At 64.6% G+C, this 89,649-nt stretch carries 75 protein-coding genes, 1 tRNA gene and 4 pseudogenes (1 of these 80 running past the window's edge); 38 read left to right on the forward strand and 42 right to left on the reverse strand.

Features of this window, described 5'->3' with window-relative positions:
• From tilS to AC099J_RS15835, 4 genes are all read left to right on the forward strand, one after another.
• Window positions 1–664: the 3' portion of a tRNA lysidine(34) synthetase TilS gene (gene tilS, locus AC099J_RS15820; protein WP_479616223.1), read on the forward strand. It extends 317 nt beyond the left edge of the window; the window shows 664 of its 981 coding nt (coding positions 318–981); its start codon lies beyond the left edge, outside the window; the stop codon is at window positions 662–664.
• A gap of 69 nt (window positions 665–733) precedes the next feature.
• Complete coding sequence (locus tag AC099J_RS15825) at window positions 734–2,005, forward strand: aspartate kinase (protein ID WP_479616224.1); 1,272 nt, start codon at window positions 734–736, stop codon at window positions 2,003–2,005.
• Between the two features lie 37 nt (window positions 2,006–2,042).
• A tRNA-Ser gene (locus AC099J_RS15830) sits at window positions 2,043–2,135 on the forward strand.
• Window positions 2,136–2,308: 173 nt separating this feature from the next.
• Window positions 2,309–3,505 carry a tyrosine-type recombinase/integrase gene (locus AC099J_RS15835; RefSeq protein WP_479616225.1) on the forward strand — a complete coding sequence of 399 codons (1,197 nt, stop codon included), beginning with the start codon at window positions 2,309–2,311 and terminating at the stop codon, window positions 3,503–3,505.
• 893 nt (window positions 3,506–4,398) lie between these two features.
• Here AC099J_RS15835 and AC099J_RS15840 read toward each other — a convergent pair.
• The gene (locus AC099J_RS15840) at window positions 4,399–4,692 is read right to left on the reverse strand and encodes a helix-turn-helix domain-containing protein (protein ID WP_479616226.1); all 294 of its coding nucleotides are present in this window, start codon (window positions 4,690–4,692) and stop codon (window positions 4,399–4,401) included.
• A gap of 118 nt (window positions 4,693–4,810) precedes the next feature.
• On the opposite strand from AC099J_RS15840, the gene AC099J_RS15845 reads away from it, so the two are divergent.
• A complete protein-coding gene (locus AC099J_RS15845) occupies window positions 4,811–5,386 on the forward strand; it encodes a hypothetical protein (RefSeq protein WP_479616227.1) in 576 nt (191 codons plus the stop codon).
• A 101-nt stretch (window positions 5,387–5,487) separates the two neighbouring features.
• Here the strand turns inward: AC099J_RS15845 and AC099J_RS15850 are convergent, their stop codons facing one another.
• On the reverse strand, window positions 5,488–6,786 hold the full coding sequence (locus AC099J_RS15850; protein ID WP_479616228.1) for a Y-family DNA polymerase: 1,299 nt from the start codon (window positions 6,784–6,786) through the stop codon (window positions 5,488–5,490).
• A 7-nt stretch (window positions 6,787–6,793) separates the two neighbouring features.
• Window positions 6,794–7,180: a LexA family protein gene (locus tag AC099J_RS15855; RefSeq protein WP_479616306.1), complete on the reverse strand. Its 387-nt coding sequence runs from the start codon at window positions 7,178–7,180 to the stop codon at window positions 6,794–6,796.
• A 321-nt stretch (window positions 7,181–7,501) separates the two neighbouring features.
• Here AC099J_RS15855 and AC099J_RS15860 point away from each other — a divergent pair, with 321 nt between their 5' ends.
• Entirely contained in the window at window positions 7,502–7,870 is a 369-nt protein-coding gene (locus AC099J_RS15860) for a thermonuclease family protein (protein ID WP_479616229.1), read from the forward strand.
• 491 nt (window positions 7,871–8,361) lie between these two features.
• On the opposite strand, the gene AC099J_RS15865 is transcribed toward AC099J_RS15860, so the two are convergent.
• The 10 genes and pseudogenes from AC099J_RS15865 to AC099J_RS15910 all read right to left on the reverse strand — a co-directional run bounded on the left by AC099J_RS15865 (window position 8,362) and on the right by AC099J_RS15910 (window position 16,533).
• Entirely contained in the window at window positions 8,362–9,867 is a 1,506-nt protein-coding gene (locus AC099J_RS15865; protein WP_479616230.1) for a sensor histidine kinase, read from the reverse strand.
• On the reverse strand, window positions 9,864–10,670 hold the full coding sequence (locus AC099J_RS15870; protein ID WP_479616231.1) for an alpha/beta fold hydrolase: 807 nt from the start codon (window positions 10,668–10,670) through the stop codon (window positions 9,864–9,866). Before AC099J_RS15870 ends, AC099J_RS15865 begins: the two co-directional genes overlap by 4 nt.
• 229 nt (window positions 10,671–10,899) lie before the next feature.
• Window positions 10,900–12,390 carry an ATPase domain-containing protein gene (locus AC099J_RS15875; RefSeq protein ID WP_479616232.1) on the reverse strand — a complete coding sequence of 497 codons (1,491 nt, stop codon included), beginning with the start codon at window positions 12,388–12,390 and terminating at the stop codon, window positions 10,900–10,902.
• On the reverse strand, window positions 12,387–12,815 hold the full coding sequence (locus AC099J_RS15880) for a hypothetical protein (protein WP_479616233.1): 429 nt from the start codon (window positions 12,813–12,815) through the stop codon (window positions 12,387–12,389). Before AC099J_RS15880 ends, AC099J_RS15875 begins: the two co-directional genes overlap by 4 nt.
• Window positions 12,816–13,354: 539 nt before the next feature.
• On the reverse strand, window positions 13,355–13,594 hold the full coding sequence (locus AC099J_RS15885; protein WP_479616234.1) for an SUMF1/EgtB/PvdO family nonheme iron enzyme: 240 nt from the start codon (window positions 13,592–13,594) through the stop codon (window positions 13,355–13,357).
• Between the two features lie 2 nt (window positions 13,595–13,596).
• Window positions 13,597–13,827: pseudogene (locus AC099J_RS15890) on the reverse strand (hypothetical protein); the annotation flags it as partial.
• On the reverse strand, window positions 13,794–13,937 hold the full coding sequence (locus tag AC099J_RS15895; protein WP_479616235.1) for a hypothetical protein: 144 nt from the start codon (window positions 13,935–13,937) through the stop codon (window positions 13,794–13,796). The gene AC099J_RS15895 and the pseudogene AC099J_RS15890, both read right to left, overlap by 34 nt.
• A gap of 681 nt (window positions 13,938–14,618) precedes the next feature.
• Complete coding sequence (locus AC099J_RS15900; protein WP_479616236.1) at window positions 14,619–14,927, reverse strand: hypothetical protein; 309 nt, start codon at window positions 14,925–14,927, stop codon at window positions 14,619–14,621.
• A gap of 156 nt (window positions 14,928–15,083) precedes the next feature.
• A complete protein-coding gene (locus AC099J_RS15905) occupies window positions 15,084–16,226 on the reverse strand; it encodes a type I restriction endonuclease (protein ID WP_479616237.1) in 1,143 nt (380 codons plus the stop codon).
• 118 nt (window positions 16,227–16,344) lie between these two features.
• A complete protein-coding gene (locus tag AC099J_RS15910; protein WP_479616238.1) occupies window positions 16,345–16,533 on the reverse strand; it encodes a hypothetical protein in 189 nt (62 codons plus the stop codon).
• A 39-nt stretch (window positions 16,534–16,572) separates the two neighbouring features.
• Between AC099J_RS15910 and AC099J_RS15915 the strand changes: the two are divergent.
• The 3 genes and pseudogenes from AC099J_RS15915 to AC099J_RS15925 form a co-directional block, all read left to right on the forward strand.
• Window positions 16,573–17,036: pseudogene (locus AC099J_RS15915) on the forward strand (integrase core domain-containing protein); the annotation flags it as partial.
• A gap of 107 nt (window positions 17,037–17,143) precedes the next feature.
• Entirely contained in the window at window positions 17,144–17,533 is a 390-nt protein-coding gene (locus AC099J_RS15920; protein ID WP_479616239.1) for a response regulator, read from the forward strand.
• 14 nt (window positions 17,534–17,547) lie between these two features.
• Window positions 17,548–17,888 (forward strand): annotated as a pseudogene (locus tag AC099J_RS15925) (IS3 family transposase); the annotation flags it as partial.
• Window positions 17,889–19,016: 1,128 nt separating this feature from the next.
• Here AC099J_RS15925 and AC099J_RS15930 read toward each other — a convergent pair.
• The 3 genes from AC099J_RS15930 to AC099J_RS15940 all read right to left on the reverse strand — a co-directional run bounded on the left by AC099J_RS15930 (window position 19,017) and on the right by AC099J_RS15940 (window position 20,754).
• The gene (locus AC099J_RS15930; RefSeq protein WP_479616240.1) at window positions 19,017–19,385 is read right to left on the reverse strand and encodes a hypothetical protein; all 369 of its coding nucleotides are present in this window, start codon (window positions 19,383–19,385) and stop codon (window positions 19,017–19,019) included.
• Window positions 19,386–19,791: 406 nt separating this feature from the next.
• On the reverse strand, window positions 19,792–20,304 hold the full coding sequence (locus AC099J_RS15935) for a hypothetical protein (RefSeq protein ID WP_479616241.1): 513 nt from the start codon (window positions 20,302–20,304) through the stop codon (window positions 19,792–19,794).
• Between the two features lie 117 nt (window positions 20,305–20,421).
• Window positions 20,422–20,754 carry a hypothetical protein gene (locus AC099J_RS15940; protein ID WP_479616242.1) on the reverse strand — a complete coding sequence of 111 codons (333 nt, stop codon included), beginning with the start codon at window positions 20,752–20,754 and terminating at the stop codon, window positions 20,422–20,424.
• A gap of 447 nt (window positions 20,755–21,201) precedes the next feature.
• Between AC099J_RS15940 and AC099J_RS15945 the strand changes: the two genes are divergently transcribed.
• Window positions 21,202–22,134 (forward strand): SOS response-associated peptidase family protein, encoded by a 933-nt coding sequence (locus tag AC099J_RS15945; RefSeq protein WP_479616243.1) that lies wholly within the window; start codon window positions 21,202–21,204, stop codon window positions 22,132–22,134.
• A gap of 607 nt (window positions 22,135–22,741) precedes the next feature.
• Here the strand turns inward: AC099J_RS15945 and AC099J_RS15950 are convergent.
• The gene (locus tag AC099J_RS15950; RefSeq protein WP_479616244.1) at window positions 22,742–22,960 is read right to left on the reverse strand and encodes a DUF4113 domain-containing protein; all 219 of its coding nucleotides are present in this window, start codon (window positions 22,958–22,960) and stop codon (window positions 22,742–22,744) included.
• Between the two features lie 271 nt (window positions 22,961–23,231).
• Here AC099J_RS15950 and AC099J_RS15955 point away from each other — a divergent pair, with 271 nt between their 5' ends.
• The 4 genes from AC099J_RS15955 to AC099J_RS15970 all read left to right on the forward strand — a co-directional run bounded on the left by AC099J_RS15955 (window position 23,232) and on the right by AC099J_RS15970 (window position 31,494).
• A complete protein-coding gene (locus AC099J_RS15955; protein ID WP_479616245.1) occupies window positions 23,232–24,305 on the forward strand; it encodes an NAD(P)-dependent alcohol dehydrogenase in 1,074 nt (357 codons plus the stop codon).
• A gap of 12 nt (window positions 24,306–24,317) precedes the next feature.
• Window positions 24,318–26,996 carry a bifunctional acetate--CoA ligase family protein/GNAT family N-acetyltransferase gene (locus AC099J_RS15960; RefSeq protein WP_479616246.1) on the forward strand — a complete coding sequence of 893 codons (2,679 nt, stop codon included), beginning with the start codon at window positions 24,318–24,320 and terminating at the stop codon, window positions 26,994–26,996.
• Between the two features lie 713 nt (window positions 26,997–27,709).
• On the forward strand, window positions 27,710–28,606 hold the full coding sequence (locus tag AC099J_RS15965; protein WP_479616247.1) for a universal stress protein: 897 nt from the start codon (window positions 27,710–27,712) through the stop codon (window positions 28,604–28,606).
• 152 nt (window positions 28,607–28,758) lie between these two features.
• Complete coding sequence (locus AC099J_RS15970; protein WP_479616248.1) at window positions 28,759–31,494, forward strand: cation-translocating P-type ATPase; 2,736 nt, start codon at window positions 28,759–28,761, stop codon at window positions 31,492–31,494.
• Between the two features lie 1,173 nt (window positions 31,495–32,667).
• Here AC099J_RS15970 and AC099J_RS15975 read toward each other — a convergent pair.
• The 5 genes from AC099J_RS15975 to AC099J_RS15995 form a co-directional block, all read right to left on the reverse strand.
• Window positions 32,668–33,318, reverse strand: a complete 651-nt coding sequence (locus AC099J_RS15975; RefSeq protein WP_479616249.1) for a hypothetical protein — start codon at window positions 33,316–33,318, stop codon at window positions 32,668–32,670.
• 354 nt (window positions 33,319–33,672) lie between these two features.
• A complete protein-coding gene (locus AC099J_RS15980) occupies window positions 33,673–34,113 on the reverse strand; it encodes a hypothetical protein (RefSeq protein ID WP_479616250.1) in 441 nt (146 codons plus the stop codon).
• A gap of 69 nt (window positions 34,114–34,182) precedes the next feature.
• Window positions 34,183–34,341 (reverse strand): hypothetical protein, encoded by a 159-nt coding sequence (locus AC099J_RS15985; RefSeq protein WP_479616251.1) that lies wholly within the window; start codon window positions 34,339–34,341, stop codon window positions 34,183–34,185.
• Window positions 34,342–35,457: 1,116 nt separating this feature from the next.
• Window positions 35,458–36,783, reverse strand: a complete 1,326-nt coding sequence (locus tag AC099J_RS15990) for a hemolysin family protein (protein WP_479616252.1) — start codon at window positions 36,781–36,783, stop codon at window positions 35,458–35,460.
• Window positions 36,784–37,009: 226 nt separating this feature from the next.
• Entirely contained in the window at window positions 37,010–37,222 is a 213-nt protein-coding gene (locus tag AC099J_RS15995) for a hypothetical protein (protein ID WP_479616253.1), read from the reverse strand.
• A gap of 201 nt (window positions 37,223–37,423) precedes the next feature.
• Between AC099J_RS15995 and AC099J_RS16000 the strand changes: the two genes are divergently transcribed.
• Entirely contained in the window at window positions 37,424–38,122 is a 699-nt protein-coding gene (locus AC099J_RS16000; RefSeq protein ID WP_479616307.1) for a succinate dehydrogenase iron-sulfur subunit, read from the forward strand.
• Window positions 38,119–39,297, forward strand: a complete 1,179-nt coding sequence (locus AC099J_RS16005; protein WP_479616254.1) for an NnrS family protein — start codon at window positions 38,119–38,121, stop codon at window positions 39,295–39,297. Before AC099J_RS16000 ends, AC099J_RS16005 begins: the two co-directional genes overlap by 4 nt.
• 37 nt (window positions 39,298–39,334) lie before the next feature.
• Here the strand turns inward: AC099J_RS16005 and AC099J_RS16010 are convergent, their stop codons facing one another.
• The gene (locus AC099J_RS16010) at window positions 39,335–42,235 is read right to left on the reverse strand and encodes a cation-translocating P-type ATPase (RefSeq protein WP_479616255.1); all 2,901 of its coding nucleotides are present in this window, start codon (window positions 42,233–42,235) and stop codon (window positions 39,335–39,337) included.
• A 761-nt stretch (window positions 42,236–42,996) separates the two neighbouring features.
• Here AC099J_RS16010 and AC099J_RS16015 point away from each other — a divergent pair.
• Together AC099J_RS16015 and AC099J_RS16020 are read left to right on the forward strand one after the other, a co-directional pair.
• A complete protein-coding gene (locus tag AC099J_RS16015; protein ID WP_479616256.1) occupies window positions 42,997–43,287 on the forward strand; it encodes a hypothetical protein in 291 nt (96 codons plus the stop codon).
• 17 nt (window positions 43,288–43,304) lie between these two features.
• Window positions 43,305–44,444, forward strand: a complete 1,140-nt coding sequence (locus AC099J_RS16020) for a diguanylate cyclase domain-containing protein (protein WP_479616257.1) — start codon at window positions 43,305–43,307, stop codon at window positions 44,442–44,444.
• On the opposite strand, the gene AC099J_RS16025 is transcribed toward AC099J_RS16020, so the two are convergent.
• Window positions 44,427–45,233 (reverse strand): Crp/Fnr family transcriptional regulator, encoded by an 807-nt coding sequence (locus tag AC099J_RS16025; RefSeq protein WP_479616258.1) that lies wholly within the window; start codon window positions 45,231–45,233, stop codon window positions 44,427–44,429. The two genes, AC099J_RS16020 and AC099J_RS16025, sit on opposite strands and share 18 nt — an antisense overlap.
• Before the next feature lie 216 nt (window positions 45,234–45,449).
• Between AC099J_RS16025 and AC099J_RS16030 the strand changes: the two genes are divergently transcribed.
• Complete coding sequence (locus tag AC099J_RS16030; protein ID WP_479616259.1) at window positions 45,450–48,923, forward strand: EAL domain-containing protein; 3,474 nt, start codon at window positions 45,450–45,452, stop codon at window positions 48,921–48,923.
• A 196-nt stretch (window positions 48,924–49,119) separates the two neighbouring features.
• On the opposite strand, the pseudogene AC099J_RS16035 reads toward AC099J_RS16030, so the two are convergent.
• Both AC099J_RS16035 and AC099J_RS16040 read right to left on the reverse strand, forming a co-directional pair.
• Window positions 49,120–49,206, reverse strand: a pseudogene (locus AC099J_RS16035) (ATP-binding cassette domain-containing protein); the annotation flags it as partial.
• A 272-nt stretch (window positions 49,207–49,478) separates the two neighbouring features.
• Window positions 49,479–50,516, reverse strand: coding sequence for a zinc-dependent alcohol dehydrogenase family protein (locus AC099J_RS16040; RefSeq protein WP_479616260.1), 1,038 nt, complete (start codon window positions 50,514–50,516; stop codon window positions 49,479–49,481).
• 308 nt (window positions 50,517–50,824) lie between these two features.
• Here AC099J_RS16040 and AC099J_RS16045 point away from each other — a divergent pair, with 308 nt between their 5' ends.
• On the forward strand, window positions 50,825–51,802 hold the full coding sequence (locus AC099J_RS16045; RefSeq protein WP_479616261.1) for a magnesium transporter: 978 nt from the start codon (window positions 50,825–50,827) through the stop codon (window positions 51,800–51,802).
• Window positions 51,803–52,549: 747 nt separating this feature from the next.
• Complete coding sequence (locus AC099J_RS16050) at window positions 52,550–53,668, forward strand: Acg family FMN-binding oxidoreductase (protein WP_479616262.1); 1,119 nt, start codon at window positions 52,550–52,552, stop codon at window positions 53,666–53,668.
• 36 nt (window positions 53,669–53,704) lie between these two features.
• Here AC099J_RS16050 and AC099J_RS16055 read toward each other — a convergent pair whose 3' ends face one another.
• The 5 genes from AC099J_RS16055 to AC099J_RS16075 all read right to left on the reverse strand — a co-directional run bounded on the left by AC099J_RS16055 (window position 53,705) and on the right by AC099J_RS16075 (window position 59,218).
• Window positions 53,705–54,376 (reverse strand): ABC transporter ATP-binding protein, encoded by a 672-nt coding sequence (locus AC099J_RS16055; RefSeq protein ID WP_479616263.1) that lies wholly within the window; start codon window positions 54,374–54,376, stop codon window positions 53,705–53,707.
• A 40-nt stretch (window positions 54,377–54,416) separates the two neighbouring features.
• Window positions 54,417–55,694 carry an FtsX-like permease family protein gene (locus AC099J_RS16060; protein ID WP_479616264.1) on the reverse strand — a complete coding sequence of 426 codons (1,278 nt, stop codon included), beginning with the start codon at window positions 55,692–55,694 and terminating at the stop codon, window positions 54,417–54,419.
• A 19-nt stretch (window positions 55,695–55,713) separates the two neighbouring features.
• Window positions 55,714–56,904 carry an efflux RND transporter periplasmic adaptor subunit gene (locus AC099J_RS16065; RefSeq protein WP_479616265.1) on the reverse strand — a complete coding sequence of 397 codons (1,191 nt, stop codon included), beginning with the start codon at window positions 56,902–56,904 and terminating at the stop codon, window positions 55,714–55,716.
• A 595-nt stretch (window positions 56,905–57,499) separates the two neighbouring features.
• Complete coding sequence (locus AC099J_RS16070) at window positions 57,500–58,537, reverse strand: c-type cytochrome (protein WP_479616266.1); 1,038 nt, start codon at window positions 58,535–58,537, stop codon at window positions 57,500–57,502.
• 30 nt (window positions 58,538–58,567) lie between these two features.
• Complete coding sequence (locus tag AC099J_RS16075) at window positions 58,568–59,218, reverse strand: peroxiredoxin (protein WP_479616267.1); 651 nt, start codon at window positions 59,216–59,218, stop codon at window positions 58,568–58,570.
• A gap of 233 nt (window positions 59,219–59,451) precedes the next feature.
• Between AC099J_RS16075 and AC099J_RS16080 the strand changes: the two genes are divergently transcribed.
• The 8 genes from AC099J_RS16080 (at window position 59,452) to AC099J_RS16115 (ending at window position 64,876) form a co-directional block, all read left to right on the forward strand.
• A complete protein-coding gene (locus tag AC099J_RS16080; protein ID WP_479616268.1) occupies window positions 59,452–60,864 on the forward strand; it encodes a cytochrome ubiquinol oxidase subunit I in 1,413 nt (470 codons plus the stop codon).
• Between the two features lie 10 nt (window positions 60,865–60,874).
• Window positions 60,875–61,879 carry a cytochrome d ubiquinol oxidase subunit II gene (gene cydB, locus AC099J_RS16085; RefSeq protein WP_479616269.1) on the forward strand — a complete coding sequence of 335 codons (1,005 nt, stop codon included), beginning with the start codon at window positions 60,875–60,877 and terminating at the stop codon, window positions 61,877–61,879.
• 23 nt (window positions 61,880–61,902) lie between these two features.
• Window positions 61,903–62,034, forward strand: a complete 132-nt coding sequence (locus tag AC099J_RS16090; protein WP_479616270.1) for a DUF2474 family protein — start codon at window positions 61,903–61,905, stop codon at window positions 62,032–62,034.
• Window positions 62,035–62,117: 83 nt separating this feature from the next.
• Window positions 62,118–62,309: a YgaP family membrane protein gene (locus AC099J_RS16095; RefSeq protein ID WP_479616271.1), complete on the forward strand. Its 192-nt coding sequence runs from the start codon at window positions 62,118–62,120 to the stop codon at window positions 62,307–62,309.
• 15 nt (window positions 62,310–62,324) lie between these two features.
• The gene (locus tag AC099J_RS16100) at window positions 62,325–63,215 is read left to right on the forward strand and encodes an MBL fold metallo-hydrolase (protein WP_479616272.1); all 891 of its coding nucleotides are present in this window, start codon (window positions 62,325–62,327) and stop codon (window positions 63,213–63,215) included.
• 103 nt (window positions 63,216–63,318) lie between these two features.
• The gene (locus AC099J_RS16105) at window positions 63,319–63,753 is read left to right on the forward strand and encodes a YeeE/YedE family protein (RefSeq protein ID WP_479616273.1); all 435 of its coding nucleotides are present in this window, start codon (window positions 63,319–63,321) and stop codon (window positions 63,751–63,753) included.
• A gap of 12 nt (window positions 63,754–63,765) precedes the next feature.
• Window positions 63,766–64,209, forward strand: a complete 444-nt coding sequence (locus AC099J_RS16110) for a DUF6691 family protein (RefSeq protein WP_479616274.1) — start codon at window positions 63,766–63,768, stop codon at window positions 64,207–64,209.
• A 13-nt stretch (window positions 64,210–64,222) separates the two neighbouring features.
• A complete protein-coding gene (locus AC099J_RS16115; protein WP_479616275.1) occupies window positions 64,223–64,876 on the forward strand; it encodes a DUF599 domain-containing protein in 654 nt (217 codons plus the stop codon).
• A gap of 37 nt (window positions 64,877–64,913) precedes the next feature.
• On the opposite strand, the gene AC099J_RS16120 is transcribed toward AC099J_RS16115, so the two are convergent.
• Window positions 64,914–67,277 carry a copper-transporting P-type ATPase gene (locus AC099J_RS16120; RefSeq protein WP_479616276.1) on the reverse strand — a complete coding sequence of 788 codons (2,364 nt, stop codon included), beginning with the start codon at window positions 67,275–67,277 and terminating at the stop codon, window positions 64,914–64,916.
• A gap of 183 nt (window positions 67,278–67,460) precedes the next feature.
• On the opposite strand from AC099J_RS16120, the gene clsB reads away from it, so the two are divergent.
• The 4 genes from clsB to AC099J_RS16140 all read left to right on the forward strand — a co-directional run bounded on the left by clsB (window position 67,461) and on the right by AC099J_RS16140 (window position 71,088).
• Window positions 67,461–68,693, forward strand: a complete 1,233-nt coding sequence (gene clsB, locus AC099J_RS16125) for a cardiolipin synthase ClsB (protein ID WP_479616277.1) — start codon at window positions 67,461–67,463, stop codon at window positions 68,691–68,693.
• A complete protein-coding gene (locus AC099J_RS16130) occupies window positions 68,690–69,544 on the forward strand; it encodes a DUF6920 family protein (protein WP_479616278.1) in 855 nt (284 codons plus the stop codon). Before clsB ends, AC099J_RS16130 begins: the two co-directional genes overlap by 4 nt.
• A 236-nt stretch (window positions 69,545–69,780) precedes the next feature.
• On the forward strand, window positions 69,781–70,230 hold the full coding sequence (locus AC099J_RS16135; RefSeq protein WP_479616279.1) for a VOC family protein: 450 nt from the start codon (window positions 69,781–69,783) through the stop codon (window positions 70,228–70,230).
• 36 nt (window positions 70,231–70,266) lie between these two features.
• Window positions 70,267–71,088: a class II glutamine amidotransferase gene (locus tag AC099J_RS16140; RefSeq protein WP_479616280.1), complete on the forward strand. Its 822-nt coding sequence runs from the start codon at window positions 70,267–70,269 to the stop codon at window positions 71,086–71,088.
• A gap of 81 nt (window positions 71,089–71,169) precedes the next feature.
• Here AC099J_RS16140 and AC099J_RS16145 read toward each other — a convergent pair whose 3' ends face one another.
• Entirely contained in the window at window positions 71,170–71,988 is an 819-nt protein-coding gene (locus AC099J_RS16145) for a cation diffusion facilitator family transporter (protein ID WP_479616281.1), read from the reverse strand.
• Window positions 71,989–72,333: 345 nt separating this feature from the next.
• Between AC099J_RS16145 and arsA the strand changes: the two genes are divergently transcribed.
• Window positions 72,334–74,334, forward strand: a complete 2,001-nt coding sequence (gene arsA, locus AC099J_RS16150) for an arsenical pump-driving ATPase (RefSeq protein ID WP_479616282.1) — start codon at window positions 72,334–72,336, stop codon at window positions 74,332–74,334.
• Between the two features lie 56 nt (window positions 74,335–74,390).
• On the opposite strand, the gene AC099J_RS16155 is transcribed toward arsA, so the two are convergent.
• From AC099J_RS16155 to AC099J_RS16165, 3 genes are all read right to left on the reverse strand, one after another.
• The gene (locus AC099J_RS16155) at window positions 74,391–74,774 is read right to left on the reverse strand and encodes a TraR/DksA family transcriptional regulator (RefSeq protein WP_479616283.1); all 384 of its coding nucleotides are present in this window, start codon (window positions 74,772–74,774) and stop codon (window positions 74,391–74,393) included.
• 98 nt (window positions 74,775–74,872) lie between these two features.
• Window positions 74,873–77,500 carry an ATP-dependent chaperone ClpB gene (gene clpB, locus AC099J_RS16160; RefSeq protein WP_479616284.1) on the reverse strand — a complete coding sequence of 876 codons (2,628 nt, stop codon included), beginning with the start codon at window positions 77,498–77,500 and terminating at the stop codon, window positions 74,873–74,875.
• Between the two features lie 81 nt (window positions 77,501–77,581).
• Complete coding sequence (locus AC099J_RS16165) at window positions 77,582–80,014, reverse strand: phosphoketolase family protein (protein ID WP_479616285.1); 2,433 nt, start codon at window positions 80,012–80,014, stop codon at window positions 77,582–77,584.
• A gap of 100 nt (window positions 80,015–80,114) precedes the next feature.
• On the opposite strand from AC099J_RS16165, the gene AC099J_RS16170 reads away from it, so the two are divergent.
• The 4 genes from AC099J_RS16170 (at window position 80,115) to AC099J_RS16185 (ending at window position 83,805) form a co-directional block, all read left to right on the forward strand.
• Complete coding sequence (locus AC099J_RS16170) at window positions 80,115–81,095, forward strand: DnaJ C-terminal domain-containing protein (protein WP_479616286.1); 981 nt, start codon at window positions 80,115–80,117, stop codon at window positions 81,093–81,095.
• Window positions 81,079–81,399: a chaperone modulator CbpM gene (locus AC099J_RS16175; RefSeq protein ID WP_479616287.1), complete on the forward strand. Its 321-nt coding sequence runs from the start codon at window positions 81,079–81,081 to the stop codon at window positions 81,397–81,399. Before AC099J_RS16170 ends, AC099J_RS16175 begins: the two co-directional genes overlap by 17 nt.
• Window positions 81,400–81,499: 100 nt before the next feature.
• Window positions 81,500–82,843: an acetate/propionate family kinase gene (locus AC099J_RS16180; protein ID WP_479616288.1), complete on the forward strand. Its 1,344-nt coding sequence runs from the start codon at window positions 81,500–81,502 to the stop codon at window positions 82,841–82,843.
• Between the two features lie 851 nt (window positions 82,844–83,694).
• Complete coding sequence (locus AC099J_RS16185) at window positions 83,695–83,805, forward strand: transketolase-like TK C-terminal-containing protein (RefSeq protein WP_479616289.1); 111 nt, start codon at window positions 83,695–83,697, stop codon at window positions 83,803–83,805.
• A gap of 229 nt (window positions 83,806–84,034) precedes the next feature.
• Here the strand turns inward: AC099J_RS16185 and AC099J_RS16190 are convergent, their stop codons facing one another.
• From AC099J_RS16190 to AC099J_RS16215, 6 genes are all read right to left on the reverse strand, one after another.
• The gene (locus tag AC099J_RS16190; RefSeq protein WP_479616290.1) at window positions 84,035–87,253 is read right to left on the reverse strand and encodes a beta-phosphoglucomutase family hydrolase; all 3,219 of its coding nucleotides are present in this window, start codon (window positions 87,251–87,253) and stop codon (window positions 84,035–84,037) included.
• Window positions 87,254–87,337: 84 nt separating this feature from the next.
• On the reverse strand, window positions 87,338–87,571 hold the full coding sequence (locus AC099J_RS16195) for a hypothetical protein (RefSeq protein WP_479616291.1): 234 nt from the start codon (window positions 87,569–87,571) through the stop codon (window positions 87,338–87,340).
• Window positions 87,572–87,722: 151 nt separating this feature from the next.
• Complete coding sequence (locus AC099J_RS16200) at window positions 87,723–87,983, reverse strand: hypothetical protein (protein WP_479616292.1); 261 nt, start codon at window positions 87,981–87,983, stop codon at window positions 87,723–87,725.
• A 306-nt stretch (window positions 87,984–88,289) separates the two neighbouring features.
• A complete protein-coding gene (locus AC099J_RS16205; RefSeq protein ID WP_479616309.1) occupies window positions 88,290–88,442 on the reverse strand; it encodes a hypothetical protein in 153 nt (50 codons plus the stop codon).
• Between the two features lie 10 nt (window positions 88,443–88,452).
• Window positions 88,453–88,815, reverse strand: coding sequence for a succinate dehydrogenase, cytochrome b556 subunit (gene sdhC, locus AC099J_RS16210; RefSeq protein ID WP_479616293.1), 363 nt, complete (start codon window positions 88,813–88,815; stop codon window positions 88,453–88,455).
• A 41-nt stretch (window positions 88,816–88,856) separates the two neighbouring features.
• Window positions 88,857–89,396 (reverse strand): CBS domain-containing protein, encoded by a 540-nt coding sequence (locus AC099J_RS16215; RefSeq protein ID WP_479616294.1) that lies wholly within the window; start codon window positions 89,394–89,396, stop codon window positions 88,857–88,859.
• Window positions 89,397–89,649: the final 253 nt, after the last annotated feature.

Raw genomic sequence — 89,649 nt, forward strand, 5'->3', positions numbered from 1 at the left:
GGCGCGACGCGACTGGGCGCAGGGCGGCCCGCGCGACGTGGCGCTGGCCCAGCACGCCGACGACCAGGTGGAGACGCTGCTGCTGGCGCTCAGCCGTGGCGCCGGCCTGCCGGGCCTGGCGGCCATGCCGGCGCAATGGGAGCGAGATGGGCTGCGCTACCACCGGCCTTTGCTCGGTGTGCCAGGCGCCGCATTGCGCAGCTGGTTGGCAGGGCAGGGCGCGACCTGGATCGAAGACCCGACCAACAGCGACCCGTTCTACACGCGCAACCGCATCCGCGCGCAGCTGCTACCGGCGCTGGAACAAGCGTTTCCCTCGTTCCGCGAAACCTTCGCCCGCAGCGCGCGCCATGCCGCGCAAGGGCAGTCGCTGCTGCGTGAACTGGGGGACGTCGACCTGCAGACCGTCGGCGTGCCACCATCGATCGCCGGGCTGCGCGCACTGTCACGCGCGCGTTGCGCCAACGTGCTGCGGCACTGGCTGCGCACGTTCCACGCAACGTCACCCAGCACCGCCCAGATGGACGAACTGCTGGACCAGTTGCAGGCCTGCCGCACGCGCGGCCACGACATCCAGCTGAAGGCCGGCGCGGGCTTCGTGCGGCGACGTGGCGACGTGCTCGATTGCTACAATCCTGCGCTTTCCGACCCAACCCAGGCGTAGCGTCACCCGCAGCTGCAAGCCGTCCGGCAACACCGGCACAACGGCACAGGGGACCGCGCCATTCAACCCATGGCACTCATCGTTCACAAATACGGCGGCACGTCGATGGGCTCGACCGAGCGCATCCGCAATGTCGCCAAGCGCGTCGCCAAATGGGCGCGCGCCGGCCACCAGATGGTGGTCGTTCCCAGCGCCATGAGCGGCGAGACGAACCGGCTGTTGGGCCTGGCCAAAGAGCTGGCCCCCGCGCGGCCGACCGACTCTTACCACCGCGAACTCGACATGCTGGCCGCCACGGGCGAGCAGGCGTCGTCCGCACTGCTGGCGATTGCGCTGCAGTCCGAGGGCGTCGAATCGGTCAGCTACGCCGGCTGGCAATTGCCGATCCGCACCAACAGCGCCTACACCAAGGCCCGCATCGAGTCGATCGACGACGACCGCGTGCGCACCGATCTGAAGGCCGGCCGGGTTGTGATCGTGACGGGCTTTCAGGGTGTCGACGATGACGACAACATCACCACGCTGGGCCGTGGCGGCAGCGACACCTCGGCCGTGGCCGTGGCTGCTGCGCTGAAGGCGGCCGAGTGCCTGATCTACACCGATGTTGACGGCGTCTACACCACCGATCCGCGCGTCGTGCCGGAGGCGCGCCGCCTGCAGACCGTCAGCTTCGAGGAGATGCTGGAGATGGCCTCCATGGGCTCCAAGGTGCTGCAGATCCGTTCGGTGGAATTCGCCGGCAAATACAAGGTGCCGCTGCGCGTGCTGTCCAGCTTCACGCCCTGGGACATCGACCTGGCCCAAGAGGCCAAGTCCGGCACCCTGATCACATTCGAGGAAGACGAGCAAATGGAACAAGCCATCGTGTCGGGCATCGCGTTCAACCGCGACGAAGCCAAGATCTCCGTGTTGGGCGTGCCCGACAAACCCGGTATCGCCTACCAGATTCTGGGCGCCGTGGCCGACGCCAACATCGAGGTGGACGTCATCATCCAGAACCTGAGCAAGGACGGCAAGACCGACTTCAGCTTCACGGTCCACCGCAACGACTATGCGAAGACCATGGACCTGCTGAAGGACCAGGTGGTGCCCGCGCTGGGCGCGCAGGAGGTCGTGGGCGACGCGAAGATCTGCAAGGTCAGCATCGTCGGCATCGGCATGCGCAGCCATGTGGGCGTGGCCAGCAAGATGTTTCGCTGCCTGTCGGAGGAGGGCATCAACATCCAGATGATCTCCACCAGCGAGATCAAGACCTCGGTCATCATGGACGAGAAGTACATGGAACTGGCCGTGCGCGCCCTGCACCGCGCCTTCGATCTGGACCAGCCGACAGCGGCCTGAGCAGCATTTTTCTCATGGCATAATCGCCAGCTTTCCAGGAAACGTGACCGAGTGGCCGAAGGTGCTCCCCTGCTAAGGGAGTATGGGGTGTAGAGCCTCATCGAGGGTTCGAATCCCTCCGTTTCCGCCAAAATTTGCTCCATGGAACTCCTTGGAGCTCCAAGATCCCTTAGGAATCAACGCCTAAGGGATTTTTTTTGTCCGTCGAGCTCCTTGGAGCTCCTTGGACAACCGGTTTGACGAGGGGGCACTTTTGGGGGCATAAAGCTGTTCGTTTAAGCAGCTCTTGGAAAGATGCCCCCAATGCCGTTGACAGACCTCCAATGCAAGACAGCCGCGTGCCCGGACGGCAAGAAATTTACGCGGCTGTCCGATGGTCAAGGGATGTACCTTGAGGTGACTTCAGGGGGAGGGCGGTACTGGCGTCTCAAGTACCGCATCGGCAAACAAGAGAAGAGGCTTGCCCTAGGCGTCTATCCTGCAGTTACCTTGGCTCAGGCCAGGGGACTGCGGGACGACGCGAGGCGGCACCTTTCACAGGGAAACGACCCATCGCACTTGCGGCGCGAAGCGAAGCTGGTGCGTGTTGAGCAGCGAGCGAACACGTTCGAGACCGTCGCCAGAGGCTGGTTGGAGCACTGGAAGAACGACAAAAGTCCTCGGCACGTCGGGTACGTTGAACGCCGCTTAGAGGCCGACGTGTTTCCCTACGTGGGTCCCAAGCCGATCGCGGACGTTTCCGCCATTCACCTGCTCTCCCTCGTCAAGACGATTGAGAAGCGGGGCGCCACGGACGTGGCCAAGCGCGCGCTGGAAACCTGCGGGCAGATATTTCGCTACGCCGTCGTGCACGGTTTCGTCGACCAAAATCCAGCCGCAAGCTTGAGGCCATCCGACGCGTTGAAGACCCGGAAGAAAAAGAACTACGCGCGGGTTTCGGAGAAAGAGTTTCCGCAGCTGCTGCTCAGCATCGAAGCTTACCAAGGCACCAGCCAAACTCGGCTCGCGCTGAAACTGATGTGCCTGACTTTCGTCAGAACGAGTGAACTGATCGAGGCGCCATGGAGCGAGTTTGACCTGGCGCAGGCGGAATGGAGGATTCCGGCCGAAAGAATGAAGATGGCAGCTCCTCACATTGTCCCGCTGTCTCGCCAGGCCGTCGACCTTTTGAAGAGCTTAAAAACCATCACAGGACGGGGGCCGAATCTCTTCAGAGGGGAGCGGGATCCAACGAAACCCATTAGTAACAACACCATTTTGGCTGCATTAAAGCGAATGGGCTATGGGGGAACGATGACGGGGCATGGGTTTCGTGGCTTGGCGTCAACGATCTTGCATGAAAGAGGTTGCGCGCATCATGTCATCGAGGCGCAACTCGCCCACGCGGAACGGAACACTGTCGCTGCCGCATACAACCATGCGCTTTACTTGAAGGAGAGGCGCGAACTGATGCAGTTTTGGGCCGACGAAGTCGATTCAATCAGGTTGACGGCGTGCTGACGCATATGTTTTTCGTATTTCGAACTCAAAATTAAGACGCGGCCCCCGTTATGAGAAAATCAAAAGAAGAATGCTACTAGAGTGTCACGTTGCAGGCAGGCTAAGCACTCGCAGTGAGTGATCTGCGCAACAGAGCGGGGTTGGGGTGAAAAGCACTGGAATATCTAGGCAATCGGCAGGTCACACATTCGAAGCACCAGCGCTGTTCATGGGCAGGGGAGTTGGGATTTCGCTGCCCAGGAACCACGTCTTCCCCGATGTGGCAGGTCTGCCGAATGACCTAAAAAGTCTCAAGGAAGCGCAAAAGCGACTGTGCCTGTCACCGAGCGCCTACTATTCCCAAGTCGCTCAAGGAATTCTTGTGCCACCGGTCAAGCATGGGCGGCAATCGCTGGTGCTTGAACGCGAGATCATTGAACTGCAGAAAGCAATCGCGCGTGGAGCGAATCATCATGAGCGACAGCTTCTGGTCCATCGGCTCGTGGCGGCGCGAGGTCGCTCATCCGACTGTTGAATATTGCAACCGAGTGCGCCACCAGCCCGGATAAGCGGTTTATCTGTTTCGGGCCACAATTTAGCCTGCCACTTACGAGTCGCTCAATTGAGGTCGTGCGCCGGCTTCTTGATCCTGAGTGCGACGAGCTCGGCGTGCCGTTGTGTGATGGTGAACACTCCCTAGATGAGCATGGCGTTGTTGATCAGCCCTATGGCGCTGGAAGCGCCGCCGGTCGGCCCGTGCGGATTGCGGCGAAAGATCGCTGCCGGCCGATAGCGTTGGAAAAACTCGCATAGCAAGTGCAAACGCGCGCCCCCCAAGCGTTGAAAGGTGTTAGGCGCGCCCGCTTCCAAAAGTCGCCACGTTTGCGCAGCACGGGTCGGAGCCAGCAGCACCGCTATCGGCTCTTGGGCTTCGCACCTGGCGTAAGCGTCGAATCCGAAAACTTCTCTAGTTCGAGCCCCTCGATTTCGCTGGCGATCCGCTCGAACAGAGCCTGTAACGCCTTCGGCTGCGGCGCCGACATGTAGCTCAAGGCAAGCACCGTCATCGGATGAACGTCCATGACCTCCGCCAAGGCCTCGATCTTGCCCAAGGTCGGGACGCTGGTGCCGCGCTCGATCCTGCTGACGTGAGCCATGGAGGACACCGTCGCGAAGGAGACCTGGGCGATTCCCTTGGCAACCCGCACCGAACGAAAGGCTCTTGGAAGGTCAGAGGTCGGGAGAACAGGTGGGGGCTTCCTTGGCACCCGCGGATTGGCGCATTTAGAATGCCATGAATCCAGAACATAAATGTTTAGGAATTCAATGGCTTCAACCGATTTCGCACAACGCTCCTCCTTCGCTCGCGGTTCTTCGCCGCCGACTTCCTGGCCGCAGTTCGATCCGCTTCCGCTGCGCACCTTGAGGAACCGGCATCCCTACATGTTTCAACAGAACCAGATTTCGCATCTTTGGCTCTACTGTGGGTGGGTTCCAGCCTTCTCCAGGCTGTGTAGCGCAATCGACGCGGTGCTCGATGTCGACAAGCGGGAATTCCATTGGCGCTACGCTGAAGAACGCAACGGTGGAGCGCGGTACGGCTACAACATCGACGGCCAGCACGTGATCATCCCCGATGAAATCAGGGGCCACCCGAATTTCTTCGACGAGCCGGGCCCTGACGACAGGGAGGCTCGCCACATCTACCGCCTGGTGAAGGACGCCCGAGATGCGACGGAGCGGCTGTGCATCGTGTGCGGAGCACCAGCCCGGCTGAGTGGGTTGAAGGGCGTTGTGGCGCCGCTCTGTGCCCCACACACGGACGATCGCGTGATCGACGGCCTGTGGAACGACACCATCATGAGCTTTGATGTGCCGCGCTGGATGACTCCGCATTCGTAAGCATTCACGCCAAAACAGACGAGCCACCCGGGTTGGCGCTCCTGCCCGAGATCAGCACACTCACGGAGGTGCAACCCAAACACACACGAGATCGCAGCGTTTTATGCCCGCGCCACCGGCACATCACTCCAAGCGGTGGTGTAGTTCGGCGTCTTGCGGTCTTGACGCATCGTCCACTCGCGCGGATTGCTGGCTCCCGTGCAGGCCACGTGCAACGTGCCCTTGCCGTAGCGACCGTTCAACGTGTCCATCGCGGTCATGAGCCGTTCCCGGTGCTCATCGCGGACCTCCTCGTCCAGCGCAAGTTCGCCTTGGAGGCGCCCGGCCGGCGCCAGGTCGAGCAACATCACGCCGGCTTTCACGAGGTCGAAGCCTGGCTCGAAGATCTGCCGCATGCCGCGCACGGCTGCCTGCACCAGCAGTGGCGTTTCCGCTGTCGGCCTGCGCAAGGGAACCGTCACCGTTTTGTGGAACCGCGGCCCAGGGCGGTGCGGTGACGTGTGGGCGAACACCAGCAGCTGACCGGCGACGCTGGTCTGGCGTCGCAGTTTCTCGCCCGCGCGCGTCGCGAACTCGGACACTGCTTCGAGCAACTGCGGCAAGTCCTTGATCGTGCGGCCGAACGAACGCGTGCACGCGATCTGCTTTTTGGGTACCGGCGCGTCCTCGAAATCCACGCACGAGAGCCCTTGGAGCTCCCGGACGGTGCGCTCCAGGACAACGCTCCACCGGCTGCGCACCGTGGCGGGGTCCATGCGAACGAGGTCCAGGACCGTCTTCACGCCCCCGGCCTGCAACTGGGCAGCGATGCGCCGGCCAACTCCCCAGACCTCACCGACCTCGGTCAGCGCGAACAAGTCGTCTACTTGCGCCCCGGTCAAAGTGCACAAGTTGCACACTTGCGCGTGTTCTGCTGGATAGCTGTCTGGCTTGCGCTCCGCGGTCTTGGCAATGTGATTGGCCAGCTTGGCCAGCGTCTTCGTGGTGCCGATGCCAACGCCGCAGGGGATGCCGACCCACGCATGGATGCGCGCTCGGATCCGGCGGGCTCGGTCCGTCAAATCGCCGCGCATGCCCGACAGGTCGATGAACGATTCGTCGATGCTGTAAATCTCCTGCGCATGACCTAGACCCGCCGCAAGGCTCATCATTCGGTCGCTCATGTCCCCATACAACGTGAAGTTGGCGGACAAGGCCACGAGGCCCTCCGCTTCTTCCAAGTGCCGAATCTGGAACCACGGCGCGCCCATCTTGATCCCCAACGCCTTGGCCTCGTTGCTCCTTGCAATGGCGCAGCCGTCGTTGTTCGACAGGACGACGACGGGCCGGCCTTCCAGGCTGGGACGAAACACGCGCTCGCAACTCACATAGAAGTTGTTGCCATCGACCAGCGCGTACATCAGCGACTCACGTGAAGCGCTTGATGGCGCAGGTCACGACGCCCCACACCTCGAGCGTTTGACCCTCGCGGGGGGTGATATCAGGAAACGTGGGGTTCGCCGGTCGCAACTTGACGCGGCCGGCGCGTTGGTACAAAAACTTGACCGTGAAATCACCGTCCACGACGGCGACCACCACATGGCCGTGCCGCGGCTTCAGGGCTTTGTTGACGACCAGCATGTCCCCGTCAAAGATGCCCGCGTCCTTCATGCTGTCGCCACTGACGCGAAGCAGAAACGTGGCTTGAGGGTGGGTGATCAACTCGCGGGTGAGGTCGATCCGCTGCACCAGAAAGTCGTCGGCGGGCGATGGAAACCCGGCATGGACCACGTGCCCAGCCACCGGCAGCAACATGGTGCTGACGTCCAAAGGTGTGGGGTGGGTGGCGCCGTCGATACTGTTCACCCATCCAGTATATGGCGTAGCATCTGGACCATGCTCGTGAACTTTGACAACTGGACTGCCCAGCCGCACCGCGTCTCCCACGGAGGTCTTGGCGCGCTCAAGCGACGGAGTCGGGCGTCGCGCCGTGCCATCCTCGCAGCTGTTGTCCTCGTGACTGCATCCACATCCTGGGGTGGAGTCCGGGATTGTCTGGTCGTGGGGGTGAGCGACGGGGACACGTTGACTGCGCGGTGTGGCTCACTCGGCGCCTACGAACAGCTCAAGGTACGCTTGTCTGGCATCGATGCGCCGGAGAAGGGCCAACCGTTCGGCACACGGTCGCGCGCCGCACTGGCCGCGATGACATTCGGCCGGCCGGCCGTCTTGGAATGCCCGAAGAAGGACCGTTTCGGCCGCATGCTGTGCGTCGCGAGGGTTGCTCCAGCTTGGGTGCCGAACGGCCCACAGACGATCGATGTGGGACACGCCATGATCACGCAGGGATGGGCGTGGTGGTACCGCGCCTATGCGCGCGACCAGACGCATGAGGCGCGCATGCAGTACGAACATGCTGAGAGTGTCGCCAGGGCGAAGCAGGCCGGTCTGTGGTCTGAGCCCCGGCAGGTGGCCCCGTGGGACTGGAGGCGCTCGATGCGATGAGTGGGCCTGCAGACATGCCAAGAGCGACCTCGTTCGCTTTCTCGATCCTGGTCGCAGACCAAGACGCAGTTGGGAACTGCTCCAAGGATCCGTCAACAGGCGTTGCTGGGCCGGCTCGGCTGCAACGCGCCCCGCACAGAATACACCGGGCCTTGAGGCCCGCACCCACTAGGACGGAAGATACCGTGAACATTGCAGTTCAGGGATCGGGTTCATTGCTCTGATAGGCAGAGCCGTCGAACATTCGGACCCTTGGCGATCGGACGCACCTCAAGGACGTGCTCGAGCGGCTGCTGGCGCATCCGAACCATCGCATCGTTGAGTAGTTTACTGCCGCGCAGCTGTACACCGGCGAGCTTGACCGCCGGACGGGGCCTGCGGCCGTCGTAAAGATAGTGTGTCCGGACGCTTGCCGTAGGTTTTCCGGGGGCGAGGTCACAGCGCCGTGCAGGCGGAGGACTGCAGGACCATGCATCCGGTCAGCTTGCTCCTTATAGGGGAAACGTAACCGTGAAGGTCGTTCCTTCTGCGCTCGAGCTGACCGCAACCTCCCCGCCATGGGCGAGCGCGATGGCCCGAACGATGTAAAGGCCGAGTCCAACACTGCGGGCACCACCGTTCCCGCTGCCACCGCGCACCATGGGCTCGAAAATGCGGGCCTGCAGATCGGGAGGGATCGGATTTCCCTGGTTCGACACAGAGACGCGAACGACACCCGCGCACACCTCGGATTGGATCGCAATCGGCTTGTCCGACGCACCGTGGGTGTACGCATTGCTGACGAGGTTACCGATCATCTGCGCGACGCGGTCAGGGTCCAGAGAGCAAGCACCCTCGCCAAGATGGGTGCAGTGCAGCAGCCGACCCGGGGCGCTGAGGGCAAGCTCATCGACTGTTGACGCGACCAGGGCATGCAGGTCCGACTTTCGGCGCTGGACTGCTAGCCCCCGGCCAACCCGTACCAGGGTGAAGTCCAGCAAGTCCTCGACCAGCCTTTGGGCGCGGCGGGCGGACTGCGCTACGCGCGCTGCCATGCGCACTTTGCCCTCTGCGGTTTCGCCTCGTGCCAGCATCTCCGTGCCAACGAGAATGGCCGACAGCGGTGTGCGCAGGTCGTGGCTCACAATGCCGACCATCTGCTCCGCAAGGAGTGCACGGTCTTTGGCCTGTTCGCGCTGTTGCCAGATGTCAGTGATGTCGCTAAGCACGCCGACTATGCGTGTCGGTGTTCCGTCGCCATCCTGCAGCACATTGCCGGAGGATTCCACCGTGCGCAGTCTGCCCGATGCATCGGTCAGCCGGTAAGTGCAATGGTAGACCTGCGTGTTCGTGATGGCGGCCTGGAGCGACTGCCGCTCAAGCTCCTGGTCCGCCGGAAGAATGCGCTCCCGAAAGGCTGCTTCGGCGATGGGCTGTGGTGCCTCGAAGCCCAGCAGAGATGCCACCTCGTCGTCGTAGTGCTGCCGCCCTGTGGACAGGTCCATTTCCCAAAGGTACAGCGAGCCGAGCCGAAGCGCTTGCCGCAAGCGGGACTGCGTGACTTTGAGTCGCTCCTGAAATTCGCGCTCACTGGCCAACAACGCGTCGGCTCGTTTGCGCGCGATCAGCAGTTCCTTTTCATACTTGTTTCGCTCCTCCGCCATGGAAACGGAGACTTGGTCCAGCGTGCCGCCGTCGCGCACGCGCCGGATGACGTTGAGCATGACCGGAAAGGTGCTCCCGTCCTGTCGCAGCATGTCCAGCTTGACCTCGGACAAGGAGCCTTGCATTTCCAGTATTGGGAGCCAATGCGTTTGGTGGAAGATGCGTCCGCCGACGGTGAAGAGTTCCTGCAGTCGCTTACGCCCCACCAATTCAGCCGGATCCACATCCAGCCACGCGCAAAAAGTGTTGTTGACTTTCAAAATGGTGCCGTTGGCGGCCAGCACCAAAAGGCCGACCGGAAACTGTTCGAACAGTTCCGCTGCGCTCGGCAGGGACGGGCGCGCCTCGGTCACCCGTAACCCAGCTCTTCAAGAAACGTGTCGATTGCTTCGATGCTCGCACACGGCGCACTCAAATGGGGGCAATGGCCAACGTTGTCGACGACAGTGAGCCGCGCATCGGACAGCGTTCGGTGCATGTACTCGCCGACCGCGATGGGTGCGATGAAGTCGTCGCTGGACTGGACGATGAGCGTCGGCGCAGTCAGTTTCGACAGGTCTGCGCGGTTGTCCGCCAGAAAGGTCACACGCGCGAACTGCTTGGCAATGTCCGGGTCCGTGCGACAGAACGAATTGGTCAGTTCTATGCCAAGCTCCGGCTTTCCAGGCGTGCCCATGATGGCGGGTGCCATGTTGCTGGCCCAGCCAAGATAGTTTGACTCCAGCGTTTCCAACAACGAGTTGATGTCGGCTCGACTGAAGCCGCCGACGTAATCGCCATCGTTGATGTAGCAGGGGGACGGGCCCATCATGACGTGCGCCGCCAATTTGGTGGGCTCTCGGACTGCCGCCAGCAGTCCGATCATCGCGCTCACCGAGTGCCCCACGAAGACCACGGGACCTTCCGCACAAACGTCAACAAGTTCAAGGACGTCGTCGGCGTAGCCCTGGAGGGAGTCGTACTTGCGACGGTCATACGCCGATACGTCGGACATCCCGGCACCAACCAGGTCGAACGCGACGACGCGGAATCGCGCAGCGTAGGTCGGAACCAAGAACCGCCACATGTTCTGATCGCACCCGAAGCCGTGGCTGAACATCAGTGTTGCCGGGCCGGCGCCTGCGACCTTGACGTTGTTGCGCTTCTTCAAATCCATCGATGTTCCTCGCATCCTCGCAAATGCGAAGGAACGGAATTGTTCCACAGCTGGGTTGGGGTGAGGGGTACGCCGGGTGTTTGACGTTTTCGAAGTGGACAGGGACCGGTGGCAACGCGATTCAGCCGGCATCGTCAGCATGCTGCTGTTCACTCCGCGGGGGCCTGAGCCGACCGACAGTTGGTCAGCTCAGCGAACGTCCGTGAGGTAGCTATGCTGCGACGTGGACTTAGATACCGGCGCCTGGCGCCCTCTTGCTCCCCGATTGAAGGGAAGCTTTCCGCGTTGGCCGCCCTCCAAGAAGGCCTTCGTGACTAACCAACATGTCCCCGATTCGGATGCCATCCGCATCGACCTCGTATTCGCGCAATTGATCGGAATGTGAGCTCGCTCGCACTTTGACAACTGCCATCACGCGCCGAAGCCGACTCTCCACCTCGATGTACCGTTGCACAATGATTGCGTCCGTCAGGAAAGCTGTACCGTAAGGGCTGAAGCGCAAGTCCGTATAGCGGTCTTCAAGTTCGGAGGTCAGCAATACCGTGACGCCGACAGCTGAAAGCGCCGTGACCAGGCTGGACAGCGACTCCCGGAAATCCACCCGGAAGGTTGGTGCCAATGCGAGCTCCAGGCCCGAAAGGGAATCGATGACCGCTCGAGTGGCGCCCACCCGTTGGATCTCCCGTATCAACATCGAAAAGACCTCATTGACCGAGAGCTCGCTGCGACTTTCCACCAAACTCACACTGCCGCTGTCGATGAGGTCGGCGACGGTGCGGTTGCGAGATCGAAAACAGTTTTGCTCGAATGTCGCGATGACGCCGGTCTCGCCCGTTTTGGCGCCTTCGGCAAGAAAAGCGGCTGCAAGAATGCTTTTTCCCGAACCCGAGGGTCCCGCGACAAGCAGAGAGTAGCCACGCGGAAGGCCGCCCCCGAGCATCTCGTCTAGGCCAGGCACCCCCATCGGAAGCCTTTGATCGCCCAAAGCCCTCTCAACGTTCGATCGCTGCGAAGCAGAGATATCGACTGGTGGAATAACTTCGATGCCTGCGCCGCTGATCCGATAGGAATGCAGCCCGGGGAGAACTGCCTGCCCGCGCATCTTTTTGATTTCCAGTTTGCGAACCATGGAGTTACGCTGAAGACTCTGGTGCAACCAAATCAGCCCATCTGATACGGTGAAGACCGGGTTCGCGTCGGTCTCTGTGAAGTATTCGCCTATGAGGAAGGTTGTGGCCTGCCAACTCGTCATCGCCACGCCGAGCTGCTGCACAAATTTCTGCAGAATATTGTGCGGATTCCCACTGCTGTCGCTTGCCAGCACCACAGACCTGAACGAGTCGACGAACACCAGGGCCGGACTGTGCCGCGTGACTTCATCGACGATACGCTTCAACACGCCGTCCAGGTCGCCCGATATTGCTTCGTCCGATAGATTAATGAAACGGACCGACTTGTTGATGGCCTCTGTGTCGAAGAACTCGAACTGTTGTTGGTACCGCAACATCTTGAGCGGCGGCTCTCCGAGCACCGTGAAATAGATCGCCGGTCGCTCCGTGCTGGCCAAAGCAAACATGATCTGGTGCGCGAGCGTTGTCTTGCCACAGCCGGGCTCCCCGGCAATCAGATTGAACGAAAACTCCGGTAAACCACCTCCCAGGATTTGGTCCAGACCGGGTACGCAGGTAGCCAATCGGTTGATGTTGACTTTGTTCGTCATGCCTTAAAGTCTTTCGCGGAAAAACCGCTCATAAATGTTTTCCATACCGGACGGAGCAATCGCTCGGAGAGCGAGATGCCTACCAAGGTGGCCAAAAGCTGGTTGAAGGTTTGCAGGAACGCGGCCCCCGCCGCTGCGGCTGCGGCAGGGGTTTGGCGTTCCAGAACGGATCTCAACGCAGCGGGCCAATCGGACGGAGAGCCGCCGCCCGCCGACGTCGCCAAACAAGCATGCGCTTGTGCTGCAACGTGCATTGTTCGTTTGTACAGCGCCGCCACACCGTTCGGGCCGACGATTGGCGTCAAGGCGTGGTCGATGCCGTCAACTGCCGACACGACCATCGCGGCGACTTGCGTCGCAGATGCGCCGTATGAGACAGCCTTTGCCAGATGGGCCGCAATTTCTTCGTCGTCTTGAGCTGTCAAGCCGTGCACCTCCCCTAAACGACCACGATAGCCTAAAAAGAGGCTCCCGCGTCTGTTCGCGAGCGTGCCAATCTGGACCGGTGACTCGCGTGGATCGGCTGTTTCACTTAGACCGGGAGCCGAGACGACTGCCGTTCTTACAGGCGGCGGTTCCAAACCCCTTGCATGTCCGAGATAAGGCAGAAATGAGGTTCGCCATCTGCATGAAACAGGTGTCCACGATCGTTGAAATGCGCACGCACGCGAGGATGCGGATGCGCCCAACAAGGCTATTGACCACGCTGGGCGTCCTGCCTCACGGCACGCGCGACACCCTTGGGCTTCGAAGGTAGCGTGTGTCTTCTGACGCAGCGTCGCCGCTCACCGCACTTCGAGCACGAGTCGGAAGCCAACCAGCGCGTATCGCGTCTCAGGAGTGTTCCAATTTCGATACCTGCACCGCGCGTACAACGGCCATGTGTGTGCCACGACCCGCCACGCCGGACTTTGACCTCGCCCTGTTCGGACCCTTGTGGATCGTCCTTCGGGGAGGCAGCGGATTAGTTCTGCGCGTACCAGTCGGCCGTCCACTCCCATACATTGGCCACCATGTCGCGCAGGCCGAAAGCATTCGGCGCAAGTGCGCCCGCCGGTGACGTAAATGCATACCCGTCGCGAAATGGGAGCGCGCGTTGAGCCAACTGGGGCCAGTAGAGCGCGGCGTCAGCGTCAAAAACGTCAGCTTGCCCCTGTAACGCACCGGGGCAGGATCCCCAGAGCCACGACAGGCGTATTCCCATTCGGCTTCAGTCGACAGACGGTAGATTAGACCCTCCTGCTTGGTCGACCAACGCGTCAAAGCCTGTGCGTCGTTCCACGTTGCGTTGACAACTGGATGGCTGTCGTCTTGGAAGAAGCCAGTCTGTTCCCAGGAGTAGCGTGGACTGCGCCCCGCGAACGCATCGCCGCGTTCAGTAGCTCCGGGATCGCGAGCAGGGTCTAGCCATAGGCACCGATGCCATTGGCGAAGAATTCTGGCACGTAGCCTGAACGTTGCCTAAACGTGCGGTACTGACCACGCGTTACCTTGGCACGGCCCATGTGAAACGCCCGGGTGATGCACCAGATGAACAGGTCGCTCATCACCAAGATCTTCCACCCGACCAGGCTCGATTCCCACATAAATATTCTGCAACTTGTTCAGCGCGCGCTCTGCGCCCATCGCAAATTGGCCGGGCGATATCCGGACTAACTGCATGCCCAGGCTGTCGACCACTGGACACACACCCCGGGCGTCCTGACTCACTAATACGTGAGTGCGTAGGACTCCACGGGCAATGAATCAGAACTCACTTACGCCGGCAGCGGCGGTTGATACTTCTTGCGCTGTGGATGGCCCCGTCGCAGGCGTGGCGGCGGTGGAGTTGCAGAAGCTGATCGGCGTTTCGACTTTGACTTGCTCTCTGACGGTTGGTCCGCTGGAGCCGGCTCAGCCGGGCCTGACGTGCAGCATCTTTGCGGCGTCGGCTTGGGAGACCTGAGGGCTCTGCAAAATTTGCAGAGGACACATGCTGGTTCCCTGCGAATGAACCCGTCGAGATGTTGGCCAGCTTCGCCGCGACAGCCGCGCGCTGACATCGGCTGCAGTCAGGGCGGCATGGGAGTCAGTGGGGCAACCAACGTTTACGTGACGCAGGCGCCGGGGGCCACCTGTGAGACTGGCTACCAAGCTGCCCGGGACATTGCCCGGGAATGCAGCGGGCGGGCCGGAGGTAGTCGGACTACATCGCGCGGAGCGATGTGCCGGGGTCGCGCATTGGCGTCCTATTTTGCCTTGCGATCAGCAGCGCCGGCTTCCGCCGCCTTCTGGAGCAACACGAGAAGCTCGTTTCTCGCAACCTCCAGTCCGTCAATGGCGCCGTCCGGGAATGCACCGTGAAGCTGGTCGATGGCGTCCTGCTCGAATGTGCACTGCACGGCCGTAAGTAGTCCCTGGGGGTCCGGGCAATGTCTGGCCATCGCTCGGATCGCGCTTTCCATGGCGAACACTCTGTACAGAGTGTTGACGCACAGCCGGTGCAAAGACCGCTGCGCCTCGCGCAGCTCTTCAAGTTCGTGTTCAGTCTGACTCATCAGGTGCGAATATGCCACCGATGGCACTCGAACTTGCTTGACCTCACGGGATCGGTCCTGCGCCTGGCTTTGTCGCCTTGCTCGATCAGCTTTTCGGCATCGGGTTCCATGCTGATCAGGATAGGACACGACTGTGGAGTTTCAAGCTTGCCGTCTCTAGTCAGCCTTGCGCTTGAAGTTCTCGTCCTTCTTGCAGAACGCGAGCGCGTCGGCTAAAAGACCGGGCAGTCTCATCAAGTTTTCCGGACGATCGATCAGCACTGCATCGCTCGTGTTTAGCTCCAATTTTGCCCGCGCTATCTCTGCCTTGTGTGTGGCCGTCAATGGCACCCCGAACATGACTGCGGGCCGCTTTTTATCGCTCCAATATCGCACGATCCATCGATTGGATTTCCCTTGATAGAGGACGGTGTAGTAGCTCTCGTTGTCTTTTCCTTGCAGGTCTTCCTCCGGCAAGAGGTCTTTGCAGACCTCTAGGATCCTTCTCTCTATTGCAGTGGTAACGATTTTTGAATTCAGCGAGTCGACAATTGCTGCCTCGGGGTCAGCCGCCGCAACAAGAGGAGCGACAATTTCTTCCGCAACGGGTGCGGCGCTGAGTGAAGACACAACCATTTCGCTCACAGCATGCGCCAGGGCTCGTTTGACAATTGGCTGAATCGACTCAAGATACTTGGCTGTGAAATTTCGCTGTAGGTTAGACCTGCCCGCCACGTACTTAACGAAATCAATGTCGCAGTCCTTGAGCATTACGCTCAGTGCTTCTTGAAACTTTGACAGATACACGTTCTCTTCAGCAAGCGCGCGCAGGCTGTCAGGGCGGAACTGGTCATAGTGGAATCGCATCAGCTGCTGCGCGACATCGTCTTTGGGCTCATCCAAGTGAAGCGTCATGAACGGCCTATCGTCCATGATGTTCTTATTGACCAGGTCGGTGAAAAATCGCCACTCGCGCCCATTGGTGATTGCACTCACCGCGACGGCCGGAGTCGCGTTGTAATACCGCGATAACTGCGGGCAGTGGTTGTTCAGGTTTTGGTTGTAGGCCTTCGCCTCAATAAACATCACGGGCGTACCGTTTGAAAACAGTGCGTAGTCAACACGCTCGCCTGCCTTCGCGCCCGGGAAATCAGCCACATGTTCGGCACGAACCTTGGTGGGGTCGAAAGCGCTGAACCCGAGGATGTCTAGGAGCGGCAGTATCAAAGCCTGCTTGGTCGTCTCTTCGGTGGTGCAGAAAAGGCCCACCTTCTTGATGTGCTCTATGTGAGCTGAGACACGCTGGTGGAATTGCTCCATCGATGACCTCCCTTTTACTGGGCATCGTAGCAACCGGTTACTTGTTCGGCATCCGCAACCATGCTGATGGTGAACATCGTCAGGCAGTGGTAGCGCCTTCCACCGCATTGCCTGCACTTTAGGGCTTGATGACGCGCGCCTCGACGCAGCGGAGCAGGGGCTGGTTCGCTTCCCTCGTCTCTTTGATGACCAGCGCCGCCTGCTCATACTCGTCTTGCGCTGCGAAGGTGGCGAGCACGAGCGTGGGCTGCCCGTTGTGCGCAGCGCTGCCAACGTTGACCAGCAGCCAGACGAGGATGGTTTGCATGTGTACGAAAGTGTAGCCCCGGCTTGACCTGACCCTGCCCTGACCGTGGCCGACGACTTCAGCTCACGAGGCCGTGGACATTGCGGTGGACTACGGCATCAGCGGGCAGTACGTGATCAGGCTGCTGGACCAGGCCGCGCGGTTCCGGGGCTACCCGGCTGCTGTCAGGACAGACAACGGCCCCGAGTTCACCTGCAGGGCCTTCATCGGCTGGGCACAAAGCCACGGCATCCGACGAATCCTGTCGAGCCGGGGCGACCCATGCTGAACGGCTACATCGAGAGCTTCAACGGCCGGTTCCGCGACGAGTGCCTGAACGAGCACTGGTTCCAGACGCTGCACCAGGCGCGCAAGAGATCTCGGCATGGCGGCTCGACTACAACGAGGTGCGGCCCCACGGGAGCATCGGGCGCATGCCGCCAGCCCGGTTCGCCGAGCAGCATCGCCGGCATGCCGGCGATGCTGCTCAACAGCTCACACCAGCAAGCAACGAGATCCTGTAACCTTCAACCAGGACTTCTGCCGAAACATTGGTACGGCGGATGGGGGCAGGTCAGTTGGCACATGGATTGCCAGTACCGGTCGTTCAATATGACGTTCGGTGGGCCCCATGAACCGCGTTTTTTTGGTGGACGACGACATCGATTCTGCGGACATGTTGGTGCTGCTGCTGCAGCTACGCCTGCCGCAGTTTCAGATCCTGGTCTTTTACAACGCGGCCGTAGCGCTCGCCGCTGCGCGGGAAAACAGGCCTGCCGCGATCATTTCGGACCTGGAAATGCCGGACTTAAACGGCCACGCTTTCGCGGAAGCAATCGTCGACGCCTGTACGCCGGGGGCGGTGCCGATGCTGATTGCCATGTCTGGCAGCGCTCGAGAGCTTGCCCGAGCCGCGGCGGATGGCGTGTTCGCCCAGGGCTTCCTGAAGCCCATCGACATTAGATTGCTTCTGGAGGTACTTGACCCGATCGCCGGCGAAACGCGATTGACGACCAGCTAGTGCCCAGCACGTGCCTGTCGCCCATGATCGACAGCTTCAATGGCATGGTCGTGTTGGACGATCGGCTCAAGCCCGGACGCCGACTCGTCAACGCGATGCTCGATGTAGATATCGAGACCGTCATTGCCCGCTACGAGCGGCCGGTTGTACATTCCGATCGCGGTGCCACTACTGGTGGCCCGGACGGCTGTCACGGATCGCAGGTGCCAGGCTTGTCCGCTCGATGTCTCGCAAGGGCTGTTCCTCGGGCACTCCCGCTTGCGAGGGGTTCTTCGGCCGCCTGAGGAACGAGCTCTTCTACGCCCGCAATTGGCTATCCACAACCATCGAGGACTTGATCGCGGAAGTGGACGCCCCGGGCGTCCAGGGCCTCGAAAGCGCTGCGCCAGCAGCCGGGCAGCTTCTTGCTCCTGGTGGACGGCGGCGATGTTGGGGATGAACCGGTAGCTCGAGCGCGGCAGTGCTGGTCGGTACGGCCGGGCTTCAAGTTCCTGGTCGTTCAGGGTTTGGGCCACCGTCCAGTCCGCGCCCGCCGATCTGGCCAGCGACACGTACTTGCCGACCGCGCTCTTGGAGATCTTCAGCGCGCGGCCGACCTGATCGTGGTTCAAGACGGCCTGCAGGTGCAGGCGCAAGGTCTCTCGGATTCGGCGCATGGTCAGTCAGTTGGTGGGCATCGCCTGGTGCTTCAAAAGGCAGCCAGCCTAGGCCCGGTCAAAAGATCACTTGCGCGCTATCCCCATCGTCCGCGATCACGTTGAAACAGCGCCCACGATCAGTTTGAAACGCCGTCTACGATCACCCTGAAATGGCGTCCACGATGGGCTGAAGACGCAGTGTTCCAAGCGGCCGACTTGCTTGAAGTGACGTTTGCGCAACATCCGCATCGCGGAGCCGTGGAAGTGGCCACTGTGCATCGCGTCACACCTCTTGGCCGGGAAACGGTGTCAACGTGGCGCCGCGCAGCGTCCCTGTAACAGGAGGGATTAATATTGACCCGTTTGTCGGACGGCACCAGCGTAGACTGTAGGAAATCGCTTACAAAGGAGGGGGTCAGCTATGTCAATGGACGTTCTTCTAAATATCGAGCACGCCATGTTCCCGATCATCGTGCGAGGCACACGCGAAAGGGAAAGTTTGCGGGCGCTAGATGAGCAAGCGCTTGCAGATGTCGTCTTCACGCACCATCCGGACTGCGGCACAGAGGTTGCACTGGTCTTGTGCATTACTTTGGCCGGGCGGGCGGAGATCGAACGTTGCCGACTCGAGCACGCATAACGCTCGCTGAAAGGTGTGCGGAGTAGAACTGGCAACGATCTGGCAATGAGGCTAGGAAATAAAAGCGCGCTACCGATTGGATAGCAGGCTTTCCAATGCCCACGGGTTTTATCTGATAGGACGTATTGGGTTCGAACTTGGCGCCTTGAGATGTCGCACCCATTGCACGGTTGGCCTCGGCGGCCACAGTCCATGGCGGTCCCTATCACTTACCAGGTCTGGTCCCGTGCCGCCGAGCACGCGATTCCTTCTCGAGACGGAAGCTGCTGCGGTACAAGGCGCGTTCAAGCCGGACGGTGAGCATATCTCGCAGCCTCGGCAAACCGATGATCCATCCTCGCGCGAAGGCCTTATCAACGCCAAGCCATCGAGTACCAGTGCGATGAAAATGCTCCATAGCCGCTGCTCGCAGGATATCCGATTGCTCAGGGTATGACGGCTCGATGACCACCGCGGCGATGACGAAAACATTTGCTTCGCACTCGTTGATTGGGTCTCCGCCACCGGCATTGATGACCGCCATGCACCGGTCGAGCAGCTGTGCTTCCTGGTCACGAGCCGAATGTTCCGTCATCGTTGTTCCTCAAATGGAACCCTGCAGGCAGTCATTTCTCCACGTGCGCTCGTCTGTGGTTGCGGACACGGAGCAAGCCGTGTGCCCGCAACCACTGGACCATTCCGACGCGCCGACATGGTGCGAGATGACCGCCGCGCTCGTGATTCCCATCGTGGACAGAGTGGATCCGCTCGGCGCTGACGCGAGCCGCGACCGAACAAATCGCGTACTAGAAGTCGTGGCCCCCACTGAACCACGCGCGTGCCACCATCGTCGCGAAGAACGTCCGCCTCCGTAGGGATGTGATGCTGAGGTTGGGGGCCATCGGGGCTGCCCGTGCCGCATGGGAACGGCGCCAGCCTTTAAGCTGTGTGCCAACGCGGCAGGTGTCAGGCGCGCGCGGTAGGTCGATGGCTGACTGAGGTTAGTCAAGGTTGCAGCGATGGTCGTGCCGCGCATAGATGGCCTTCAGAAACTCGCGTCGTTGCTCAGCGGTCAGGTCCTGAAGTCGTTCCCGCTCTGACGTCGGCAACGCAGCTTCGTCACCCGACGCCCCGGGGAGCGGCCCAGGGTCCCATGCAAAACAGCTTATCGCCTTCTCAACCTCCGCTTGCAATTCGTGGTCTGGCCACACGTAGTCGTCGCCCATAAAGGGGATTGTCAACAGGTATGCGCCGAGCTCATAAAAGCGTCGAAACCCGGCGGTGTCGGGCATGGCTTGACTGGAGAGCCTGATCAAGAGCGCCGTCTCTCCGCGGGCTGCGGCGGCTTCGGCTTCGTCCAGAGCTGCCTCGAAAGGCATCTCGAACGTCATGATCAGAACCGTCGCCTCGTGGCCGCCCAATGCCTTGGCGGAAGGCCCTGGGTTATGAGGAATTGGTAAGCCATCTCCACTCATGTTTTTCCCCTTGATCAGCGTTGCAACGGACCACGACACGGCCGCGATGCGGCGGTTCCTTACTGCTCTGGACCACCCGTTTTCCAAGCCACCGCAGCTGACGACCCGCCAGAGCGTACAACCCCCAGGCGATCTGCGCGAACCCCAGCGAACCTGCTATCGCGAATCACATAACTTGAACCGATGGCTGCAAAAAAGCGCCGGAGTCACAGCATCACAGCGTTCGGCAGCTTTCGAACGAACGTTCGTGCCGAGCGAACGATGCTGATGCTCATCCACACCCACCCAGCAAACGCCAGAAACAGCAAACCCAAGCCGAAGATCCAGATCGTCGCGATGCCCAGCACCACCAAGAACAGTGCGGTAGTAGATGAACAAGCTTGCTGAAAGTTCGGTGGAGAACAGCCTATCGCTCCCAACCTTGATCGCAAGCAAAGCGAATTCTTTGGCGCATACTGCACGTGCAGGTTCGACTGGCTCCTTGGCCATCCCTCCATCCAGCTTCCCGTTGAGACCACGACGGCAATCTTCCGGAGCAAGGTGCCGTCTACGAACTCAATGAAGGTGTACGTGGTGCTAGGGGTCTCCGACCTCACGTCTACGGTTGCGGGCCCCAGTTCCTTGAGTACGCCTCGGTGAACAGACACTGGCTTCGCCATCTCGCATCCTTGTCAGAAGTTGATCCATGACGGCAGCGCCAACGGCGCTTGTGCAGTCTAATTACAGGACACATATGTTTTGTATTTCTTGCATTCTAGATGCGTCATGCCGCGTGCCTCGAAAGCTGCCTCCCGCTCGTCCCAGTTCCGATCTGCCTGGAGCGCTCCATGCCGTTCGCGCGGCCAAGGGCTTGGCAAAGGCATCCATAGACACCCGCCTGTGCTGGCCGGCTGCCCCGCGCTGAGCAGCGTGCGTCGATGTGGCTACGATGCCCCCATGTGCTATTCATCCCGGATCGAGGCCGAGTACCGCAGGTACGTGCGGGAGATGGGCGCGCGCATCAGCTTCCACGACTACCACCAGCTGTTCTGGGAGCGACGCGGCGGGCGCAGCATCAAGGTGCCGCGCGCGGTCGAGGATGCGTTTCTGGCCGGCGACAGCGAGGACGAGCGTAGGATCGCCGCCCTGATCCACGAGCATCGGGCCGCAGAGGGCGTCCGGATGGAGCAGGAGCTGTTCGCGCAGCGCAAGCGGTTGGCCGATGCCGAGCGCAAGTTGGCCTTGAAGGCGACGAAGGCGGCCAGCGAAAGCCAGCGCATCGCGACGTCGAAGATCGGCCAGTTCATGGCCAGGCTCACGGACCTCAAGCGCGCGGGCGGCAAGAGCAGCGACGCGCGCATCTTTCCGGGCACGTACGCACACGTCCTGATCGTGGAGAACGGCGAGCGCGTGCTCAAACCCATGCGCTATGGCTGCCGTCCCGCCGGCAAGCCGGCCTTCTACGACACGAAGTACCCCGGGACCTACAACGCACGGCGCGACAACCTCGAAGGGTTCTGGAAGCAGCAGTTTGGCCACACTCACGGCGTCGCGTTTTGGTGGCAGTTCTACGAACACGTCGACCGCGACGGTCACGATGTGGTGTTGGAGTTCACACCGGCGACGGGCGAACTGATGGCCGTTGCTTGCCTGTACGCCCACTGGACCCCGCCCGCGGGCTCGACCGAGCCTGCGCTGTGGTCTTTCGCAGCCGTCACCGATGAGCCGCCGCCCGAGGTGGCAGTGGCCGGTCACGACCGCTGCATCATCCCCTTACAGGCCCGGCACTTTGACACTTGGCTGAACCCAGATCCGGCGAACTTGGCCTTGCAGCACGCGGTCCTGGATGACCGGGAGCGGTACCACTACGACCACCGGCTGGCGGCGTGAGCCAGACGATTCCGCGCGCGTTCTGGCGACCAGTCATGGCGGGCACCTGCCGAGTTCGCGCCGCTGTCTGCGCGTCCAACTGCTCGGGCGTCATCTTGGCGATTATTGGGTTGCTTAGCTGGCTTGGCCACGTGGACGTGGCGGCGCGCTCGACGGTAGACGGCGCGCGCAGCTCACCCCTCTGTTTGGGGTAGGTCTCGCCACGGCCAGCAGAGCATTGACCGCGCCGGGTGCCACATCCACGATCCACAGGATCTCGTCGACCGTCTTGACCCAGGGCGGCGAGGTGAGATCACCGCACGCGCGGTGGCGCTGTTTTACAACTGATGGAGCTGGTACGTGCGCTCGGCCAACCATGAGCACCAGGCGGCTCCCAGAATCCGAGACGCCACCTGTCTCGCTGCGGGGCGGCGCCTACCAGGCGGCCAAGACCCGGTGCATGTCCAGCGTGGTGAAGCCACCCCAACCCCATTGGTTTCCGCAGCCCCATGGCTTCCTTGGGCAGTGAGCCGCTCCGCTCCGCCCGACGCCTTCTTGCAGGATGGCGTCCTGCATCCGTGCACACGCTGCGCAGGCATTGCGGAAAGGTCAATTCGCCCGTGTTGGCTCATGCCCGCACCACAGGCACCTCGCGCCAATCCGACGTGTAGTTCGGCGTCCTGCGCTCCTGCTTCATGCTCCACTCGCGCCGCGCGTTGTTAATGCCAGTGCTGGCCGCATGCACCGTCCCCTTGCCAAAACGCCCATTCAGCGCGTCCAGGGCAACCATGAGCCGCGCGCGAGTCGGGTCGGCGCCGTCTTCTTCGAGTTCGGGCTCGCCTTGCATACGCGTGTCTGGCGACAGGTCCGAGAGAATCACCTGCGTAGAACCTGGGCAGGTGTCGCAAGTCCAGCTGCAGCTACGGCAAAACGAGAACGATCCAGAACCAATTTGGCATCGCCCAATGCAGGCGGTAGCCATGCGACGTCCGGTCAGCGCGCCCTTGTCCTATCTTCAAGCGGCACCACCGCTGGGGGTTGACATAGTCAATCGGAGTACCGTGAATTCCACGTCATGGAAGTCTTCCAGGCGCGCATAACCTATAGAAGGAAACGCCATGACCATGATGAAAGCTGCCATTTTTGTGGGGCCCGGACGCATCGTCCTTGATGACAAACCAATTCCCGATGTAGGCCCACAGGACGCGTTGATTCGCGTCACCACGACCACGATATGCGGCACTGACATCCACATCCTTAAGGGCGAATACCCCGTCGAGCGCGGCCTTACGATTGGTCACGAACCGGTCGGCGTAATCGAGAAAATGGGTTCAGGAGTACACGGCTACCGAGAGGGCCAGCGCGTCATCGCCGGGGCCATTACGCCAAGCGGCTGGAGTACAGCGTGCCTGTGCGGCGTGGGTTCGCAAGACGGTGCCGGCACGGTGCACGGCTTCAAGGCGATGGGCGGCTGGAAGTTCGGCAACACGATAGACGGCTGCCAGGCCGAGTACGTTCTGGTGCCCGACGCGATGGCCAACCTCGCACCCGTGCCCGACACGCTCAGTGACGAGCAAGTGTTGATGTGCCCCGATATCATGTCGACCGGCTTCAGCGGTGCGGAGAGCGCGGGCGTGCGCATCGGCGACACGGTGGCTGTTTTTGCACAAGGGCCTATTGGCCTTTGCGCGACGGCTGGCGCCAAGCTCAGCGGTGCCACCACCGTGATCGGCGTAGACCGGCTAGCCAATCGATTGGCCATCGCCACGAAGATGGGCGCCGACCACGTGATTGATGGCAGCAAGCTCGACCCGGTCGAGGAGATCATGCGACTCACGGACGGCCGCGGCGTTGACGTCGCGATCGAGGCGCTCGGCACGCAGCAGACCTTCGAGGCCTGCCTGCGAGTGCTGCGCCCGGGAGGAACGCTGTCGAGCCTCGGCGTCTATTCAACTGACCTGAGGATCCCACACGGGCCGTTTGCGGGCGGGCTGGGCGACTACAAGATCGTGACAACGCTCTGCCCAGGTGGCAAGGAGCGCATGCGCCGGCTGATGTCGGTGATCGCAGCGCGGCGTGTTGACCTTGAGGCGATGGTGACGCATCGGTTTCAACTGGACGACGTCGAGAAGGCCTACGAGCTCTTTGGTCACCAGCGCGAGGGTGTGCTCAAGGTTGCGATCACTCCTTGAGGTGCGGCGATCATGAGCATCCGCCATCTCGACCAACTTCTCGCACCGCGCTCGGTCGTCGTTGTCGGTGCATCAAACCGCGCCGGCAGCGTTGGCGCGACCGTCTGGCGCAATCTGCGAGCCGGCTCCTTTGCGGGACCGGTATTTGGTATCAACCCGAAGCACGCGACGCTCGATGGCGTGAAACTCGTCCGCCGCGTCGCCGATCTGGCCGAAGCGCCTGAGCTCGCGGTGCTTTGCACCCCACCCGACACTGTCCCCAAACTCGTCGCTGAATTAGGGCGACTCGGCACGCGTGCCGCTATCGTCATGACGGCCGGTCTCAATGGGAAACAAAAGCAGTCGGCGTTGGAAGCCGCGCGGCCACACCTCCTGCGCCTGCTTGGCCCCAATTGCCTTGGGCTGCTGTCGCCGAGGGTCGGACTGAACGCTAGCTTCGCTCACGTCGACGCCCTGCCCGGCGACATTGCTTTCGTCTCGCAGTCAGGGGCGCTGGTGACGGCGGTTCTAGACTGGGCTGGTTCGCGGCGCATCGGGTTTTCGCACATGATCTCGCTCGGTGAGCGCGCCGACGTCGATTTCGGCGACCTGCTGGATTACTTTGCCAGCGACCCGCACACCCGCTCGATCCTTCTCTACATCGAATCGATCGAGTCGCCGCGCAAGTTCATGTCGGCGGCGCGCTCCGCGGCGCGCAACAAGCCGGTGATCGTCGTCAAGGCCGGTCGCGCTGGCAATGGTTTGCAGGCCGCGGCTTCGCACACGGGGGCGCTCGCAGGGTCTGACGTCGTCTTCGACGCGGCGATCCGCCGTGCCGGCATGTTGCGTGTCGACACCCTGAACGAGCTCTTTATGGCCGCGCAGACCCTGGCACGATTTCGCGGCAATCAGCGGCCCGGCCTTACGCTCATGACTAATGGCGGTGGCGCTGGCGTGATGGCCGCAGATGCGGCCGCCCTGGCCGGCGTCGATCTGCCACCGCTGGGCGAAGCTGTACGCCAAAGGCTGAGCGCCTTGCTGCCGCCGACCTGGTCGCACGGCAATCCGATCGACATCATTGGTGACGCGCCAGTGGAGAGATACACCGGAACCCTGCGCACATTGTTGGACGACCCCGACGTTGGGACCGTGCTGTTCATGCACGCGCCGACCGCCATCGTGCGCAGCGATGACATCGCGCGTGCCTGCGCACTGCTGGTGCGCGAAGCGGCTGGCCGCCTGATGGCCTGCTGGCTTGGCGCCGCCGGCGTGGCTGAAGCGCGGCGCATCTTCGAGGAGGCAGGCGTAGCCGGGTACGACACCCCTGAAGAGGCGGTGAGTGCATTCGCGATGTTGGCGAACTACCAGCGCAACCAGGCGTTGCTGAACGAGACGCCGACGGCCAACGAGGCCGCACCGCCTGATATCGAAGCGGCGCGCGTGGTCGTTTTGTCAGCGCTCGACGCCGGCCGCGACATGCTCGATGAGCTAGAGGCGAAGGCCGTCCTTAAGGCTTACGGCATACCGATTGTGCCGACCGTTGCCGTCGGTCCTTCCGCAGGCGCGGCCGTGGGTGCAGCTCGGGTCATTGGTTACCCGGTGGCGGTCAAAATCCTATCTCCCGACATCAGCCACAAATCGGATGTCGAAGGTGTTGTCCTCGGCCTCGCCGATGAAGCCGCCTTGCGCCAGGCAGCCGTGCAAATGCTGACACGGGTGAGTTCACTGAGACCTCAGGCGCGAATCAGCGGCTTCACAGTCCAGTCCATGATCCGGCGGCCGCACGCGCAGGAGTTGATCATTGGAGCGAGTGTTGACCTGGTGTTCGGTCCCGTCATTCTCTTCGGCCAGGGTGGCACCGCAGTCGAGGTGATTGCCGATCGAGCCATCGGACTTCCGCCGCTTAACCGCGTGCTGGCGCGCGACCTGATCTCTGCGACACGCGTCTCGAAACTGCTCGCGGGCTACCGTGACCATGCGCCCGCTCGCGGCGACGCGATCTGCGATGTGCTTGTGGCGGTCTCGCAAATGCTCGCCGACCTGCCCGAGCTGGCAGAACTAGATATCAACCCGTTGCTCGCCGATGCAGACGGCGTGATCGCGCTCGACGCCAGGCTGCGCGTGGCGCGCGCCACGGGCTTGGGCACCGCAAGGTTTGCGATCCAGCCCTACCCGGCCGAGCTGGCAGAGATCTGGTCGTGGCAAGGGCGCCAGATGCTGGTTCGGCCGATCCGCCCGGAAGATGCGGCCCGGCACCTTGCGTTTGCCATGCAACTCGCACCAGAAGACGTGCGCTTGCGCTTCTTCAGCTTGCGGCGTGAACTACCGCGCAGCGAGCTCGCCCGGCTGGTGCAGATCGACTATGACCGCGAGATGGCGTTCGTCGCCCTCGAATCACAGCCCGACGGCTCGGAGCGAACGCTCGGCGTCGTGCGCGCTGTCGCCGACCCCGACAACGTCGAGGCTGAGTTCGCGATCATCCTGGCACCCGAAGTCCAAGGCCAGGGCCTCGGCCAGCGCTTACTCGATAAGATGGTCCGATATCTCCAGGGGCACGGCACACTGCGCGTGGCTGCTGAGGTGCTCGGCGAGAACAAAGCCATGCGTGGGTTGGCCACGCAAAGCGGCTTCATGCTTGATGCGGCACGTTCTGACAACGTGCAGATGCGCTACGTGCTTGAGCTGAAGCCGGCAGCTTCGTCACCTGGTTGAACGACTTTGAACGGCACCCACGAGCACCTCCGCTGATCGGTGTGACACTTTGGGCTGCAATGTCTGGATTCCTTTCGTCGACGGCTCAGATCTTGTGCTGAATACACGTCGATGAGGTTCTGGCGCTAAACAGGTGACACACGGGGCGCGGTGCCGACGCAGGCAGTAACGGCGCGCGAGTTTCTGGCCGCAGTGTCGGGCTAGTTCGGCCCGACCATGGTGGTGGCTTTCTCGGCGGCGCGGCTCTGGCCGCGATGGGCGTCGCCGGTGGAATGTTCCTCGTTAGCATGTTCGCCGGGGCCATTGGGCGGTCGCGAAGGCCAGGCCGCGAAAGGTGCATAGACGGCGCCGGGGGCAGACGATCAGATGGCGGATGACGGAGCGGATTCCGACGGCGGCATTGATGTCGGCTTGACCGGGCCAACTGCGATCACCCTGTGCCCACTTCAAGTATCGAAACCCGACACGAATGACCAGGCCTAGATTGGCTCATGCCAAAGGCCCCATTGCAAATCCTGCCCGCCGCTCGATTGCAGCAACGTTGAGCGGCAGGCAGGTCCGACATGGGTGCGCCAGCGCACAGACGCACGGCTCGGGCTGCTCGCACGATATAGGGATCCTTTGCAATGAAACCAACCACGCAGTCGCCATCGTTGCGCCGGCGCGGGATCGTCACGGTGACGAGGCTGCGGGGTCAACCAGGAACAGAACCGATGAAGAAGAGCAACGCGGCAGTACCCAAGCAGCACCGAATCCTGATCGCCTCCGACGGTTCGCCCACTGCGCAAGCCGCACTAGCGACCGCGGGCAAGTTTCCGTGGCCCGAATCGGTGCAGGTTCGCGCCGTTGTCGCGCGCACGAGTTGGCTACCCGCCGATTCGGAGACCGCCCGCCTGGCAGGCGAGGCCAGCTTCGCGGCGGTTTCGACTGCTGTCCGTAGCGCCTTGGTGCGGCGATGGCCAGATTCTGAGGTCGTGGTGATCGACGATTCGCCCGCGGACGCGATTCTGGCCGAAGCACAGCGCTTTAAGTCCAGCTTGATCGTCCTCGGCTGGCGCGGTCATGGCGTCTTCCACCGCCTGCTGGCTGGCAGCGTATCGCGTGGCGTGGCCGAACGGGCACCGTGTCCCGTGCTGGTCGTGCGCGAGGCGGTACGTTCGGTCCGCCGCTTCGTGGTCGGATTCGACGGCTGTGCCAATGCCGAACGTGCGCTTGACTTCCTCTGCTCGCTCGCGCCGGTGCGCGGCAGCCGCGTAATTCTCGTTAACGTGGTCGAGTTGGCCTTTGCCCCGCCATCGATGGGGCGCCTGCCCGCGTCCATTCGTTCGCAACTTCGCGGTGAAGTTGCCGCCATCAATGACGGGCGGCGACAGCAGGGGCAGGCGACAGTCGCCGCGGGCGCCGCCCGCCTCGAGCGATCAGGCTGGACGGTACAGACCGAAGTGCGCGCCGGCGCGCCGCTGGCGAGCATTTCGTCGGCCGTCGCGGAGCATCGCGCGGACGTGCTGGTACTGGGGGCGCGCGCAACCAGCGGGATCGACCGTGTCTTGCTCGGTAGCGTCGCAAACGGCGCCTTGAACAGCCTGCCCGTTGTGCTGCTCGTCCACTAAGTCCGAACGGTGAGCCTCCAGCCGTCTTGCACAAGCCGTGGCTCCGCGAGCCAACGGGCACCGACGCATCCCACAGCCGAGCGAGCTGGGACTAGTCTCGAACGTACAAAGCCTGAGATTCAGGCCCCGCTCGAATCGCGCGCGCCCTGGCCATGAAACAACCTGCCCAAGCCGCCTGGCACAACTTGTCAAGCGGCGAGGCCGCTGGTCTGCTGGAGAGCAACCCGGCCACGGGCTTGACGCAGGCCGAGGTCGATGCGCGGGTGCGGCAGTTCGGCCCGAACAGCATGACCGCACGCAAGCGTCTTAGCGAGTGGATGCGCTTCGTCCTTCAATTCAATCAGCCACTGCTGTTCATCCTGATCGCGGCCGCGCTGATCACGGCGGCCTTGGGCGAGTGGGTGGACGCAGCGGTGATCAGTTGCGTTGTGCTCATTAATGCCGTCATCGGCTTTCTCCAGGAAGCGAAGGCGGAAAAAGCCATCGAAGCACTGGCTAGTATGCTCATCACCGAAGCAACAGTGCGGCGCGGCGGTCAAAAGCTGCGGGTGGCGTCGGCGGAGCTGGTGCCAGGCGACGTGGTGCTGCTGCAATCCGGCGACCGAGTGCCTGCCGACCTGCGCCTGCAGCAGCAGCGCAACCTGCAGATCGAGGAAGCGGGACTAACCGGCGAATCGGTCGCGGTCGAAAAGCAGACCGAGTCGCTGCCCGCCGACACGACCCTTGCCGAGCGCAGCAATCTTGCCTTCACCGGCACGCTGATCACCTCGGGCCAGGGCGAGGGCGTGGTCTTCGCCACAGGCGACAAGACCGAGATGGGTCGAATTGCCGGGATGATGAGCCTGGCCGACGATTTGCAAACGCCGCTCACGTGTAAGATCGCGCAGTTCAGTCGGCTCCTGTTGTATGTGATCCTTGGCCTGGCGGTCTTGGTCTTCATCACCGGCCTCCTGCGTGGTACACCGTGGCAGGAGATGTTAATGGCGGCAATCGCTCTCGCGGTCGGCGCCATCCCCGAAGGCCTACCCGCGGTGGTGACCGTCACCCTTGCCATCGGCGTGGGGCGGATGGCCCGTCAACGTGCCATCATCCGCAAGCTGCCTGCGGTCGAGACCCTCGGCAGCACCACCGTCATCTGCTCGGACAAAACCGGCACCCTCACGCAGAACCAGATGACGGTGCAGGAGATACACGCCGGCGGGCGGCTTTACCACGTCACCGGCAACGGCTACGAGGCAGTCGGCGAGATCCGTTTTGAGCGAGCGCCCGTCATCGTCGGTCAGAACCTCGCGCTAGTGGAAACGCTTGGTGCCGGCTTGCTGTGCAACGACTCGAGGCTTGTGCGCGGCGATGAAGGTCAGAGCCTGGTTCAAGGCGACCCGACCGAGGCAGCACTGATCGTGGCGGCGCAAAAGGCGGGGCTTTCGGAGGCGGAAATGGGCGCCCGATTGCCACGCATCGAGACAATCCCTTTCGAGTCCGAATACCGGTACATGGCCACTCTGCACGGCGCTGATGACGGGCCGAAGATGATCTACATCAAAGGCGCAGCCGAAGCCATTCTTGAGAGATGCACGCATGCGCTCGGCGAGGCGGGCGAACGCGAGCCGCTGGACAAGGCTCTCATGCTGCGCAACGCCGACCAGATGGCCGCGCGAGGCCTGCGCGTGCTCGCCTTCGCGCGGCGCGAAATGCCGCAGACGCAAGCCAATCTGGAGCATGAGCATGTGGCGGGTGACCTGAGCTTCCTTGGGCTGCAGGGCAAGCTCGATCCGCCGCGCTCTGAGGTGATCGAGGCGGTGGCCAAGTGCCGTGCCGCCGGTATCCAGGTGAAGATGATCACCGGCGATCACGTCCTGACGGCCAAGGCCATCGCCGCGCAAATCGGCCTGGACAGAGGGGGCGACGACCCCGTCGCGCTCACCGGCCTCGAACTCGAAGCACTCAACGACGAAAAACTGGCCGACGCGGCAGAGCGCACCTGCGTATTTGCCCGCGTGTCACCCGAACAGAAATTGCGTCTGGTCAAGGCGCTGCAGGCGCGGGGCCACGTGGTGGCCATGACCGGCGACGGCGTCAATGACGCGCCAGCGCTCAAACAGGCCGACATCGGCGTGGCCATGGGCATTACCGGCTCCGACGTCACTAAGGAAGCCGCCGACATGATTCTGACTGACGACAACTTCGCGTCGATTGAGGCGGCGGTCGAGGAAGGGCGCGGTGTCTTTGCCAACCTCACCAAGTTCATCGTGTGGATCCTGCCAACCAACGGAGGCATCGCGCTCATCCTGCTCGTTGCCATCATTGCCGGGATAACCTTGCCATTGCTACCCACGCAATTGCTCTGGCTCAACCTGGTGACCGCGCTGTTTCTCGGTCTGAGCCTGGTCTTCGAGCCGAAGGAAAGCGACATCATGCAGCGCCCGCCGCGCGACCCCAAGCTGCCGCTGCTCACCTTCACCCTCCTCATGCGCACCGGGCTGGTGACTCTGATCTCGACAGCCGGCGCCTTTGGCGTGTTCGCCTGGGAGCGCGGCGTGGCAGGCGCCGACCTCGAAGAAGCCCGCACAGCGGTCGTCAACGTGATCGTGATGGTGCAGACCTTCTACCTGCTCAACTGCCGCAGCCGAACCCGCTCGGTGTTCTCTATCGGCATGTTCTCCAACCCGTGGCTGATTGCCGGCATCGCTGCAACTTGGCTGGCGCAACTGGCATTCACCTACCTGCCACTATTGAATCAGCTCTTCCATACAGCACCTGTACGGACCGAAGCATGGCTCTATATCACTGGCATCGGCGTTCTCACTTTCACTGTGGTCGAGTTGGAAAAATGGCTGCGCTTCCGCACGCCACTGCCGCGACACAGATCCGGCACAACCGCGACATAGCCGTCACAGGTTTACATGAATGAATCGCCCCAGTTTTGAACTAACCCCAGAAGTTGGGCGGTCACGGTTCCGCTGATCAGGCGGTGCTTTTCAGCCCGCACTTCACCGGGCTGAGCTCCTGCATCCCGAGCTTCGCTCATGGTTGTAGTAGTGGACGCAATCAAAGAACGCCAGGCCCAAAATCATGCCCATGGAAACAACCTTGCCTGCAAGATTCCCCAGACGCCGCTTGGCTTTGGGATTCCGGCACATGCCAGTGCGATGCGAGGCGCTTCGCATGTCCGCGAAGACACAGTGGCTGTACCCGGCGTACCTTCGGGTAGTGGTGGCCAACGACGCCATGACCAATGACCGGGCGGCCCCGGGTCGTACAAAGGGAAAGACACGGCTGTCAAGCAAGCCTGCACACGGACTGCTTGTCCTTCCTGGTTGGGAGGATCACGGGCGGCAGCAGTACGAGGCGGTCAAAGCCAGTCTCCGACCTCGCCGGTGGAGGTTTCGACGGGTCGACTCGCCCGATAGAAGTTGGCTAGCGGACTAGCGCGAGGAAGTCACCCGCGAAGACGCGCTGGGGCCAAGCGCTCGAAGATTACGATCAGGATCAGCGCCACCACGGTTGGCAGATTACGGTGCTCGGCTTTAGTTTTGCTGCGTACATTGCGACCTACGTGGCGGCTGCTGGTGAAGCACAACGGCTTGTCTTGAGGCCCACTGCGCTGTGTCCGGACAAAGGATGGATCGTCCACTGCCCCGGTGCCGGTGTGCCGATATGCGCATGTGCGGATGTCCATCTTGGAACTTCGTCAGCTCGATCGCCCACAACAGCTGCGTGGAGGCTGCGCTCACAGGGCGTTGCACGTTCCCCGAACACCAGCTGTTGCCAGATGGCACACATGTTGCGCGCGACAGCCGGCATCGTGGCCGCAGAAGTGCTGAACGCCCAACGATTGGTGCTGGCCCAAGCCGGAAAGCCAGCTGTCTCGCGCTCGGTCCCTGCATTCGAGCTGGAAGTCGCCCCCCACCGTGCCGGACATCAACCTGTTCGACCAAGCCGGCCGCGCTTTTCACGTGTCGACACCCGTCCGCACGGCTTGCGTCAGCGAGGGTGTCGTTGTCGGCTATGTGCGCGGCTCCTCAGCCTTGCGGATGGCACGCGCTACATCAACCCGGCGCTTAGATCTCGTCAAACCCGCCCATGTCGAAGTCACCATCACCAGCGTCGCCGGCGTCGGCCAAGTCGGTGTCCGCTGCGGTTTCTACTGGCGCAGCTTCTGCCCCGGCGGCGTCGCCACCATCCGCATCGCCGAGAAAAGACTGGGCGACCGCGCTGCCGATCACGACGCCGGCCATGCTGGCCAGGAAGGAGCCGGCCAGCATCCCGCCCATTCCACCTCCCCGGGCACCCACCCCATTGAGGCTCCGCTCCATCGTGCCCGGCTGTCTTATCTCCGCTCGCGTCGCCAGCCTTGCCAGGGACTGCGGATCGTCCCGCGCCACGCCGGCAATAGCAGTACGTTCTGCTTCGGGCAGGTCAGAGGAGAGCTGTTGCAGCAACAAGCTGCGTTGATCCGGCGTCAGCTTGGCGAACGCCTCGGTGTGTGCCTGCTCCAGCGTTTGTGGCGGCGCGGTCTGCAGCATGTACCGGTAGCGGGCAATCGCCTGGTCATCTGCGGACAGCGCTGCGTGGCCCGGTGACGGCGACTGCTTCGGCTGGGCGGCGTCTCCGCGACCCCACAGTTTGTCGAGTAATCCCATGCTTTTTCCTTTTGAGTTGACCGGCATTTGAACGGGCAGGCGGCGCTTGCCCCAGGGGTTGTCGGACACGACTGGGATACCCGAAGTTCCGCTTCGCGCCGGCTGCTTGCTCCACCGTAATTCCGCAGTGCAGTACGGTGTCCGCCAACCAACATGGAGCCGAGCAGAAGCGCGCGGACGACGCAGCGGCTGCGCGCTGGGCTAGGCGCTGCTGGCCTCGCGCGCCCCGTCGCCTGGGCCATGCCCTGGCGGATCGCACAGAGACGCCGTCCCCAAATCCATGAGTCCGTGATGCCCTCCACGGGTCGAAGGGCTACGCGGCTCGTGTGCCGACCAGAGCGGTCGGTCAACGGTCGTAGGCCGGGCTGCATGCGAATGCGGTGTGCTTCCGGGCAAGGGCGAAGGGGTCGACCCCCGCATCCGTCACGGAGCCCCTGGCGCATCTGCGGGAGGCGCAGTAGCGCACTCGGATTGCACGGCCTGCAGCAAGCCCCGCATCAAGATGGTGTCAACCCATTCGACGCTTTCCAGGATCGTGACGGCGGCCTTCCCGGCCTGCGCCGCCATCAGCAGCTGGACCTCGTACACCTTGTCGATCCTGTCGAACGGCGTCCCGGTCAGTGTGCCGGTCAACGGGATCTCGTAGATGCTGCGTCCGTCCTGAGGATGGCGGACTGAGACTTTCAGCGTGCAACCTGGTCGCAGATCGTACTTCCACTGCGTCTCAGGGTGAGCCTCCTTGCCTAGTAGGTTCATGGCTTCCAGTCGCTCGGACTGGGAGAGCCGTTCGGGATCCATGACCTGCGCGTCACGAGGAGGGTATCCCTCGGAGCACGCCAGCAGCACGCCGAAGGAAACGAACACGGCAGGCAGGCATCGACGATGCCCGACTCTGGCTGCGGCTTGAATGCGCGAAGCCATGAGGGGCACCGCCTAGGAAGCGAGCCCGATGGCCGCAGCCAGCGCCGCAACCGCTGCGCCGCAAATGCTGAGCAGCTTGGCGTCGCGTGCGTTGTCTGCAGCCTTCTCCTGCCAGGCAGAATAAAACAAGATGAGCGCAATGAATGCGATGAGGGAGGTGTAGGCGTCCATGCGGAGTTGGACCGGCGTGACGGTGCCGGCTCACAAGTTGGAATCGAAAGCGCTGCCGACCGTCGCGACAATATGGCGCGCAGGTGATGGAGCGGGTGGCGCGCGCCCAAAAGGCGCGCAGATCGGCTAACCGTGCGACGGCGGTGCGCGTGCGGCGTACGGCACTACAGGCCCGCCGAAATGCGCGGGAGGACCGGTCTGACCGGGCGATCCGTCCTGCCCCGTCAACAATGTCGCGGTCGGGAGAATCGTAGGAGGACCCTTGTCTACGTTGTTGGAGCCGGGCCGCTTGGCCACCGGACGTTTTGCGATGAACGCGACACTGTCTGTGAATCCGGCAAGACGGTGCTGCGCGAGCCCAGCTGCAGCTGTGAGCTGTATTGCCGAATCCGAATCCTTCAGCCGTCCGGGCGTGACGCTGACGCCGAGCTGCACACACCACGCGCATAGCATCAGCCCCAACGCAAAGCATGCCGTTAGCCAACGGCCGTTCCGTGCGCGTCCAGCGCCTGCAGCTCGCGATGTTATGGAGAGCACTGGATTCAAGCCCGGTCCTCGCCGGCGCCGCGCGGACGACGCCGGGGATGGGCGGGCGCTCGCAAGTTGCCTTTGAGCGTTGCGATCCGGACCGCCCGCGGTAGCAGAAGGTGGAGCCCATGTCGCAAACGCGCATCCATGCCATGGGTGGACAACAGCGCCTCGCTACGGGGTTTCGCCGCCGCAGAGAAGACTTCGCTAAACCGGACCTGCTGACGCGGACTCATGTTGAAGGAGCGCAGGGCGCAAGTGATCGAGTGCGGCTGGAAGCGCACATTTGACCAGGCAGCGTGCGCCTGGCCGACCGCTGTGTTGCCAGCAACTGCGGTTATCGAGTGGCGTGAACCGCAAGCTCTTTTGTTTGCCCAACAATGCGGTCACGTTCGGGGTCGAGTGCTCATCAACTGGATGATATCGAAGGGGGCAGTTTCGTCCTCCATGCACGCATGACTGACGGGGCATTCCACATGTGTCAATGCCGATTTCAATCTGACCCGCGAGAACGACGGAACCGACGAAGACAGCCGGGCGAGGTACCGCATGCAGTCAAACCAAACCATAGGGCTGAGTGTTCAGCCCTTACAGCCGTTCGGAGTCCGTTTCGTCTGTGCCAGCATCAGGCTTCGCCAGACGGGTCGCCAGCACCTTGTCGATGGTCTTGCCGTCCATGTCCATGATCTCCAGACGCCATTGCTCCCAATCGACCGTATCGGCAACCCCGGGCAAGCGCCCAGTCAGCAGCATCAGCATGCCGCTTAGTGTGTGGTATCGGCCGCGCTCCTCGTCCGGTACAGCGTCCAGACCCAGGCGGTCCTTCAGTTCCGGCACAGGAATGTGGCCGTCGAGCAGCCAACTCCCGTCGGTGCGCTGAACTGCCCACGAGGTGGCTGCATCACGCGGGTGGAACTCGCCCGTGATCGCCTCGATCAGGTCTTGCAGCGTCACGATGCCCTGCACCTCGCCGTACTCGTCGATGACGAATGCCATCTTGACGTGTGAGGATCGAAAGTTGTCGAGCAATTCCATGCCGGTGACGGTCTCGGGCACGTACAGCGGCGGTTTCAGCGGCTGACTCTTCAACTCGCGATCTTCGTCGAGCAATGCACGTGATAGCCATTTTCGCGCGTTGACCACCCCGATGACGTCGCCGAGTCCGCCGCGCGCGACCGGAAACTGAGAATGGTCAGACCCTTCAATGCGCGCCAGGTTCTCGGCGAACGACAGACCGGTGTCGAGAAAAACGACGTCGGCGCGCGGCACCATCAGCGAGCCAATCTGGCGGTCATCGAGCCTGAACACGTTTCGGACCATCGTGTGTTCGTGAGACTCGATCACGCCGGCACTGGTGCCCTCGGCCAACATGGCGTGGATCTCGTCCTCGGTGATGGGGCCGCCGGCGTCCTGTTTCACTCCCAGCAGGCGCAGCAGACCATGCGTGGATGCCGAAAGCAACCGTACAAAAGGCTTGGTTGCGATGGCTAGCCAGTTGATTGGCCGTGCCACAAGGCGCGCCAGCAACTCCGGGTTGGACTGGCCGATGCGCTTGGGCACCAATTCACCGATGACGATGGAGAAGTAAGTGATCAACACCACGACCAACCCAGTTGCCGCGTAACTGGCATAGGGCTGGGGGGCACCCAGGCCGCCGAGCCATTCGGCCACCGGTGCTGCCAGGGCCGCCTCACCGACGATGCCGTTCAGCACGCCGATGGAGGTGATGCCAATCTGGATGGTGGACAGGAAGCGGGTCGGGTCCTCACCCAATGCGATCGCGGATCTGGCACCGGCGTCACCCTCGTCGACCAGCTTTTGCAGTCTGCCCTTGCGCGCGGTGACGAGTGCGATCTCAGACATCGCGAACAGACCGTTCAGGAGAATGAGGAAAAAGAGTATGGCAATTTCCATGGGGATCCTTCGTGTGTAAATAAATTCATGCGGACGGATGGTTGAGTCCGTCGCACAGTGGAGCGTCAACGACAGCGCACGCTGGACATGCCCGACATGCTGATCGGCACATCAAGCCGACCTTGCATCAGTGAGTTGCGGTCACTTGTTGGTAGCCAAGTGCACCGGCCGTTCCAGCCGGCAAGTAAGCGCGCCTCGGCAGCGACGGGCGACTAGCGTTCCCGATTTAGTTTGGCATAAGCGTCGGGGCCCCGGGCCGCTCGCGGGTCACTGCGCCGGCTACCGCATGCTGCGGCATGCCTTCTCCGGCAGACAGCACCATGCGCATGAGCTGCAGCGAAGGCGCCTTCAGCAGGCTGGTCGTCTTCGCACCGCCGAGGTTGTTGCGGAGAGGCCGGATGTCGATGACGTCGAGCGGTTGGGCGTGGGGCAGGGCCATGGTCGGGTCCTTTGGGGTGCGCACAGGAGAGTGCTTGCGCGCAAGCGTACGCGCATGCGCGCGCCGACGCGAGGCTTTTCACTGCGGCGTCGTGCTGCGCGCCACGCGCTGGCCACCATGTACGTTGTCGAACTGACGGGGCGTCGCTTCAGCGCTAAGTTGGCCGGCTTTGCCTGCGCAGCGCAGTGCCCATCGGAGCCCATGCACACCTTCCACATCTACCGCTACGACCCCGACATCGACCAGCGCCCGCGCATGCAAACCTACGAGTTCGAGGTCGCGCCGGGCGACCGCATGCTGCTCGACGTGCTTCTCAAGCTCAAGGCCGTCGACCCCAGCCTGAGCATGCGTCGCTCGTGCCGTGAGGGCGTTTGTGGCTCGGACGCCATGAACATCAACGGCAAGAACGGCCTGGCCTGCGTCACCAACATGCGCGCGCTGCCGCGCACCGTCGTGATCAAGCCCTTGCCTGGCCTACCGGTCATCCGCGACCTGATCGTCGACGTGACCCAGTTCTTCCAGCAGTACCACTCGATCAAGCCCTACCTGATCAACAGCGAGCAGCTGCCCGAGCGCGAGCGCCTGCAGTCGCCGGTGGAACGGGAAGAGCTCAACGGCTTGTACGAGTGCATCCTGTGCGCCTGCTGCTCCTCCGCATGCCCCAGCTTCTGGTGGAACCCCGACAAGTACGTCGGCCCGGCAGGCTTGTTGCAGGCCTACCGGTTCCTGGTGGACAGCCGCGACCAGGCGACCGGCGAGCGGCTCGACAACCTCGAAGATCCCTATCGGCTGTTTCGCTGCCGCTCGATCCTGAACTGCGTCGATGTCTGCCCCAAGGGGCTGGTGCCCGCCGCCGCGATTGGCAAGATCAAGGAGATGATGGTGCGGCGGACGGCGTGAGCACAGGGCCTGCCGACGTCAGCGCACGGGGGCTGGCGCTGCTGCGCCTGGGCTTCAGGCCGTTCTACCTCGGCGCTGCTGCCTTGGCCTGTGTGGCCGTGCCAGTGTGGGTCTTGGTGTTCCTCGGCACGCTGCCGCTGCGCTTGCCGGTGCCGGCGCTGTGGTGGCATGCGCACGAGATGCTGTTCGGCTTTGCCGTAGCGGTGGTCATCGGCTTTCTGCTGACGGCCGGCAAGGCGTGGACCGGCTTGCGCACCCCGCGCGGTACCTCGCTCGGTCTGCTGGTGCTGCTCTGGCTTGGCGCGCGGGTCTCGGCTCTCGTCGGCCCGCCACTGCTGCATGCGGTGCTGGATGCCGCATTGCTGCCCTTGGTCGCCGGCGTCTTCATTCAGGTGCTGGTGCGCGGCAGGAGTGGTCGCAACCTGCCGCTGGCCGCCATGCTGGTGCTGCTGTCGCTTGCCAATCTGACGTTCCATCTGTCCGTCGCAGGTGTCATTGGCGTACCGCCCCTGCTGGCCCTGCACGGTGGCCTGGCCTTGCTCGTGCTGATCGAATGCGTGATCACCGGGCGGGTGGTGCCGGCGTTCACGATGGGAGCGTGCCCCGGCCTGAAGCTCAAGCCCACGCGCTGGCTTGAGCCTGCGACGCTGGCCGTCACCGCGCTTGCGCTGGCCTTGTGGGTGTTTGCCCCGGCCGGCCCGCTGGTGGCGGTGGTCTTCGCCGCTGCCGTGGTCCTGCACGCCACGCGCCAGTGGCAATGGCACCCGCAGGCGACGGCCCGGCGGCCCATCCTATGGGTCCTGCACGCCGCGTGTGCGTGGTTCCCGGTGGGCTTCGCGCTGCTGGCCATGGCGCAGATGGGCTGGGTCGGCGCATCGGCGGGCATCCACGCGCTGGCGGTGGGCGCTACCGGCGGGCTCATCATCGGGATGATCACCCGCACGGCGCGTGGCCACACCGGCCGCAAGCTGCAAGCCTCGCCAGCCGAAGTCACGGCCTACCTGCTGGTGATGGCTGCGGCCCTGCTGCGTGTCGTCCTGCCACTGGTCGCGCCGCAGCTGCTGGGCGTCTGGCTGGCGGGTTCTGCAATCGCGTGGTCGTGCGCGTTCGCAATCTACCTGGTTGTCTTCACGCCGTGGTTGACAAGCGCGCGGGTGGACGGCAAGGACGGCTGAAGGGCCCGCCGGGCATCCGGCTCGCAGCTGTCGCAGCTCAGGCTGCGCTGGCGCGCCGCCGCAGCAGCTTGCGCCCTTCGCTGAACCAGAGCACCCCGCTGGCCATGGCCACGCACACCCCCCACTGGCCCGGCGTCAGCGGCACCGTGCCGAACGCGAGGTTGAGAAAGGGCAGGTGCACCACCGCCACCTGCAGCGCCGCTGACAGCGCCACCGCGCCCCACAGCCAGCCGTTGGAGAAGGCCGCGTGAAAGGCCGATACGGTGGCCGAGCGCGCATTGAAGCAGTTGAACAGCTGCGTCAGCACCAGCACCGTGAAGGCGGCGGTGCGCGCCAGCTCCAGGCTGTGCGGGCCGGTGCCCAGCCAGGCATCCACCGGCTCGACCATGCCGCCAGGCAGGAACAGATCCAGCGTCACAAGCGTCAGCAACGCCATCACGACACCGGTCTCCAGCACGTTCAGCCCCATGCGGCCATCGATGATGCGCTGGCTGCGCGGGCGTGGCTTGCGCGCCATGACGTCGTCGGCGATCGGGTCCACGCCCATGGCCAGCGCAGGCCCGGTGTCGGTGACGAGGTTGATCCACAGAATCTGCGTGGCCAGCAACGGCAGCACCACCGCGCCGCCCGATCCGGTGGCCGTGGCTTGCAGGCCAATGACACCGGCGCCCACCACGCCGGCAAACACCGTCAATACCTCCGCCAGGTTCGAGGACAGCAGGTAGCGCAGAAACTTGCGGATGTTGTCCAGCACGCCGCGCCCCTCGCGCACCGCCAGCACGATGGTGGCGAAATCGTCGTTCGCCAAAACCATGCGGGCCGCCTCCTTGGTCACCTCGGTGCCGGCCACGCCCATGGCCACGCCGATGTCGGCCGCCTTCAGCGCCGGCGCGTCGTTGACGCCGTCGCCCGTCATCGCCACCACGGCGCCATGGCCCTGCAGCGCGCGGACGATGCGCAGCTTGTGCCGGGGCGCCACGCGGGCGAACACCGAGGTCTGCAGCACGGCCGCAGCGAAGGCGGCGTCGTCGGCCAGCGCGTCGAGTTCGATGCCCGACAGCACGGGTGCGCCGGGCTCGACGATGCCCAGGTCGGCGGCCACGCGCGACGCCGTGCGCGGGTGGTCGCCGGTGATCATGATCACGCGGATGCCGGCCCGGCGGGCCTGGGCAATGGCCACCGCCGCCTCTTCGCGCGGCGGGTCGATGATGCCCACGGTGCCCAGGTATTCCAGGCCCTGCTCGAGCGCGGCTGCCGCCGCCGCTGCCTTCGGCACCTGCGTGCCCGGTGCCAGCGTGCGGCGCGCCACCGCCAGCGTGCGCAGCGCGTCACCGGCCATCGCCGCCACGTCTTCGAGGATCTGGGTCTGCAGCGCGGCGTCAAGCAGCACCGTGGCCGCGCCGCGGCGCGCGTGCGTGCATAGCGGCAGCAGCACGTCGGGCGCGCCCTTGGCGAACAGCACGGGCGCGGCGCCGTTCGCACGGTCGGCCACCAGCACCGACATCATCTTGCGCTGCGAGGTGAAGGGGATCTCGCCGATGCGCTCGAAGCCATCGCTACATGCGCTCGCAGGTGCGCCAGCCGGTGGTGGTGGTGGTGTCAGCTTGTGTGCGGCGACGAGAAACGCCGCCTCGGTCGGGTCGCCCTGGATGGCCCAGGCACCGGTCTCGTCTTGCTGCAGCTGGGCGTTGCCGGCCAGGCTGCCGCCTTGCAACACCGCCTGCAGCTCGTCGCGCAGGGCACCGGCGGGCAGCTCGGCACCTGCGTGCTCGGCGCGGCCCTCGGGCGCGTAGCCCACGCCGGTGATGTCGCTGCGCCCCGATGCCGTCATGACCCGCTGCACCGTCATCTCGCCGCGGGTCAGCGTGCCGGTCTTGTCCGATGCGATGACGGACGCCGAGCCGAGCGTCTCGACAGACGCCAGCTGCTTGACGATGGCGTGGCGGCGCGCCATGCGGCGCACGCCCATCGCCAGCACCACCGACAGGATGGCCGGCAGGCCCTCGGGCACGGCGGCCACGGCCAGCGATACGCCCAGCAGCAGCACGGTGACGACATCGGCCACGCTGTGGACATCCGAGATCAGCAGGATGGTGGCCACCACGACACCGGCGATGGCCAGGGCCGCGATCCCCAGCACCTTGCCGACGTAGGCAATTTCCACCTGCAGCGGCGTCGGCGCATCGGGCGTCGTGTCCAGCAGGGTGGCAATGCCGCCCAGTTCGGTCTGCATGCCGGTGGCGGTGACGATGGCGCGGCCGGTGCCTTGTGCGACTGCCGTGCCCTTGAAGACCATGTTGAGCCGGTCGCCCAGTGCCGCAGGCGCAGCGAGCAGCGCCGCATCCTTGCGCACGGCCTCGCTCTCGCCGGTCAACGGCGCCTCCAGCAGCATCAGCGCGGCGGCCTGTGCCAGCCGGGCATCGGCGCCGACCGCGTCGCCTTCGGCCAGCACCAGCACATCACCGGTGACGAGTTCGGCGCTGGGTACCCGGGCCACGGCGCCATCGCGCAGCACCGCCGATGTGGCGGTGGTCATCCTGGCCAGCGCCGCCACGGCCTGCGCCGCCTTGGCCTCCTGCACATAGCCCAACACCGCGTTCAGCACCACCACGCAGGCGATGACGATGGCATCCAGCGGCCAGCCGGCTGCACCAGGGTGGCCGCGGCCTTCGAACCACCAGGCCGCCAGGGCCACAGCCGCCGCCGCACCCAGCAGGTACACCAGAGGGTCCTGCAACTGCGCCAGCGCGCGACGCCACAGCGGCACGGGCGGCAGTGCCCGCAGTTCGTTGGGCCCGTCGGCACGCAACCGATCCGCAGCTTCTTGCGTGCCGAGGCCGCGCTGCAAGTCGGTGCCCAGGCTCAAGGCCAGGTCGGCGCTGTCTGTCAGCGACGGGTCGTGCAGTGGTGAGGAATACGGGGCAGCCACCGCCTTCATGGTCGGTTGGGCGGTTGCGCCGCTTCTGCGCACCGGCAGTTTGGTGCACGCGGCGACAGGAGCGGGGGCGTTGGGACCATTCGCTTCGATTGTCGCGATCGATGTCTGCGGCACTGTGCGCTGTCGTACAGAGCTGGGCCCCCACGTGGCCGGCGTCGATGAAGAAGCCCGTTACCACAGCGCACCAAATACAAAAAAGCGACGTTGTCCTACGCGAAAATGTGCCATCTGGTTGGGCAGGTGTTGCACCGGCGACGATGTCGAGAGCGCAGCATGGTGCCGATCGTCCCTATGTGCGCTAGCGAACAGAAATGATGCATGGTCCCGCTAAGATAAATCGAGGCTTTGCCTAGGATCACGGTCGGCCCAGAGCGGTCGAGCCCGCCAGCCGCCACGTGCGCCGTCGCACAGACCGAGGCCCCGCGAGCCTGCAACTTTGAATGAATCCGCCGCCCCTTTTCCACGATCGATCGGAAGGTCAGCATGCATGCGCAACCAGTGTTGAAAGATGTGGTGGACACCGACAGTGCCGACGCGGCTCTCGGCGGGTGCGAACGTGTCGGCGCGCAGCTGGTGGCCTCAGGCGCGCCTGCAGTGGAGATTACCGCCGTGGTTGTCGCTGCTTTGCGAGAGGTCGGTGCCGCTTCAAACCTGTCGTGGGTGAGCGGGGCGTCGCCGCGCTGTACCAGCGCAGCCTGCACATGGCCACGCCCGTGTACGCCTAGCTGGCGGCGCGGCCGCCAGCGCCTGAAGCGGCGTGCATGGCGAACGATTTGAACGTGTTGGCTGCTGCTCTGGGGCAGCAGCTGACCGTGGCCGCGACCTCGGCAGCTCGTGATCTGCTGCAGGCGTTCGTGAAGCTGTTGATTTGTCTGATCGGCTCGTCCTTGACCGAACGTCTGCTAGCCCCGTTTTGGCCACGTACACAACGTTCTTGCCAACCGGGAACGGCTCATGGGCGGCCGCCCGACCTGCTCGCTGGCGCCACCGTTAGAAGCGTTGACCGCACCCAATGGCGTGGTGGAACTGGAATGAGTGTGCAGACGCCGTGACCGAAGTACCACGTCCGATGCACGCGGCAGCCCAGCGGGCTGCGATACAGCTCGACCGCCTCAACGCGCAGGTGGCGGCCATGCGCAAGGTGTTGGCGCAGTTGATGCAGGACGTGGTCGTGGCCGAGCGCCGCCTGGCCCAGAGTGCGCCGCGCCAGCTGGTGGAAGCAAATGAACACCTCGTCGTCAGCGCGCTGCTGGCCAGGTCGGAGGCAGACGCAGCCAAGGACGCGCGGGATGAGGCCCTGCGCGTCGGCGGGCTGGACCCTCTGACCGGGTTGCCGAATCGCACAGTGTTTCTCGTCCGGTTCGAGACAGCCATCTTCAACGCGAAGCGCCATGGCAAACGCGTGGCGCTGCTGTTTCTGGACCTGAACGACTTCAAAGGCGTCAACGACACGTGGGGCCATTCGGTGGGCGACCAGGCACTGCGAAGGGTTGCAGATGGTCTTTCATCACTGGTGCGCGAGACGGACACCGTCAGCCGCCACGGTGGCGATGAGTTCGTGGTGTTGCTGGCCGAGGTCAACCACCTTGCGGATGCGCAGTTGGTGGCCGACAAGGTGCACGCCACGCTGGCAGCCTGCCGTGCGCTGAACCGCCATCCGGTGCGTCTGAGCGTCAGCATCGGCATCAGCCTCTACCCCGAGGATGGCGACGATCCGACCTCGCTGATCGACCGCGCCGACGCTGCGATGTACCTGGCCAAGAAGGCAGGGCGCGGGGGCTTCACATACCACGGCGATCGACCGCACGGACAAGCAGCGAATGCCGCAGAGCCCAACCGGCCACCAATGGACACATTGAGCCCTTGTACGGTGGCGATCCCCGAGAACGAGATCCACCAGCGCGACTTGCGCGAGGCAAATGAGCATCTGGTAGTGGAGGCGCTCAAAGCCCGAGAGCTGTTAGCCGTTGCCAACGACGCGCTGCGCAGGCAAGCGGAGCTTCTCGCCATCGTTGTCGATGAGCTGAGCGATCCGAATGCCCCCATTCGAATGGCTGCAGCGGCGCTTGGTATGCCTGGTGCGCAGGGCCCGCTGCTGCGCAGGACGCAATCGGTCATCGAGAGGCGCGCGGACAAGTTGTCTTGCATCGTACGGGAACTGCTCGACGACCAAGTGGGCGCGCCACGACCGTCAAATCGGCGTCTGTGACGGCTCTGCATGCGCGCCCGGTCGGCATCCACCGTCTAGCAGCACGTCCGCGTACACTTTGCAGTCGGCGGCATAGCAGCTGCAGGCAGCGGATTCGAGCCCGGCGCGGTCGCGCACCGTGAGGCTGCCACGGGTGTATTCGATCAAGCCGTCGCGCTGAAGCTCAACGGCGGCGGCGGTGATTCCGACCCGGCGCACGCCCAGCATATAGGACAGGAATTCCTGGGTCACGTAAAAGGTGTCGGCGTGGGCGCGGTCCTGCGTCATCAACAGCCAGCGCGCCAGCCGGGGGCCTATCCGGTGGTACCTCAGGCACGCCGCCGAGGTCGTCAGCTGCGCCATGAGCACGTACAGATAGCGGTCCAGGCCGCGTTGCAGTGACACGCTGCGCTTCAGTTCGATTTGAAATGCCTGTGTGCCGATGCGCCATGCATCGCCCGGGCCTTGCACCAGCGCGCGCTGCGGTGCGGTCACGACGCCCAAGGCCAGTTGCGCACCGACCATGCCTTCGCTGCCGACCATGCCGACTTCCAGCGTCGGGTGATCGGGGACGAGTGTGACCAGCGAGATGAAGCCTTCGGTGGGAAAGTAGACATGCCGGGTCTGCGCACCCGGTTCGCACAGCACCTCGGACAGCACCAGACGGACCGGCTCGCATATCGCAAGCAACCTCGCTTTGTCGACGCGGGGAAGAGACTCGATGAGGTAGTTTGCGACCAAGTGTGCTCTCGCGGTGGGGACAGCCTGTGTGAGGGCGAAGCGGATGGCAGCGACCGATGTCGCTGACACTGCGAGTGTGGGGCTACCTGATGGGCGGGACTGTCTCCCAGCCCACATAGCGACTCATCGGATGCCACAAGACACGTCGCGGACCGGAGTGCGGTGGGCTGCACGGCGGGAGCTTTGTTCTCCACCGAACAGACCACCCGACATTACAGTGGCCTGATGCGCAGATGGCGATCGCACATCCGACTCCCGGCTGGTGGGCGGCCTGCAGGAGCGCCCATGCCCCAAGCCCACACCTTCAAGTTCCGCCTGTACGTTGCAGATAACTTCCTGAGATCTTCGCAGGCGCGACAGCACCTGGCCGATCTTTGCGAGCAGCATGCGAAAGGGCGGTACGAGATCGAGTTGGTGGACATCTTCCAGGCAGCGGACCGCGCAAGGGCCGACGGAGTTGCCACGGCACCGATGCTGATCAGGCTGCACCCCTTGCCTGTGAAAAAAATCGTTGGTGCGCTGGGGCATTGGACCGCGCACGCGCTGGGGCTGCGGTATGGTGCCGAACCATTGTCAGGCGCGCAGTCGCTCCAGCCTGCTGGTCCGCCTGACAGCTCGCAAGGTGAGATCGACGCCTTGATCGAAACGCTGCTGGCCGATGAGGCGCGGCTGGATCACCTGCTAGGCGGCAATGTGGACGCGGTCACGAACCAGAGCGGCCTGCAACTGATGATGCGGCGCGCCCAGGAGCACCAACGCCACACCGAAGTCAGCCGCCACGCCACGGTGCTCAACGCGCTGCCTGCGCACATCGCCCTGATCGACTCGCAGGGTCGCCTCATCTCGGTGAACGATGCCTGGCGGCAACACGCCGTAGCCAACGGACTGGGCAGCGCGAACGGCGGTGTCGGCCTGAACTATCTGGAGGTCTGCGACGCAGCCTTCAGGGTGGCGCCATTACAGGCAGTCCAGATGGCGAATGGCGTTCGCAGCGTGCTGGCCGGCGAAGCGGCCCGATACTCGGTGGAGTACCCATGCCACTCCCCAGGCGATGACCGCTGGTATCTCGCCTCGGTGACACCGCTCGCCAACGACCTCGTGGGAAGTGCCGTGGTGATGCATGTCGACATCACGCAGCGCAAGCGCAGTGAAGAGCGGCAACACGCGTTGCAGTCCTTGCTGGACAACATCATCGAGAATATTCCCACAGCAGTGCATCTGAAATCCATCGCGGATGGATTCCGCATTCGGTTGTGGAACAAAGCCGCTGAATCGATGTATGGTCTGCCGCGCCAGCGGGCGATCGGCTACAACGGGCACGAACTGTGGCCAGCCGCAGACGCCGCCCGGATGCTGGCCTCCGACCGGGCTCTGGTAGCGGGGACCGCAATGCACGAGTTTTCGGACCTGCTCGTCCCCACGCTGGACCGTGGTCCGATACGGGCGCACTCGCGAAAGGTCGTGCTGCACGGCGAAGGCGGTGTGGCGACCCATGTGCTGGTCATTGAGGACGACATCACGGAGTGGCTGGAGAAGCAGGCGCTCTTGCGCGAGAGCGAGCGCCGCTTCAGTGACATGCTCAAGAACGTGGAACTGGCTGCCGTAATGCTGGACCGCGACGGGCGCATCACCTACTGCAACCCCTACCTGCTGCAGCTGACCGGTTGGCGAAAGGAAGAGGTGCTGGGGCAGGACTGGTTTGCCCTCTTCATGCCGGCCGAGCTCGGCGACATGAAGCCGGTCTTCGCAGCGCTGCTGACCGATGCCCCGCAGACCTGGCATGTGGAGCAGGAAATCTATACCCGCACGCGCGAGCGGCGTCTGGTCCACTGGAACAACTCCGTACTACGCTCCACGACAGGCGCAGTGGTCGGCACGGCGAGCATGGGCGTGGACATTACCGAGCAGACCCGCGCCAACCGCAGGATCCAGCGACTGAATCAGGCCTACGCCGTTCTGAGCGGCATCAACAGCTTGCAGGTGCGCGTACGCGATCGCACCGAGCTGCTGCGCGAGGCCTGTCGCATCGCGGTGGACGACGGCCGCTTCAGCATGGCCTGGGTCGCTCTGCTGGATCTGAACGCAGGCGGCATGACTTTGGCCGCCGAGGCCGGCGTCGGACCTGCGCTGGCGGGCCAAATCCGAGAGGGGCTGGCCACGTTGCCCGACATGCCGGCCGGCTATGCCGCCACCATAAGCAAGCTTGAGGCTCGCAACGCGGTGGTTCTCAACAACCTGCGCCATGTATCGGCGTCCGACTTAGGCAGCCGGCATTTCGAGGCCGGCGCGCGGTCAATGGTCATCATGCCGCTGTTCGTGCAGGACGCGCTGGCGGGAGTTCTCACGTTGTGTGCCAGCGAGGTGGACTACTTCCCGCACGAGGAACTGACCGTGCTGAGGGAACTAGCGGGCGACATCGCATTTGCGATCGACCACATCGCCAAGAAGGAGCGGCTCGACTACCTGTCCTACTACGACGTTCTCACGGGGTTGGCCAATCGCAGCCTGTTTCTGGAACGCCTGTCGCAGTTTCTGCGCAGTGCCAACGAAAACAGCGGTCGACTGGCCCTGTACATGATCGACGTGGAGCGGTTCAAGAACATCAACGACAGCATGGGGACACCGGCGGGTGATGCCGTGCTGCGCCAGATCGCCAAATGGTTGGAGGCTTCAGTGGGCGACGCCGCTCTGCTGGCGCGCGTGGGCGCGGACCGCTTCGCGATCGTCCAGCCCGTGGTCGGCGCAGAGGAGGACCTGGAGAACGTCACCACCGTGCGGTCGCAGTCCTTCGCAGACCACGCTTTTGACGTGGGCGAAGCCGTGGTGCGCCTCACCTTCAAGACCGGCATCGCCGTGTCGCCCCAGGACGGCGCGGACGCCGATACCTTGTTCAAGCACGCCGAGGCGGCCTTGAAGCAGGCCAAGGCCCTGGGCGAGCGCCACCTGTTCTATCACCGCAGGATGACGGTCCGGATGGCCGGCAAGGTGACGCTGGAAAGCCGACTGCGACAGGCGCTGGACCAAGGCGAATTCGTGTTGCACTACCAGCCCAAGATCCAGCTGCGTGGCGGCAAGGTCTGTGGCGCGGAAGCCCTGATCCGATGGAACGATCCGGGCACCGGCCTGGTCGCGCCTGGGCTCTTCATCCCGGTACTGGAGGAGACGGGGTTGATCTACGAAGTCGGCCGGTGGGCGCTGCGCCGCGCCGTACAAGACCGGCTGCGTTGGCGCAGCACCGGCCTGCACACCGTCCCCATCGCTGTGAACGTATCGCCGTTGCAGCTGCGCAATCGCTGCTTCATCGATGAAGTGAAGAAGGCCATCGGCACTGACCCGGAGACGGCGGCGGGGCTGGAGCTAGAGATCACGGAGAGCGTGATCATGGACGACGTGCGGCACAGCATCGACAGCCTGAGCCGCATCCGCGCGCTTGGCGTGCGCGTCGTCATCGACGATTTTGGCACCGGCTTTTCATCGCTCAGCTATCTGTCGCGCTTACCGGCGGACAGCCTCAAGATCGACCGGTCTTTCGTGACCGACATGACCTTCACGCCGCAGGGCCTTGCACTGGTGTCCACCATCATCGAGCTGGGCCACGCGATGAACCTCAAGGTGGTGGCTGAAGGCATCGAGGAAGAAGAGCAGCAGCGGCTGCTGCACCTGCTGGGGTGCGATGAGATGCAGGGCTTTCTCTTCAGCAGGCCGGTGACGGTGGACGATTTCGAGGCCAGGTTTCTGGTGCCGGCCATGCAGGCGTGATCTGCGCGCCCGTCAGCGCGCTGACGGCGCAGGCGAACCGGTGACCCGGCGTCAACCACTTGGACCGCCCTGTCGCAGCGCGCCGCCAGTGCCGCGTTGTACGTCACGAACAGCACCGTAGCGCCGTGCTCGGTCTTGAAGCGGCGCGGCAGGGCAAACAACGCGCCGGCACTGTAGCTGTACAGGTTGTGTGTCCGATCGTCGGCCAGCAGCACGGCTGGGGCCATGGCGAGCGCCCGCGCCACGGCCACACGCTGCTTCTGTCCGCCGCTTAGGTTGCCGGCCAGGTTGATCTGCCAGGGAGAAGTCCGACACTGGCGATCAAGGCAGCCGCGCGATGGCGCATCGCCTCGTCGAGTACCCCCGCCGCGCCCAACATGGGCGTCATCTCGTTATCAAGGTGCAATGAACGTGGTGACCAAGTGGTGGTACGGGGAGAGGAAGCCGATGGCATGCCACGGGCATAGGGCGGCAATTTGCAAGGTACATAGCGACGACAGCACTGCCGATGGTGAGACTCCATCCACGTCGGCGGGTCGCCGCGGGCCGCGTTCCTCACGCCTCGATGATCACCTTCAGCGCTTTGGTATTGGCGGCCGCGGCAAACGTCTCGTAGGCCTGCAGGATGTCGCGCAACTTGAAGCGGTGCGTGATCAACTGCTTGGCATCGATTCGGTGCGACTGCACGGTCTTTAGCAGCATTGGGATAGAGACCGTGTCGACCAGCCCGGTCGTGATGGTCACGTTGTGCGACCACAGTCGGTCCAGATGCAGGTCTGCCCTAACGCCGTGGACCCCAACGTTGGCGATCGTGCCCCCCGCCGCGACGATTTCCTGGCACAGCTCGAAGGTAGCCGGGATGCCCACTGCTTCGATCGCGGTATCGACTCCTCGACCTCCGGTCAACTTCATCACCTGTTGTACTGCGTTGCCCGCGGCGCTGTTGACCGTGGCTGTAGCCCCAAAGCGCTTGCCGACGGCCAGGCGGTTGTCGTCTACGTCGACCATGATGATTTCAGAGGGCGCATAGAACTGCGCAGTCAACAGCGCCGCTAGGCCAATTGGCCCGGAGCCGACGATCGCGACCGTTGAGCCTGGCTGCACCTTGCCGTTACGCACACCGCATTCGAAGCCGGTGGGAAGGATGTCGCTGAGCATCACCAGTGCTTCCTCGTCGGCGCCATCAGGGATCGGGTATAGGCTGGTGTCGGCATGCGGAACCCGCACGAACTCTGCCTGCGTGCCGTCGATGGTGTTGCCGAGAATCCAACCGCCGGTCGTGCAGTGCGACCACATGCCCTTGCGGCACGGCTCGCAGCGACCGCAGGCAGTAATACACGCAATCAACACGCGGTCGCCGGGCTTGAAGCCCGAGACACCCGCGCCGACCGAGTCGATGATGCCTACGCCCTCATGGCCCAGCACTGTGCCTGGTTTGCAGGTGGTCACATCGCCTTTCAGGATGTGCAGATCGGTTCCGCAGAGGGTTGTCTTGGTGACACGAACTACCGCATCACCGGACAAGTGGATGGTGGGCTTGGGGCGGTCTTCGACGCTTTTGTGGCCGGGGCCGTTGTAGACGAGTGCTTGCATGCCGGTGGTTCCTGGTTGTGCCAGCGATAGAGCCGGCGTGCAACCCGAGCTTGACCCTGCGGACCTCTGCTGTCTGTTCGACAGGGAACATTGCGTCGTGCAAAGCGCGCTGGCGCACAGTGAATCGAGGGCGCGGCAGATAGAGTCGGGCATGGCCCCCGCAATCTCGAGAAACCCTGCATCTCCGATGCGCAACGCGAGGCACGATGTCGATCGTCCGTCGCGTCGCGCTGACCGCGGACGCAGGCTTGGCATGCTCTGGTCAAAGTGGCTTCCGGTCGCATTGGCGCAGGTGTGAACTGACGACCATGGCCTCCGCATTTTTACCCCATCAGGAGACCGCCGGCGCGCGCGTGGACGACCATACCGTGTTGGCGAAGGCCGGGGACAGGGCCAGAGACGTGCACGTCCGGATTCGTGAACAAGGGCGCACCGATTGGGAACTGGTCTGCGTGATCGCCGACAACGGCTGTTTGCTCCATGCATTCACTGCCGCTGAGTTGCTTGTCATGTCTCCCGAAGCGGTGCTGGGGAGCGTGACTCACCGCGACACGCCTCGAGTTCTCCTGGATGTTGACCAAGAAGTGTTGGCCTCAACGGCCCTGAGCAGTTCCTGTGCCGCGATGCCTGTGGTGGACATAGCAGGTCGGTTGCTCGGCGTTGTTGGGTCAAAGACGCTGATGGACATTTTGCGCCAGGAGCACGTGGAGGATCTGCACCGGCTAGCCGGCGTCACGCGCGAGTCGGCAGAGGCGCGCCAGGCCCTGGAAGAACCCCCGCTGCGAAGCGCGCGCCACCGACTTCCCTGGCTGGTTGTGGGGCTGGGCGGCAGCATGTTGGCCACATACATCGTGGCGCGATTCGAGACCGTGCTGACGGCCAAGCCCGCGCTCGCGTTCTTCGTACCTGGCCTTGTGTACCTCGCCGACGCGATCGGCACGCAGAGCGAGGCGGTGGCCGTGCGAGGGCTATCGCTTAGCCGTGTCGGCATCGGCCGTTTGCTTGCCAATGAAGTGCGTACCGGCATGCTCATCGGCGGAGTGCTCGCGGCGCTGGCGTTCCCGATGATCTGGCTTGTCTTTGGCGAATTGCGGCTCGCGACCGCAGTGACGATGGCGCTAGCCAGTGCCAGCGTCGTGGCGTCGGTACTCGGGTTGTTGCTGCCGTGGTTGCTGGCCCGTTTCGGAAGCGACCCAGCCTACGGCAGCGGGCCGCTGGCAACTATTGTGCAGGACGTCCTGAGCCTACTGATCTACTTCGCTTGCGTTTCGGCCATCGTGCTTTGAATTCCGGCTCGTATGCCACGCCAACCATGACCCTGACAAGGGAGACCGCGCGGCTTACGCGCCCCACAGAGCCCAGTTGTTCGGTCTTGCCAGCAGCCAGCAGCCTGCATCAAGTGCCTGCGCCGAGGCGATGGGAGCCCGTCTGCGATTGCTTCGCACAGTATCCAGCGTCATCTATGAGCCCGTGCGGTGGCGAACAGACGGGGCAAACGTGTTGCGCTACAAGTGCCCTGGACGTGCGCCCGCACCGATCGCTCAGTGCCGTGACTTCGGCGGAATGCGTCCGTTGACATTTCATCGTTCGCCTCAGCCTCCGGCGATCCCGGTGCTGGTCGCGGCATCACCGCGGTTACGGGCGTCGTTCGCAGCGGTGGCTGCGGACGATGGCCTAAAGACCGCACGGGCACTGCGAGCGGCATGCTTTGTGGCCCCTGCTCACGGCGGCGGGGCCGTTCGCGTAGGGCCCGCAAAACGCGTGCCGACACTGTCCGGCTTCGCCGTCCGTGTATGACAGCTATGTGCGTGGCAAAGCCTGTTGCACGCTTCAATCTTGGCACAGACCTCTCTGGCTGGCCCTGAGATATGCGCTTAACGATGGTATGCGAGTGCAGTTGGATACCGAAATGGCTTGGATTTTTTCTAAAGGGCTCAAACCGTAGCTATGCGCCGCCACCACGCGCTCGCATTGTGTTGCCGCAATGAGCAAGATGCGCATGGCAACAGTCGCTGCTGCCTAGGGAACACCACATGACGACAACGAAGACATCGCGCAAGCGATTCCTGCAGCAGACGGCAGCATTCGCCGCCGCGCCGCTACTCCTGCAGGCCTGCACTGACGAGCCAAAGGACAGCGGTTATGAAGCGAGTGCGCGCAGGACATGGCACCGGATCGCGGGCCCCGCCAGCGAAGGTGCAGCGCTCCGGCGGGAACTGGTGCGCTATGCGACGCTTGCGCCGTCCAGCCACAACACCCAATGTTGGCGCTTTCACATCGAAGAGAAATCCATCACCGTGCTGCCCGATCTCTCTAGGAGATGCCCTGCCGTCGATCCAGACGACCACCACCTCTACGTGTCTCTCGGCTGCGCGGTCGAGAATCTGGCGCAAGCCGCGTTGGCGCATGGTGTGCAGGCGCGGGTCCACGCCGACGGTATGGTGTCGCCCGGCATTCTCATGGCGCTGGAACCCACGAAAGCCTTTGTCTCGCCGATGTTTCGGGCGATCCCCGAACGCCAGTGCACTCGGGGTGCGTTCGACGGCCAACCCGTATCCGTTGCGGAGCTGCAGGCGCTCTCGCGCGCCGGTACCGGCCAGGGCGTGCATGTGCTGCTGCTGACCGCTAGGGACGTTGTGGAGCGGGTTCTGGCCCACGTGGTGGAGGCCAACACAACGCAGATGCAAGACCGCGCTTTCGTCGCTGAACTGAAGCAATGGATCCGCTTCGGTGAAGATGAGGCTGTGCGCACCGGCGATGGCTTGTTCAGCGCCACGTCGGGCAACCCCAGCGTGCCGCGCTGGCTGGGCAGCCGGCTGTTCGGCATGTTCTTCACCGAAAAGGGCGAGAATGACAAGTACGCGGCACAGGTGCGAAGTTCGGCCGGCATCGCGATCTTCGTCTCCGCTGTCGACGACAAGGCGCACTGGATCGAGGCCGGGCGTTGCTATGAACGGTTCGCCCTGCAGGCCACCGCACTGGGCATTCGAAATGCAATGTTGAACCAGCCGGTCGAGGTACCCACGATGCGACCCCGGTTCGCCACCGCCATGGGCATTGGCAGCGGCAGGCCCGACCTGGTGGTGCGCTTTGGACGCGGGCAGGCCATGCCCCGGTCGCTGCGGCGCCCCGTGGCGGCCGTGCTGGTGTAGGGGCGGGCCGGGGCCGGCGCGCCTGCGCACCCGCCTTCAGCCCATGACGCGGCCGTCGATGACTTCGATCGTTCTATCGCAGCGCGCCGCCAGCGCCGCGTTGTGCGTGACGAACAGCACCGTCGTGCCGTGCTCGGTGTTGAAGCGGCGCAGCAGCGCAAACACTTCGTCCGCACTGCGTGTGTCCAGGTTGCCGGTCGGCTCGTCGGCCAGTAGCACCGCCGGGTCCATGGCCAGCGCGCGCGCCACCGCCACCCGCTGCTGCTGCCCGCCGCTCAGGTTGCCCGCCAGGTTGTCTTGCCAGGCCGTGAGGCCGACGCTGGCGATCAAGCTGGCGGCGCGCTGGCGCATGGCCTCGTCGGCAAACCCGGCCGCGCCCAGCATCGGCATCATCACGTTCTCCAGCGCGGTGAACGCGGTGATCAGGTGGTGGTGTTGGAAAACGAAGCCGATGGCATGCCCACGCAAGCGCGTCAGCGCCCGATCGGCCAGCGTGGTGGTCTGCTCGCCACAGATCGAGAGCAGGCCCGAGGTCGGCCGGTCCAGCAGGCCGACGATGTTCAGCAGCGTGCTCTTGCCCGACCCAGAGGGCCCGATGACGGCGCAGAACTCGCCGCGGCCGATTGTGAGGTCGATGCCATGCAGTACCTCGACCTCGATCGGCGTGCCTGGGTGGTAGCTCTTGCGCACACCGCGCAGCTGCACCACTTCGTGTGTCGGTGCCGAAGCCGCACTCTGGTCCACGCGGCTACCCACCGATGGCCACCACGGGATCGAGCCGCGCGGCGCGCTGCGCCGGTGCAAAGGCCGCGCCCAGCCCGGTGAGCACGGCCAGCACCAGCGCAGTGGCAAACAGCACCGGGTCCATCACCAGCGGGAACAGCGGCGTGCCGTCTGCGTTGAGTGCCAGGCGCTGCCACAGCATCAGCACGCCAGCGCCGATGGCACAACCCGCCAGAGACCCTGCAAGACCGAGCAACCCGCCCTGCAGCAGAAACAACCGCATGATCTGCGCCTGTGAGATGCCCATCGCGCGCAGGATGCCGATCTCGCGCGCCTTCTGCACCACCACCACGGCCATCACGCTGGCAATGCCGAATGCCACAGACAGGCCGACGAAGAAGCGGATGGCCATGTTCGCCGTGGTTTGCGCGCTCACGGCGGTGAAGAAGTCGGCGTTGGTTTTGATCCAGCTGTCGGCCTGCACGCCGGTGGCGGCGGTGATGCGCTGCGCGATGCGCTCGGCCGCATAGACGTCGCGCACTGTCAGCTCCAGGCTGGTGGCGCCACCTGCCAGGCCGAGCAGGCTTTGCGCAGTGCGCAAGGCCACGAAGGTGTTGCGGCCATTGGCGCCCTTGTTGCCGAGGTCGAAGACGCCGGCGATGGTCAGCGTGACCGTGCTGCCGGGTGACGCTTCTGCATAGGCAGCGCCAGCGCTTGAGGCCGAGGTCGACAGGCGCAACTTGTCGCCGACGTCGACCCCCAGGTCGTTGGCCAGCTCGGTTCCGATGAGGATGTCGCTGCCCGCAAGCAGCGCCTTGCCGCGCACGATTTTCTCCTGCAGGTTGACGATCCGAAAGTACAGCTGCGGCTCGATGCCCACGACCGACACGGCACGGTTTGCGCTGCCCCGCACCACCAGCGCCGAGCCACCTGCGACGGGTGCGATCACGGCCACATCGGTCATGGCGCGGATCTGTGTCACCACGGCCTGCCACTGGTCGATGGACTTCAGCCGCTGCAGCGGTGGCTGGACGATGGCGCCCTCGACCTCGCCCGGCACGGCATCGTCCCCCTGGCGCAGCGGCCGTGCCACCTCTTTGGGCGGCAGCAACTGGATGTGCGCCTGCGAAGACAGCACCCGTCGGATGAAGTTGGACTGCAGCCCCGCCATCAACGCCGACATGAACACGATCACCGCCACGCCGATGGCCACGCCAGCCACGATGAACACCGTCTGCAGGCGACCTTCACGCAGGAAGCGGATGGCGACGATCCACTCGAAAGGGAGCCAGGGATTGAACATCGTCAGGCGTAGACGCGGCTCATGGCGCCACAGCACGGGCCGGGGAGGGTGCGGCCGCGCTGGTCGTCCGCAGCCTTGCGCCCGCTGACAGCTGCGTGGCGACCGGGACCACACGGTCGCCTTCGCTCAGGCCGTCGACGATCTCGGCAAAGCCGCCACTGCGCAGCCCCAGCCGCACCGGCCGCTGCACTGCATGCCGGCCCTCGACGCGCAGCACCCAGGGCGTTGCGCCGTCGGCCCCGTGCACGGCGGCGGTTGGCACCAGCAGGGCGCCTGGCCGCCGTGCCACCTCGATGTCCACCGAGACCGTCATGTCTTGCCTCAGCAGACGCGGCGGCGCCGGCACATCAAGCTTGACCTCGACCGCGCCGGTCTGCGCATTGACGCCGGGATTGATGTAGGCCAGCACGGCGGCAAAACGCTGCTCGGCGTAAGCATCGGCCGACACCAGCGCGGGCTGCCTCAAGGCCAGCAAGCGCAGGTTCTTCTCGTCGATCTCAAGCACCAGCTGGGTGCGGCCGCCAGGCGAGAGCGTCAGCAACACCTCGCCTGGCTGCACCACATCGCCGACTTCGACGTTGCGCGCGATCAGCGTACCGGCCACGGGTGCGTGCACCACGGTGTAACTGGCGCGAGCGCGAGCTGCGTCAGCACTGGCCTGGGCGCTCGCCACGTTGGCCACGGCCAGTGCCCGGTCGCTGCCGGACCGGCCGGTCGTGTCGAGCTGCTTCTGCGTGGTGCGCACCTGTGCGTCGGCTAGCTCGGCGTTCTTGCGTGCGTCGTCCATCGCGGCGCTGCCGATGAAGCCCTGCCCGAAGAGATTCTGGCTGCGCGCAAGCGCCGTTTGTAAGTTGGCCAGATTGGCCTGTGCCTGGCGCAGCGCCTGGGCCGCCACCGGGCTTTGCACTTCCTGCAGTTGCCGCAACCTGGCCTGGGCCTGCACCACGGACACATCGGCCTGGCGGCTGGCGGCGTGCAGTTCGGAGGCTTCCAACTCGACCAGCACCTCGCCCGCGCGCACGCTCTGGCCTTCTTCCACGGGCACCCGTTGCACCGTTCCTATGATCTGCGAACCGATGTCCACGCGATGCGCAGTCTCCACGCGCCCACTTGCGACGACCGTCTGCACAAAATCGCGGCGCAACACGGTCTCGGTGTCGACCAACGGTCCCAACCACCAGCGCAGCGCCCAGCCCGCGAGCAGCAGCACGCCGAGCAGCGCAGCGATCCAAGCCCAGCGGACCTGATGGAGTCTCGGGCGGACGTTACTGCCGGCGGGGCTGCGCTTCGGGCTGGCTTGTGGGCTGGCTGGCGGGGTGATCTCGGGCCCGGGCTGCGGCGCATCGGCCCGCGTGGCGGCCGTCACGCCGGCACCATGGCCGACGCGGCCGGGCCGTGGCGGGTGGGGATGGGCGAGCCATTGGCGTACGGATCGTCTGAAAATTGCAGCATGCGCGAGCATGTGCTGGAACGTACTGGGGCGTCTGTTCGGTGGCGGACGCAACCGGGAGCGGATGCACCGCTAAGGAAGGCGGCAGCGCTTTCGCGCAGAACTCATGCACGGCTTCAAGGCGTGACTCCCTGGATCTTCGTCGCGCCGAGGTCTGGCGCAGACCACCACTGCGCGAGAGAACAGCAGGCGGGGCCATGCCCACCGGCGAAGCGAAGACTTTTTCGGCGCAGGCGGCACTCAGCCAAGAGGACGGCGCCTCGAGGGTGATGCAGCGCGCCGCTGCAGGAGCGGCGGCGGGCTGCGGCTACACGGATCGCTGGCGCGGTGGATTGATACTGCGCGCGCCCGGTGCCTACTTGCCCAACGGGGTACTGGCGGAAGCTTCCGCCCGGCGCGCGGTGCTGGCCATGCTGGCCTTGCGTTTGTCAGCCATTTCGCGCTGCTTCTCGGCGAGTGGCGCGAACGGCCCGTACCGGTGTTGATCGGCGGGTGCGCCGAGCATGTAGGGGGGGAACGCGGCGTCAATCGGCTTGTTCCATCTGGCGGGGAAGTCGGCTTCCAGACGGGCCTTGGTGGGGCGCGGTTTAGAGAGCATAAAGGCCGTGACGTCGTATGCTTCGTCATCGGTCAGCACCGTGGCCGTGTGGCTGGCGCCGAGCGGCATGTTCTGCCGGATGAAGCGTGTCGTCGTCAGCAGCCGATTCATCCCGGCCCCGTTGTTGAAGCTGTCCGGCCCCCAGAGTGGTGGGAAAATGTAGCCCTGAGCGTCACCACGCTGACCAGTGCGCTTGCCCAAGCCGTCAGCGCCGTGGCACATTGCGCATTTGGCAACATACACCGTGCTGCCCGCCACGACGTCGGCGCGGCGGTTGGGGACTGCAGTCTGCAGCACCGCCGCGCCTTCGATCTGCGCGCCAACCGGAACACCCTTGGACAGAAAGGCCATATAGGTCGTGAAGGCCTTCATCTCCGCCGAGTCGAGAGGCAGAGGCTTGCCGTTCATGCTCCGTTCCATGCAGCCGTTAATGCGCTCTTCCAGCGTGCTGATCTGATCCTCACGGCCGCGGTACTGCGGAAACGTCGCCGTCACGCCAACCCAGGGAATCGCAAACGCCTTAGCGCCGCCTGCCTGGTGGCACGAGGTGCATGCGAGGTTGTTGCCGGCATAGCGTTTGCGGATGTTCTTCACTTCCGGGCCAATGTGAGCGAAGGTGCGTGTGCTCAGCTCATGGCCCTGCACGACGAGTGCACGATAGGGGCCCTCGGGCAAACCATCAATTGCCGGAACGGCGCGCCCCACCAAGTTGGTGGCGGGCAGCGGTTCGGTTGCCCACAGGGGGTTGGCCATCAGAGCCAGGGTGCTGAGAACAGAGGCTTTGAGTACGTGCATGTGGGGCTCCAGTTGAAGGACGTCAGCCGGCTAGCCACCCGAGGGTGATTTGGTCGAGTAGTACCAATCGGTCGTCTCGTAGCCTTCGTCGGCGCGCAGGTCGGCAGCATCGGCAGTCTTGGGCGGGGGTACGATTACGTCGCCACCCGGCGCCCAGCCCTCGGGAGTGGCCACACCGTGCTTGTCGCTGGTCTGCATGGCCTGCAGCAGCCGCACGAACTCGTCGATCGATCGGCCGTTGCTCATCAGGTAGTACACCATCGCGCGCAGCACGCCCTTGGGGTCGATGAAGAACGTGGCGCGCACGGCCTGGGTGTCAGCCGCACCCGGATGCACCATGCCGTAAGCGTGGGCGACCTCCATCTTGATGTCTTCGATGATCGGGAACGGGATCTTGACGCCGAATTTTTCCAGGATGTTGCGTGTCCAGGCCAGGTGCGAAAACAGGCTGTCGATCGATAGGCCCAGCAACTCGCAGTTCATCCGCCTGAAGGTATCGGCGGCTTCGGCGAATCCGATGAACTCGGTGGTGCACACCGGCGTGAAATCGGCTGGGTGCGAGAAGAGGATCAACCACATGTCCTTGTAATCGCTGAGCGTGCGGTCGCCATGCGTCGTCTTGACCGTGAAGTCGGGCGCCGGCTCATTCAGGCGGGGAAAGGTGCTGGTTGAGTCATGCATGGCGGAGTTTCTGTACCTAGGGCGCCTTAAGGGGGCTGAGGAGCGCCCTAATCGAAGCGTGCGCCTGCGAAGCGGCCTGGTCTGTTCGCTGAGACACGTAGCCGCATTGGGTATTGGTTAGCGTTTTCTAAGCCCTGGCCTATGTGCGGCTCCGAACAGACCCTGAAGCCGAACGCGCTCACACTGCCGCGGAGCTCCACGCCCTGCCGGCTTGACGCAAGGACTCTCCCACGATGACCGATCTCCCCGAAGCACTGCTGCTGGCGCGCATCCAGTTCGCCTTCACGGTCAGTTTCCACTTCCTGTTCCCGGCCATCACCATCGGGCTGGCCAGCTACCTGGCGGTGTTGGAGGGGCTGTGGCTGAAGACCGGGCGCGAGCACTACATGGACTTGTACCGCTACTGGATCAAGATCTTCGCGCTGGTGTTCGGCATGGGCGTGGTCTCGGGCATCGTCATGTCCTACCAGTTCGGCACCAACTGGGCCGTGTTCTCCGACAAGGCGGGACCGATCATCGGCCCGCTGATGGCGTATGAGGTGCTGACGGCCTTCTTCCTCGAAGCCGGCTTTCTCGGCGTGATGCTGTTCGGCATGCAGCGGGTAGGCCGGGGCCTGCATTTCACCGCCACGCTGATGGTGGCGTTGGGCACTTTCGTCTCGGCGTTCTGGATCCTGTCGGTCAACAGCTGGATGCAGACGCCAACGGGCTACACGACGAATGCCGCGGGCCAGTTCATCTCGGCCGGCAGCTGGCTGGCCATCATCTTCAACCCGAGCTTTCCGTACCGGCTGGCGCACACGCTGTCTGCGGCCTACCTGACCACGGCCTTCATCGTCGGCGGCGTCGGCGCCTGGCACCTGCTGAAGGACCGCAGCAACCCGCGCGCGCGGCTGATGTTCTCGATGGCCATGTGGATGGCCGCCATCGTCGCGCCGGTGCAGATCCTGCTGGGCGACATGCACGGCCTGAACACGCTGGAGCACCAGCCGGTCAAGGTTATGGCCATGGAAGGCCACTACCAGAGCCACCCGGAAGGCGCGCCACTGATCCTGTTCGGCATTCCCAACAGCGCCGAGAACCGCGTGGACTACGCCATCGAGATCCCCAAACTGTCCTCGCTCATCCTGAAGCACGACCTGAACGCGCCCATGGCCGGGCTGGACACCGTGCCCGAGGCCGACCGCCCGCCCGTGGGCATCGTGTTCTGGGCGTTCCGCATCATGGTCGGCCTGGGCTTTCTGATGGCGGCGCTGGGTGCCGTCAGCCTCCTGGCCCGTGCGCGTGGCAAGCTGTACGAGTGGGGATGGCTGCACCGCTTTGCATTGCTGATGGGGCCTTCCGGCCTGGTGGCCGTGCTGGCCGGCTGGGTCACCACCGAAGTGGGCCGCCAGCCCTGGACCATCCACGGCCTGATGCGCACGGCCGAGGCGGCCTCGCCACTGGCGGCACCGGCCGTGGCGGCGTCACTGCTGGCCTTCGTCGTCGTGTATTTCGCCGTCTTCGGCGCCGGCGTGCTCTACATCCTCAAGCTGATGGCCAAGCCGCCCGCGCTGCACGAGCCCGCACCCCCCAACACGCCCGAGCGCGCCGCCGGCACCACGCCTGCCGTGGCGCTGCGGCCCGACACTCTGGCAACCGATTGAAGGGCACACCATGCAATTGGACCTGACCGTCATCTGGGCCTTGATCATCGTCGTGGCCGTGTTCATCTACGTGGTGCTGGACGGCTTCGATCTGGGCATTGGCATCCTGTTCCGGCGCTTCCCCGTCGGGCATGACCGCGACACGGCGATGAACAGCATCGCCCCCGTGTGGGACGGCAACGAGACCTGGCTGGTGATGGGCGGGGGCGGCCTGCTGGCGGCTTTTCCGCTGGCCTACGGGCTGATCTTCTCGGCCCTGTACGCGCCCATCATCGCCATGCTGCTGGCGCTGGTGTTCCGCGGCGTGGCCTTCGAATTCCGCTGGCGCGACCCGGCACACCGGGGCCTGTGGGATTTGGCGTTCAATGGCGGCTCGTTGCTGGCCGCTTTCTCGCAAGGGGTGGTGCTCGGCGCGCTGCTGCAGGGCGTCGCGGTGCAAGACCGGGCCTACGCCGGCGGCTGGTGGGACTGGCTCACGCCGTTCACGATGGTCACCGGCGTCAGCGTCGTCGTGGCCTACGCGCTGCTGGGCGCCACCTGGCTGGTGATGAAGGCCGAGGGCCGCCTGCAGCAGCAGGCCCGCGCCCTGGCCTGGCCGCTGGGCATCGCCACGCTGGTGGCCATTGCCGCCGTGAGCGTGGCCACGCCTTTTCTCAACGCCAGCTACTTCGACAACTGGCTGCGCTGGCCCGGCATGCTGGCGGTGCTGCCGGTGCCCGTGCTGGTGGCACTGGCCAGCGTCGCCTTCGCGCGCAGCCTGAAGGCGGGCCACGAGGTGGCGCCGTTCCTGCTGTCGCTGGGCATCTTTCTGCTGTGCTTCGTGGGGCTGTGCATCAGCGTGTTCCCGGACGTCGTGCCGGGCGCCGTCACCATCTGGCAGGCGGCCACCGACGTGCAGAGCCAGGTCTTCATGCTGTGGGGCACGGCCATCGTGCTGCCGATGATCCTAGGCTACACGGCGTGGTCGTACTGGGTGTTCCGTGGCAAGGTTGACGCAGACGGGTACCACGCATGAAGTGGCGCATGCCGGACTGGCCCATGATCGTAGCCCCCGCGTCCGACATCGCACCGGCGCCGCTGCGCATCCGCGTGGCCTGGATGGCCGTGATTTGGGCTGCCAGCTCCGCTGCACTGGTGCTGGTAGCGCTGCTGCTGCGGCTACTGCTCTAGCCCGACAACTGGCCCGGGCAGGGCAGCGAAACCCGTCCACACCACACCGTGTCCACCTCTTCTTTCACAACCGGAATCGCATCATGAACACCAACCAAGGCACGCTCGACCGTGGGCTGCGCATCGCTGCAGGGCTCGCACTGATCGGCCTGGCCGCCACCGGCGTCATCCGTGCCTGGGGCTACGTCGGCGTGGTGCCCCTGGTGACGGGCACACTCGGCGTCTGCCCCATGTACCGCATGCTGGGCATCCACACTTGCCGGGTGCGCCGCTGACTTCCAGCACGCCGCATGGACATCGCCACCCACCGCAACTTGCAGGTCGAAGACTTCTTCGACACTGCCACGTCCACCGTCAGCTACATTGTGCTCGACGGCGCCACCCGGCAGTGCGCGCTCGTGGACACCGTGCGCGACTACGACCCGAGGTCGGGCCGCACGTCGTATGACAACGCTGACCGAGTGATCGCGCGCGTGTGCGAGCTAGGAGCCACGGTGCAGTGGATCCTGGAAACGCATGTGCATGCTGACCATCTATCCGCGGCCCCCTACCTGAAGCAGGTCCTTGGAGGCCAGCTGGGCATCGGTCAACACATCACCACGGTGCAGAGGGTGTTCGGCGCGCTGTTCAACGCGGGCAGCAACTTTGCGCACGATGGCCGCCAGTTCGACCACCTGTTTGCCGACGGAGAAGTCTTTGCCATCGGCAGGCTGCAGGTGCTCGCGATGCACACGCCCGGCCACACCCCGGCGTGCATGACCTACGTTGTGAGCGACGGGACGCAGAGCGCCGCCTTGGTGGGCGACACGCTGTTCATGCCCGACTACGGCACGGCGCGCTGCGATTTTCCCGGCGGGGACGCGCGCACGCTCTATCGCTCGATCCACAAGGTGCTGAGCCTGCCGCCCGAGACGGTGTTGTACATGTGTCACGACTACCGGCCTGGCGGGCGCGAAGTGCAGTTCGTCAGCAGCGTGGTCGAGCAGCGCGAGAAGAACGTGCACGTGCACGACGGCATCAGCGAAGAAGAGTTCGTGGCCTTGCGCCAGGCACGCGACGCCACGCTGGAGATGCCGGTGCTGATCCTGCCTTCGGTGCAGGTCAACATGCGCGGCGGTGAGCTTCCCGAGCCCGAGGCCAACGGCACGCGCTACCTCAAGATTCCGCTGAACGTCTTGTAACCAATGATCACGCCCATTGGATCGGCCAGCTTGGCCGTCGCAGCGCCAGTCTTTCCCAAGAACCTGGCCGTGTGCTGCCGCCTCAACGTCACAAGGACAGACGATGTCTATCGCATGGAATGAGTTCACCCCCTGGTCCGCCCTGGCGGGCGGCATGCTCATTGGCCTGGCTGCTGCCATGTTCGTGCTGCTGAACGGACGCATTGCCGGCATCAGCGGCATCCTCGGCGGACTGTTCAAGCCGGCCCGGGGTGACGTGGCATGGCGCGCCGCGTTCGTGCTGGGGCTTGTCGGTGCGCCCTGGGTCTATGCGTTGCTTGCAACGCTGCCCCGGCCCCGCATCGATGCGTCCTGGGTTGCATTGGCGATCGCCGGCCTGCTGGTAGGTGTAGGCACCCGGTATGGCTCGGGCTGCACCAGCGGCCACGGCGTGTGCGGCCTGGCTCGCCTGTCACCACGGTCGCTGGTGGCCACCATCGCTTTCATGACGGCCGGCTTCGCGACTGTGTTCGTCATTCGCCACTTGCTCGGCATCTGAGGGCCCCTCACCATGACGCTATTCGCATCATTTCTCGCCGGCCTGGTCTTCGGGCTCGGCCTCGTCATCTCCGGCATGGCTGATCCGGCCAAGGTGCTCGGCTTCCTAGACCTCGCAGGCGCCTGGGATCCTTCACTTGCATTCGTCATGGCCGGCGGCGTTGCCGTCGCGGCCCTGGCGTTCGCGCTGGCTCGGGAGCGCTCAGCATCCTTCCTCGGTGCAGCAATGAAGTTGCCCACGGCGCGCGACATCGACACGCGTTTGGTGGTTGGAAGCGTGGTATTCGGCATCGGCTGGGGCATCGCCGGCTTCTGCCCGGGCCCCGGTTTGGTGGCCTTGGGCATGGGGGAGGTCAAGGCGATTGTCTTCGTGGTTGCTATGCTAGTGGGCATGGGCGCCTTCGAGCTGCTTGAGCGCCACAAGCAGGCCGCCAGCCTTCAACCCGCTCAAGGCTAGGCGTGACTCTTCGATGAACGAACTCCTGGCCTGGCTGCCTGCGCTGGGGACCGTTGCGGTGCTGGTCGCCCATGAAGCGGTGCTAGCGGTGGCGGAGCGGCGGTGGCCCGAACGGATGTCACGCAGTGCGCATGCAACGCTGCGGGAAGAGTGGTTCACCGCCGTATCACAGCACAAGGGCTCGGAGATTCTTGCAGTTCAGACCCTGCGCAATTCCCTGATGTCGGCGACCATGACGGCATCGACTGCGATGCTGGGGTTGATCGGCACAGTTACGCTCGCCGTACCTTCGCTTCAAACAAGACTCGGTGGCGCCGCGACGTTGCCGAACCTGAGCCCCAGGCTCGTGCTTGAACTGCTGTTGTTGGCAATGCTGGTCGCCTCACTGGTGTGCTCGGCGATGGCGGTGCGCTACTACAACCACGTGGGGTTCATCAGTGGAATGCCGGTCGATTCCGAAGCGCGCGCGCGTTGGGCCGGGGCGGGCACCGCCTACGTGCGGTGGGCTGGCGTGCTGTACAGCTGGGGGCTGCGTTACCTCATTCTGGTGGCGCCAATCCTGGCGTGCCTGCTGCACCCGATCGCAGGGCCTGTTGCTGCTGTACTCGTGGTGGTGGTGCTGGGCCGATTCGACCGCATTGCCGTCGGCGGCCTACGGAAAGATTGAACGACCGTGGACGCCTGATGACGCAATCGGCTGGCAATCAGTCCTCCCGGATCGCTGCAGCGCGCAGACGCAGCGCATTGCCGATCACCGAGACGGAACTAAGACTCATCGCCAGCGCGGCGATCATGGGTGACAGCAACCAACCGGTCAACGGATAGAGGACGCCGGCGGCAATGGGCACTCCCAGCGCGTTGTAGACGAAAGCGAAGGCCAGGTTCTGTCGCATGTTGGCCACCGTGGCGATTGACAACGCGCGCGCAGTAGCAATGCCGCGCAGATCGCCCTTGACCAGGGTGATCTGAGCACTGTTCATGGCCACGTCGGTGCCGGTGCCCATGGCAATGCCGATGTCGGCGCGTGCCAGCGCTGGGGCGTCGTTGATGCCGTCGCCTGCCATCGCAACGACGCGGCCCTGCGCCTGAAGCTGCTCGACGAGCTGCAGCTTGTCTGCCGGCTTAACCCCGCCGTGCACTTCCTTGATGCCCAGGCGCCCGGCCACGGCGCGTGCGGTGGCAAGCGCATCTCCGGTGGCCATGACGACGCGGATACCGGCCTTGCGCAAGGTAGCCAGTGCCTCGGCCGTCGTGGCCTTGACCGGGTCGGACACGGCCAGCAGCCCGGCGAGCTGACCGTCCACCGCCAGGTGCATCACGCTCGCGCCTTGCCGGCGCAGTTCTTGCGCACGATCCGCCAGGGCGGAAACGTCGACGGCCAGCTCTTCCATCAACGCAGGGTTGCCAAGCCCCAGAACTTTGCCACCGACCGTGCCGCGCACGCCTATGCCCGAAGCCGAGTCGAACTGCTCGGCCTTGTCCAGCGCTAGCCCCTTGTCGCGCGCAGCGGCGACCAGCGCCATGGCCAACGGGTGTTCGCTGCCCTGGTCTAGGCTGGCAGCCAGCCGCAAAACCTCGTCGTCGGCGAAACCGGGGGCGGCGATGGCCCGCTCGAAGCGGGGCCGGCCTTCGGTCAGCGTGCCGGTCTTGTCGACGATCAGCGTATCGACCTTGCACAGGTTCTCGATTGCGGCTGCATCGCGGAAAAGCACTCCATGTGTCGCGCCGCGGCCGCTGGCCACCATGATCGACATCGGCGTGGCCAGACCCAGCGCGCACGGGCAGGCGATGATCAACACCGACACCGCACTGATCAGGCCGTAGACCCAGCGTGATTCGATGGCCGACTGCGGGCCGAACAGGCCCCAGCCGAAGAAGGCGAGCACCGCGATGTTGAGCACGCCGACCACAAAATAGCCGGCCACGGTGTCGGCCAGGCGTTGCATGGGCGCCCGTGAACGCTGGGCCAGGGCCACCATCTGCACGATCTGCGACAGCACGGTAGTGGAACCCACATGCTCGGAGCGCATCATCAGAGCGCCGGTGGTGTTGAGTGTGGCGCCGATCAACTTGTCGCCTGCATGCTTGGTAACGGGCATGGGCTCGCCCGTCAGCATCGATTCGTCCAGCGCGCTGCTGCCTTCGACCACGACGCCATCGACGGGCACTTTCTCACCTGGGCGCACGCGCAAGCGGTCGCCGACGTGCACGTGGCTGAGTGGTACATCGGCCTCGGTGCCGTCCGCAGCGATGCGCCTGGCGGTTTTGGGCGCGAGGCCGAGCAATGACTTGATTGCGGCTGAGGTCTGAGAGCGCGCTTTCGTCTCGAGCATCTGCCCGAACAGCGTCAGCGAGATGATTACCACGGCCGCTTCGAAGTACACCGACACCCGGCCCATCGATACGAACGCGGACGGGAACGCCTGCGGCGTGACCGTGGCCACGACGCTGTAGACAAACGCCGCACCAGTGCCAAGGCTGATCAGCGTCCACATGTTCGGGCTGCGCCGCACCACCGATTGCGCGCCGCGCACGAAGAAGGGCCAACCGGCCCACAGCACAACGGGCAAGCTGAGCGCCAGCTCGATCCAGCTCTGCATGGCCATCTCGAACCAGCCCAGGCGGTGGCCGAACATCGCCAGCACGAAGACGGCCACCGTCAGCGGGAGGGTCCACCAAAAACGCCTGCGCAAGCCGATCAGATCCGCGTTGTCGCCCTTTCCCTGCACTGGCATCACAGGTTCTAGTTCCATGCCGCACTTGGGGCACGCGCCGGGATGGTCCTGCTGGATCTCTGGGTGCATCGGGCAGGTGTAACGGGTGCCCGTGCTGGCGGGTGGCGCCTTGGCCGCAGAGGATGTGAGAGCCAGTTTGACCTGGCGAGGCCAGAGGTGGGCTTGCGGATCGTCCTCGAAATTCGGATGTGATTTGGAGTTGCAGATGTAGTAAGGCCGCCCTTCGTGATGCAGCCAGTGCGGCGATGGCTGCGTTACGCGCCCACGAATCGGATCGGCGAGTGCGTGCGCAGTGGGTGGGGTGGACAGTGCCGGCTTGAGTGGATTTAGCATGGTCCAGCATGCTCAGCAGCCCGTGGGCGCGTCTGTGCGCTGACGAACGTAGTCTGACGTTGCGGGCCTTGGTGGGCTGGCCTACATACAAGCGATGGCGTTCGCCTTAGGCTGGGCGTCGACCCGCAACCGATCTCATCCAACGTTGAGCGCGCCGTGCCAGCCATGAACTCGATGACTGCAATGAACTCGCACTGGGTACCCGGCAACCGCATCACCTTGCTCGAGAACGGCGAGGGCTTCTACCCGCGCGTGTTCGAGGCCATCGGCGCAGCCCGGCACGAGGTGCTGCTTGAAACGTTCATCGTCTTCGACGACAAGGTGGGGCGCGCACTGCAGCAGGCGCTGCTGCTCGCCGCCGGCCGCGGCGCCAATGTCAACGTGCTGCTCGACGGCTGGGGCTCGCCCGACCTGCCGCCGTCGTTTCTGCAGCCGCTGCGCGAGGCGGGCGTGCAGGTGCGCAGCTTCGAGCCGGCGCAGCGCCTGTTCGGTGCCCGCATCAACATGCTGCACCGCATGCACCGCAAGCTGGTGGTGGTGGATGGCCGGTGCGCGTTCGTGGGCGGCATCAATTTCTCTGCGGACCATCTGGCCGACTTCGGCCCGCTCGGCAAGCAGGACTACGCCGTCGAGGTCGAAGGGCCGCTGGTCGGCCAGATCCATGCGTTCTGCCGCGCCAGCCTAGCCTCGCCGCAACCGGCGCGACGTCAGTGGCTGCAGCGCTGGCGCCAGCGGCGTGCCCACGACCGAGACCTCGGCCTGCACGACGAGGCGGACAGCGCAGCCGCCACACCGGGCGCACGCGCCGCCTTCGTGACGCGCGACAACTGCAGCCAGCGCACCGACATCGAGCGCCACTACCGCGCTGCCGTGCGCACGGCGCGGCACCGCGTGCTGATTGCCAACGCGTACTTCTTTCCCGGCTACCGCCTGCTGCGCGATCTGCGCCGCGCGGCCCAGCGCGGCGTGCAGGTCGATCTGGTGCTGCAGGGCCGGCCCGACCAGGCCTGGGCGCAACATGCGTCGGAGCTGCTGTATGGCTACCTGATGCGTGCCGGTGTGCGCGTCTACCTTTACGAAGAACGCCCGCTGCATGCCAAGGTGGCGGTCGTCGACGACCGCTGGGCCACCGTCGGATCGAGCAACCTCGACCCGACCAGCCTGGGCCTGAATCTGGAGGCCAACGTCGTGGTGCGCGACGTGGCCTTCGCCACGCGCCTGCGCGAGCAGATCGAACACCTGATGCAGCAGCGCTGCGAGCGCGTGCGGCTGCCAACACCGGGGCCGTTGCGCTCAGCCTGGATCGCGCTGCGCAGCCTGGTCGTCTACCACGCCATGCGCCACTTTGCGACCTGGGTGCAGCGCTCGCCGAACGCGGCGCCACGGGTGGTTGCGCTGCAGGCCGAGCCGAAATGAGTGCCGCCGTGGTGATGGCGGCGGCCCTGCTCGCGGCTGGGGCAGTGGCGGGCGGCATCCGCTACGGCAAGTCGCGCTGGGCGGCGGCCACCGACACGTTGCACACGACGCTGCAATCGGCCCGGTCCACCGCCGTGCCGCCGGTGTTCGGCATGCACGAGTTGCAGGGCCTGCCCGCACCCGTGCAGCGGTATTTCCGCGCGGTGCTGACCGAGGGCCAGCCCATGGTCGCTGCCGTGACGCTGGCGCACCAGGGCCAGTTCAACATGAGCGCGACCGCAGCGCAGTGGAAGCCCTTTGCCGCCACCCAGCGCGTGGTCGTGCGGCGTCCCGGCTTTGTCTGGGATGCGCGTGTGCGGATGCTGCCCGGCCTGCCGGTCCACGTGCACGACGCCTATGTGGCGGGGGTGGGGCGGTTGCACGCTGCCGTGCTGGGCCTGTTCTCGGTGGCCGACCTGCAGGGTACGCCGCAGTTGGCGCGCGGTGAGCTGATGCGCTGGTTCGCTGAGGCCGTGTGGTACCCCACGGCCCTGCTGCCCAGCCAGGGCGTGCGCTGGCAGGCCGTCGATGCGCACGCCGCGCGCGCCACACTGACGGATGGGGACATCACGCTGACGTTGCAGTTCCATTTTCAGGATGACGGCCTGATCGACACCGTGCGCGCCGACGCGCGAGAGCGCGTGGTGGACGGGGTCGTCACCACCGCACCCTGGCAAGGTCGGTTCTGGAACTACGTGCTGCGCGATGGCATGCGTGTGCCGCTGGACGCCGAAGTGGGCTGGGACTTGCCGCAGGGCCTCCAGCTGTACTTTCGTGCAAGCACGAGTTCGCTGGCGTATGCGTTCCGTTGAGCCCCTGGCCGCCGCCCACCTGGGTGGCGGGCTCACCGCTCCTTCTCACGATCCCTGAACGCACTTAAACAGGGCGGCATCGGGGGTGACGAGTGGACCCGCCTGATCAACTCAGGCAGCGTGGCGCTGCGACTGCTACGCTCTAAAGATGCGCAAGATGGACATTCCACTGAAACTTAGCCGGTCGGCGTACTCGTTGGCGGCTGACCGCTTCGACCACCAGGAGGGCTAGTCCCATGATCCAATCACCAGCAGAATTTCACATCAGCATCCGGGTAGCGGATCTGGAGGACAGCACAACGTTCTATACGCGATTTCTTGGCGTCGAACCCAAGGATAAGACGCCGCGCTTCTCGACCTTCATCGTGCCGAGCCTGCGGCTCAACATGGTGCTTCTGGTCAATGACAGCGGCAGACCACTGGACACCTACAGCCTGTACCACATCGGGCTGGGGGTGCAGGACAAGGCAGCCGTCATCGCCAGCTACCACCAGGCTGTAGCCCATGGCGTTCCGGTCGTCAAGCCGCCGCGAACGACCTGGAAGGGCACGCCGCTGCACGAGTTGTGGCTGCGCGATCCCACCGGTTACGGCATCGAGGTCTATGCCCGGTTGACGCCGGCTGAACTGGCCGCGATGCCGGCCGACCAGGAACCGGCTTACCTGGTTCCTGGAACGAAGTCATAAACTTTCCCATGGGCTTCATCAGCTTTGAGCAGCGCCATGTGTGAACTGCTGGCGCTGTCGACCTCGCAGCCGGCCAGGCTGACGTTTTCACTGCATACCTTGGCGTCTCATGGTGATGCAGGCGGTCGCGCGGCCGATGGTTGGGGCGTTGCGTTCTACCAGGGCAAGGACGTGGCGCTGTTCCGCGAACCTGCGGCGGCCAAGGAGAGCGCACTGGTTAACTTCCTCGAATCCCAAGGCCCGCGCACCACGCTCGCCATTTCCCACATTCGCCACGCCACACGGGGCACGGTGCAGTTCGCCAACACGCAACCGTTCACGCGCGAGCTTGGCGGCCGGACGCACGTGTTTGCCCATAACGGCGACCTGCCACTCATCGAGGCACAACCATTTCTAGTGATGGGGGCCTACCGCCAGGTGGGGCAGACCGACTCCGAGCGCGCGTTCTGTGTGCTGCTGGCCCGCCTGGGCGCGCTCTGGAGAGGGGTCGAGCCGCCGTCGCTGGACAGCCGCATGTCGGTGGTGGCCGAGTTCGCGTCGGAGCTGCGACCACTCGGGCCAGCCAATTTTCTATACGCCGATGGCGATGCCTTGTTCGCGCATGGTCATCACCGCATGCAGAGCGCCAGTGGGCGGACTGAAGCGCCCGGCTTGTGGGCGCTGCACCGGCACTGCGCCGCAGCCGATCCCGCGCCAGACGTGCACGCAGGTGTAACGCTGGCACACGGCGAGCGCACTGCATTGATCATCGCTAGCGTCCCGCTCACCGACGAGGCATGGCGGCCGCTGGCAGACGGCGAATTGCTCGCAGTGCGCGATGGCGAAGTGCTGGCGACACTGCTGCCGGTGGCGTCATGACACCAGGACCGCTGTTGTGATGCCAGAGCCCATGCAACGTTCGTGCGTTAACGTTCCCACGCTGGCGTGGGCGCTCGCCGATCAGTGGACGTGAGGGTGCGCCGGGGTAGGTGACGCTGCCGTCATGGACACCCCTGCAGGCGCCAACGTGGCGCAGGGCGCTGTGAAGGGCACCCGCACGATCTGGATCGTCACGTGCTCGATCTCGAACCGGTCGTGCAACTGCGCAGTGGCGTGCTGCAGAAACGCGTCGTCTGCGTCGCCATGCGGCATCACCAGATGCGCCGTCATCGCAATCTGTGAGGTGCCCATCGCCCACACATGCAGGTCGTGCACCCGCTCGACACCCGGCAGCGCCTCCAGCAGGGCTTGCACTGCGTGCAGGTCCACGCCGTCCGGCACGCCGTCGAACAGCAGGTGCAGCGACTGCTTGAACAAGCTCCAGGTGCCGACCACGATGACGGCGGCAATCAGCAGGCTGACGACAGGGTCGAGCCAGGTCCAGCCGAACCACAGCGCCAGGCCGCCGACCACCACCACGCCGGCAGAGACCAGCGCGTCCGCCGCCATGTGCAGGAAGGCGCCGCGGATGTTGAGGTCGCCCGCCCGACCCCGCATGAACAGCAGCGCCGTGGCGGTGTTGACCACGATGCCGATGCCGGCCACCACCATGATCGTGACGCCCTCGACCGCCTGTGGGGTCTGCAACCGGTGCGTCGCCTCCCAGAGCGCAGACGGGCCAGCGCCATGACGGCGAAGCAGCGTTGATCGCCACCGGCAAGGCCTTGTGCCCGGCGTACGCCGGCACAGGTCTGGGTTGACGAAGCCGAGCTCCAACGCGCCAACGCTGTAGCACGAGTTACGACGTCGAACTGCGATGTGCAGCAGACAGCTGAACATCGGGACGTCCACCGATTTGTGACGGTCCTACAACGCAACGTTCAAGTGGATCGCAGAGGGGTGGTCGTTGCATAGTGCATCAACCCTAAGCTTGCGCTGCGAAGCCACGCTTCGTTTGTGCGCAAACGAACTCAAGCAACTTGGCCCTGCGTGTGCTGGCCCACAGACATCTGTCTGCGTCAGCGGTAAGTTGGCCTCAGGCAGGAGGATTTCCTCCGATGATTGGCACCAGACGATGCGCCGGCAGTCTGCTGGCGGGTGAAAGCGCCTCGCTTGTTGACGCTGCATTTGCCCTGCTTGGACGCCCAGGGCGCACCGTTATTTTTTTGATTTGAGGTGGTCGAGATGAAAATTGAAGTCCTTGGCCTTGGATGCAGCAAGTGCCACAGCACGGTCGGAATGATCGAGCGCGCTGCCCTCGACAAAGGCGTGGATGTTGAGATCATCACGGTCGAAGACCCCGCTGAGATCGCGCGCTACGACGTCAAGTCCACACCGGCCGTCGTGATTGATGGAACGGTTGTGCACAGCGGTGGGCTTCCATCGCGTCAGGAGGTGCAAGGATGGCTGGAGCTCAGCCAGCTCGGGCTACTGCGCCACCCCACACGCCATTTGTTCTTCACCGGCAAGGGCGGCGTCGGCAAGACCTCGCTGTCCACCGCCGCCGCGCTGACGCTGGCCGACGCCGGCAGCAAGGTGCTGCTGGTCAGCACCGATGCAGCGTCGAATCTCGATGAAATGCTGGGCATCGAACTGCGCAACACGCCCACGCCGGTGCCGGGCGCCCCCGGCCTGTCGGTGTTGAACATCGATCCGGACACGGCGGCCGAGTCCTACCGGCAGCGCGTGGTGGCGCAGATGGGCGCCGGCGCCAGCGACGCCGAACTGTCCACTGTGCGCGAGCAACTGTCTGGCGCGTGCACCACCGAGATCGCGTCGTTCGACGAGTTCGCCTCGCTGCTGTCGGGCGACAGCGAACACTTCGACCACATCGTCTTCGACACGGCGCCCACGGGCCACACCTTGCGCCTGCTCAGCCTGCCCCAGGCATGGAGCGGGTTCCTGGCCGGCAACGACCGGGGCGCCTCCTGCCTGGGCCCGCATTCGGGCCTGAAGATGCAGGAGGAGCGCTTCAAGGCCGCACTGGCCGCGCTGAGCGACTCGGCCCTGACCACGGTCGTCCTCGTGACGCGGCCCGATAAGGGCGCGATGGCCGAAGCGGCCCGCACGTCCGACGAACTGCGCGCGCTGGGCCTTCGCAACCAGCGTCTGGCGGTCAACGGCGTCTTTCATGCGAGCGAGCGCACGGATGCCGTGGCGATGGCCATCGCCGCCCTGGGCCAGCAGGCGCTCGACGAGATGCCGCCGGTCTTGCGCGCCCTGCCGCAGGACCAGATCCCCCTGCGGGCGTTCGACACCGTGGGCTTGCCTGCGCTGCGCGCATTGCTGGCCGATGGCGTCGCATCCAGCAAGCCAGCCACGCTCGCGGTCGTCGAGCACGATGGCGGCTTGCCAGGTCTCGCTGCCCTGGCCGACGAGCTGGCCGCGGCTGGGCATGGGCTGATCATGGTCATGGGCAAGGGGGGCGTGGGCAAGACCACCGTGGCGGCCGCGCTGGCCCTGGGGCTGGTGCAACGCGGCAAGACCGTGCACCTGAGCACCACCGACCCGGCCGCGCACCTGGCCGTGACGCTGCAGGGCGAGGTGCCCGGCCTGCGCGTGGACCGCATCGACCCCAAGGCCGAGACGCAGCGCTACATCGACAAGATCATGGCGGCCAAGGCACCGGGGCTGGATGCGCAGGAGCAGGCCCTGCTGCTGGAAGACCTGCGCTCCCCGTGCACCGAAGAAGTGGCCGTGTTCCACGCGTTCTCGCGCATCGTGGGCGAGGGCCGCAGCGCCTTCGTGGTGCTGGACACCGCCCCCACCGGCCATTCGCTGCTGCTGATGGACGCCACCGGCGCCTACCACCGGCAGATGCTGCGCGAGTTCGAAGGCCGCGGCGCCGGCCGCGTGGTCACGCCCCTGATGCGGCTGCAGGACCCGGCGTACACGCGGATCATCCTGGTGACGCTGCCGGAGGTGACGCCGGTGTCCCAGGCCGCCGCGCTGCAGGACGACCTGCGCCGCGCCAGCATCGAGCCCTATGCCTGGGTGCTCAACAAGAGTGTGCTGGCGGCCGGCACGCGCGACCCGCTGCTGGCGGCGCGCTTGGCCGGCGAGCGCAAGCAGCTGCAAAGAATGGCCGGCGGCCTGGCCAGTCGCCTGTTCACGGTGCCCTGGCTGACGCTGCCACCCATCGGCGTCGAGGCGCTGTCGAAGTTGGTGGTGCCAGAACGCCCATAGCTGGGTAGGTGCCCGACGGCGTCGGCTGCTCTACATCGACCCCGTTCGCGACGGCTTCACGCCGCCGCCTCCTGCTCCAGTTCGGTCTGGCAGGCCACGCAGCGTAAGGTCTGCGGTTCGACCTTCAGACGCTCGAACGAAACTGCGCTACCACAATCGATGCAAAGGCCGTACGCTGCGGTGTGGATGCGCTGCAAGGCACTGCCGAGCGCGGCGGAGGCGGTGGCATCAATGTCCGAGAGCGTGTTCACTACATCCTGCGCGCCGGCGCGGTCGCGCGCCTCTTCGTCATCCTGGGGCAACGTCTCGTGGGCCGCTTCGGCTTGCGACAGCCCGGCGTTGTGCTCGGCCTGGCTCCGTTCGAGCACAGCCATGCGGGCTTGCAGCAGCCCGAGCAAAATTTCTCGTTGGGTGTGGGACAGATGGGGCGTCAAGGACATGGTGCGCGCTCGAAATGTAAGGCCATCAAGATAGCCGCTAGCCGGCTACAGGTCTGTGCGGCAACAGACCGATGGCTGCACGGCCGCGGCAGACAGGCTCAGGTCGACGGCCCGACGGGCGGGGCAGGCCCGACTCCCGACGCGAAGCTGAATTGCCCCGGTGACTGGATCGGATCGGTGGTGACAACGATGGTGTCCTTCGGCCCGAACCGACCTTCCAGCAGCATCCTGGCCAGCGGGTTTTCGATGCGCTGCTGGATGGCACGCTTCAGCGGCCGTGCGCCGTAAACCGGGTCGAAGCCGATCTTGGCGATCTCGGCCAGCGCGGGCGCCGAGACCTGGAGCCTCAGATCCAGCTTGGCCAGGCGGGTTTGCAACACCTGCAGCTGGATGGCCGCGATGGAGGCGATGTGGGCGGCGTCCAGCCCGTGGAACATCACGGTCTCGTCGATGCGGTTCAGAAATTCCGGCCGGAAATGCCTCTGCAGTTCGCCCCAGACCGCGTCCTTGATGTCGGCGGTGGGCTCGCCCACCATCGCCTGGATCAGCGGCGAGCCGATGTTGCTGGTCATCACGATCACGGTGTTCTTAAAGTTCACGGTGCGGCCGTGGCCGTCGGTCAGGCGGCCATCGTCCAGCACCTGCAGCAGCACGTTGAACACGTCGGGGTGCGCCTTCTCCACCTCGTCGAGCAGCAGGACGCTGTAGGGCTTGCGGCGCACAGCCTCCGTCAGGTAGCCGCCCTCCTCGTAGCCCACGTAGCCGGGCGGCGCGCCGATCAGGCGGGCAACCGAGTGCTTCTCCATGAACTCGCTCATGTCGATGCGGATCAGGTGGTCCTCGCTGTCGAACAGGAAGCCGGCCAGTGCCTTGCACAGCTCGGTCTTGCCCACGCCGGTGGGGCCCAGGAACAGGAACGAGCCGGTGGGCCGGTTCGGGTCCGACAAGCCGGCGCGCGAACGCCGGATGGCGCTGGCCACCGCCGTGATGGCCTCGTCCTGGCCCACGACGCGCTCGTGCAGTTTCACTTCCATTTGCAGGAGCTTGTCGCGCTCGCCCTGCATGAGTTTGGAGACGGGGATGCCAGTGGCGCGCGCCACGACCTCGGCAATCTCTTCGGCGCCGACCTGGGTGCGCAGCAGGGTGGGGGCGTGGGATTGGGCTTTGTTCGTCTCGCTTTGCTGGGCTTGCTTAAGCCGTGCTTCCAGCGGCGGCAGCTGGCCGTATTGCAGCTCCGCGACCTTGTTGAATTCGCCCTTGCGGGTGAGCTCTTCGATCTGGAACTTCAGCTTGTCAATCTCGCCACGCACCTGTGCACTGCCCTGGGCCTGTGCCTTCTCGGCCTGCCAGATCTCGTCGTGGTCGGCGATCTCTTTCTGAAGCTTGGCGATCTCTTGCTCGATCAGGCCGAAGCGGCGGACCGACGAGTCGTCCTTCTCTCGGCGCACGGCCTCGCGCTCGATCTGTAGCTGGATCAGACGGCGGTCCAGCCGGTCCATGACCTCGGGCTTCGAATCCATCTCGATCTTGATCTTGGCGGCAGCCTCGTCGATGAGGTCAATCGCCTTGTCGGGCAGGAAGCGGTCGGTGATGTAGCGGTCAGACAGCTCCGCTGCGGCGACGATGGCCGGATCGGTGATGTCCACGCCATGGTGCACCTCGTACTTTTCCTGCAGGCCGCGCAGGATGGCAATCGTCGCCTCCACCGTTGGCTCGCCCACAAGGATCTTCTGGAAGCGGCGCTCCAGCGCGGCGTCTTTCTCGATGTACTTGCGGTACTCGTCCAGCGTGGTCGCGCCGACGCAGTGCAACTCGCCACGCGCCAGGGCTGGCTTGAGCATGTTGCCGGCGTCCATCGCCCCTTCGCCCTTGCCCGCGCCCACCATGGTGTGCAGCTCGTCGATGAAGACGATGGTCTGGCCTTCGTCCTTGGCGAGGTCCTTCAGCACAGTCTTCAGCCGTTCCTCGAACTCGCCACGGAACTTGGCGCCGGCCAGCAGCGCCGCCATGTCCAGCGACAGCACGCGTTTGCCCTTGAGCGACTCGGGCACCTCGCCGGCCACGATGCGCTGCGCCAGGCCTTCGACGATGGCGGTCTTGCCTACGCCGGGCTCGCCGATCAGCACCGGGTTGTTCTTGGTGCGGCGCTGCAGCACCTGGATGGCGCGCCGGATCTCGTCGTCGCGGCCGATCACCGGGTCGAGCTTGCCCATGCGGGCGCGCTCGGTCAGGTCCATGGTGTATTTCTTCAGGCTGTCACGCTGGCCTTCGGCGTCGGCGTTGTCGACCTTCTGGCCGCCGCGCACCGCGTCGATCGCCGATTCCAGCGACTTGCGTGAGAGGCCGTTGTCGCGCACCAGCTTGCCGATGTCGGCCTTGCTGTCGGTCAAGGCCAGCAGGAACAGCTCGCCTGCAATGAACGCGTCGCCGCGCTTGAGGGCCTCTTTCTCGGTGGCCTGCAGCAGGCGCGCCAGTTCGGTGCCGATTTGTACCGCCCCCTGGTCTTGCACCGTCGGTAGCGTCTTGACGGCCGCATCGACACCGTGCAGGAGCGTGGAGACGTTCACCCCGGCGCGCTGCAGCAAGGCGCGCGGGCCTTCGTCTTGTCGCAGCATTGCCGCGATCAGATGGGCCGGCTCGATTGTGGCGTTGTCGTTCGCCAGCGCCAGCGACTGTGCGTCGCCCAGCGCTTCTTGAAATTTTGTGGTCAGCTTGTCTTGACGCATTGGATGGAGGTGTGTGGTGCTGTCATGGCGGTACGTGGTGTTGGTCGACGCGGTCGGTGAAGTGCTGACTTGGCGAGCGTCTCAGGACGTGCCCGTGGCAGCTGCCGACGCGCCCCAGGTCCATTCCTGAATCTCCGGCATGTCGTGCCCGTGCCGATCGATGAAGACCTTGTGCGCAACGAGCTTGTCCGCCAGCTGCTGGCGCAGGCGCAGGCCCGCAGCCCCGGTTTGCGGCAGCCGATCCAGCGCGGCCATGGCCAGGTGGAAACGGTCCAGCCGGTTCAGCACCGTCATGTCGAACGGCGTGGTGATGGTGCCTTCCTCCTGGTAGCCATGCACGTGGATGTTGCGGTGGTTGGTGCGCCGGTAGGTGAGCTGGTGGATCAGCCGCGGGTAGGCGTGGAAGGCGAAGATGACCGGCTTGTCGCGCGTGAACAGCGCATCGAAGGCGGCATCCTCCAGGCCGTGGGGGTGTGCGTCTGGCGACTGCAGCTTCAGCAGGTCGACCACGTTGACCACCCGTACGCGGATGGCCGGCAGGTGTTCGCGCAGCAAGGCCACGGCCGCCATGGTCTCCAGCGTGGGCACGTCGCCGCTGCAGGCCATCACCAGGTCGGGGCCATCGGCGCCTTCGTTGCCGGCCCATTCCCAGGTGCCGATGCCGGCGGCGCAGTGCAGCACCGCCGCATCCATCGTCAGCCACTGCGGCGCCGGGTGCTTGCCGGCCACCACCACGTTGACGTAGTGGCGGCTGCGCAGGCAGTGGTCCATGACGGAGAGCAGGCAGTTGGCATCGGGCGGCAGGTACACGCGCACGATCTCGGGCGTCTTGTTCAGCACCACGTCGATGAAGCCCGGGTCCTGGTGCGTGAAGCCGTTGTGGTCCTGCCGCCAGACGTGCGAGGCCAGCAGGTAGTTCAGCGAGGCGATCGGCGCGCGCCACGGGATCGTGCGCGTCACCTTGAGCCACTTGGCGTGCTGGTTGAACATCGAATCGACGATGTGCACAAAGGCCTCGTAGCAGTTGAAGATACCGTGCCGCCCGGTCAGCAGATAGCCTTCCAGCCAGCCCTGGCACTGGTGCTCGCTGAGCATTTCCATGACCCGGCCGGTGGGCGCCAGCGAGGCGTCGGTCGGCAGCGTCTCGGCATTCCATTGCCGCGAGGTGACCTCGAACATCGCCCCCAGGCCATTGGAGAGCGTCTCGTCCGGCCCGAACATGCGGAAGTTGCGCTGGTCTTCATTGCGCACGGTCACGTCGCGTATGAACTTGCCCAGCTCGCGCGTGTCACCGATGCCGCGCACGCCGGGGTGCGGCACGTCGACCGCGTAGTCGCGGTAGTCGGGCAGGCTCAGCGGGCGCAGCAACCGGCCGCCGTTGGCGTGCGGGTTGGCGCCCATGCGACGCGGCCCCTGGGGCGCGAGGGCGGCCAGCTCTGGCAGCAGCCGGCCCTGGGCGTCGAACAGTTCGGCCGGACGGTAGCTCTGCAGCCATTGCTCCAGGGCCGCAAAGTGCTGGGGCTGGCTGGCCAGTGCGGACAGTGGCACCTGGTGCGAGCGGGCCGTGCCCTCCATGGGCTGGCCGTCCACCATGGCGGGGCCGGTCCAGCCCTTGGGCGATGCCAACACGATCATCGGCCAGCGGGGCCGGCCGCTGCGGCCATGCTCGCGTGCTTCTTGCTGGTGGTCCTGGATCTGTTCGATGGCGCTGTCCAGCGCCGTGGCCATGGCCTCGTGCATCAGCATGGGGTCGTGGCCCTCGACGAAGATCGGTGACCAGCCGTAGCCGCGCAGCAATTGTTCGAGTTCGTCGCGGCCGATGCGCGCCAGCAGGCTGGGGTTGGCGATCTTGTAGCCGTTCAGGTGCAGGATGGGCAGCACCGCACCGTCGGTGACGGGGTCCAGGAACTTGTTGGAATGCCAGGCGGTGGCCAGCGGCCCGGTTTCCGCCTCGCCGTCGCCCACCACGCAGGCGACGATCAGCGAGGGGTTGTCGAACACGGCGCCAAAGGCGTGGCTGAGCGAATAGCCCAGCTCGCCGCCTTCGTGGATGGAGCCCGGGCATTCGGGCGATGCGTGGCTCGGAATGCCGCCCGGGAACGAGAACTGCCGGAACAGCTGGCGCAGCCCTTCGGTGTCCTGCCCGATGTCGGGGTAGACCTCGCTGTAGCTGCCCTCCAGGTAGGTGTTGGCGACCACGGCCGGCCCGCCATGGCCCGGCCCGGAAACATAGACCATGTCCAGGTCGTACTTGCCAATCACCCGGTTCAGGTGCACGTAGATGAAGTTCTGCCCCGGCGTGGTGCCCCAGTGGCCGAGCAGCATGCGCTTGACATCGTCCAGCGCCAACGGGCGCTGCAGCAGCGGGTTGTCGTACAGGTAGATCTGGCCGACGGACAGATAGTTGGTGGCACGCCAGTAGGCGTCCATTCGCCGCAGCAGTTGCGGCGCCAGCGTGGTGGCGGGCATCGCGTCGGCGCCCGGTGGATGGTGCGCGGGGTAGGTTTGTTCCATGAATGGGACCAGTCTGGGCGTGTGCGTGGGTGCGGTCTGTCCGCCACCGTACAGACGGGGCTGCGCCCGGCGTCCAAGCTGCAACCATGAAACTTCTTGGTTGGATGAGATCACCTGTCAGCGTGCCCGCCGCACCGGCCGCAGCGAAGCCCACGCCGTGAAGTTCAAGGATTACTACGCCGCGCTGGGCATTGCGCGAGATGCCGACCTGGACCAGATCAAGAAGGCCTACCGCAAGCTGGCGCGCCAGCACCACCCGGACATGTCGAAGGCGCCCGACGCAGAGGCCAAGTTCAAAGAGGTGGCCGAAGCCTATGCCACGCTGAAAGACGCCGACAAGCGCGCCGCCTACGACGCGCTGGGCCAACGCAAGGCGGGCGAGGAGTTCGCGCCGCCGCCGCCCTGGCAGCAGGAACATGCCGCGCACGAGACCGGGTTCGACGAGATGGATCTAGCCGACCTGTTAGCGGCCATGCGGCGCGGACAGGGCCAGGCCCACGCGCCGGTGCCCATGCGCGGGCAGGACCACGAGACCAGCGCCCGCATCAGCCTGCTGGACGCCCACCGTGGCACCAGCATGCACCTGGACCTGGCCGATGCGCAGGGGCGGCGCACGCTGGAGGTGACGATCCCGCCCGGTGTGCGCGAGGGCCAGAAGCTGCGGCTGCGTGGCAAGGGCGGCCGAGGGCGCCACGGCGGGCCCGATGGCGACATCTACCTGCACCTCACGCTGGCGCCGCATCCCGTGTTTCGGCCTGACGGCCATGACCTGCACTTCGTGCTGGCGCTTTCGCCCTGGGAGGCCGCTCTGGGCGCGGACATCGAGGTGCCGACGCTGGACGAGCCGGTGCTGATGACCGTCCCGCCCGGCACGCGGGGCGGCGGGCGGCTGCGCCTGCGCGGGCGTGGCCTGGCCGATGGCCGGGGCGGGCGCGGCGACCTGTACGCCACCGTGCGGATCGACGTGCCGGCCACGCTGTCCGAACGTGAGCATCAACTCTTCACCGAACTGGCTGCGGCCTCGCGCTTCGATCCGCGCGCAGCCCCGTCACCGGAGCCAATCCATGTCCCCCATGTCTGAAGTCGTGTGGCTCGATGCCCGTGAGGCGCTGACCTTGACCGAGCTGGCCGAGACCTGCGCCGTGCATGCGGCCGAGCTGCAGGAACTGGTGGACGACGGTGTCGTGCAACCCGTGCAGCCCGACGAGCCGGTGTGGGTCTTCAGCGCCGCATACGTGATGCCGCTGCGCAAGGCGGGCCGCCTGCGCCGCGACTTCGATCTGGACCTGTTCACCGCCGGCCTGCTGCTCGACCAGCTGCTGCGCATCGATGCGCTGGAGACGCAGGTGCGCACGTTGCAGGCGCGCCTGGCGCACGGACGCTGAGCCGGGCGCGTGAGCGGCAGACATCCACGTGCCCGGCGCTGCGTCGCCCATGTTCGGCAGCGCACAGACGCCGGCACTCCGCGCGCCGAAGATGGTCGCCATGGGATTTTCTTCAGCGCTCAGCGCCAGCAGCGGCGTGTTCAACCCCGCCGGGGCAATGGCCTTCGCTTCTGTGGCGGGCTCGGCTGCGGCGCCCCTCGCGGGGTCGAATGTAGCCTCGAATGCCGCCCCGGTCGGGTCGCCGGACCCGGCCGCGCCGTCCGATTTGCCCTGTGTGTTGAGCGTGAACGGCGGTTCGTCTTCCATCAAGTTTGCGCTGTACCAGAGGGGCCCCGGCCTCGCCCGTGTGGCGCACGGTCAGATCGAACGCATCGGCCAGGGGTACGGAACGCTGACGTACCAGCGCGCAGGCGAGCCGCAGGCAACAACACAGCCGATCGATGCCGGCGACCACGCGGGCGCCGTCGCTCTGCTGATGCGCCTGCTCGATGCCGAAGTCGGCGCGGCGGTGATCGGGGCTGTCGGCCACCGGATCGTGCACGGCATGCGCCACGTGGAACCCGAGGCCATCACGACGGAGCTGCTGCAGGAACTGCGCGCGATCATTCCGCAGGACCCGGAGCATCTGGTGGGTGCCATCGCACTGGTCGAGGCTTTTGGCCAGGCCTACCCGGCGCTGCCGCAGGTGGCGTGTTTCGACACTGCGTTTCACCGTCACATGCCGCGCGTGGCCACCATGCTGCCCATCCCGAGGCGCTACGAGGCGCTGGGCGTGCAGCGCTATGGCTTTCATGGCCTGTCGTACGCATTTCTGATGGAAGAGCTGGAGCGCCTGGACGGTGCACAGGCGGCGCAGGGCAGGGTGGTGCTGGCCCACCTGGGCAACGGGGCCAGCCTGGCGGCCGTGCACCAGGGCCGCAGCATCGACACCAGCATGGGATTCACGCCGTCATCGGGCATCCCCATGGGCACACGCTCGGGCGATCTGGACCCAGGCGTCGCCGACTACCTGGAACGCACCGAGCACATGGGACGGCCCCAGTTCGACGCGATGGTGCACCACGCCAGCGGCTTGCTGGGCATGTCCGAGACCAGTGGCGACATGCGCGAGCTGCTCAAGCGCGAGGCCGATGACCCAAGGGCGGCCGAGGCGATCGCGATGTTCTGCTACCAGGTGAAGAAGTACGTGGGCGCGTATGCAGCCGCACTGGGGGGCATCGAGACGCTGGTGTTTGCCGGTGGCATCGGCGAGCACGCCGCGCCGGTGCGCGCGCGGGTCTGCGAGGGGCTGGGTTTTCTGGGCATCGAGATCGACGCGGCGCGCAACGCGGCGCATGGACCCGTGGTGTCGACTGCGGCCAGCCGCGTGATGGTTCGGGTCATGCACACGGACGAGGAACGCATGATCGCGCGGTCGGTGTGCCGTGTGCTGGGCATGCAGTAGATGCGGCCAGACCCACGTGCCGACCCGGCCGAAATAGCAGACTCGAATATCGTGTGTCAATGTGTCGTCAGTTGTCGTCGGTATGGCAACGCACAGACAGCATCAGCACGCGGCCATAAACTGCATGGGTCAGCTCCAGCCTGGAGCGTCAGAACTCGGGCTAGTCGAACCCTAGTCATGGGGCTTGACGAGCACGTCCAGCTCCGGAAAACGGCCGCTCGTTGCTGAGTGTTTTCCAGGCATCAGGGGATGTACCGCATGGTGTTAAACGACACCACAGGGCGTCATCGATTCTGGGGCAGGTCGACAATCCTCGAAGCTCGACGAATCCTGCACAACCGCAAGTACCTCAGCATGCCTTTTGCTCTAGAAATGACCGGCCAACCAGGATCCTGGTGATCGATGTCGAAGGCTCGCACGTCAAGTGCCTGGCAAGAGGAGAGAGCGCTCGTCGAAAGTTCGCTCCGCAGTGGCTCTGAGCCCACGCAAGATGGTGGAGGACGTCTGCGCACTCGTTGCCGATTGGGACTTCGATGCCATCTCGATCGGCCACCCCGGCGTCGTATCCCACAGTGCGCCGGTGCGCGAGCCGCGCCACATGGCACCTGGCTGGGTGGGCTTCGACTTCGAGGCCGCATTCGGACGGCCAGTTCGACTTGTCAACGATGCGGCGATGCAGGCTTTGGGTGCGTGCCAGGGCGGCAAGTTGCTCTTCTTGGGGTTGGGCGCGGAGCTCGGCTCCGCGGCCATCTGGGCACCCCGATGGCGGCAGGCCCACGGCATAGCAGGTGTGGCAGAGATTTCTGCGCCTCGGGCCGTGGCCTGTTGGGCGAACAGCGCTGTGGGTCCGCATGCCGTCCTGGGCTATGTGCGAGCAACAGGAGGAAGCCTATCGAGAGCATGTCCTGCCAGAAACCGTGACGGACCGCGTGTCGATCGAGGCGGCGGCGCCGCTGGGGTGAGATCGCTTCGACGCGGCCTACGTGCTGGCCGCAGCCCGGAAGCAGCTTGCCAGGCGCGAACGGGCGATCCCACCGAGAGCATCCGCATTTCGGTCCGACGCGCAAAGGTCCCACCACGCGGCCGTTGACGGCGTTGCAGGCTGAACTGGAGAAGATCGCTGCCGGTTCTCGAGCTTCCGCCTGAGCCGAGACTGTGTTCCCTCCTGACTGTTTCGCACGATACTGTTCTTCATTCGGGCGTTCCTTCCGGGGCCACGTCGGCATCCCTATCCTGACCCCTTAGTCGAAAGACGCGCGTCGTACCGCTGACGAAGTTGTGGACTTGGCCGTCGACGCACAAGAGAATCGGCGCTGCCGTACCGTCCTGGCCACGCACCGCAAACGAGTCGCGCGTTAGCCGCAGGTCGAGTGAATGCCCGCGGTAGCGTATCCGCAGATCGAGGCGCCTTAGTTCGCGTGGCAATTCCGGAGCGAAATGCAGAACATCGCCCCTTGCTTCGATGCCCGTGGACACGCGCTGCATCAAATCGACTGACCCCGCCATGGCGCCCAAGTGCACGCCCTCCGCCGTGGTGCCTTGCTGGATGTCGAGAACATCGCTCTGCAGCGCCTGCGCAAAGAAGTCCATCGCACGCGCCCGGTCGGAACGAGCCAGCACCCAGCACATCACCACGCGCGACAGCGTTGAGCCCAGCGACGAGCGGTTGGCGTAATAGGCCACGTTGCGCGGAATGGTGTCGTAGTCGAAGGGACACTCGAGGCGCTTGAACAGGTCGCCCAGTTCTTCGGCGGAAAACAGGTAAAACAGCATGAGCACGTCGGGCTGCTTGGACAGCTTATAGCGATTGGCGCTGTCGTTCTCCTCTTCGAGGATGAGGTCGAGACGCTGAATATTGGTGTAACGGGCGCGGTAGTCATCCCAATCAAGCTCGCGCAGTTTCTCGTAGCCCTCAAACTGGCTGATGATGCCGTCGTGCAGTGGCACGAACATCCTGCGACTGATGTCGCCCCAGCGCGCGACCTCCTGGACCGACAGGCCCAGCCGCGCCGTAAGCTCGGCACGCCGCGCTACGGAAAGAAGATCGAGGACCTCTAACGCGCGGCACAGCACCCAGACGGCCATGATGTTGGTGTAGGCGTTGTTGTCAAGGCCGGGCGCCGCAGAATCCGGATAGCCGTCGTGAAACTCGTCCGGGCCCATCACGCCGCAGATCACGTAGCGACCGCGCGCGTTGTCTAAGCTTGCAATGCTCGACCAGAAGCGGGCAATGTCGAGGATCAACTCTGCACCGTAAGAATGCATGAACTCGACATCGTACGTGACCTGGAAATACTGCCAGACGTTGTAAGCAATGGCACTGCCAACGTGGCGCTGCAGGTAAGAGTTGTCGGGCACCCAGCGCTGCGAGCGCGGGTTGAGGTTGAGTACCTGAGTCTCCTCCTGGCCGTCACTTGCGCTCTGCCAGGGGAACATCGCCCCGCTGTAGCCGGCCGCCACCGCTGCGGCGCGCGCCTCACCTAGGCGCCGGTAGCGGTACATCAGAAGCGACCGCGTGATCTCGGGCATTCGGAAGTTGAAAATGGGAAAGATGAACAGCTCATCCCAGAAGATGTGGCCCTGGTATGCCTCGCCGGTCCAGCCGCGCGCGGGAACACCGATGTCCAGTCCGATGGAGCTGGGCGATACGGCCTGCAGCAGGTGAAACATGTTCAAGCGAAGCAGCATCGGAACGTCCGAGCTGAATCCGGGTTCAGCCGGCTGGACATGCATGTCGAAGCGGCGCCACAGATGCTTCCACGCGAGTACATGCTCTGCCATCACGGCATCAAAACCCCCTGCGCGTGCGATCGATTTGCGGCCCTCCAGCGCGCACTCGGAAACAGCGTGGTCGCGCGAGGTGTAGAAGGACGCCAACTTCTCCACCACCAGCGTCTCGCCTTGCTTGAGCTCGACCTCGAACTCTTGACCGACGTAGCCCGCCTCCTGGATTAGCCTGCGCCCGCCCTCAAGCAGGCGACTATCGACGAATGCCCGCGTTCGCGCTGTCTGTGCAATCTCAATGTGCGACTGGCAGGTGCGCACCCGCAGGCACGCGCCGTCCTCGCCGACAAGTTCACCGTCCAGCGGCTCCAGGTGCTTGTTGTTAAACCTGCCATAGAGCGTTGCGCCCGAATTGACGGTGCGCCCGTCGATGGCCGAACGCACTGTGACACGGGCGGACCAGTTGTCGGCGGTCAGCGAGACCTCCAGCGCACCGAGATGCATGTCGCCCATCGAGACCAGACGCCGCTCCCTGAGCGTGCTGCGCCGTCCTTGGCTGTCTTCAAAGCAGACGGTTCGCAGCAGCAGCCCGCGGCGCAGATCGAGTTCCTGGTGGTAGGACAAAAGCTTGACGGTGCGCGCGTCGAACCAGCCATGCTCCGCGATCCGCACCCCGAGCGCGAGCCAGTTAGGAAAGTTCACCAGATCCTCGTTCTCCACGCTGCGGCCCGCAATGTCGGTGCGCAACCGGTTATAGCCGCCGGCAAGATAGGTTCCAGGATAGTGAACGTCGTCGGCGCGTGCCCAGGAAGCTGAACCGCGCGTCGCGAAATAGCCGTTTCCCAGTGTGCACAAGGCTTCTCGGGTGCCCTCGTGCCCTGGATCGAAATCTTCAAACACAAGTGACCAGGCCGAAGGTGGTTCGATGAAGATCGCCACTTGCGCCAGATCGGTCACCACGACATCGGCCCCGGCGTCGCGTAGCGCCTGAGCTTGTTCGCGGTGATCAACGGCGATGACGCAGCCGAACCCCCCTGCGCGCGCGGCCTGTACGCCCGCGATAGCATCCTCCACGACGATCGCGCGCGTGGGTTCTATGCCGAGGCGCCGGGCTGCCTCCAGGAAGCCATCCGGCGCCGGCTTGCCGTTGAGATGGAGGCGGGTGATGTCTATCCCGTCCACACGCGTGTCGAATAGCTGCGCGATGCCTACGGCATCAAGCACTGCCGCGCAATTGTTGCTGGAGGACACCACGGCGGTCTTGATCTCTTGCGTTCTGAGTGCGCGAACGAGCTCAATCGCCGACGTATAGGGTTCGACGCCGTGCTCTTCCAGCTCTTGCCTGAAGTACGTGTCTTTCCGTTTCCCCAACGCGTGCACAGTTTGCAGATCAGGGCCGTCTTCAGGACCGCCCCAGGGCAATCTGATATCGCGCGACGCGAGGAAATCATGCACGCCGTCATAGCGTGGCTTCCCGTCGACGTACCGCGGGTAGTCCGTAGCGATATCAAAGGCCACGAACGGCTCACCAAGCTGGATCGCGCGCTGTTGGAGGAACCCGTTGAACAGCTTCTTCCACGCCGAGGCATGCACGCTGGCTGTTCGCGTCAACACGCCGTCAAGGTCAAACAAAACAGCGTCATAGTCCCGCGGAGAAAGCGTGATCACCCGACCTGGATCAGTCATCCCTGCTCCCGATGGCTGCGCCGGTGCGTCCTCGTGAGGTCCTTGTTTGATCACAGCGCCGAAGTGCCCCGCGTGCAAGAGGCCTCACCCCACCAGCACCAGGTGGCCCTGCTCTACAGCCGCTTGCATCTCCTCCAGTCGCAACTCGGCGCAGTGCTCGCCGGCAGCACCCCACACGATGTCGATGCGCTCACCGCCGCTCTGCTCGATCAGACACGGCCCCAGCGGGACAGCCTTGCGCCGACCGTTGCCGGTGATGCAGACCACCGGGCCCGTGACACGGGCGCTGCGTGTCGCGTGGCCCGTGTGTTCCTGCAAGGGCACTGCAGGGGCTGGCGGAAGCGCGTGAGACGTGTTTGGCATCTGTGCATGGTGTGCTTGTCGGCTGCACTGGTCCGTTCGGCAACGCACGCAGCACGTGATGGGGTCAGGGGTCACAGAGAAGGTGGCCCACCCGCCAACGCGCTTGCTAACGACGCTTGCGGCCGACCACTGGCGCCGCTTCGCTGCGGAACAGCTCGGATCGCTGGGCAAGGTGGATCATGTGGGCGGACGCATGGATGGTCAGGTGGTGGGGTGTGCAGCCCGCCCGGGGCAGGATGCAGCCGGCAAGCTCACCCACCAACGCGCGCGTGCCGACAGGTGCGGCCGCGAGCAGCGCGGTCACCAGGTTTTCTAGTGCGATCACCCGCACCTGGAGTTGAACCAGTTCCGCATTGGTCAACGACACGCTGGTCTGCCCGTTGCCGGCAGACGATGCGGCTGAAGCATCCGGGGCGGCGCCACCTTCGTTCTCCCAGCGCGAGATGGCTCGGCGCAGCTGGGTCGGTGCAGGGCTCGGGTGCTGGCTCACACGGCGTGCCAATCTCTGGTTTGGCGTTGGTCGGGAACGCATGGCGTGCTGCCTCTTACCTCGGCACGACCGGCCGGTGGGTCTGAAGGCCGCCGGACAGGAGCCTGACGCCCGTCATCTTCAACCGGATGTCCTCGATCGCATGCGGAGGCTCCAGCCCCTTGGGACACACTTCGGCGCAGTTCATGATGGTGCGACACCGGAACAGCCGGTACGCGTCGAGGGGCGTGGACGCAGCCACAGCCCCACGAACACAAACAATACGAACAGCAGCATGTAGACCGCGCTCGCGCGCTGCACCCACCAGGCCGCGAGACCCGTGGCCTTGAACCTCATGGCAGCAGCATCATGGCGCACGCCGCGATGACGAGGCCACCCGTGTTGACCAGCCAGGCGCTACGACGGGTGAACGCAGCGGCGAGCCGATGCCTGCATCCGACAGCAGATGGCGAACGCCCGCGAGCACATGGTGCGCCAGCGCCCAGACCAGCGGTGCAGCCAGCGCCTTGCCCGTCCAGGTTTGCAGCATGCCCCGGACGCGCTGGAGTCCCACCTCATCCTGGAGCGACAGGCCCAGCAGATAGAAACCGACCGGAACACCGGCTGCGAGAAGCAAACCTGACACGCGGGGTGCAATGGACGTCCAGGGACCGACTGGCATGCGGATCTGCAAAGGCTTCAGGAAGGCGGGGCGGCGCGGCGCGTTCATGTATTCCTTGCGCGGCTCCCGGCATGGGTCCGTCAAGCGATTCATTGGTAGCCGACCCCCATGACGTAGCTGCGCAGCAGCGCTTCTTCGTAGTGCTCATCGGCCAACAGCGCCCGCAGTGCGTCGCGCGCATTGACGACGCCCACCGGCCTGCGGTCATCATCCAGAACGGGCACGTGCACGAGGCCGCGCTCGGCCATGTGCATCAACAGGGCGGGCAAGCTGTCGGCACGATGGCAGGTGACGACGTCGCGCACCATGAGGTCCTTTGCCTGGCGGGTTCTGACCCATTCCTCCCCGCATCCGAGCTGCTGCACGATGTTCGTCTTGGTGACGATGCCGACCATGGTCTCCGTACGGTCACAGACCACCAGCAGGCTGATCTGCGTGCTGCACAGCAGCGCCGCCGTGTCGATCAGCGGGGAGTTCCACCGCACGATGCGCAGGCGCGAGCGGGTCATGGCATCCATGCTGCCAACGAGCTTGGTGTTCATCCGGCGATCGATCTGTGTGTTCGTCAGTTGATGGCCTGGCCCGTCATGCGCGTGCTGCAGGTGTGTGGCAAGGCGGCTGTTTGCCATATCGGCGCCACCATAGCGTCTGTGCGCGCTGTTCACTGTCCGCCACCGCACACAAGAGCAGGATTTGTCTGCTCCATCTCACCCGGCTGCAAGCCGACGCAGCCACTGGAGCAGTGCCGTTGGCAGCAACTCGGGACGGGCCAGCAACGCGTAGTGGTACGGGCCGAACACGGCAGGCAGGTAGCTTGCCGCCTGGCGATCGATCGTCAGGCAGAACGGCGAGATGCCTTGCAGCTTGGCTTCTGTCACGGCC

Source organism: Rhodoferax sp. RT4P68 (assembly GCF_056521305.1).

Bases quoted from the DNA above. Each gene is read 5' to 3' on its own strand.
- AC099J_RS15825 (WP_479616224.1), top strand. From the start codon at position 734: ATGGCACTCATCGTTCACAAATACGGCGGCACGTCGATGGGCTCGACC.
- AC099J_RS15835 (WP_479616225.1), top strand. From the start codon at position 2,309: ATGCCGTTGACAGACCTCCAATGCAAGACAGCCGCGTGCCCGGACGGC.
- AC099J_RS15845 (WP_479616227.1), top strand. From the start codon at position 4,811: ATGGCTTCAACCGATTTCGCACAACGCTCCTCCTTCGCTCGCGGTTCT.
- AC099J_RS15850 (WP_479616228.1), bottom strand. From the start codon at position 6,786: ATGTACGCGCTGGTCGATGGCAACAACTTCTATGTGAGTTGCGAGCGC.
- AC099J_RS15855 (WP_479616306.1), bottom strand. From the start codon at position 7,180: ATGTTGCTGCCGGTGGCTGGGCACGTGGTCCATGCCGGGTTTCCATCG.
- AC099J_RS15870 (WP_479616231.1), bottom strand. From the start codon at position 10,670: ATGGATTTGAAGAAGCGCAACAACGTCAAGGTCGCAGGCGCCGGCCCG.
- AC099J_RS15875 (WP_479616232.1), bottom strand. From the start codon at position 12,390: ATGACGAACAAAGTCAACATCAACCGATTGGCTACCTGCGTACCCGGT.
- AC099J_RS15885 (WP_479616234.1), bottom strand. From the start codon at position 13,594: ATGGGAATACGCCTGTCGTGGCTCTGGGGATCCTGCCCCGGTGCGTTA.
- AC099J_RS15895 (WP_479616235.1), bottom strand. From the start codon at position 13,937: ATGAGCGACCTGTTCATCTGGTGCATCACCCGGGCGTTTCACATGGGC.
- AC099J_RS15900 (WP_479616236.1), bottom strand. From the start codon at position 14,927: ATGAGTCAGACTGAACACGAACTTGAAGAGCTGCGCGAGGCGCAGCGG.
- AC099J_RS15905 (WP_479616237.1), bottom strand. From the start codon at position 16,226: ATGGAGCAATTCCACCAGCGTGTCTCAGCTCACATAGAGCACATCAAG.
- AC099J_RS15910 (WP_479616238.1), bottom strand. From the start codon at position 16,533: ATGCAAACCATCCTCGTCTGGCTGCTGGTCAACGTTGGCAGCGCTGCG.
- AC099J_RS15920 (WP_479616239.1), top strand. From the start codon at position 17,144: ATGAACCGCGTTTTTTTGGTGGACGACGACATCGATTCTGCGGACATG.
- AC099J_RS15930 (WP_479616240.1), bottom strand. From the start codon at position 19,385: ATGACGGAACATTCGGCTCGTGACCAGGAAGCACAGCTGCTCGACCGG.
- AC099J_RS15940 (WP_479616242.1), bottom strand. From the start codon at position 20,754: ATGGCCAAGGAGCCAGTCGAACCTGCACGTGCAGTATGCGCCAAAGAA.
- AC099J_RS15945 (WP_479616243.1), top strand. From the start codon at position 21,202: ATGTGCTATTCATCCCGGATCGAGGCCGAGTACCGCAGGTACGTGCGG.
- AC099J_RS15950 (WP_479616244.1), bottom strand. From the start codon at position 22,960: ATGCAAGGCGAGCCCGAACTCGAAGAAGACGGCGCCGACCCGACTCGC.
- AC099J_RS15955 (WP_479616245.1), top strand. From the start codon at position 23,232: ATGACCATGATGAAAGCTGCCATTTTTGTGGGGCCCGGACGCATCGTC.
- AC099J_RS15960 (WP_479616246.1), top strand. From the start codon at position 24,318: ATGAGCATCCGCCATCTCGACCAACTTCTCGCACCGCGCTCGGTCGTC.
- AC099J_RS15965 (WP_479616247.1), top strand. From the start codon at position 27,710: ATGAAGAAGAGCAACGCGGCAGTACCCAAGCAGCACCGAATCCTGATC.
- AC099J_RS15970 (WP_479616248.1), top strand. From the start codon at position 28,759: ATGAAACAACCTGCCCAAGCCGCCTGGCACAACTTGTCAAGCGGCGAG.
- AC099J_RS15985 (WP_479616251.1), bottom strand. From the start codon at position 34,341: ATGGACGCCTACACCTCCCTCATCGCATTCATTGCGCTCATCTTGTTT.
- AC099J_RS15990 (WP_479616252.1), bottom strand. From the start codon at position 36,783: ATGGAAATTGCCATACTCTTTTTCCTCATTCTCCTGAACGGTCTGTTC.
- AC099J_RS15995 (WP_479616253.1), bottom strand. From the start codon at position 37,222: ATGGCCCTGCCCCACGCCCAACCGCTCGACGTCATCGACATCCGGCCT.
- AC099J_RS16000 (WP_479616307.1), top strand. From the start codon at position 37,424: ATGCACACCTTCCACATCTACCGCTACGACCCCGACATCGACCAGCGC.
- AC099J_RS16010 (WP_479616255.1), bottom strand. From the start codon at position 42,235: ATGAAGGCGGTGGCTGCCCCGTATTCCTCACCACTGCACGACCCGTCG.
- AC099J_RS16015 (WP_479616256.1), top strand. From the start codon at position 42,997: ATGGCGAACGATTTGAACGTGTTGGCTGCTGCTCTGGGGCAGCAGCTG.
- AC099J_RS16020 (WP_479616257.1), top strand. From the start codon at position 43,305: ATGCACGCGGCAGCCCAGCGGGCTGCGATACAGCTCGACCGCCTCAAC.
- AC099J_RS16030 (WP_479616259.1), top strand. From the start codon at position 45,450: ATGCCCCAAGCCCACACCTTCAAGTTCCGCCTGTACGTTGCAGATAAC.
- AC099J_RS16040 (WP_479616260.1), bottom strand. From the start codon at position 50,516: ATGCAAGCACTCGTCTACAACGGCCCCGGCCACAAAAGCGTCGAAGAC.
- AC099J_RS16045 (WP_479616261.1), top strand. From the start codon at position 50,825: ATGGCCTCCGCATTTTTACCCCATCAGGAGACCGCCGGCGCGCGCGTG.
- AC099J_RS16050 (WP_479616262.1), top strand. From the start codon at position 52,550: ATGACGACAACGAAGACATCGCGCAAGCGATTCCTGCAGCAGACGGCA.
- AC099J_RS16060 (WP_479616264.1), bottom strand. From the start codon at position 55,694: ATGTTCAATCCCTGGCTCCCTTTCGAGTGGATCGTCGCCATCCGCTTC.
- AC099J_RS16070 (WP_479616266.1), bottom strand. From the start codon at position 58,537: ATGCACGTACTCAAAGCCTCTGTTCTCAGCACCCTGGCTCTGATGGCC.
- AC099J_RS16075 (WP_479616267.1), bottom strand. From the start codon at position 59,218: ATGCATGACTCAACCAGCACCTTTCCCCGCCTGAATGAGCCGGCGCCC.
- AC099J_RS16080 (WP_479616268.1), top strand. From the start codon at position 59,452: ATGACCGATCTCCCCGAAGCACTGCTGCTGGCGCGCATCCAGTTCGCC.
- cydB (WP_479616269.1), top strand. From the start codon at position 60,875: ATGCAATTGGACCTGACCGTCATCTGGGCCTTGATCATCGTCGTGGCC.
- AC099J_RS16090 (WP_479616270.1), top strand. From the start codon at position 61,903: ATGATCGTAGCCCCCGCGTCCGACATCGCACCGGCGCCGCTGCGCATC.
- AC099J_RS16095 (WP_479616271.1), top strand. From the start codon at position 62,118: ATGAACACCAACCAAGGCACGCTCGACCGTGGGCTGCGCATCGCTGCA.
- AC099J_RS16100 (WP_479616272.1), top strand. From the start codon at position 62,325: ATGGACATCGCCACCCACCGCAACTTGCAGGTCGAAGACTTCTTCGAC.
- AC099J_RS16105 (WP_479616273.1), top strand. From the start codon at position 63,319: ATGTCTATCGCATGGAATGAGTTCACCCCCTGGTCCGCCCTGGCGGGC.
- AC099J_RS16110 (WP_479616274.1), top strand. From the start codon at position 63,766: ATGACGCTATTCGCATCATTTCTCGCCGGCCTGGTCTTCGGGCTCGGC.
- AC099J_RS16115 (WP_479616275.1), top strand. From the start codon at position 64,223: ATGAACGAACTCCTGGCCTGGCTGCCTGCGCTGGGGACCGTTGCGGTG.
- AC099J_RS16120 (WP_479616276.1), bottom strand. From the start codon at position 67,277: ATGCTAAATCCACTCAAGCCGGCACTGTCCACCCCACCCACTGCGCAC.
- clsB (WP_479616277.1), top strand. From the start codon at position 67,461: ATGAACTCGCACTGGGTACCCGGCAACCGCATCACCTTGCTCGAGAAC.
- AC099J_RS16130 (WP_479616278.1), top strand. From the start codon at position 68,690: ATGAGTGCCGCCGTGGTGATGGCGGCGGCCCTGCTCGCGGCTGGGGCA.
- AC099J_RS16135 (WP_479616279.1), top strand. From the start codon at position 69,781: ATGATCCAATCACCAGCAGAATTTCACATCAGCATCCGGGTAGCGGAT.
- AC099J_RS16140 (WP_479616280.1), top strand. From the start codon at position 70,267: ATGTGTGAACTGCTGGCGCTGTCGACCTCGCAGCCGGCCAGGCTGACG.
- AC099J_RS16145 (WP_479616281.1), bottom strand. From the start codon at position 71,988: ATGTTCAGCTGTCTGCTGCACATCGCAGTTCGACGTCGTAACTCGTGC.
- arsA (WP_479616282.1), top strand. From the start codon at position 72,334: ATGAAAATTGAAGTCCTTGGCCTTGGATGCAGCAAGTGCCACAGCACG.
- AC099J_RS16155 (WP_479616283.1), bottom strand. From the start codon at position 74,774: ATGTCCTTGACGCCCCATCTGTCCCACACCCAACGAGAAATTTTGCTC.
- clpB (WP_479616284.1), bottom strand. From the start codon at position 77,500: ATGCGTCAAGACAAGCTGACCACAAAATTTCAAGAAGCGCTGGGCGAC.
- AC099J_RS16165 (WP_479616285.1), bottom strand. From the start codon at position 80,014: ATGGAACAAACCTACCCCGCGCACCATCCACCGGGCGCCGACGCGATG.
- AC099J_RS16175 (WP_479616287.1), top strand. From the start codon at position 81,079: ATGTCCCCCATGTCTGAAGTCGTGTGGCTCGATGCCCGTGAGGCGCTG.
- AC099J_RS16180 (WP_479616288.1), top strand. From the start codon at position 81,500: ATGGGATTTTCTTCAGCGCTCAGCGCCAGCAGCGGCGTGTTCAACCCC.
- AC099J_RS16185 (WP_479616289.1), top strand. From the start codon at position 83,695: ATGCCGTCCTGGGCTATGTGCGAGCAACAGGAGGAAGCCTATCGAGAG.
- AC099J_RS16190 (WP_479616290.1), bottom strand. From the start codon at position 87,253: ATGACTGATCCAGGTCGGGTGATCACGCTTTCTCCGCGGGACTATGAC.
- AC099J_RS16205 (WP_479616309.1), bottom strand. From the start codon at position 88,442: ATGAGGTTCAAGGCCACGGGTCTCGCGGCCTGGTGGGTGCAGCGCGCG.
- sdhC (WP_479616293.1), bottom strand. From the start codon at position 88,815: ATGAACGCGCCGCGCCGCCCCGCCTTCCTGAAGCCTTTGCAGATCCGC.
- AC099J_RS16215 (WP_479616294.1), bottom strand. From the start codon at position 89,396: ATGGCAAACAGCCGCCTTGCCACACACCTGCAGCACGCGCATGACGGG.